Consider the following 113295-nt stretch of genomic DNA (forward strand, 5'->3'; position numbering starts at 1 on the left):
CAAACAACGTGGGAAATGTGTGATGCGAAGGTTGGTATTGGTTCTTTCGGTTTTCTTTGCCGTTCCGGCATTCGCGGCCGACAGGGCGGACCCGGCCTGCCACGCGGAGATCCCCTGCCCGTTGGGCGATCGCTCTTACCATGTCAGGGAACCGGACGGCTGGGATGGCACCTCGCCGCTGCCGGTGCTGCTGCATTTTCATGGCTGGATGCGCGAGGGGGCGCTGATCGTCAAACACCGGCGCATCTCGGGCGCGACGCGGCGGCGGGGGGTGCTTTTGCTGGCGCCAAACGGCCATCGCAAGACCTGGGATTTCTGGGACAGCGCCACCGATGACGTGGGTTTCGCCGAAGCGGTGATCGAGGATGCTGCCAGGCGCTATCCGATTGATCGCGCGCGCATCTATGTCTCGGGCTATTCCTTCGGTTCGGCCATGGCCTGGCGCTATGCCTGCGAAAACGGCAACGGGGTGGCGGCCCTGCTGGCAATATCGGGCACGCTGCGGCAGACCGAACCCTGCCCGCAGGCCCCGCAGGAGGTGCGCCATGTGCACGGCACCGCCGACACGGTGATGGATTTCCCCTTTGGCCCGGGCGGAGACGCAACATATCCCGTCACGCTCTGGCGTCAGAAATTCGGCTGCGACGCCGCGCGGGACGAAGGGCCGTGGCAGATCGTCGACTGGCTGACGCTTGACCGGACGATCTGGGACGACTGCCGGACCGGCAAGGTAACGCTTGATATCCACGATGGCGGCCATTTCATCCCCCATGGCTGGATCGGCTGGCAGCTGGACGAACTGCTGGGCCGCACCCCCGCCTATCCCTGATCACCGCTTTTTCGCGCCATCCTCCGCTGCGGGCTTCCCCCTTTTGCGCATATCCGCTAAAGCGCACGGGACATATGACTGACCCGCGGAAGACCGACCATGAAATTCACGCTGTCCTGGCTGCAAGACCATCTTGAAACCACCGCCTCGGTGGCCGAGATTTCCGACGCGCTGACCGATCTTGGGCTCGAGGTCGAAGGCATCGAGAACCCGGCCGAGCGGCTTGGCGATTTCACCCTGGGCAAGGTTCTCCATGCCGAACAGCATCCCGATGCCGACCGGCTGCGGATCTGCAAGGTGCTGACCGACGAGGGCGAGTTGCAGATCATCTGCGGCGCGCCCAACGCCCGCACCGGGATCACCGCCGTCATCGCCAAGCCCGGCACCTACGTGCCCGGCATCGACACCACCATCGGCGTCGGCAAGATCCGTGGCATCGAAAGCCACGGCATGATGTGTTCCGAACGCGAGATGGAGCTGAGCGACGAGCATGACGGCATCATCGAACTGCCCTCGGGCGAGGTGGGGGAACGGTTCGTCGATTGGCTGGCGCAAAACGACCCGTCCAAGATCGACCCGGTGATCGAAATCGCCATCACCCCCAACCGGCCCGATGCGCTTGGTGTGCGCGGGATCGCACGGGATCTGGCGGCGCGCGGCCTGGGAACGATGAAACCGGCCAAAACCGCTCATGTCGAGGGCCAGTTTGCCAGCCCGATCACGGTGACCATCGACGACGACACCCGGCAAAACGGCTGCGAGGTATTCGCCGGGCGGCTGATCCGCGGCGTAACCAACGGCCCCAGCCCCGACTGGCTGCAGAAACGCCTGCGCGCCATCGGTCTGCGGCCGATCTCGGCTCTGGTCGATATAACCAACTTCTTCACCTATGACCGCAACCGTCCGCTGCATGTTTTTGACGCCGGCAAGGTCAGGGGCAACCTGCGGGTTCACCGGGCGCAAGGCGGCGAAACGCTGATGGGGCTCGACGAGAAGGAATACAGCTTTGGCCCCGGTCAGGTGGTGATTTCCGATGACGAGGGGATCGAATCCATCGGCGGCATCATGGGTGGGCTGGCAACCGGCTGTACGTCCGAGACCACCGATGTCTTTCTCGAGGCCGCGGTCTGGGATCATATCCAGATCGCCAGCACGGGCCGCGCGCTCAAGATCAACTCGGACGCGCGCTATCGGAATGAACGCGGCATTGATCCGGCCTTCAACATGGAGGCCGTCGACCTGGCCACCCAGATGATCATCGAGCTGTGCGGCGGCGAGCCGTCGAATATCGTCGTCGCCGGAGAGGTGCCGGATGTCCGCCGCGCCTATACGCTCGACCCGGCGCGGGTAAGCTCGCTGGTGGGCATGGACATTCCCGAATCCGAACAGCGCCAGACGCTCACGGCTCTTGGCTTCAGGATGGAAGGCAACAGGGCCCAGGTGCCCAGCTGGCGCCCGGATGTGCGGGGCGAGGCCGACCTGGTGGAAGAGGTGGCGCGCGTGGCCTCGCTGACCAAGCTGGTGGGCAAGCCGCTGCCGCGCGCCCAGACCGGGGTGCCGAAACCGATCCTGTCGGGGGCTCAGCGGCGCGAACAGATCGCCCGGCGCACTACCGCCGCGCTTGGCTATAACGAATGCGTCACCTACAGCTTCATCGACCAGGCCAGCGCCGCGCTGTTCGGCGGCGGCGATGACGCCACCATGCTGGCCAACCCGATCAGCTCCGAGATGAGCCATATGCGCCCCGCGCTCCTGCCCGGCCTGCTGCAGGCCGCCGCGCGCAACCAGTCTCGCGGACAGATGAACCTGGCGCTGTTCGAGGTCGGCCAGGCCTTTCACGGCGGTGAGCCGGGCGACCAGCACCTGCAGGTTAGCGGGCTGCTGGTTGGCCAGACCGGACCCAAGGATGTGCATGGCGCGGCCCGTGCCGTGGATGTCTATGACGTCAAGGCCGATACCGAGGCGGTGCTGGCCGCGCTTGGCGCACCTGCCAAGGTACAGATCCTGCGCGGTGGCGATGGCTGGTGGCATCCGGGCCGGCATGGCCGTATCTGCCTTGGCCCCAAGAAGGTACTGGGCGTCTTTGGCGAAATTCACCCGCGCATCCTGCGCGCCCTGGATGTCAAGGGCCCGGCGATGGGCTTTACCATCTGGCCTGCCGAGATCCCGCAACCCCGCAACCAGAGCGCCAACCGCGGCGCACTGACCCTGCGTGACCTGCAGGCGGTCGAGCGTGACTTTGCCTTTGTCGTCGATGCGGATGTCGAGGCGCTGACCCTGGTCAATGCCGCCGCGGGCGCCGACAAGACCCTTATCGAGGATGTCCGCATCTTTGACGAATTCATCGGCGGCAGCGTGGGCGAGGGCAAGAAATCCCTGGCCATGACCGTGCGCCTGCAACCGACCGAGGCCACGTTGAAGGATGCCGAGATCGAGGCGGTTTCCGCCAAGATCGTCGAAAAGGTCACCAAGGCAACGGGCGGTACGCTCAGGGGGTGAGGGCGCCGTCTTATACCTTGCGCCGCGCCCTGCCCGCGGATGCCCCCGCGCTGACCGGTTGCATCACCGCGGCCTACGCCGAATACGCCGCGCAGGGCCTCGAACTGCCGCCGGTCGCCGAAGGCGTGTTGATGGACATTCGCGACAACGTCGTCTGGGTCGCGGCCGATGGCAGGAACATCCTGGGCGGCGTGATCCTGTCGGTCCGGGGCGACACCGCCGACCTGATGAACATCGCAGTGCATCCCGGCGCGGCGGGTCGGGGCGTGGGCCGCGCATTGATCGGGGCGGCGCTGGATACCGCCAGAGAGGCCGGGCATTCGGTGGTCGAGCTTGCCACCCATCGCGACCTGCCGCAGAACGTGGCGCTTTACGAGCATATGGGCTGGAAGGTCACCGGCCGAAGCGGCGTCAAGGTTCACATGGCGATCACGCTGGATTAGCCGCCGGCCAGTTCGATACCAGGATGCGACTCTCGGATCTCGTGCCAATGCCGCTCATAGGCATCGGACAATTGCCGCGCCTCCTCGGGTGACCAGAGGGTAAAGGCCGGATTCGCGTCCGAGATCGGATGCCGCCGCGCCGCCTGACGGACAATCCGGCGCGCGCGATCGCGCGAACTACCGTCGTGCAGCTGCGGCAGAATCTGCCGCATCGCTTCGCCGGATAATGTCCTGAATGCGTGCGCCTGCGGCGCTGGATCAAATCCATCAGCAATCGCCGAGAAAACCATTGGCCCGCAGTCCGCAAAATCTTCATAGCGCCAGATTTTGATCTCAGCGGCCGGAAAGGCCTCGCGCAGATCGGCCACCACATCCGCCCAGCTGCGCGCGAACGGAAGAAACCCGGCGCGCAACGCCTCGGGGTCAAAAACCTTGCCACGGCGTATCGCGGTGGTGACGCTTGATGACAGGTAGGGGCCGTAATCGCGCAGCGCGAAAAGAATGCGGTTATTGGGATGATCCAGCGGTGCCGGCAATCTTGAAAGTTTGCGTTTGAGGCCGGGATAGAGACTGTTTCGGCGCAAGTTGTTCCCGGTCGATCCAATCAGGTTCTCCTCGGACAGAACTATCTGGTTGATGGCCGGATCGGCGGCGAAGGCAGTCAATTGCCGGGTGGCATCCGAAATCTTGCCTTGCCGATCCTGCGGCGCGGTATCGCGCCGCAGATCACCGGGCAGGATCAGCCCAACCCCCTTCGCCCGCAATGCCGCCCGCTCGGCGGCCAGCACGGATTGGATATAGGTCGTGGCGGTCTTGTGCGCGCCCAGATGCAGCACCAGCCGGCGGGTTTCCAGAAATTCCTGCAACGCGTCGCTCATCGGTTGCGGGCTCCGGTCAGGATTTCGGCCAGCACGTCACAGACCAGCCGGATGCGGTACAAGCCCCTGCCCGCGCGCCGCCCGCCGGCCATGATCCCTGGCCAGGCGTCGTCTCAGGGCGCGGACATGGTTGCGGTCACGGTCATCGGGCAAAGCATTCATAGAAACACCTAAATCCATGCTGCGATTTGAGGCAATTCCTATTTGTTGGCTTGTGGACACCCCGCCGCGACCGGGCCGCTGGCCCGATATCCGGTAGCCTGCAGGAAATAGGGGTTTGCACCGGCCACGCGCGGCGCTAAGTCAGAGTCTGACCAAGCGAACCGGAGGCCTCGACATGACCCTGAACATCTATCTCTCGGGCGAGATTCACACGGACTGGCGTGACCAGATCATCGACGGCGCAATAGGTCTGGATGTACGTTTCTCCGGCCCGGTCACCGATCACGCCGCCTCGGATGATTGCGGCGTGGCCATCCTGGGCGACGAGCCGGACAAGTACTGGCACGACCATAAGGGTGCGATGATGAACGCCATCCGCACCCGAAGAGGGATCGAGGAGGCCGATATCGTCGTGGTCCGGTTCGGCGAGCAATACAAGCAGTGGAACGCCGCCTTTGACGCGGGCTTTGCCGCAGCACTTGGCAAATCGCTCATCATCCTGCAGCGCCCTGAGCATGACCATGCGCTCAAAGAGGTTGATGCCGCCGCCCTGGCCGTCGCCCGAGAGCCGTCGCAAGTGGTGGATATCCTGCGCTACGTGCTCGAAGGCACGCTGCCGGGTTAAGCCACCCCCGAAAACCACGCAATCATTCCCGGCGATTTCCCGCCCCGAGGGAAAATTGGCGGGTTTTTCCCACTATCGATGTCTGAACAAGTCTGACAATCCGTGCTATCACTGAAACGCGGACGCGAACAGGCCGCATAACCAAAGTGGTGAGGGACAAATGATTCAGGAATTCAAGGATTTCATTGCCAAGGGCAACGTCATGGACATGGCGGTAGGTATCATCATCGGCGCGGCGTTCACGGCGATCGTCACATCGATGGTGGATGATCTGATTACACCGATCATCAGCCTGTTTACCGGCGGGATAGATTTTTCAGGTTTGGGCATCCGGCTTTCGGAAGGTGAAGACGGCGCTGTGTTTGCCTATGGCAACTTCATCATGGCGCTGATCAATTTTCTCATCATCGCATGGGTCGTGTTCATGCTGGTCAAGATGGTGAACCGCGTCAAGGCGGCGGCCGAGAAGCCCGAGGAGGCAGCCCCCGAGGTCGAAACCGGCCCGAGCGAGCTGGACGTGCTGCTTGAGATCCGCGACTCTCTCGCGAAGAAGTAGCGACACCCGAAACAAATTCGCAACAGAAAGGGCCTGCCATCGCGCAGGCCCTTTGAATTTTGCCGGTGCACAACTAGCTGGCGTTCAGAAACGCCTTAACGAACGGGGGGAATGGGATGGAACAGATCATCGAAGAAGCTCTCAGCTACGGGCCGCTGATCATCAACGCGATCAAGGCGCTGGTGGTACTGATCGTCGGCTGGATCGTGGCCGGCATGGTGGCCCGGCTGGTCAGCCGAAAGGTCAATGCCAACGAACAGATCGACAACACGATCGGGAATTTCGCCGCCAACCTCGTGAAATGGGTGATCCGCCTGATGGTGGTGATGGCGGTTCTGGGTCTCTTCGGGATTGAGGCCACCAGCCTTGTCGCGGTCATGGGCGCGGCCACGCTGGCCATCGGCATGGCGTTGCAGGGCACGCTTTCCGATCTGGCCGCGGGGCTGATGCTGGTGATTTTCCGCCCGTACAGCCAGGGGCAGTATGTCGATATCGGCGGCACCTCGGGCACGGTCAAGGAAATCGCGCTGTTCTTCACCGAGCTGGTGACACCCGACAACGTTCAGGTGATCGTTCCCAATGGCAAAGCCTGGGGCGAGATCATCACCAATTATTCCCACCACGATTCCCGTCGCCTGGATCTGACCTTCGGCATTGATTACGGGGATGACGCCGACACCGCGAAAAAGCTGATCTCCGACATCGCCGCCGCAGAGCCGCGTATCCACGATGACCCCAAACCCTGGGTGCGGGTCACCAACCTGGGTGACAGCAGCGTGGACATCACCGCGCGGCTATGGTGCGACAATGCCGAATTCTGGGATCTGAAATTCACCCTGACACAACAGATCAAGGAAGCGTTGGACGACAAGGGCATCTCGATCCCCTATCCGCATCAGGTCAACGTGCAACGCTGAGCCACAGACCAACCGCAACCAGAGATGGCGGCAGGCCGGTGGACGCCGGGTTGGCCATCAGGCCGGATGTCAGCCGTGGACAAGCCAGCGCAACAGCATGGCTCTTGTCGCCGAATGACGCGCGGGCATGTCAAAAAGCTCGGTTTCGGTAGGGAAATCCGGTTTCTCGGGCGCTTCGTCAGGCAGCGGCTCGGGCTCGGACCCGGTGGAATTGGCCGTTCCGGAGGGCGGGAAATAGTCGATAAACAGGAACACGTCCTCGGTTTCGATGTTCGTGAACCCGCTATCCGCCGACATGCCGCCATCGCCGCCTGACGGGTTATCCGCCGCGGTGTCGGGCGTCACGTAAAGATCCGTCAGGTCAGCCGGTGGCATATCTTCCGCTATCGGCGTATCAAAGTATGAATCCAGAAATGGCATGGTCTTCTCCTTCGCTTGGTATGTTGCTGTTCCGGCGGCCATGACCACATGACCAGGCCGCGCTTGTCAGGTACCGGCGGACAGGCCGGCCGCGTAAAACGCCATTGGTGTTCGGTGGTGAAACGGGGCCGGTGTGCCCCCGGCAATCAGGGCTCAGCCAACAGGCCCCTCGTCAAGCAGGGTGCTGATTACGGTGTCATCGTGAAAGAAATCATCCTGCCAGGTTTCCTGCCCCGGCGTGAGCCTTGAGAACGGCTGCGTTCCATAGAAATACAGCGCCAGATCTTCGTCACTGTCCAGGGGTTCCGATGGATCCAGCAAACCGGTCGTGGTCTGGCCGGGATCACTGACCGGCCTGAGATAGTCAAGCGATGCGATACCCGTCAAATCAATTGGTGGCGTATCCTGATCCGCCGGCTGGTGAAATTGAATCTGGTCTGTAAAGAAAGCCATTTGATCCTCCCGTGGCTGAAATTCCGTCATGCCCACACTCACGGGTGGAATGCGGGTTTGGTTTCAGCAGGAGATGTCACAAGCACGTGAGCACGGGCTGGCGGGAGAGGTAGCGCCTCTTGCCGCGTCACCGGCAGTGTTTGGCGATTTCCCGGTCAAGCAGCCCGGTCTCGACCAGCAGGCAGCGGTTGCGCGCCTCGTAGTAATAGCCGCGCGCATACCACATGACCGCGCGGTCCATGTTCCCGTCCGAGACAAGCCAGGCGCCGCGCAGGTATTTCACCGCCCAGCGCAGGTTGGTTTCGGCATCCAGCAGGTCGCGCGGCTGGCCGCGGAAACCCATCACCCCGGCGGTTTCGGGCAGGATCTGCATCAGCCCGAAATAGGGGCCGTTGCGCGCCTTGGGACGATAGTCGCTTTCGCGCTGGATGACCTTGTGCACCAGCGGGCGCGGCACCTGGTAGACATCCGCGTACTGGTTGATCAAAAGGCGCAGCGCCGGGGTCTCGTTGGGGTAGAGCCCCGGTTCACGCGGGGTTTTCTTGTCCGGTGCGGCACAGGCTGCAAGCGACAGTGCAAGGATCAACAGTGAAACGCGAAACATGACAAACCTCCGAACCGGTACCGCCCGCGCGCAAAGAACCGCAGAACGGGCGGCTGTGCAAGGGTTCACATTAGACGGGCGTGTTTCCGCCCGTCACCGACGGGCCGCCGCTAGAACACCAGGCCGGGCAGCCAGGTGGCCAGTGCAGGCACAGCCCAGATCACCCCGATCCCCGCGATCTGCAACAGGATGAAGGGCGCCACACCGGCATAGATCTGTCCGGTGGTGATCTCAGGCGGCGCGGCCCCGCGCAGGTAGAACAGCGAGAACCCGAATGGCGGCGTCAGGAACGAGGTCTGCAGGTTGATGGCGATCAGGATCGCCAGCCAGACCGGATCATGCCCCATCAGGATCAGCACCGGTGCCACCAGCGGCAGGACGATCACGGTGATCTCGACGAAATCGAGGAAGAAGCCCAGCACGAAGATCAGCGCCATCGCGAAAATCAGCGCGCCGGTGGCGCCGCCGGGCATCGCCTCGAGGATGCCCTGCACGCGGGCGTCGCCGCCGAGACCCACGAAGACCAGCGAAAACACGCTCGCCATCAGGATCGTGGCAAAAATCATCGCCGTAACGGTCATCGTGGTCGTCACCGTCCCGGCCAGCATGTCGCGGGTGTGGAGCCGTCTGAGCGATGCCAGAACCGCCGCCATCCCCACCAGAACCAGCAGCGCGTAGATCGCCGCCATCACATAGCTGCCCAGCCCCGCATCGCTGCGCTGCAGCCGGACCGGGGCGACGCCCGCGGCGACTGCCAGCACCAACAGCGCGGCGACACCGATCAGGATCAGCCGCTTGCTGACCCCCTGCCGCGCCCCCGCCATGAGCACCGCGCCGATCGCGCCCACGGCGGCGGCCTCGGTCGGCGTGGCGATACCGCCCAGGATGGCGCCCAGCACGGCGATGATCAGCATCACCGGCGGCGCCACGGCGCCGGCGACCGTGGCCAGATCGGGGCGGCCTTCGGGGGTAGGTGCTGGCGGCATGTCGCCCGGGCGGATCATCCCGCGCGCAAGAACGTAAAGGATGTAGATCGCCACCAACGTCAGCCCCGGCACCAGCGCTCCGGCGAATATCTGGCCCACGGAAATGGTCTCGACCGTGAACTTGCCCTGCTCGTACTGCGCCTGCTGATAGGCCGAGGACATCACGTCGGAAAGGATGATAAGCAGCGTCGAGGGCGGGATGATCTGCCCCAATGTTCCCGCCGTACAGACCAGCCCCGAAGCCAGCCGCGGGTCATAGCCGGTGCGCAGCATCGTCGGCAGCGCGATCAATCCCATCGCAATCACCGTGGCCCCCACGATCCCCGTCGATGCCGCCAGCAACGCCCCCACCAGAATGACCGATATGCCAAGTCCGCCGCGCAGCTGGCCAAAAAGCCGGCCCATCGTCTCAAGCAGGTCTTCGGCGATTTTCGACCGTTCCAGCACCACGCCCATGATCACGAAAAGCGGGATCGCGATCAGAACGTCATTGGTGATGACGCCAAAGACCCGCTGACCAAGCGCCCCCAGCAGACCGATATTCATCACCCCGGTGGCCCAGCCCAGATAGGCGAATGCGATGGCGACACCGGAGATAGCGAATGACACCGGAAAGCCCAGCAAGATCGCCCCCATCAGCGCGGCAAACATGATGAGGTCGAGATATTCCAGGATCATGCGCGCGCCTTCCCGGCCAGTGCCGCCAACCTGGCAAGCAGGCAGGCAAGCGACTGGATGATCAGGAGAACACAGAAGACCGGGATCAGCGATTTCAGCAGGAACACCGCCGGGATGCCACCCACCGAGAGCGGCCCCTCGTAGATGGCCCAAGCGTTGCGCACGGAGGGCCATGACCAATAGAGCAGCGCCAGCATCGACGGGATCAGCAGAACCGCGTGACCGAAGGTATCAATCCACGCCTTGCCCCGATCCGAAGCCTTGGCCTGAAAGATATCCACCCGCACATGTTCATCGACCAGAAGCGTATAGCCCGCCCCCAGCATGAACAGGGTGGCATGCATGTAGAGCACGCTTTCATTGAGCGCGATCGAGCTGAAACCGTAGACGTAGCGCAGCACCACCACCAAGAACTGTAGCAGCACCATGAACAGCGCCAGCCAGCGGACGGAGCGGCCCACCGCGCGGTTGACGGTGTTCAAGCCATCAGCCAGTCGATCCATGCCCTGCCCCCTTGCAAGCCCCGCCCCGGCACGGAGGCCGGGCCGGGGTTTCTACTCGCTCAATAACCCAGCACCATCGCCCGGGCATTCATCTGGCCGTTATCCGCATGCACCATGTAGGCACCGATGGAATCGCGATAGGCGACAAAGCTCTCGGCGATCCGCCCGACCAGTTCATCCGCGTCCGACCGCAGCCCGTCAATCACGGTCTTGGCGGCGTCACCCATGGCCATCACCACATCGTCCGGCAGCTTTTTCGGCATCACGCCCTCATCCGCCACCAGCTTCTGCAGCGCCAGCGCGTGCTTGGTCTCGTATTCGGTCCAGACATCGTTATAGAGGCTGGAACACGCCGTGCTGACCACCAGTTTCAGATCATCCGGCAGTTCTTCGTAGGCTGCCAGATTGACCCCGCATTCCTCGGCCGAGCTCGGCTCGCCGATCCCCGGCCAGTAGTAGTTCTTGGCGATCTGGTGATAGCCAAGCGCGCTATCGGTCCACGGCCCGATGAATTCGCCTGCGTCAAGCGCACCGGATTGCAGCGCCTGGAACATCGCCGGGCCGGACATCGCCTGCACCGCCATGCCGATCTCGGCGCACATCTCCGAGGCCAGACCGGTGGTGCGGTATTTCACGCCCTTCAGATCATCGACCGAGTTGATTTCATCCCGGAACCAGCCGAACCATTGCGGCCCGGAATTGCCGCACAGGAAGGGCTTGATGCCAAAACGGCCATACATCTCGTCATAAAGCGCCTGACCGCCGCCATGCACCATCCAGCCGACCTGTTCGTCGGCCCGCAGGCCAAATGGTTGCGAACCAAAGAGAAGGATACCCTTGGATTTCGACCCCCAGTAGGCCGGCACCGCATGATAGAGATGCGCCGTACCTTCGGACACCGCATCGAACACCCCGCGGCCGGGAACGATCTCTCCGGCGGCGTGCAGCGTCACCTCGATCCGGCCGCCCGACAGCGTGGTGATCCGGTCCGCCAGTGTCTGTGCGGCCACCCCCGGCCCCGGCAGGTTTTTCGGCCATGCCGTCACCATCGACCATTGCCGCACATCCTGTGCGATCGCCGGGCTTGCCAGCCCCGCCGCCGCGGTACCGAATGCCCCGGCCCGGATAAATTCACGTCGTTTCATTGTCACTACCTCCTTGCTAATCCGTTCTGTAACCCGGTTGTCGGCTGGCCGCGTTCGCGCGGCTGTCCGGCAAGCCCTTATCGAATATCAGGCAACCATCGGCGGCGGCAACAGACTTGCCCGTTGCCAACATTCGCCCATGGACAGCATCGCCGTCCATCCCGGATTCGGTCACCGGTATTTGCGCTGGAACAAGTGGCCGACAGGCCGCAGAACCAGGGGCCAGAATGCTACTGGCAGAAGAACTGCCCGTTCTGACCCGTGTCGAGATCGACGATGGCCATGTTGTTTCCGACGTATCGCATCTCGATCCGCGATTCACGGTGGCGGGCACCACTGACCCAGGCCCCGCCAACCCCGCCATTCTGGTTCGAGATAACTTCGAAATCATACCGTGTCCCACTCGCGTCGAACAGCGTGCCGTAATATCCGTAGGTCTGCGAATAGGCGAGGTACTCGACCAGCAACTGGCCCTGAAGCGGCACGCCCGCAAACTGACCGTTGCACATATATCGGGCGCTGTTCTGTGCGCTCAGGGAACTTGCGGAAACCAACAGGAGTACAAAAAGAGCGAATCTCATTATTTCCTCCAAAAATAGAAGTGACGAAAAATCTGCTAATCAATGCGGCGCAGTTTACCATATTTTCGTCGCAACTTCTATTTTGGGTCTTTCTGCTCATTCCTTGCCATCCTCCAAAAGAGCCCGCGTCAGTTCGCATACTTTCCCCGTGTGAAATGCCCCCAGCACCTGGTTGAAGACGGCCTCGGGACCGGCGTGTTGGAACAGGGTCATGGACGAGCGCAGCTTCATCGCGTCCACCGGGCCAAGAATCGCCTCGATGGGATGCCCCGCATGTGGCAGGAGCGCAGCGCTGATTGTCACCAACCGTGCGCCCAGCACCGGATGCGCCAGGTATTCCCGCGCCTCGGTCAGGTCTTCGATGCCATATTTCTGCGCAGTGACCGAACGGCCCAGACCCCTGAGCTGCGGAAAGATGAACCACATCCAGTGGGTACGCTTGCGGCCAGCCCGGATTTCCTCCAGCGGGGCCGGCCAGATGCGTGCCTGCGCCTCTATGAACCGCTCTAGGCTCAACCCAGGATACCGGGCAGGTTCAGGCCGTTTTCCTTCGCGCAGTCGATGGCGATTTCGTAACCGGCATCGGCGTGGCGCATGACGCCCGTGGCCGGGTCGTTCCACAACACGTTTGCAATCCGCCGGTCTGCGTCCTCGGTCCCGTCGCAGCAGATCACCATGCCGGAATGCTGGCTGAACCCCATGCCGACCCCACCGCCATGATGCAGCGAAACCCACGTCGCCCCGCTGGCAGTATTCAACAGCGCATTCAGAAGCGGCCAGTCACTGACCGCGTCGCTGCCATCCTTCATCGCCTCGGTTTCCCGGTTTGGCGACGCGACAGACCCTGAATCCAGGTGATCGCGCCCGATCACCACCGGCGCCGACAATTCGCCATTGCGCACCATCTCGTTGAAGGCCAGCCCCAGCTTGTGGCGCACCCCCAGGCCGACCCAGCAGATCCGCGCGGGCAGGCCCTGAAAGCTGATCCGCTCCTTCGCCATGTCCAGCCAATTGTGCAGGTGCGGGTCATCCACCAGTTCCTTTACCTTGGCGTCGGTCTTGTAGATGTCCTCGGGGTCGCCGCTCAGCGCACACCAGCGGAACGGCCCGATCCCGCGGCAGAAGAGGGGGCGGATATAGGCCGGCACGAACCCGGGAAAGGCAAAGGCGTTTTCCAGACCCTCTTCCAGCGCAACTTGCCGGATGTTGTTGCCGTAATCCAGTGTAGGCACGCTGGCATTCCAGAAATCGACCATCGCCGCAACATGCAGTTTCATGCTGGCCCGCGCCGCCTTTTCGACGGCTTTCGGGTCGCTTTCCTGTTTCGCCCGCCACTCGGCCACGGTCCAGCCCTGCGGCAGGTAGCCATGCACCGGGTCATGGGCGCTGGTCTGGTCGGTCACGATATCGGGCTTCACCCCGCGCCGGACCAGTTCCGGGAACACGTCCGCCGCATTGCCGATCAACGCCACGGATTTCGCCTCGCCGGCCTTGGTCCAACGCTCGATCATCGCCAACGCGTCGTCCAGCGAATGGGTCTTTTCGTCCACGTAGCGCGTCCGCAGGCGGAAATCGGCGCGGGTTTCGTCACATTCCACTGCCAGACAGCAGGCGCCCGCCATCACCGCCGCCAAGGGTTGCGCGCCGCCCATGCCGCCCAGGCCCGCGGTCAGGATCCATTTGCCGGTCAGATCACCGCCGTAATGCTGCCGCCCGGCCTCGACAAAGGTCTCATACGTGCCCTGCACGATGCCCTGTGACCCGATATAGATCCATGATCCGGCGGTCATCTGGCCATACATCGCCAGCCCCTTCTTATCCAACTCGTTGAAATGATCCCAGGTGGCCCAATGCGGCACGAGGTTCGAATTGGCGATCAGCACCCGCGGCGCGTCCTTGTGGGTGCGGAACACACCGACCGGCTTGCCGGATTGTACCAGCAGGGTCTGGTCGTCTTCCAGTTCCTTGAGTTGTGCAACGATAGTGTCGAAATCCGCCCATGTCCGTGCTGCGCGGCCGATTCCGCCATAGACCACCAGCTCATGCGGGTTTTCGGCGACATCCGGGTGCAGGTTGTTCATCAGCATCCGCATCGGCGCCTCGGTCAGCCAGCTTTTTGCACTGATTTCGGGGCCGGTATCGGGATAGACGTCGCGGGTGTTGTGGCGCGGATTGGTCATCTCAGATGTCTCCCATATCAAGGGTCATGGTCAGGCCGGCAGCCTCGGCCAGCGCGCCCGAGCCGATCAGCCTGACACCGGATTGCAGGTCGGGCGCCAGATAGCGGTCGGCCTCGATCGCCGGAATGTCGTTGCGCAACCGCGCCACTGCCGCCTGCAATGGCGCGCTGGTTTTCAGCGGCGCGCGGAATTCTATCCCCTGTGCGGCACAGATCGCTTCGACCCCCAGGATCGTGTTCAGGTTCGCGTTCATCCGCGCCAGCCGTCGCGCCGCATGCGCCGCCATCGAAACATGGTCTTCCTGATTGGCCGATGTGGGCGTGCTGTCGGTGGTGCAGGGATTGGCCATATGCTTGTTCTCGCTCATCAGCGCGGCCGTCGTCACCTCGGCAATCATCAGGCCCGAATTCAGCCCCGGCTCGGGCGTCAGGAAAGGTGGCAGATCGAAGCTCAGCGTCGGGTCCACCATCAATGCCACGCGCCGTTGAGCAATTGCACCAATCTCGGCAATGGCCAAGGCAATCTGATCTGCGGCAAACCCGACCGGTTCCGCGTGGAAGTTCCCACCGCTGACGATGCGACCCTCTTTCACCAGAACCAGCGGGTTATCGGTCACCGCGTTGGCTTCGACCTCCAGCACTTCGCCGGCCCGGCGCAGAAGGTCGATCGCGGCGCCGCTGACCTGCGCCTGACAGCGGATGCAGTAGGGATCCTGCACGCGCGTGTCGCCCTCACGATGGCTTTCGCGGATCTCGCTGCCGGTCATCAGCGCACTTTGCATGCGCGCCACCGCGATCTGTCCGCGATGCCCGCGCAAGGTATGGATTTCGTCCACCAGCGGCGCGGTCGAGCCCATGATCGCGTCCGTGGACATCGCCGCGGTCACGATACAGGCCTGGGCGTTGCGCCAGGCGCCCCACAGCCCGACCAGCGCGCAAGCGGTGGAAAACTGGGTGCCATTGATCAGTGCCAACCCTTCTTTCGGTCCCAGCACAATAGGCTCTAACCCGGCGCGGCGCAGCGCCTCTTGGCCCGGCAGACGCTCTCCGTCGTGCCAGGCCTCACCCTCGCCGATCATTGCCGCGGCCATATGCGCCAGCGGTGCCAGATCGCCCGACGCCCCGACCGAGCCCTGATCGGGCACAACCGGCGTCACGCCCTTGTCCAGCATTCCTTCGATCAGCGCCACGGTCGGCCAGACAACACCCGACGCCCCCCTGCCCAGCGACAGCAGCTTCAACACCATCATCAACCGCGTCGTCGGTATATCCAGTGGCTCACCCACGCCGCAACAATGGCTCAGGATCAGGTTCCGCTGCAGCGCCGCGACATCTCTTGCCGGGATCTTGACGCTGGCCAGCTTGCCGAATCCGGTGTTGACGCCATAGACGGCTTCATCCCCCGCGGCGGCCTTGGCGACCAGCGCCGCCGCGGCCTCGATCGCCGGTTTGACGGCCCCGTCCAGCGTCGCCGGCAAGCCGTGGCGCCAGATCGTTTCCAGCTGCGTCAGGCCCGTCGCCCCGGGTGTCAGAACCTCGCTCATCCCGCCCCTCCAAAGATTCTCCGTTCCAGCGGGTTAAACCCGATACGATAGGCAAGTTCGGCTGGTTCAGAGACGTTCCAGATGGCCAGATCGGCGCGTTTGCCGGGCGCGATCACACCGCAATCCTCCAGGCCCAGGGCAAGGGCCGCGTTCCGGGTCACGCCCGCCAACGCCTCTTCCGGCGTCATTCGAAACAGGGTGCAGCCCATGTTCATCGTCAACAACAACGAGGTCAGCGGCGATGACCCCGGATTGCAGTCAGTCGCCAGCGCCATCGGAACGCCATGGTCCCGAAAGGCCGCAACGGGCGGCATCTGCGTCTCGTGCAGCGTGTAGAATGCGCCGGGCAACAGAACCGCCGCGCTGCCCGCGCCAGCCAGCGCCGCGGCGTCTTCCTCGGTGGCATATTCCACGTGATCGGCCGACAGCGCACCATAGGCGGCGGCCAGCCGCGTGCCGCCGATATTGCTCAGCTGTTCGGCATGAAGCTTGACCGGCAAGCCCAATTCGCGCGCGCGGTCGAACACGCGGCCCATCTGCGCAGTGTCAAAGGCGATCCCTTCACAGAAACCGTCCACCGCGTCCACCACGCCTTCGGCATGGGCGGCGTCGAGTGAGGGGATGCAGATTTCGTCGATATAGGCGTCCGCGCGACCCGTGTACTCCGGCGGCACCGCATGGGCGCCTAGGAACGAGGTTCTGATCCTGACGGGACGTGCATCTTCGATCCGGCGGGCAACCCGCAGCATCTTCAGCTCGGTATCCCGATCCAGCCCATAGCCGGATTTCACCTCGATCACGCTGACCCCTTCGGCCAGCATGGCATCCACCCGCCGCAGCGCATCGGCCAACAGGTCATCCTCGGGCGTTTCCCGGGTCGCCGTGACCGTCGAGACGATCCCGCCCCCGGCACGCGCCACCTCTTCGTAGCTGGCCCCGTTCAGGCGCATCTCGAATTCAGTCGCGCGATTTCCGCCAAAGACGATATGCGTGTGGCAGTCAATCAACGCAGGTGTCACCAGCCGGCCCGCCAGGTCTTCACCGGGGACCTCCAGGTCCGGCGGCAGATCAGCCTCGGGCCCAACCCATGAGATTAGTCCCTGTTCCACCTTAATTGCAGCTTTTTCGATCAACCCGTAGGGCTGAACCCCGGCCATCGTGGCCACCGCTGCATTTCGCAAGAGCATGAAAACAACTTTCTTGATCGGGTGAGTCGTATTTGATATTATGTCTAGACATAAAAACCTGTCAAGCGGGGACATGTCATGAAAACGATCTGGGCGGCACAGGCCCTTTTGCCCACCGGTTGGGCCAGCGATGTCGCGGTAACGGTGGACGAGACCGGGCAGATCACGGATATCGCCGATGGCCAACCCGCCCGAGGGCATCGTGCTGGCATCCTGCTACCGGCGCCGGCCAATGCCCACTCACACGCTTTTCAGCGCGCGATGGCAGGCCTGACCGAAACCCGCGGCCCCGACCCGCGCGACAGCTTCTGGACCTGGCGGCGGCTGATGTATCGCTTTCTCGACCTGCTCACCCCCGAACAGGTGCAGGCCATCACCGCGCTGGTTCAGATGGAAATGCTGGAAGCGGGTTATGCCACGAACGTGGAATTCCATTACCTGCACCACCAGCCCGGCGGCGTGCCCTATTATGACCTTTCGGAAATGTCCCAACGGATCACCGCCGCCGCGCTGCAGACCGGCATCGGGCTGACCCTGCTGCCGGTGCAGTATCAATTTGGCGGATGCGACCGCCGCGAACTGACCGCGGGCCAGATCCGGTTCGGCAACGATCCCGCGCGCTTTGCCCGGTTGATGGAGGAAGCCAGCCGCGCCCTGACCGCCCTGCCTGCCGATACGCGCCTTGGCGTGGCGCCGCACAGCCTGCGCGCCGTTGCCCCGGAATCAGTCACTGAAGCGCCGGAACTTGCCGCCGGCGGGCCCATCCACATGCATTTGGCCGAACAGCTGGCCGAGGTCGAGGAAGTGCAATCGGCCTACGGACAGCGCCCTGTGGAATGGCTGCTGGACAACGCCCATGTCACCGATCAGTGGTGCCTGATTCACTGCACCCAGATGGAGGTACATGAAACCACCGCCCTGGCGCTGACCGGTGCGGTCGCAGGCCTCTGCCCGATCACCGAATCGAGCCTTGGGGACGGGATATTCGATGGTGTTCGCTGGCTGGACACCCAAGGCAAGATCGCCATCGGTTCCGATTCCAACATCCGCATCTCTCTCAGCGAAGAACTCCGCACGCTCGACTATTCACAACGCCTGCGCGACGGATCCCGCGCGGCGCTGGCCACCCCGGAACATTCGACCGGGCGGCGCCTGTTCAACGCCGTCTGCACCGGGGGCGCCAGGGCGGCGGGGCGAAATGCCGGCCATATCGCAAAGGGCTACCTGGCCGATCTTCTGGCGCTGGATGACGGTCATATCGACCTGGCCGGGCAATCGGGCGACAAACTGCTTGATTGCTGGATTTTCGCGGGGGATGACCGGATGGTCACCGATGTCTGGTCCGCCGGACGCCATCTTGTGAAAGAGGGCCGGCATATCGCCCGCGACCAGATCACCGCGGCTTATGGCGAGGCGATCAAACCGCTCCGGGATGCCTTGTGAGCGGCGCGGGCATCCGCAGCTGGCAGGCCATTCAGACAGAGGTCATGCGCCGCATCCATGCCCGTGAATGGCCGCCCGGCCACACCATCCCGAACGAGGTCGATCTGGCGCGGGAGTTCGGCTGTGCCCGCGCCACCGTAAACCGGGCGCTGCAATCGCTGGCCGATGCGGGCCTGTTGGAGCGCCGCCGCAAGGCGGGCACCCGCGTGGCGCTGCACCCGGTCGGCAAGGCCACCGTCGACATCCCCGTGATCCGGCAGGAGATCGAGGAACGCGGGCTGCGCTATGGCTATCAGCTGATCGCGCGAAACATCGACATCCCGCCGCCGCGCCTTGGCGGCAAGAACGCGGCGCTTCACGTCACCGCGCTCCACACTGCCGATGGCGCGCCTTACGTGTTCGAGGACCGGTGGATCAACACTGACACCGTGCCTGGCGCGCTGGACCAGCCTTTTGACCGGATTAGCGCCAATGAATGGCTGGTCACGACCGCACCTTATACCCACGGCGATATCGGGTTCAGCGCACAACCCGCCAACGCGACGCAATCGGCCCTGCTGGACGCGCGGGCAAACGCGCCCGTCTTCGTGATTGACCGGACCACCTGGGACGGAGAGGATACCGTTACCACCGTGACACTGACCTATGCGCCGGGTTACCGGATCCACACGATCATCGGCACCGGGCCGGTGGCGTTCTGACGCGGGTCAGAAACAGGCCGTTCGGTCAGGCAGGCGGCTCACCCGCCTTCGGCCAACAGGGTCGCCAGGCCCTCGCGATAGTTGGGATGGCGCAGGGTGACGCCAAGTTCGTGCTTGATGCGGCGATTCGAGATGCGCTTGGATTCGGAATAGAAACTGCGCGCCATCGGGCTCATATCAGCCTCTTCAATGGGGATCTCCGGCGGCATCGGCGCGCCCAGCAATTCGGCCGCATAGCCGATCACATCCTGCGGCGGGGCCGGTTCGTCATCGCAGACGTTATAGGCACGGCCGGGATTGGGCCGGGCGATCGACGCCGCCAGAACCTGGGCGATATCCTCGACATGCACGCGGCTGAAAATCTGGTTCTCCTTGATGATGCGCCGTGCCGTACCCTGCCTGATCTTCTGGAACGGTCCGCGGCCGGGGCCGTAGATTCCCGCCAGGCGAAAGATGTGCACCGGCAGCTGCGGCACCGCCAGCCAGCGCTCTTCGGCCGCCTTGCGCCATCTTCCGCGCTGGGTCGTCGGGCGCAGCTCGGCATCTTCATCGGTCCACTCACCATCATGATTGCCGTAGACGCCGGTGGTGGACATATACCCGAACCAGTCGAGTTGCCCGGCAATCTGGCTGATCCTGTCGCCATATTCGTTATAGACCGGATCACCGGCCTCTCTCGGGCCAGCCGAAACCAGGACATGGGTGGCCGCGGCAAAGGCCTCGTCCAGCGACGTGTCAGACCAGAGGACGGGGTTGATGCCCGTTTCTGCAAGGGCCGCGAATTTCTCCCGGCTCCGCGTGGTGCCGTAGATCGTCCAGCCCTGCGGCAGCAGCAGCCGCGCCAGCGCCTGCGCGGAATAGCCATGGCCAAAGGAGATCAGGGTCTTGCTCATGCGCCCTTAATGCGCAGCACCGTCGCCGGTGACAAGGGTCCAGCGGCAATTCAACCCCGGCCTGCCCGGAAATCAGGCATGCATCTTCTTCTTGCGGGCGCGGGTGGCGGTTGTTGCGTCCTCGCTGCCATCGTGGAAGGTGCCGAACCAGCGGTCCCAGGGCATCTCTTGATTGCCATAGTTGCATTCGTAATAGCGGTGGTGAAGCTGGTGATAGAACGTGCCCAGCGCAAGCCGCCGCTTGTCCCTGATAAGCAGGTCCTCGTAGCCGGTATGGGTCATCGCCGCCCCCGGCCCCTGGTAGATCACGTGAAAGATCAGGTGGATCGGATGGCTGGCCACGATCCAGTGAATGCACAGCGAGGTCAGGTAGATGAAATGCTCGACCGGGTGCATCGACAGGCCGGACCACGGCCCGATATTGACGTTGCGGTGATGCAGCGAGTGGACCCGCTTGTAGAGCAGCGGCACATGCAGCAACCGGTGCGCCCAGTAGAAATGAAATGCGCTCCAGACCGGCAGCAGGATCAGCGCCAGGATGAACCAGACCGGGTTCGATGCGAGTGTGATCGTCGGCGCATAGCCATTTGCCATCAGCCACATCGTCACCACCTGGAACGCGGTCAGTTGCGCCACACCCGACCCCAGCGACCAGAACATGTTGTCATGCACCTGGTTCGAGAAATTCCACAGCCGGTTGCCCTTGGCCTGCGGGCGCTTGTCGAATTTCAGCGTCTGTCCCTGCCCCTTGTGGATGTAGAAATACCAGTGCAGGCCGCCCGCGATGGCAATCATCAGTCCCATGTTCACCGCCCAGGTCTGGACGATCCAGCCGACGGCAAATGTCTTTGCGGTCTCCAGCGAGGGATAGAGCAGGTAGTAGGCGGCAACCGCGACGATCACCATTATCACCCGCTCGCTGAGCGTCAGCCAGTTGCGCGCGAGCCAGCGGGCCAGGAACCCGGGGCTGGGCGGCCATTTGAAGAGCGACGAATCCTGCAGCGGCAGGTCGGGGTGGTAATTCCATTCGCGCGATTGTTTGCCTGTGGTGTCAGACATTGCTTCTCTCCGAAATCAGAACGTTGACGCCCGCTACGACGCGTAGGTCGATCCTTCGTCATCAAGGATCGCCTTCAGCTCTGCCAGATGCCGTTCGGCCTGGCCGGGATAGTCGTTGATCTCCTGCGCGGTCTTTTCAGCGATCTCGTCCGGGATCAGGCGCAGCGGCTGCCCGGTCCAGAGCGCCTTGATATAAGTCTCGCAGGCGCGTTCGAAATAATACATCCGGTTGAAGGTCTCGGCCACGGTACGGCCGATCACCATGATGCCGTGATTGCCCATCACCAGCACGGTTTTCGACGGGTCGCTGAGGTTGGAACAGCAGCGCTCGGCCTCTTCCTCGAAGGCCAGACCGCCGAATTGATCATCCACCGCCACACGGTTGTAGAAAGTGGCGGTGTTCTGATCGATCGGCGGCAGCGTGCTGTCGGCCAGCGACGCCAGCACCGTGGCATGGATCGAATGCACATGCATCGCACAGCGGGCGTGCGGGCACATCCGGTGCAGCGCACCGTGCAGGCCCCAGGCGGTCGGGTCGGGCGCGTCGGGTTTGTCCAGCGTTTCGGGATCGTTTGCGTCCAGCAACAGCAGGTCGGACGCCTTGATCCGGCTGAAATGCACCTGGTTGGGATTCATCAGAAACTGCGTGCCATCCTCGTTCACCGCCAGCGAGAAATGGTTGGCCACGGCCTCGTGCAGGTTCAGCCTCTCGGTCCAGCGAAATGCGGCGGCCAGGTCAACACGTTCCTGCCAATGGTCGATATTGGGACGAAGTTCGGTGACGGACATCTGCGGACCCTCTTGTTTGCCTGCACAGAATGCTGCCTTGCCCGCGCGCACTTTACCAACGAAAAATCCGATGCCATGCTATAAGTAATGCTAATGGGCAAGTTATGACGAATCGAAAATCACTCCCCCCGCTGAACTGGTTGCGTGCGTTCGAGGCCGCGGCGCGGCACCTGTCCTTCACCGCCGCGGCGTCCGAGCTGAACATGACCCAAAGTGCGGTCAGCCAGCAGATCAAGGCGTTGGAGGGTCACATGGGCAGGGCACTTTTCCAACGTCACCCGCGCGCGCTGGAACTGACGGTCACCGGGGTCAGCTATCTGCCGATCGTGCGCGATGCGTTCCGCACCCTGTCGCGCGGCACACTGGCGGTGACGGGAGGAATCGAGAACGTGGTGCAGGTCCATGCCAACATGAGCTTCGGCACGTTCTGGCTGGCGCCGCGACTGGGGCGGTTTTACGCCCGCCACCCCGACGTGCGGCTCAACATCACCGCCGAATTGTGGGAGCAGACCACCGGCATCGCCCCCGGCGCCGATGTCGAGATACGCTATACCGTCCGCCCGTCCGAGGGGGTGGTCGCCCGGAAACTGGTGCAGGATTATGCCTATCCCGTTGCTGCGCCCGGCTGGACGGGCACGCTGGACGACATTCCGAATGAAACGCTTTTCGATTGCGCCAACCTGATGGCGACATGGGCGGCCTGGGGCGAGGACCTGGGCCTTGACTGGTCGGACCTCAAAGTCACCTATGCCACGACCTATGCGGTGGCGCTGTCGGCGGCGGTGGCCGGATCGGGCCTGTGCATGGCCCATGACACGATTGCCCGGCGCCTGATCGACAACGGGCAATTGCAGCGCTTGTTCGATCACCGCGCCGAGATGCAGGAAGCCTATTACATGGTCACCGCTCCGCACATCGCCGAGGTACCCGGCGCGCAGGCCTTCGCCGATTGGCTGCTTGAGGAAATGGCCGCGGATCAGCGCGGCCGGGACGCCACCCAGGCATAGCCGTTGGCGCACAGGATATAGACCTCGCGCAGGCCGTGCGGCTTGTCTGTCGGCGGCTGCAATATATGCGCGCCGAGCGCCGAGGCCTTCGCGGCGGCCTCATCCGGATCGCTATGATAGAGCCTGATTTCCGCCCCCGCGCCGCGTGCGCCTGCTTCGGGAAGGAGCCCCAGCAAAGGGTTGGCATGATAGGTGCCGTCCGCATGCAGCTGCATCACCTGTCCGCGGTAGCGCAGGATCGCGAAATCCCTGGTCGGCTGATGCGCCGACATGCCGAACACCTCGGTCAGGAACGCCACCTGCGCGGGCACGTCGCGCACCAGCAGATTCAGGCCGATCCCCGTCAGTGACGCCCCGAATGCCTCGGCGCTGATCGTGTCGTAATCCATCGCCGCCCCCCGACTGGCCGCAGCTTGATCCCGCCCGGCAGCCGTGTCAACGTGCGGGTGCTGCGGGCCGGAACGCCGCCCGCTGAATTCGGGACGCCACCATGAACATCCACGGCCAGCAAGAAAACCTGTTGACGCCCGCCCAGCCGGACTCGCAGGAATTTTTCGACGCCACCGCGGCAGTGAACCGGCTGGTCGAACTTTATGAAACCGCGTCCGGGTTCCTGTGCACCGCATTCAACAAGGCGATGCGCGGCGAGGTGCCAGCGCAGCGGGTCCGCGCCTATTACCCCGAGATCAGGATCACCACGACGACCTTCAGCCAGGTCGACAGCCGGCTGAGTTTCGGCCACGTATCGGCACCGGGAACCTATGCGGCAACCATCACCCGGCCGGTTCTGTTCCGCAATTACCTGGAACAGCAGATCGGCCTTCTGCTGAAGAACCACGATGTGCCGGTGCGCATCGCTGTCTCGTCCACGCCGATCCCGGTGCATTTTGCCGTCGCCACCGACCCAAGCATGACAGTGCCGCAAGAAGGCGCCGCCGATTTCACCCTGCGCGACAAGTTCGACGTGCCGGATCTGGGCACGACCAATGATGACATCGTCAACGGCACGTTCACGCCCGGTCCCGACGGGGTGGGACCACTTGCGCCGTTTTCGGCCCAACGGGTGGATTACTCGCTGGCGCGGCTGGCCCATTATACCGCGACCGATCCGGCGCATTTCCAGAACCACGTGCTTTTCACCAACTACCAGTTCTATGTCTCCGAGTTCGAGACCTACGCGCGCAACGCATTGGCGGACCCCGACAGTGGCTACACCGCCTTTGTCAGCACCGGCAATGTCCAGATCACCGCGCCCGACGGGATGATCGAAACCCCCGCGACCATGCCGCAGATGCCGTCCTATCACCTCAAGCGCGCGGATGGGAAAGGCATCACCCTGGTCAATATCGGTGTCGGCCCGTCCAACGCAAAAACCGCAACCGATCATATTGCCGTGCTGCGCCCCCATGCCTGGCTGATGGTGGGCCATTGCGCCGGGCTGCGCAATTCGCAAAGCCTGGGCGATTTCGTCCTGGCCCATGCCTATCTGCGCGAGGATGGCGTTCTGGATGCCGACATCCCCGCCTGGGTGCCGATCCCGGCCCTGGCGGAAATCCAGATTGCGCTGGAACAGGCGGTCGCCACTGAAACCCAGCTGGAAGGGTACGACCTAAAGCGGATCATGCGCACCGGGACCGTGGCCAGCCTGGACAACCGCAACTGGGAACTGCGCGACCAGACCGGCCCGGTGCAGCGGCTCAGCCAGTCGCGCGCCATCGCGCTGGACATGGAAAGCGCCACCATTGCCGCCAACGGTTTCCGCTTCCGCGTTCCCTACGGCACCCTGCTCTGCGTCAGCGACAAGCCGCTGCACGGCGAATTGAAACTGCCCGGCATGGCCAGCGATTTCTATAAAACGCAGGTTTCCCGCCACCTGATGATAGGGATTCGCGCCATGGAAACCCTGGCCGAAATGCCCTTGGAACGGCTCCACAGCCGCAAATTACGCTCTTTTGAAGAGACCGCCTTCCTCTGACCAGAGGAAAATCAGCACAAAATGGGTAGTGTCTCACTCTGAAATCGCTGATTTCTGGATTTTTCACCCACTCGATCCCATGTTATGCTTAGCGATAAGCAAAATTGAGGAAGGTCGAGAGAATCAATGCCCAAAGGACCGAAAGGTGAAAAACGCCCCGCAGACGTTATAGGCAATGCCGTGAAGATTGCCCAGATCGCCACGGGTGAAATTGAAGATGACGTTGAGGACGACGGGAAGGATCCGGCGGCCAAGGCGCTCGGGGCAAAGGGTGGTAAAGCCCGCGCGGCCAAACTGTCGCCGGATCGACGAAGTGAGATTGCGAAGAAGGCGGCGGCGAAACGTTGGGGCAAATAACTCACCACTCAACTCTTGTTATGAATGGTGAGGGGTGTTACTAAGGGTTGTAATCTGGAGATTCATTATGACCCGCAATCTGAGCATCACCGCAGATCAAATCGCCCGCTGGAAGGGCGAAGCTGCTGTTATTAAAGAAAAGATTAGCTCACTGCGGGATGAAGAGCGGCGGTTGGATGAGTTGATTCATGCCGCGAATCTGCTGGCTGAGTATGGTGATTCTCAAACGACCACTTCTCCAGAAACAAAACCTGAACAACCGCGCCGGTATGTATTTCAGCGTGATGATGACACGCCCAAACCGACACCTCCGTCGATTCCTGACGAAGGTCCGACGCTGGTGGACGCGATCCTTATGGCCCTCAGGGCCGCAGGGAAACCACAGTCGAACAAAGAGATTAAGGCGAAACTTGGCGGCACGGGATTTAACGTATCGCGCCTGAAATCGTCCCCTAACTACTTCTATACAGCAACAAAACGATTGGTGGATCGAGGGCTCATCGAAAAGATGGGCGACGGTCGATACTCTCTCGTGAAAGAATCCGCCCCAGATGAAGAAAGCTTGTTCGGCTCATCACCTGGGGCGTCTAACCATACCGGATCTAACCAGTCCGGTGAACCCCATGCGCAAGGGCGTGAAGCCGTTCCGGGGGGTGGTCCATGAGAATATAATCCCATGTAAGTCTTTGAGGTCGCTTGGATAGTTGGTCGCTGTCTAGGCGGCCTCAAGCATTTTTACCACTAGAATCAAGGATATGCAAGTTTTGAATATTGATTCAAAGCAATTCTCCTAGTGTGTCTGAGAGAATTCTATCCACTCATCCTTGACGGTAAGCAAAAAAGTTCACATATAAGAGGCATGAGACAATTGCCCACAGAAAAACGCGTTATGATCCTGAATATGATGGTGGAGGGTATGTCCATGCGCGCCATCAGCCGCACGGTGGGATGCTCAATTAACACCGTAACGAAACTGCTGGTGGATGCGGGCAACGCTTGTGCGGCCTATCATGATGAGCATGTGCGCAACGTGAAGGTATCGCGCGTTGAGTGCGATGAAATCTGGTCCTTCTGGTATGCCAAGGAAAAGAACGTCGCCGACGCCAAGGCCGCCCCTCGGGGCGCTGGCGACGTGTGGACGTGGACCGGGATTGATGCGGACAGCAAGATGATCCTAGCCTATGAAATTGGCGACCGTTCAGCAGAAACCGCCTATGACTTTATGCTCAACCTGCGGCGCCGGATCGACGGTCGTATCCAACTGACCACGGACGGGCACCGCGCCTATCTGGAGGCCGTAGGCAAAGTGTTCGGCGATGAAATCGACTATGCCCAACTGATCAAACAGTACGGCGAGCCGCGCGGCACCGCTAAGCATGAACGCAAGTATTCCCCGGCAGAGTGTACCGGCACCAAGAAACATATCGTCTCTGGCGATCCGGTAGAGGATCTTGTCAGCACGTCTTACGTTGAGCGTCAGAACCTTTCCATGCGGATGGGGATGCGCCGGTTTACTCGCCTGACAAACGCATTCAGCAAGAAACTGCAAAATCACCTGCACATGCTGAGCCTGTATTTCCTGCATTACAACTTCGTCCGCATCCATAAAACGCTGAAAGTTACACCCGCAATGGCGGCTGGCGTTACTGATTCTCTGCATGATATGGAGTGGATTATTGCCCTGATTGACGCCCGCGCGCCCAAACCAAAGAAGCGTGGCCCCTACAAGAAAAAGGCCCTATAAACGACTGACCCCCGGAGCATGCAGAGCAGAGGCCGACCGGGGGTGTACGTTGTGAACATACCTATTAATGGGTTTAAGACAAGTAAACAAAATGCGAACACCCGAAATAAATACGGCCCTAGAAAATAGTATTTCAACTGAAAGACTCGAAAAGTATCTTCTCGAAACAGGTGGAGATTTAGATTTAAGCATTGAATTGTATGAAGAAAACATGCTTCTGTCTGAATCTTTTTATGTTCCGCTCCAGTGCCTGGAAGTGTGTCTTAGAAACAAGATTCACGCACAAATGTCTAAAGTCTATGGAACTTCTTGGCTGTTAGATCACACGGTCGCACCGCTGACTGATCACAGCCGTTCGATGATAAATGATGCCTTAGAAGAAATAGAACCGGAGGACGTTACATCTGGGAAAATTGTTGCTGAATTGAAGTTCGCCTTCTGGGTAGGATTGATGTCACGAACGTATGACAGTTCAATTTGGCGCGCCGCTCTTTACAAAGCTTTTGCAGCGACCACGGGCCAAAAAAGATCCGTGGTCCACGGAAGGTTGAATATGTTGCGAAGGTTCCGTAATCGAGTCGCGCACCATGAGCCGATTTTTCATAAAGACTTGGAAAAAACGCATAATGAGATAATCGAGACCATTATTTGGATGTGCCCCAAAACAGCAAAATGGGCCGAACACCACAGCAGAACATTGGAAATTCTGAAGAAATCCTGATTTCAAAGTGAGACACTACCACAAAATGCACTAAAAACGCTTGCTTTGCGCCACTATTCGTTGTGTTTGAACACAAGATAGCGTTAGATTACGCCAATGAGGCCCAATAGCCGGGCAGATGAAGGAGACCATAAAATGGCAAAACCAATGACCAAAACCCAGCTTGTTTCTGCACTGGCCGATGAAATGGGCAGCGACAAGAAAACCGCAAGTGGCGCGCTGGACGCCGTGATCTCGATCATCACGCGCGAAGTGTCAAGCGGCGGTGCGGTAACCCTGCCCGGCGTCGGCAAGATCTACTGCCGCGAACGCCCCGAGCGCATGGTGCGCAATCCCGCCACCGGCGAGCAGATCCACAAGGATGCCGACAAGGTGGTGAAAATGACCATCGCCAAGGCACTGAAGGACAGCGTCAACGGCTGATCTTGTAATCATCCCCAGTTTCGGAAAGGGTCGCCACCGGGGCGGCCCTTTTCAGTTTCGGAGCAGGCAGTATGGACATTCGGGCAATCGCGGCAGGGTTGGCCTTTGCCTTCATGTGGTCCAGTGCCTTTACCTCGGCACGGATCATCGTGGCCGCGGCGCCACCTCTGACAGCGCTGTCGCTGCGGTTCCTGATCTCGGGCCTGCTGGGCGTGCTGATCGCGCGGATGCTGGGGCAGAGCTGGCGGCTGAGCCGCGGGCAATGGCGCGCCACCATCATCTTCGGCATCTGCCAGAACGCGCTGTACCTCGGGCTGAATTTCGTGGCCATGCAGACGATCGAGGCATCCCTGGCCGCCATCATCGCCTCGACCATGCCGTTGCTTGTGGCCTTGGCGGGCTGGGCGCTTTTTGGCGAAAGGGTGGGGTTTCTGGGCATGATCGGCCTGCTGGCCGGGTTGATCGGCGTGGTCATCATCATGGGCGCGCGTCTGCAGGGCGGCATCGACATGACGGGGCTTGCCCTTTGCGTCATGGGCGTCATCGCCCTGACCTTTGCCACCCTGATGGTCAGGGGCGCGACATCGGGCGGCAATTTCCTGATGATCGTCGGACTTCAGATGCTGGTCGGCAGCGCGGTTCTCGGCATCGCTGCAGCGGCGACGGAAAGCGTCGAAGTCGCCTGGAGCTGGCAGCTGGTTGCTGCCTTTGTCTATACCACCCTGATCCCCGGGCTTGCCGCAACCCTGGTCTGGTTTCGGCTGGTCAACCGCATCGGTGCGGTCAAGGCGGCGACGTTCCACTTTCTCAACCCGTTCCTGGGGGTGGCCATCGCTGCGGCCATCCTGGGTGAGTCACTTGGCCTGCGGGAAATTGCCGGGGTCGCGGTGATCGCGGGCGGAATCCTGGCGGTGCAACTTTCCAAGCAGAAACCATCCCCCCGCCGATAACTTGACCGCAAGTTCAGTCCGCGTGTTAAGTTGGCATCAAACACCAGCGCACCAATAGCTGGAGGGGGGACAGATGCTGAAGTTCGATGCCGAGACGACGCGGCTGCTGGAAATTGCCTATCAGGGTGGGGACATCACGCGCAGGCGCCGGCTGTCATTTGACACGGTAGACCCGATGCCCGGGGAAACGATCCTGGATATCGGCAGTGGCAACGGGATGTTGACCGCCGAATTGGCGCGGGCGGTCGGACCCACTGGCCGGGTGATTGGCGTCGATCCCAGCGAAGACATGCGCAAGCCGGCGATCGAGCGGTGTGGCTCTTTCGCCTGGGTCGAATTCAAGGACGGGCTGGCCGATGCGCTGCCGCTTGGCGATGAATCCGTCGACAAGGCAGTCTCGGTACAGGTGTTCGAATATCTCGACAACATTCCAGCAGCGGTTCAGGATGCCTGCCGGGTGCTGAAACGTGGCGGTCGGCTGGTGGTCAGCGACATCCATTTCGACAGCCTCGTGTGGTTCACCGAAGATCAGGCGCGAATGGATCGAATGGTCGCCGCCTGGGACGATCATTTTACCGAACGGCGCGTTCCGGCGATCCTGCCACCCCTCATGCGCAAGACCGGGTTGGTGGTCGAGTCGGTGAACTCGGTCACCATCAGCGATCACGTCCTCAAACCGGACGGGTTGGCGATCATGATGATCCGGCTGATGGAAAACTATGCGATTCAGACCGGGCTTGTGTCAGAAGACGAGGCGACGGCGTGGCGTGCAGAGCAGGAACAGTTGGCTGCCGACGGGCGGTTCTTCTTCTCGATCACGCAGTTTGCGGTCAGCGCGCGCAAACCCTGACCAGTGCCTGCTCAGCCGATCGTGCCACGCGGCCCGTCCCCCACCTGCCCGCGATGCAGCAGCAGGTGGTCAAGCAGCACGCAGGCCATCATCGCCTCGCCCACCGGCACGGCGCGGATGCCGACGCAAGGGTCATGGCGGCCCTTGGTGATGACCTCGGTCGGGGTGCCGTCCATGCGGATGGATCTGCGCGGGCTGAGGATCGACGAGGTGGGTTTGACCGCAAAGCGCACGACAATATCCTGCCCGGTCGAGATACCGCCCAGGATGCCGCCGGCATGGTTCGACGAATAGACCGGCTGCCCGTCATTGCCCATGAAGATCTCGTCGGCATTCTCGGTGCCTTTCAGCATCGCCGCCGACATGCCTTCGCCGATCTCGACGCCCTTGACCGCGTTGATCGACATCATCGCCGCCGCCAGATCGGTATCGAGCTTGCCATAGACCGGCGCGCCCAGACCGGCGGGGGCTCCCTGCGCCACGACCTCGATCACCGCACCGACCGAGTTATGGTCCTTGCGCAGCTTTTGCAGATAGGCCTCCCACTCGGGCGCGGCTTGGACATCGGGGATCCAGAAATCGTTACCGTCGATCGCCGCCCAGTCGAACCGGTCGCGGTCGATCTCCAACTCGCCCATCCGGGTCATGTAACCCTTGATGCGGATGCCCGGCACCAGCGAGTCGAGCGCCGCGCGGGCAATACCGCCCGCCGCCACGCGTGCCGCCGTTTCGCGGGCCGAACTGCGCCCGCCGCCACGGTAATCGCGGATACCATATTTCTGGTGGTAGGTGATATCGGCGTGGCCCGGCCGAAAGGTCTGGGCGATGTCACCATAATCCTTTGATCTTTGATCGGTGTTTTCGATCATCAACTGGATCGGCGTGCCGGTGGTCTGACCCTCGAACACGCCCGACAGGATTTGAACTGCATCGGGTTCGTTCCGCTGCGTCATGTTCTTGTTCTGACCGGGGCGCCGCTTGTCCAGCCAATGCTGCAGCATCGTCTCGTCCACGGCGATACCCGGCGGGCAGCCATCAACCGTCGCCCCCAGTGCGGGACCGTGGCTTTCGCCCCAGGTGGTGACGCGAAACAGATGTCCGAATGAATTGAGGCTCATCGCAAGGCTCCTTCCGCGCTGGTCTAGCCGCGCAGCGCCCATGGCTCAAGCCAAAAGGCTGCCCGGAGGAGCAGGCCCGGTCCGAGTGTGCTGTCTCAGCTTGGGAATTCGATCACCTTGGCGAAGCAATCAATCATATCCAGCGCCTTCACGAAGCTGTTGCCCAGATTGTCCTTGACGATGTAACCGGCGATATTGTTGTCATAGGCCATCGCCACGTCCGTAGGCGCATCAGATGTCGACAGGACAAAGATGACAAGCCGGTGCAGCGCGGGATCATTGCGTACCTCTTCCAGAAACTCGAACCCGTTCATCCGCGGCATGTTCAGATCCAGAGTCACCAGGCAAGGCGGCAGAACGCTGGATTCACCCAGTTCGGCTCGGAGCATCTCCAACGCTTCGCGCCCGTCCCGTGCCACCTGCACCGGATTGACGATCTTCAGCTTTTTCAGAGCGCGCTTGATCGCCAGAATGCTTACCTGATCATCATCTATGATCAGAAACCTGACCGGCTGCGTTGGTACCTTGATTACCGGGTTCGGCTGAACTTGTGTCATGGTCTTTCCCCTCCAAGCGGCAACGGGCCGCCAAAATTCCGCTTTGTCTGTTTCAGGTGGACGAGCCCGAAGGCGTCACATCGGCCCCGGCCACAAGACGAAATATCCCCAACAGCGAAACCGGCGGAGCGACGCCCCTGCGCCGGCAAACTGCGCCCGGTATCAAATGAAAGTCGGTCGACGAAAATTGGCTGTACCTCGCGCCGGGCTGCTGCAAAGAATCTCAGGGTAGAAACAACCGATTAATCCGGCGTTAACAAAGTTGAACGCGCGGTGGCCAATTCGTTCACATCCTGTCCCAGGATACCAAGATCAGCGGCGAACGCCGCAGGGTGCCGGCTGGTGCGATGGCCTGAGTCAGGCGTTAGTGCCTTCTTTTTGTTGCGCTAAATTGTCCGGCCCTCACTCGAATCCGGTCAAGCGGCTTGCACTCGCGAAAAGCTGCAAACCTGCGCGCTGCGTTTCGATGGTTAACCAACAATTATCACTTCTCGCCTATCCCGAATGCTCAATCAGAAATTGAGGTTTCCATGGGTATTCGTCCGTTTGACACGCCGTCCTCGGATGGCGAAGGCGCGACATCCACGCAGTTGAGCGCCAGTGAGTTCGAAGATTTCATTTATCTGCTCAGCCACGACATCCGCAATTCTGTGCGCGCCCTTCTGGAGGTGCCGCAATGGATCCAGGATGACCTGGAGGAGGCCGGGTACATCATCAACGAACCGCTTCAGGAAAATCTTGCCCTGATGAACATCCATACCCGCCGCCTTGACAGGATGCTGATCGATTTGCTGGTCTATTCCCGCGCGGGACGCATGCAGGTTGTCAAATCTGTTGATCTGGCCGAAGCGATTGCGGTTGTTCTGGAACAGTTGACCATCCCCCCCGGATTCGAAATCGACCTGGATCTCAAATGTGCCGAAATTCGCATGGGAGACCGGGATATTCTGACGCTGTTTTCCGCGCTGATTTCGAACTCGGTCAAACATCACGATATGAATGAAGGAAAGGTAACGATCACCTCGGTGCAGAAAGCGGGCGACTGCATCATAACCGTTACTGACGACGGGCCGGGAATCCCGGAGAAGTACCGCGAACGGGTTTTTGAAATCATGACCACCCTCAAGCCCAGAGATGAGATCGAGGGCAGCGGTATGGGCCTGGCCCTTGTCCGCAAGATTGTCGATATCTACGGCGGCCAGATTTCCTGGCTGTCCGGCCCGGCAGAGCGCGGCACATCCATCCAGCTGACTTTCCCGATCTGAATTTCTCCTGACCGAACGCCGGGGGAATTCCAGGCTACCGACACCTGCTTGGCACAAGGATTCAACCTGGTTGCAGACCGTCAACCGTCACGGACTTCTTCCAGGCGGCGGTTGCGGTTTTCCACGTCCGCTATTCGATTTGTGGCTTCTGGCCCCATCCGGCCCGCCAGCATCCCGATCATCGTCTCTGCCAGAAAAACCGTGGCGACATAGGAGGAATAGAAATGCGGGCTTTCGGATTTAACCAGAAACCCCGTATCGGCGAAGCGCAGCGCGGGGCAGGCATGGCTATCGGTGATGACGATCACGAAGGCGCCGCTCTTCTTGGCGATCTCGGCCGCCAGCAAGGCTTTGCGGGCGAAGGGTGGTTTGGTGAGGATGACAATCGCATCCCCTTTCTGCATCCCGGCCAGTCCACTGCCCAAGGACCCTCCCGCGCGGTCCGCCATATGCCATTTGTCGCTTATGAAGCTTGCCATGTAGTGCATGTATTCCGCGATCCCTGCTGATCCCAGCGCCCCCAAAACCAGCACCTTCCGGGCGTCATGCAACCGTTCCACGGTCGTCTTTAGCTGTTCGCGATCAATCGTCTCCTCAAGCGTCGCGAGATTGCCAAGACAGGCCTGCCGGTGTTCCTGAAAAAGATCCAGCGTGCCTGCTTCGTGATCGTGCCACAGGCGATCCGCCCGGTCGGCAAAACTGTTCACCCGGCGGTCGATCTTTCCGCGCATGATTTCGCGGATCTCCTCGAAACCGTCATAGCCCAAAACCCGCGCAAGCCGCGAAAATGTCGCCGGTGCCAGACCTGCTTCACCGGCCACGGATCGCAGGCTGCGCGTGGCGACCGGCACCGGGTTCGCGGCGATGAAATCCCCGGCTTCGCGCAACCGCGCGCTCAACTCTTCATAATTCCGGGCCAGTCTCTGTTCAAACGATGGATCCAACGCGATGCCTGCCTCTTTTCGTAACACTTTGTGAATGTTTCAGATGTTTCACATATTGTCAAATCTTGATCCATATGTTTCAAATAATGCGATCAGGAGATTGCCATGAACCACGTATTTCCAAGACATACGAAATCCCTTCCTCCAATTGCCGTGCGCGGAGAAGGTGCCTATCTGTTCGACGCCTCGGGCAAACAGTATCTTGACGGCTCCGGCGGGGCTGCGGTGTCATGCCTTGGGCATTCTGACCCAGACGTTATCGCCGCGATCAAGGCACAGATCGACAACATGGCCTTTGCCCATACCGGGTTTTTCACCTCGGACGCCGCCGAATCCCTTGCCGACCGGCTGATTGCCCATGCGCCCGGTGATCTGGACCGGGTCTATTTCGTCTCGGGCGGGTCCGAGGCAGTCGAGGCAGCGCTGAAACTGGCGCGGCAATATTTCCTGGAAATCGGACAGCCCGAGAGGTCGCGTTTCATTGCCCGGCGTCAGAGCTACCACGGCAATACCCTGGCCGCGCTGGCAACGGGCGGGAACGCCTGGCGCAAGGAACCCTTTGCCCCGCTTATGATCGATACCTCGCATATCGCGCCCTGCTACGAATATCGCGACCGTGCCGAGGGCGAAACGCCCGAAGCCTACGGTCAGCGCGCCGCCAACGAACTGGAACGGGAACTGCAGCGGGTCGGGCCCGAGAACGTCATCGCCTTCATCGCCGAACCCGTCGTCGGCGCGACGGCGGGCGCGGTCCCGCCCGCACCTGGATATTTCAAGCGCATCCGCGAGATCTGCGATCAGCACGGCATCCTGTTGATCCTGGACGAAGTGATGTGCGGTATGGGACGCACCGGCAGTTTCTTTGCCTGCGAACAGGACGGCATCAGCCCCGATATCGTGACCATCGCCAAGGGCCTTGGCGCCGGCTATCAGCCGATCGGCGCGACGCTGTGCACGCGCAAGATTTATCAGGCGATCGAAGACGGTTCGGGCTTTTTCCAGCACGGCCACACCTATGTGGGCCACCCGACCGCCTGCGCCGCTGCCGATGTCGTCGTGTCCAAGCTGACCGACGGCGGCATGACCGGGCGCGCGAAGATCATGGGGGCAAAGCTGGACGAGGCGCTGAAGACCGCCTTTGGTCAGCACCCGCATATCGGTGACATCCGCGGGCGCGGCATGTTCCGCGGCATCGAAATCGTCGAAGATCGCGACAGCAAGAAACCCTTCGATTCCTCGCTGGCCATGCACAAGAAGCTCAAGAAAGCCTGTTTCGAAGCCGGGCTGGTCTGTTATCCGATGGGGGGCACGATAGACGGCAAACAAGGGGATCACATCCTGCTGGCCCCGCCCTTCATAGTGACCGATGCGCAGATTGACGAACTGGTTTCAAAACTCGACATCGCCTTCCAGAACGTATTGACATGAACCCGCTGCCCCGGCTGATGGTCGCGCCCAACGGGGCACGGCTTGGAAAATCAGACCACCCCGCCATCCCGCTGACACTGGATGAGATCGTCAAGACCGCGCGCGCCTGCCATCTGGCGGGTGCGGATGGGCTGCACCTGCATCTGCGCGATACCCGGGGCGCACATGTTCTGGATAGCGGCATGTATCGGGAGGCCCTGGCGGAACTGGGTCGCGCAACACCCGAGATGGCCGTTCAGATCACCACCGAGGCGGTTGGTATCTACGGGCCCGATCATCAGCGTGACGTTGCGCTGAACGCTGGCGCGTCGCTTGTCTCTGCCTCGATCCGGGAAATCATGACCGATACCGATCGCCGCACCATCCATCGGTTCTTCGAAGATGCCCGGGCGGCAGAGATTGCCCTTCAGCTCATCCTCTATGACCTGGCGGATGTCAAGCTGCTGAAATCCGTCATGCCGCCCGGAATGTTCAATGCGGCAGACCTGCAGGTCCTTTTTGTGCTGGGGCGGTACACTACCGACCGTGACAGCCGCCCGACCGATCTGCAGCCGTTTTTGGCATGGAAGGACACCGAAGGCTGGCACCCCGACTGGGCGGTCTGCGCATTCGGGCGCGGTGAAACCGCTTGTCTGAAATACGCCGATGCCAAGGGCGGGAAACTGCGGGTCGGCTTCGAAAACTCGATCTGGTCGCAGGATGGCACGATTGCGCAGGACAACGCGCAACGGGTGCGCGAAATCGCCGACGCAAAGGCAAACAGGGATGCGGCCTGACGGTTGCGCCGGCTAAAAATCTTCCGAAACCCTTGCCAAGCACGGTCCAGGCTTTACAGGGTAGGGCGCAGTATCCCTGCCCGGTGACGAAAGGATCGAGAATGGCAAACCACCTCTACAAGAACGATCTTCCCGACGGGCTGGACCTGGGGCCGGTGGTCGCCATTGATTGCGAGACCATGGGGCTGAACCCGCACCGCGACCGCCTGTGCGTGGTGCAGATGTCAGGCGGTGACGGCGATGCGCATCTTGTGCAGATCGCGCAGGGACAATCTGCGGCACCGAACCTGGCCGCGATGCTGGAAAACCCCGATGTGCTGAAACTCTTTCATTTCGGCCGGTTCGACATCGCCGCCATGTACAATGCCTTCGGCGCGCTGGCCGCGCCCGTCTACTGCACGAAGATCGCCAGCAAACTGATCCGCACCTACACCGACCGCCACGGGCTGAAGAACCTGTTGCAGGAGTTGCTGAACGTCGATGTTTCCAAGCAACAGCAATCGTCGGATTGGGGCGCGGACAAACTGACCGAGGCACAGCTGGATTATGCCGCGTCGGATGTCCTGTATCTGCACCAGCTGCGCGACGCGCTTGATGAACGGCTGGAACGCGAAGGCCGGGCAGAGCTGGCCCGGTCCTGTTTCGATTTCCTGCCAGCCCGCGCGAAGCTGGACCTTGCAGGCTGGCCCGAGATCGACATCTTTGCGCACTGATGGCCCTGTCGGACAATCTCTACTCGCGCGTCGTCGCATGGATGAAGATCATCCTGCCCCTAGCCGCGCTTGGCATATTGTCCACGCTCTTTCTGATCTCGCGCACGATTGATCCGACCGAGTCGATACCCATCGCGCAGATCGACCTGGAACAGCGCGCGCAGGAACTGGGGGCGACGAACCCGTCCTTTGCCGGCGTCACCGACAGCGGCGATCAGGTGACATTCCGGTCGGTACGCGCCCGGCCCGACCCCGAGGACCCCGAGCACCTGTTGGCGACGGATGTGACCGCCCGGCTGAACCTTACGTCCGGCACCATCGTTGACATCCGGTCGGACAATGCCGACATGCATCAAAGCAAGATGACCGCAACGCTGGATGGCAATGTGCACATAAACACCACGACCGGTTACGTGATGACAACGGATACCCTGTGGACGCGGATGGATGAGCTTTATGCCGAAACGCCGGGCCAGGTGGAGGGCACCGGCCCGCCAGGTGACCTGACTGCGGGCAAAATGCTACTGACGACGAATCCCGAAACCGGCCAGGCAGAATTGCTTTTTACAGGGGGTGTCAAACTGATATACACTCCGCAGGAACCCAAGGATTAATTCCCGTGCACCTTTTCAGAAACCTGGCATTGGCATTCTGCATCTCTGCCGCGCCGGCAAGTTTGCTGGCACAGGGCGCCCAGATAGCGTTTGGCAATGCGCCGCAGGACAGCAACCTGCCGGTCGAAGTGACCTCGGACAATCTGAATGTGAATCAGAATGACGGCACGGCGATCTTCACCGGCAATGTCCTGATCGGCCAGGGCGAAATGCGCCTGTCGGCCCCCCGGGTGCTGGTCGTCTACCTTGAGGATGAGAGCGGCATCGAAAGCCTCAACGCAACCGGAGGCGTAACGCTTGTCAGTGGCGAAGACGCCGCCGAGGCCCGTCAGGCAGACTATAACGTTCAGACCGGCCTGATCGAAATGTATGGCGACGTGCTGCTGATACAGGGGCGGAACGCCCTGACCGGCGACAAGATGTTCATCGACACCAAGGCCGGCACCGCCCGCGTCACAGGGCGAGTCAAAACCGTTCTGAACCCCGAATCCGAGACCGAGTAATGGTACAGCCCGAATTGACGATTGCGCACCAGAACAGCGGGCTGCAGATCGAAAACCTCAGAAAAAGCTACGCCAAGCGGGTCGTGATCCGCGATGTATCCCTCAACCTGAACCAGGGTGAGGTGGTGGCCCTGCTGGGCCCGAACGGATCTGGCAAGACCACGACGTTCTACGCCGTTGCCGGGCTGGTCTATCCCGAGGGCGGTCATGTCACGATTGACGGGCGCGAGGTGACCAACCTGCCGATGTATCGCCGGGCCAAGCTGGGCATCGGCTACCTGCCACAGGAGATGTCGATTTTCCGCGGCATGTCGGTCGAAGACAACATCATGGCTATTCTCGATATATCGGTGTCGCAACGGCACAAGCGCCGCGAACGGCTCGAAGAACTGCTTTCGGAGTTTTCGATCGAGCATTTGCGCCGCGCACCCGCGCTTGCCCTGTCCGGCGGTGAACGCCGCCGGGTCGAGATTGCCCGCTGCCTGGCAGCGTATCCGAAATATCTTCTGCTGGATGAACCCTTTGCCGGGGTCGACCCGATCTCGGTCGGCGACATACGGCACCTGGTCGCCGATCTGAAGAAACGCGGTATCGGCGTCCTGATCACGGATCACAATGTTCGCGAAACGCTGGAAATCGTTGATCGCGCGTATATTTTGCACGATGGAAAGGTGCTGATGTCGGGCAATCCCGACGAGGTGGTCGAGAATGAAAACGTGCGCCGCGTCTATCTGGGCGACAATTTCCGCATTTCCTGATTGCCGGATATTCCGCCGATTTAGCCCTCGGGATTAACCTGTCCTGCATTGACATCCAGTGCAAAACGGGCGTCAATTGGTACATGGCATTTGTGTATCGCGAATTGTCCCCCCGATTCTCCCCGCTTTACGGGCCGGGTTACGGACAAGCATATCGAATGCCCTTTTACCGCATTCGGAGCTGAACTCAGGCCAAGGTGCCCGGCACCCGGCCCGCTGCCGAACTGTCATATGAAGGAGACAAGATGCGCTATCAAATCAGTGGGAAACAGATCGATATCGGCGAGGCGCTGCAAACCCATGTAAAGGAGGAGCTGGGCGCCGCGGTAGCCAAATATGCGCAACGGCCGACCGATGCACATGTCACCTTTTCGAAAAGCGCCAACGAATTTGTCTGCGAATCCGTTGTTCATCTGTCCACCGGCCTGACAGCGCAAGCCAAGGCCCATGCGCATGAAATCTACGCGGCTTTCGATTCCTGCTGCGACAAGATGGAGAAACAACTGCGCCGATACAAGCGCAGGTTGAAAGATCACCATAACAATCGGTCAGAACCGGTTGAAATCTCCGGGGCGTCCTCTTATATCCTCGCCTCGGAAGGCGAAGAAGCAGAATCAGAACCCGATAGCCTGCAACCGATCATCGTCGCAGAGATGGAGATGAACATCCCCTCTCTGTCAGTGGGTGAGGCCGTGATGCAGATGGAGCTTGCCGGGGCCCCTGTTCTGGTTTTTCGAAAAGAGGGCAAGGATGGGTTGAATGTGGTCTACCGCCGCGACGACGGCAACATAGGCTGGATTGATCCGTAAGTCAGGGATTTGGGCACAGCTCTGATCCTGTCGGAGCGACAAGAAAATATGACCATGTCAGTTATCCTCAAACCTGAGGCCGTACGCGTTCTTTCATCTGCCAGCAGCAAGAAGCGGCTGCTTCATGAGATCGGCGGCATCGCCGAGCAGGCATATGGTATCGACCAGTCCGCGGTGATCGAAGCGCTGCACGAGCGCGAGAGTCTTGGGCCAACCGGCGTAGGCAAGGGCGTTGCCCTGCCCCATGCCCGCGTCGACGGCCTGGACCAAGTCGTCGGAGCACTGGTTCTGCTGGACACGCCGATTGATTTCGATGCGGTCGACCGGCAACCTGTCGATCTGGCCTTTGCCCTGTTCGCACCGCGCGAAGCGGGCGTTGAGCACCTCAAGGCGCTTGCATTGGTATCGCGTACCCTGCGCGACGCGTCGATCTGCGCGAAGCTGCGGGCCAACCATGACCCGGCGACGCTCTACACGATCGTCACCGAAGCTCAGGCGGTTCAAGCCGCCTGAAACGCCGCTAACCCCAGGCCTCGAACCCGAACATCATGTAGTCGCGCTGATAGGCGGCTTTGGTCAGGCTCTCGATTTCCGCATCATAAATCTCCGAAAGCGGTATCGGCCCGTCTGGTGCCGCCGTCCGCGGCGCCGGTGGCTCGGGGTAACCGACCTGCCGGGCAAGGGCGCCAAGATCATCCTGCATCTCCTCCTCGCGGATCAGCATGTCCGGCACCGAAAACCGTGCCATGCCCTGGATGACCGAGCTTTGCGTGGCCCAGTGCGCATCGACCCGCAGCCCCGTCTGGCCTGACAGGTTGGCACGCAGAAACTCCAGAAAGGCAGCGAAGGCCTGACGGTGCGCACGCCTGTCATAGGCCGCGTCCGGCCCGCCACCGGGAATCGGCAGCTTGTGAAAGTTCCGCAATGTCCTGCGGATGTCGGCAAAGGCCTCATCGTCCGGTGTCAGGATCTTGCGGCAAAACGCCGAATGGGCCCGGGCCACCGGATGGCGGATTACGGTGAAACTGCGATGCCGGCCTGATTTTCGTTTCCACTGGCGCAGCAGCTTCTGGTTCCAGTGTCGCGGCAGCTCTTCAGCCGCGCCCCCGTCAAGCGCCGCAAGCCAGTCACAGACCTCATCCTCGGGGCCCGAGCGGATTGGCATATAAAGCAGGGGTGCCTTGGCCCCGGTCACATAGCCGGGCACCGCAGCGCCACGATCGGGTTCGAAATTGGGCGTCCGCGACAAGTTGAAGAAATCGGTCCGGGCCAACGCCTCTTCCATTTCTTGGTAATTCGACACCTTGCTCTGCAGGGGTTTCGGATTCTGTTTCTTGAGCGACGCATCGAGCCGCTCCAGCTGCACCCCGGAGCCCAGAAACCGGGCGAGGCCATTGATGACATCGACATCCTTCAGGCTTTCGTAGGACAGGTAATATGCCGTCTGCCCGGTGATCTGCAGACAGTTCATCAGATGCACCTGAAATTCCTGCAGCTCCCCCAGGTGCTGTTCGAACTCGGCCACGTCGAAATGGATTCTGCTGTCGCGATGGCGCTTGACGTTGGTCAATTTCCACTGACCGGTCGCCTGGGCGATCTTCCACGAAACGTAGCTTTCCAGCGGGTTCCGGGTCAGCACCACCTTGGCGCAGCGTGGATCGTCGAGGCAAAGCTCCAGCGCCCGCGCATCATGGTCGTGAAAGAACCGAAATCCGCCAAGCCCGCCAGAGCCGGACTTGACCGTGTCGATCAGGCGCTGCGGATCGGCGTCGCGCATCGCCTGCGTAACGCCCAGGATTTCGGTCTGGTTGGGATAGCCGATGAAATGCGGATTGAACGCCTCGCCATGGCATTCGATATCCGCGAACCGGTTCAGGTTCGCCTCAAGGAAATTCGACCCGGTGCGCATCTCGGCAAAAATGACGAAGTAATCGAATTTGCCGCTCATCCTGCTTTATCGCACCAGATAGGGTTTGCGCTTGCTTTGCGCTGGTTCGTTGTGGTCCTGGGTCACCGGGAAATCGCCCATCAGATAGGGGTGCATCCCCTGGTTCTTGAGGTTCTGCAGGAACTGTCCGAAACCCTTCAGATCGGCCATTTTCGGGACTTCAGCCAAACCGCGTACCTGGTTCTGGCCGATTTCGTCGACGATGGTTTGCAGCGGCTCCATCGGGGCCTCGATGAATTCGGCCATGGTCCAAATCCGCACCCGCGCCTTGGTCCAGTTGGACCGCAGAGTATTGAGATGCGTGCTTTCGATCTGCTGCAACAATGCCGCCTCACGCCGGAGATCCGAGAAATTGCGGTTCGACTGAAACAGTGGCACAGCCCAGGCCCCGGTGATGACGGACACCTGCGCGTTCGGATCCTTGGCGATATCCCATTCGATGGCCTGATTGTCACGCGGCCCGAACTGGAAACATTGCCGTTCCCCGCGTGTATTCCAGATCAGATTCGCCAGGAAGGCGCGGGGATTATAGTCCCGCAGCGTGGCACTGTCGCTGAGCGCGCCATTGATCACCGACTGACCATCCGCGAACTCTGCACGGTCCGGGGCAAAGAGATGGCCGTGCACGCGCATGCCCGTTGCCCTGGCAAGCCAGGTCTCAAAGTTTTCGAACAGGTCGCTGAATCCCTCGAACACAGAATACTGACCGCAGGTGAGGCCATTTTCCCTGGTTTCGACCGGAAAGCGGCTCTGCATGTAAAGGCCGGCGCGCCCGCGGGTGCGCCGTTCGACCGCTTTGGAAAAGATGCGGTCGATCTTGCCCGGGTTGGGCTCGGTCCGTTTCATGCTGCCCGACTGATCCGTCAGGAAAGCGGTATATAGCCGGTCCGCGAAGGGCCAAATTTTCCGCGCCACGAAACAATCCGACCGGCGCAGCAATTGCAGGTGATCGTCATAGAAGATATGCGGTTTTCCCTGATAGTCGAACTTCGACAAGGTCAGCGACCGGCTTTCTATCTGGCGTGAATAGAGCCGCGCCAATGTCTGAAAATAACTCTCATCGGGGATCCAGACCTTGCTGAAATAGCGATCATAAGTCTCCCGTTCGGGATCCTGCAGGATGGCCGACAGGGTCTGGCGCGTCAGGCACCACCACTGGCTGCCCATATGCGGAACGATCCCGTTCGGGATCTTGCGCTTGAAACCGATGAAACGCTGCAACGCGACGTAGCGGTCGAACAGAACCTTGTTCTTGCGCCATGAAAACGGGAACCGCATCGTGAACCGTTCCTGATCCAGTCCACCAATCGTCCAGGGCACATCCGCCGTGGTCGCGGATTCGATGAAATCCGTGTGCGGGCGCTCGTCCAGGTAATCCAACAGCTCCTGCACCGGGCGCAGCGGCACGCATGACCCCGACGCCAGGTAGACATGCCTGACATCGGGAAACGCCTCCAGCATCATCTCGGACGCAGCTTGCGTGGCCGCGACCAGCCCCCAGGTGCCCCATTCGCAGCGGTGCCGTTTGCTGAACCGGACATCCGGTACATCGGAAAGCGCCTGGACGAAGTCGTTATATTCCTTGCGCGGCACGCATTTGTCAGCGTGTATCACCAGCGGACAACCGGCGGCCGACCAGTGCCGAACCAGCTGCTCGGCACGATCGAAGGCCGTATGGACCAGCATGACGATCCCGACACTCACGCGCGCTGCCCTTTCCTCATGCCCAGTTCCCCTTGGACATCAGTCCGAGGATTTCCAATTGGCGCCAGTTTATATATTTTTCCGACCATTTGCACCAAAGCTCTGGATTTTCACACAAACGCTCGGCATAGGCCCGGTATTCAACGCCCGATGAATAGTGCTGCCTGCGCTCCAGCTCTTCTTTCGCCTTTTCGGTAAACGTATCGATGAACTTGGCATGAAGGAGTACGCCGCTGGCCTGCTCGCCGCCCCATTCATCGTAAACCAGGTTCAGCCCCCGCGGCAGCAGCATGTGGGTCGAGCTGACATAGGCATAGCGCCGGTTCCACTTGACCAGTGGAATCTTGTTCAGCGCCGGCGCCTTTTTCGGCGCATCGGGAAAGAAAACGCGCGCGCGGGGTCCGCCCTGAATCCAAAGGTTGCCATAAAACGGGTTCTTTTCGATCGTGTAATTTCCCGGATCGAACCAACTGGCGATTTCGATCGGGTTCTGACCCTGCTTGTAAGGCACCGCGTCGATCCGGCCCTTGGGATACATGTCCAGCAGCATCGCCCCGAATGACCGTACCTGGCTTACATCCAGCCAGTCGGTCAGCGCGCGGATCGGACGCGTATCGCAGAAGGGATAGACAAACAGCTCGTCAGGGTCGACCACCAGCGTCCAGTGACCATGCGCGTACTTGTGCTGCAGCCAGTTGAGCCAATCGACGCCGAAACGGGCCCCCTTGTAGCTGGCCCGCGTCGTCCACAGGGACACGTCGCCCTGACTGGCCAGGTATTCGCGCCCGCCATCGCTGCTGTAATTGTCAACGATCAGGAAATGCGACACTCCCAGATCGCGGTAATACTGCAAGAAATACGGCAGGCGGATCATCTCGTCACGCAGGGTGCAGAACAGCAGGATGTCGCCGGGCCGTATCGCATCGGTCCTGTTGGCAATGGGCCGCAGCGAAAAATGCTTGCGAAAGGCGCGGATCTTGATCCTTTTTCGGCGCAATCGCATACGGTATGATTGCAAAAGGCTCACGCGTTATCTCTCCGGTCCATAGGCGGCATTCGCATCAGTATTTAACCAAGCACGATTAACCAAACCTTGTGCCGGAACGGATTCCACGGAGCGGTTGCCTTGCAACGGGCTGCGAACGAGATAGCGATCACCCAAGCCGACCACCCTGAACCTGTTTTGCATACAGTTCATAGCCAGTTTCCCTTGGACATCAATCCCATCGCCTCCAACTGGCTCCACGAGATAAGTTTGGTGGAGCTTTCGCACCACAGGTCGGGATCGGCGGAAAGGCTGTCGTAATAGCTGTCATAGAGCCTGCTATTGGCAAAATGCTCGCGCCGGTGCTTTTCTTCGACCGAACGCTCAAGCACGACAGGCAAGAATTTCGAATGCAGCAGGATGCCGGATGCAACCTCGCCACCCAGCGTGTCAAAGACATGGTTCAGGCGTCGCGGCAGCAGGGAGTGGGTTGAACTGACATAGGCGTAGCGCCGGTTCCACTTTACCAAGGGTGCCTTGCTCATCGTCGGCGCACGGCGCGGTCGATCCGCGAAGAAAGCGCGCGCGCGGACGCCGCCCTGTATCCAGAGGTTTTGCAGATCCGGCTTGCGCGTGGCCCAGTAATTATCACCGTCAAACCAACAAAGCGCTTCAAACGGGTCATCGCCGGGTGCATAGCTATGCTCGCTCAACCGGCCCTTGGGATACATGTCCAGCATTAGCGCGCCAAACGATTGGCGGCCGCTCTGCTCCAGCCATTCTGTCAACGCGGACAGCGGGCGCGTATCGTGATGCGGGTAGATAAATATCTCGTCCGCATCCAGGGTCAGGCACCAATGACCATGACCGTAGCGCATCAAAAGCCAGGTCAGCCAATCCATCCCGAAACGCGACAGCCGGTAGCTGTCTTGCGTGAACCAGAGTGAAACGTCTGGTTGCTCTTTGAGGAAGTCCCCGGTGCCATCGGTGCTGTCATTATCGACAAACAGAAAATGCCCGGCGCCAAGCCGCCTGTGATGTTCCAGAAAATAAGGCAGGCGCACGATCTCGTTGCGCACGGTCGAGGCTACAAGAATTTGCTGCGGACGTATCTGCGCGCTTCGGTCGATCACCGATCTTAGCTGTCGCCGTTTGCGGAGCGCACGGAACAACAGGCGCCGACGCTTCCATCGCAGCCGGTATGCGCGTGCAAGCTCCCTCATATCCATCTGGTCAAACGCCTGTAATCCGCCGCCTCACCGACAGAATCGGCGTTATTTGCCGTAATGTCCAGATTGGTGCCAGCGCCAGGCATCTGCGATCATCTGCTTCATCGTCGACCGCCGCGGTTGCCAGCCCAGTTCCGCCTCGGCCCGGGACGAGCCCGAGACAAGCTTGGTGCTGTCACCGGGGCGGCGTGGCCCTTCGACAACCGGCACGTCGCGATTGGTGACGGCGGCAGACTGGTCAATGACCTCGCGCACCGAGAAACCGGTGCCGGTGCCCAGGTTGAAGACGCGGCTGGCCTTGCCCTCCTCCAGCCATTTCACGCCCAGCACATGGGCATCAACCAGATCCATCACATGGACGTAATCCCGGATGCAGGTGCCATCGGGCGTGTCGTAATCGGTCCCGAATATCGTCAGCGCATCGCGCCTGCCGTCCACCACGTCCAGTAGCAGCGGCACCAGATGAGTCTCGGGCTGGTGAAACTCGCCCACTTCCGCCTCGGGGTCGGCCCCGGCCACATTGAAATAGCGGAAGATCACATGACGCATTCCATGGGCGGTCTCGAAATCGCGCAGGATATCCTCGATCGCGCGCTTGCTGGCGCCATAGGCATTGATCGGGTTCTGGGCACAATCTTCGTCCAATACCACGTTGTCCTGGTCGCCATAGGTCGCACAGGTCGACGAGAAGACCACGTTCAGGCATCCCGCCTGCACTGCGGCCTGAAACAGGGTCAGGGAGCCCGAGACGTTGTTGTGCCAATAGAGCCCGGGTTCGCGAATGCTTTCGCCGACCTGGCTGAGCGCGGCAAAATGCACGATGGCTTCGGGTTGGTAGGCAGCAAAAATCTGGTCCAGACGCGCCCGGTCATTCAGGTCGCCTTTCTCGAAGGGGCCGAATTTCACGGCCTCTTCCCAACCGGTGCTGAGATTGTCGTAGGTGACGGGCGTGTAACCGGCGGCCTTCAGAACCTTGCAGGCATGTGACCCGATATATCCGGCACCGCCGGTGACAAGGATATTGCTCAACGCCGGCCCCCGGAACTTTACTGCGCGGCCTTTTCCGAATGGACGATGTCATTCAGATAGCCCCAGAGGTCATCGCGCAGCTCGTCGCGCGCCAGAGCAAAGGCAACTGTCGCCTGCAGGAATCCGGCCTTGGATCCGCAATCGAACCGCTGGCCCTTGAAGCGATAGCCAAACACTTCCTCACCATCTTCGCGGGCATCGGCAATCGCGTCGGTCAACTGAATCTCGCCACCGGCACCGGTGCGCTTCTTGTTCAGCTTCTGCAGGACCGTGGGCGTCAGGATATAGCGGCCGATCACCGCCAGGTTCGACGGCGCCGTTCCCATCGGCGGCTTTTCGACCATGCCCTTGGTCGACACGATCGACCCCATGTCTTCCTTGATGTCCAGAACACCGTAGGACGACGCCTGATCCTCGGGCACTTCCATCGCGGCGACGATATTGCCCTGGGTTTCCTCGAAAGCTTCGACCATCTGCGCCAGGCAGGGCTTGTCGGCGGCAATCACGTCATCGGGCAGGATCACGGCGAAAGGTTCATTGGCAATCAGACGACGCGCGCACCAGACCGCATGGCCCAGGCCAAGCGGCTTGTGCTGACGCATATAGGCGATCTCACCGCTGTCCATGTTGGTATTCTTGAGAATCTCCAGCAGTTCGTCCTTGCCCTTGCGGCGCAATTCCTGCTCCAGCTGAGGGGCGGTGTCAAAATAATCCTCCAGCGCGCCCTTGCCGCGCGAGGTGACAAAGATGAATTCCTTGATGCCTGCGGCGCGCGCTTCGTCGATGGCGTATTGCACCAGCGGGCGGTCGACCAGCGTCATGATTTCCTTCGGCACGGATTTCGTGGCCGGAAGGAATCGCGTCCCCAGCCCCGCCACCGGAAAAATCGCCTTGGTCACCTTTTTCCGCATTGCCTGCTCCTCAATGCTTAAGTGTTTCATCAGCCTATACTACAAACCCAATATTTGTGTGAAGATTAGGGGGAAAATTAGGCATTTTTGATTCTACGGCCCCGTGGCCCGGTTGAAAAGCAGCTTTCCGCCGCCCATCGCCGGGGAATCGCGGGAATTTCGCCCATTGTTCAAAAACTTCTTTACTACGCCATTGCCATTTCTTTCATCATCGCCTCGATCCGCGGCACGTCTTCGGGGTTGTTCAACTCCCAGAACTGACGTCCGCGCGCATCCACCTCGACGCACAAGATCGCCCGCCGGTTTTCCAGAAACCGCAACTGTTCCAGCCCTTCAAGCGTCTCGACCGGACCGGCGGGCCAGCGGCGGTAATCCGACAATGCCTGCGGCCGGTAGGCATAGACACCGACATGGTGAAACACTGGTGTTTCATCCTCATCGGCGTAGTTCCTGCCTGTATAAGGCACAACTTCCTTCGAGAAATAAAGCGCGTGGCGCTCGTGGCCGAACACCGCCGTGGTGCCGCCGACCCGGCCCTGCGCGCGGTCTTGCAGAAACCCGTTCAGCGCACGTCCGTCGCAACGCAGTACCGGCGTTGCGACAACGGCATCGGGGTCATTCTTCAGCCCCGCCACCAGATCTTCGACAAACCAATGCGGGGTCAGGGGCGCGTCGCCCTGCAGATTGACGACGATATCATAGCCGCCGCCCAGATTTTCCAACGCCTCGGCGCAGCGCTCGGTGCCGTTGCCACAGCTTTCCGAGGTCATCACGACCTCGGCGCCGAACGCCTGCGCCGCCGCACGTATGCGATCATCATCCGTGGCCACGACAACCCGGTCCACGCCCTTGACCTGTGTCGCCGCCTCCCAGGATCGCTGGATCAGGGATTTGCTTTCACCCGTGGCACCGGTCAGCGCAACCAGCGGCTTGCCCGGATAACGGGTCGAGGCGTAGCGCGCCGGGATGGCAACCAGAACGCTCATCACGCCTCCTTGAGGTCGACCTGGGGCGAATAGGCGATGAAGAACGGGTTGGCATACCCGTCCTTGCCATAGGTCAGCGGCTGATGATTGTCGAACCGCACGACCTTGCCACCCGCGCCGTGCAGCACCGCGTGGCCTGCGGCCGTATCCCATTCCATTGTCCGCCCCACGCGGGGATAGATATCGGCCTCGCCGGTGGCGATCAGGCAGAATTTCAGCGACGAGCCCGCGCTTTTCATGTCCTTGACCGCATATTTGCCGATGTAATCGTCGGTTGCCTGATCGCGGTGGGATTTGCTGGCCACGACCATCAGCGCGCTGTTATCGGGGTCGGACACGGCGATCGGCGAAAGCGCACCAATGGTCCCGCGCTCGAACGGGCCGGCCTCTTCGACCGCGCTGCCGTCGGCGCGGGTGAAGAACATCCGCTCCTTGGCGGGCGCATAGACAACGCCGCGCGTCGGCACGCCGTTATCGACATAGGCGATATTGACGGTGAAATCGCCGCGCCGGTGGATGAATTCCTTGGTACCGTCCAGCGGATCGACGATCAGGAAGGTATCGGCGTTCTGCCCATGCGAGGCGGCCTGCTCTTCGGTCACCAGCAACACATCCGGGAAGGCGGCGCGCAGCCCGGCCGAGATCAGCGCATCCGCCGCCTCGTCCGCTTCGGTTACCGGGCTGTCATCCGATTTCACCTTCACGTCGAAATCGTCGGCATTGTAGATCTCCATGATCTTGTCGCCGGCTTCCAGCGCCAGATCCCGCATCACAGTGACAAGCTTTTCGTAATCCAAATCGCAACTCCAGATATCGCGGTCATTCCCGCGTGTTGATAGTTTGTTCGGGGCCCCTTATGGTACGCCGCTAACGGGACAGCAAGAAATCCGTGCAAGAAATCGACATGAAGCCACGGGCAAGAGGCCATGTTCCAGCACGTAAGACCACGATCGAAACTGCATTCGGCAATCATGATCGTCGAGTTGATCTTTCATGCCGCCGTCCGCGATGTGCGCAAAGGTCACGGGAACGCGTTCTGGGCGTTGGCCAGCAGTATCCTGACCACCGTCATCTTTGTCCTGGCTTTCTATCTGATGTTCACCATCCTGGGCCTGAAGGGCGCAAAACTGCGCGGTGATTTCCTGCTCTACATGCTGTCGGGTGTTTTCCTGTACCTTACTCACATCAAGGCACTTGGCGCCGTTCTGGGCGCCGACGGCCCGTCATCCCCAATGATGCAGCACGCGCCGATGAATACGGTCGTGTCGATTTCGGGGGCTGCGCTCAGCGCGCTTTACATCCAGGTTCTGGCCGTGCTGGTGATCCTCTTCGTTTATCATGTCGGCGTGACCCCGTTCGAGATCTACAATCCGATTGCGGCTTTCGGGATGATCCTGATGGCGTGGTTTACCGGCGTTGCGGTGGGGCTGGTCCTCTTGGCGATAAGGCCCTGGTTTCCAGGCTTTGTCGCCATCTTCAAGACCGTCTATCAACGGGTCAACATGATTGCGTCGGGCAAGTTCTTCGTCGTCAACACGCTGCCCACCTTCATGCACAATTTCTTTGACTGGAATCCGCTTTTCCACATCATCGACCAGTGTCGCGGTTTTGTCTTCGTCAACTATTCGCCGCGATTTACCAGTGTCGAATACGCGCTGATCATCGGTGTTGTGCTGATTGTCCTCGGGCTGATGGGCGAATTCTACACCCGGCAATATGCCTCGCGCAGTTGGGAAGCGCGCCGGTAATCGCCGCTATTCCACCACCCGGCAGGTCAGGTTGATGCGCCCGCCCTTGGGCAATAGCGATGACGAGCCGAACTTGATCCGATCAACCCCGTGATAGGTCAATCGCGCTTCGCCGCCCATCACCACCACATCGCCGGATTGCAGCCAGATCGACTCGGTCTTGCCGCCGCGGGCCTGGTTGCCGATCCGAAACAGCCCCTCATCCCCCAGCGATACCGACAGGACCGGCCAGGTGAAATCGGCCTCGTCCCTGTCCTGATGCATCCCCATCCGTGCGCCCTCGCCATAGAAATTGATCAGGCAGCAATCGGGATCACGTGCATCACTGACCAATTCTCGCCAGATCGCCAGCACCGGAGCGGGGATCGCCGGCCATGCGCCGCCGCCCGGATGCCGATCCGCATAGCGATAGCCCGAGCGGTCCGATGTCCAGCCATATTTCCCGGCAGAGGTCATCCGCACCGACATGGGTTTGCCATAGGGGGTATCGGGCGAGAAGAGCGGCGCGGCAGCCACGATTTCCCGCAATTCGGCCAGCATCGCCCGCTGTCCGGCCGAATCCATCAACCCCTTGAAAACCCGGAATCCCCGGATGGTTATGGTCGGTGCGCGCATTTCACCTCCTCGGCAGCCTGATTTAGACGCATATTTAGCGCAAAATTGCAGAATCCGCCCCTTTGGAGCGGTTGCAGGGCGACTTTTGCCTGCCTATATACGCCCAGAAGCGCGGCAACCGAAAACCGGCGCCGCCAACGCATCGGAATCTGATGCCGAAAACGGGTCAGGTTCTGGAACATCGCCTAAGTCAGAAGGGATCAAAGAATATGGCCAAAGTCATCGGTATTGACCTCGGAACCACCAACTCCTGCGTTGCCATCATGGACGGTAGCCAGGCCCGCGTGATCGAAAACTCGGAAGGTGCCCGCACCACGCCCTCGATCGTCGCTTTCACGGATAACGAACGCCTTGTCGGCCAGCCCGCCAAGCGCCAGGCCGTCACCAACCCGGAAAACACCATCTTTGGCGTCAAGCGCCTGATCGGCCGCCGGGAGGATGACGCGGATCTGGCCAAGGACAAGAAGAACATGCCATTCAACGTCATCGACGGCGGCAATGGCGACGCCTGGGTCGAAGCCAAGGGCGAGAAATACAGCCCGGCGCAGATCTCGGCCGTGATCCTCGGCAAGATGAAAGAGACGGCCGAATCCTATCTGGGCGAGGAAGTCAGCCAGGCGGTCATCACCGTGCCTGCCTATTTCAACGACGCCCAGCGTCAGGCCACCAAGGACGCCGGCAAGATCGCGGGCCTCGAGGTGCTGCGCATCATCAACGAACCCACCGCTGCCGCGCTGGCCTATGGCCTGGACAAGGAAAACACCCATACCATCGCGGTCTACGACCTTGGCGGCGGTACCTTTGACGTCACCATCCTGGAAATCGACGATGGCCTCTTCGAGGTGAAGTCGACCAATGGTGACACCTTCCTGGGTGGTGAAGACTTTGACATGCGCATCGTCAACTACCTGGCGGATGAGTTCAAAAAGGAACACAGCGTCGACCTGACCAAGGACAAGATGGCGCTGCAGCGACTGAAAGAGGCCGCCGAGAAAGCCAAGATCGAGCTTTCCAGCAGCTCGCAGACCGAGATCAACCAGCCCTTCATCTCGATGGGTTCGGACGGTGCGCCGCTGCACATGGTCATGAAACTGACCCGTGCCAAGCTGGAATCGCTGGTTGGCGACCTGATCAAAGCGTCGATCAAACCGTGCCAGGCCGCGCTGAAAGATGCCGGCATGTCAGCCAACGAGGTGGATGAGATCGTCCTGGTTGGCGGTATGACCCGGATGCCCAAGGTGATCGAAGAGGTCACCAAGTTCTTCGGGAAAGAGCCGCACAAGGGTGTGAACCCCGATGAGGTTGTCGCCATGGGCGCGGCCATCCAGGCCGGTGTTCTGCAAGGTGACGTCAAGGACGTTGTGCTGCTTGACGTGACGCCGCTCAGCCTGGGCATCGAGACCCTGGGTGGTGTCTTCACGCGCCTCATCGACCGCAACACCACGATCCCGACCAACAAGAGCCAGATCTTCTCGACCGCGGAGGATAACCAGAACGCCGTGACGATCCGGGTTTTCCAGGGCGAGCGCGAAATGGCCGCGGACAACAAGATGCTGGGTCAGTTCAACCTCGAAGACATCCCGCCCGCGCCGCGCGGCATGCCGCAGATCGAGGTCGCGTTTGACATCGACGCCAACGGCATCGTCTCGGTTCATGCCAAGGACAAGGGCACCGGCAAGGAACAGAAGATCACGATCCAGGCCTCGGGTGGCCTCAGCGACGAGGACATCGAAAAGATGGTCAAGGACGCCGAGGAGAACGCCGAAGCCGACCGCGAACGCCGCGAACTGGTCGAAGCCAAGAACCAGGCGGAAAGCCTGATCAACTCGACCGAGAAATCGATGGAGGAACATTCCGACAAGGTCGATCCGACCACCATCGAGGCGATCGAGCTGGCCATCGCCGCGCTCAAGGACGAACTGGAAACCGACAATGCCGACAAGATCAAGTCGGGTATCCAGAACGTCACCGAAGCCGCGATGAAACTGGGCGAAGCCATCTACAAGGCCTCCCAGGAAGAAAGCGAAGACGAGCCGATGGCGGCGGATGAGGCCGGGGCCGGCGAAGACGATATCGTCGATGCCGACTTTGAGGATCTCGACGACGACAAGCGCGCCTGAGCAGCGCCTGACGGAACAATCGGGGCCGGGCCAGCAGCGACCGGCCCGGTCCCGAGCATTCCGGCATAAGGAGATCTCGTATGGCCAAACGTGACTATTACGAAGTGCTTGGATTATCCAAAGGCGCGTCGGCCGAGGACATCAAGAAAGCCTATCGCAAGAAGGCCAAAGAGCTTCACCCCGACCGTAACAAGGACAACCCGGATTCCGAGCGCCAGTTCAAGGAAGCGGGCGAGGCCTATGACGTTCTGAAAGACGCCGACAAGAAGGCGGCCTACGACCGGTTCGGCCATGCCGCGTTCGAAGGCGGCATGGGCGGTGGCGGCGGTCGTCCCGGCGGTGCCGGCCAGGGTGATTTCGCCAGCGCCTTTTCCGACGTGTTCGACGATCTGTTCGGCGATTTCATGGGCGGGCGCGGCGGTGCGGGCGGTGGCCGGCAACGGGCCGCGCGCGGTTCGGACCTGCGCTATAACCTGCGCGTCACGCTGGAAGAAGCCTTTACCGGCCTGCAGAAGACCATCAATGTACCCACCGCCGTGCAATGCGACGCCTGTGATGGCTCCGGCGCCGAAGGCGGGGCCGAGCCCTCGACCTGCCCGACCTGTTCGGGCATGGGCAAAGTGCGGGCGCAGCAGGGCTTCTTCACGGTCGAGCGTACCTGCCCCACCTGCTCGGGACTGGGCCAGATCATCAACAATCCGTGCAAATCCTGTCATGGCCAGGGCCGGGTGGAAAAAGACCGGGCGCTGTCCGTCAATATCCCGGCCGGGGTCGAAACCGGCACCCGCATCCGCCTTGCTGGCAATGGCGAGGCCGGGATGCGCGGCGGCCCGCCGGGGGATCTTTATATCTTCATCGACGTGGCACGGCATGACCTTTTCGAGCGGCAGGAAAACAACCTGTTCTGCCGCGTGCCGGTCTCGATGTCCGCCGCTGCCCTTGGCGGCGATATCGAGGTACCCACGATCGACGGCGGACGCAGCCGGGTCAAGATCCCCGCCGGCAGCCAATCCGGGCGGCAGATGCGCCTGCGCGGCAAGGGAATGCCGGCGCTGCGTGGCGGTGCCAGCGGTGACATGATGATCGAACTGGCGGTGGAAACTCCGGTCAACCTGACCTCCAAGCAAAAGGAATTGCTGCGCGAGTTCGAGGCCCTCAGCGAAGATAACAACCCCGAAAGCAAGAGCTTCTTTTCCTCGGTCAAATCCTTCTGGGACGCAATGAAAAGCTGAGCCTGCGACAGGCCGGTCAAACAGAGGGGGGCGCCGATCGGGCGCCCCCCTTTTTGTTGCAGGGCTGTTCGGGGTAACCTGTCGGAATTAACCTTTCGCTAACCCTGATGCGGCAGGTTTCCGACATGTCGCGCGATCCCGCCTTTTCGGAAAAACCCATGCCTCTGTTCGCAGGGGACGAGGCCATTGCGACCGAGGCGCTGGCGCCCGGCAGGCAGCCCTCCTACATCCGCGATCACCGCAAGCGGCTGCGCGACCGGTTCCTGTCTGGCGGGGCACAGGCGCTGCCGGATTACGAATTGCTGGAACTGGTGCTGTTCCGGGCCATCCCCCGGCGCGACGTGAAGCCACTGGCGCGGGCGCTGCTGGACCGGTTCGGGGATTTCAACGCCGTCCTGTCGGCCCCGTCGGATCAGCTGCGGGAGATCTCCGGCGTCGGCGATGCCGTGATCTGCGAATTGAAGATCATCGAGGCGGCGGCGCATCGTCTGTCGCGGGCACGGGTGATGCAGCGGCATGTGATCTCATCCTGGGATGCGCTGCTGGATTATTGCCACACCACGATGGCCCATCGCGAAACCGAACAGTTCCGGGTGTTCTACCTGGACCGCAAGAACGTGCTGATCGCGGATGAGGAACAGGCCAGCGGCACCGTGTATCATGTCCCTGTCTATCCTCGCGAGGTGGTCAAGCGCGCCCTGCACCACAATGCCAGCGCCCTGATCCTGGTACATAATCATCCCTCGGGCGATCCCACCCCGTCCGAGGCCGACATTTCCATGACGCGACAGGTGCAAAACGCGGCGGATGCCCTGGGCATCACCCTGCATGATCACATCATCGTCGGGAAATCCTGCGAACTCAGCTTTCGCTCACAGGGGTATCTCTAGGCCGGGTTTGCGCGTGATCTCAGGCGGCGCGTCCCGTCGGCGTATCAACGCACCCAGACCTCGACCCGGCGATTGACCTGACGGCCCCATGCGCTGTCGTCGCAGGCCATTGGCATCGCCTCCCCGAAGGCTTCGACACCCAGGTCGATCCGGTCCAGATTGGCGGTTTCGGCCGCCCGGGTGACAGCGGACTGGACCGCGGTGGCCCGGCGCATGGCGATGTTGCGGTTCGACGAGGCCGGACCTTCGCCATCGCTGAACCCCACGAATACCAGACGCCGCGCGTCATACAGCCCGATCTCCAGCGCGCGCGCCAGCTGCTGCACATTCGATCGTGATTGCGCATCCAACCGGGCGGAACCGGCCTCGAACCGGAAGGTGGTCGACAGGCGTTTCAGCGGCGCCAGCGTTTGCACCATCCGCTGAAGCTCGTCCAGCGGCACCTCGTCGCCCGCCCGCAGGATGGCATTGGCAAACCGGTCGCCCTGTTCGTCGATCCTGATCTCCTCGGGGGCCTGATCGACGAATCCGGCACGGCGGATGACCAACTGGGCGGAAGGATCGCGCATATAGGCAAGAAATTCCCGGATCAGTTTGGGAAACCGTCGCGCGGGAAGGTACAGGAACATCGGCGCGGTCAGCGGGTAATCCTCGGTCTTGACCGCGCGCCGCGTGGCGTTCAGGGCAAAACCGCAAGCGCCCTTCAGGGCCAGCTCCCACGTGTTCCCGATCTCGGACCGGCTGGTCACGCCCAGGGCAAAGGGATCATTGGCCACGGCATCGGCAAGGCTCTGGCTGTCCGCGTGGCGTATCGCACCCGGGGCCAGTTCCAGGCGTTGCGGCGCCAGCAGGCGGTCGACAGTCGCCTGGCCCAGACCGGAACGCGCGTCGTGCAGATGCACGCTGATCGGCGCGTTCGGGCCATCCAGAACGGTCCAGTTGTCGATTTCGCCCGACAGCACCTGGGCAAGCTGCGGCGTTGTGATCCCCTGGATCGGGTTGCTGGGCGCAACCACGGGAACCAGCGCATCCAGCGCCAGCACCCGGCTGCGCCCCGTCGCGGTCAGATTGCCCAGCCCCGCATCCAGCGCGCGCTTGACCTCGGTCGCGCGCGCCTCACGCAGCGTCATGGCGATATCGGCCTCATTGGCCAGAAGATCGGCGAACCCTTCATCGGTATTGGTCAGCTTGAAGGTGAATTCCCCCAGCAGCGAACCATCGACCTTGCTGGCAAGCGAAATCATGAAATGCCCGTCTGACAGCGTTTCGCGCCGCATCTCGTAATCGCCGCGAATGGCAAACGCTTCGATCAACGCTGGCATCAGCACGCGCCCCACGGTCGGCGCACCCGAAAACGTCACCCGCGCGATATAGTCTTCAAGGTTGGGACAACCGGGGCCCTCGCACAGCACGCCCGAACCGTCCACGGTCAACTCTCCGTAGATCGTTTCGACCCGGTAGAATTCGCCGTCGAACCCCAGCAGGTTTCCCGAAATTTCGACATCGCCGTCATGCGATTTCAGGGTCACATCCTGGGCCAGCGCCGTGCGTCCACCGATGGCGGCGAAAAGTGCGACGAATGCCGCCGCACACAGCATCTTCATATGATGACCCCCGAACGTCGCTGACTAGTTGCGTGCGATCTTCAGGTCATTCAACAGGTTTTTCAACACCAGATAGTCACCAACCGCGCTGCAATCGGGCATGGCAAGCACGACATCCTGCACTTTCAACGCACCACTGCCGCGCCGCTGGATAGTTTGTGCTTCGATGTCGCGATCACAATTTGCGCGGGTGACTTCCGCCTCGAGGCTCAGTTGGACCTCACCCGCGCGCGAGGTCATCCCCGAGGGAAAGCTGTAGACCTCGGCCATATGCGCATCCTGAAGGTCGCCGGCACCGTAACGCGCCAGGAACCCGCCCTCGCCGCGGGCCGCATCCGTCATGTCGCGGGCATCCCCGGCCCAGACATGGCCGGTGTCGTTGTATTCGGCACCGTATTCCAGCGCATGAATCTGGAACCCGCTATCGCCGGTCCACTGCACAACCACGCGGTCGTAATATTCAAGCGACGTGACCGTGGCCCTGGCCACGGCGCCGTCACCATTGGAAAAGGACACGACAAAGACCGCGTCGCTGGCAAGCGCGGGGACACTTAGAACACGCTTGCCAGCGTCACTGGTCACATCGGTGAACATCATGCCGTTGTGGTGTACCGTGAAACGGTCCCTGACCATGCAGGGCGCATCGATCTCAAGCGTCACCATCGCCGCGGCTGTCGGCGTTGCGGTTACCGAGTGGGTGCACGAAAACGTGGGTGCGGTTTCCTCGGCGGGCAGGTCTGCAATGGGGGCATCGGTTGACAATGCTGCCAGAACAACCGGTGTGTCAGGCAGGAAAACCGGCTCAGACGAAGGTGCGACCGGCAACGCCGATGTCAGCCGGATATCTGAGAGCTGCAATGGCACCGATCCGGCCTTGGACAAGGGCAGCATCACCACTTCGGGCGCCTCAAGATCATGTTGCTCGGCCGGCGTTTCCTGCGCATTGCTCTGCATCAGATACCCGATCCCCCAGGCACAGAACAGCGTTCCGCCTACGGTGATCACACGTCTGGGACTGATCTTGGTCTTGAACATGGCGCTTTCCCACACCTTAGCAAGGTCGGGTTAAGCATTAGTGATGGAACATGGCCGCCTTGTGGCAGGGTTGGGGTGTGAATCGGGCGGCCATGTGGCAGCGCGCCCGTCAGACCAGCCGGCCGTGGCAATGTTTGAACTTCTTGCCGGACCCGCAGGGACAGGCTTCGTTGCGACCGGGATTGCCCCAGGTCGACGGGTCGTCCTCGACAAACCCTTCGGCCGCGTTTGGCAGGGCGTTGCCCTCGGTCGCATCGGCAACGGCCTGCTCCATCGCCGCGCGCTGCTCGGCGACCTGGGCCATCATATCGCGTTGTTCTTCCTCGGTCATCGGCCGGATCTGCCCCAGTTTCTGGGTCACGTCCTGCCGCAGGCTGTCGAGCATCGATTCAAACAGCTGAAACGCCTCGTTCTTGTATTCGTTCAGCGGATCACGCTGCGCGTAGCCCCGGAATCCGACGACGCTGCGCAGATGTTCCAACGTCAGAAGATGCTCGCGCCACTTGCCGTCGATCGTCTGCAACAGCAGCTGCTTTTCGATCATCCGCATGTTTTCCGATCCGAATTGCACGGCCTTTTGTGCCATCATCTCGTCGGCGGCCTTCTCAAGGCGCTCTACGATATCCTCGTCGTCCACACCCTCTTCGGCGGCCCATTCCGTCACCGGCAGGTCCATGTTCAGGTTTTCGATCACCGCCGCCTTCAGCCCGTCGGTATCCCATTGATCGGCGTAGGTCTTGGGCGGCATGTAGGTATCCACAAGGTCGTCGATGACCTCATTGCGCATGTCCTTGACGATCCCCGACAGGTCACTGGCCCGCATGATGTCAAGACGCTGCTTGAAGATCACCTTGCGCTGTTCGTTCATCACGTCGTCGAATTTCAGCAGTTGCTTGCGGATGTCGAAGTTGCGCCCCTCAACCTTGGCCTGCGCCCGTTCGAGCGATTTGTTGACCCAGGGGTGGATGATCGCCTCACCTTCCTTCATGCCCAGACCGGACAGCACCTTTTCCAGCCGCTCCGAGCCGAAGATCCGCATCAGGTCGTCATCGAGGCTGAGGAAAAACGCCGACGTGCCCGGATCGCCCTGACGTCCCGACCGGCCGCGCAGCTGGTTGTCGATGCGGCGGCTTTCATGGCGCTCCGTGGCCAGCACGAACAGGCCACCGGCCTCAAGCACCTTCTGCTTTTCGTCGGCATGATCTGCCTCGATCTTGGCACGCAGGCCCTCGGGGTCGGTTTCCGGGTCGGCGGTCATCGCCTCCAGCACCTTCATCTCGACATTGCCGCCCAGCTGAATGTCGGTCCCGCGGCCGGCCATGTTGGTGGCGATGGTCACCGCGTTCAGCTTGCCCGCATCCGCCACGATCTGCGCCTCTTTCTCGTGCTGGCGCGCATTCAGGACGTTATGCTTGATCTTGGCCGAGGTCAGCAGCTGGCTGAGCATTTCGGATTTCTCGATCGAAGTCGTGCCGACCAGGATGGGTTGTCCCTTGGCATGGGCCTCCTGGATGGTTTCGAGGATCGCCTTGAACTTGTCCTCGGCGTTCCGGTAGACCTCGTCGTCGCGGTCCTCGCGGGCGATCGGCTTGTTGGTCGGCACCTCGACCACGCCCAGCCCGTAGATCTCTGCAAATTCCTCGGCCTCGGTCGCCGCCGTGCCGGTCATGCCGGCCAGGCGGTCATAGAGCCGGAAATAGTTCTGGAACGTGACCTGCGCCATGGTGACGTTTTCGGGTTGGATCTCGCAGCCTTCCTTGGCCTCGATCGCCTGGTGCAGCCCCTCGGACATGCGCCGTCCCGCCATCATCCGGCCGGTGAATTCGTCGATCAGCACGACCTCGCCGTCGCGCACGATATAATCCTTGTCCTTCGAGAAGATCTTGTGCGCCCGCAGGGCCTGGTTGACATGGTGCACGATCGTGGTGCTTTCGGGATCATAGAGCGATTGATCCTCGGGCAGCAGTTCATGCCTGCGCAAGACCTCTTCGAGGAACTCGTTGCCCTCATCGGTAAAGGTCGCGCTGCGGTTCTTTTCCTCGATCTTGTAATGTTCTTCGCCAAGCTCGGGGATCACCTTGTCGATCGCCACGTAAAGATCGCTGCGGTCCTGCGCCGGGCCCGAGATGATCAGCGGTGTCCGCGCCTCGTCGATCAGGATCGAGTCAACCTCGTCCACCACGGCAAAGTTATGGCCGCGCTGACTCATGTCCTCGAGGTTGGATTTCATGTTGTCGCGCAGATAGTCGAACCCAAGTTCGTTATTGGTGGCGTAGGTCACGTCGGCGGCATAGGCGGCCTTCTTTTCACCATCGGGTTGCTGCGGATAGACGACGCCCGTGGTCATGCCGAGCGCGGCATAGACCTTGCCCATCCATTCGCTGTCGCGGCGGGCCAGGTAATCGTTCACCGTCACGATATGCACGCCCTTGCCGGTCAGGGCGTTCAGATAGGCCGGGAAGGTCGCCACCAGCGTCTTGCCCTCGCCGGTCTTCATCTCGGAGATATTGCCCTGATGCAGAAAGATGCCACCCATCAGCTGGACATCGAACGCCCGCAGGCCAAGCGCCCGGCGCGCAGCTTCGCGGCAATTGGCAAAGGCCTCGGGCAACAGGTCATCCAGGCTCTCGCCATCCGCCGCGCGCTTCTGGAATTCCCGCGTCTTCTCGATCAGATCTTCGTCGCCAAGCGTCTCGAATTCGGGCTCAAGCGCGTTGATCTTTTCGACCAAGGGCCGCGTCGCCTTGATCTTGCGGTCATTCGGGGTGCCAAAAATCTTTCTGGCAACAGTTCCGATACCCAGCATGTGTTATCCGTTCCGGTCTTTTGACAATACGTGAATGGCAATGGCTTGCCCCGCAATCCGCGCCACCTTACAAGATGGGTAAGACGGCGGGAGTGCCTTTGTCCTAAGGCGATGTAAGGGCCTGCTGAATAAGTGTCAACGTCGCGCATCTACGCGACCTCCATCGCAGTATCCGCAAAGGAAGAATTCCATGTTCACCTATCCCAGGTTTTTGCCTGCCGCAGTCCTTGCGGCGTCGATTGCAGCCGGTTTTCCGGCCATCGCGCAAGACGAACCGACCGCGTCCACCGTCGTTGCCACAGTTGGCAAGACCGAGATCACGCTGGGTCACATGTTAGCGCTCAAGAGCGGCCTGCCGCCAAATTACGACCAATTGCCGGATGAGGTGCTGTTCAAAGGTATTCTGGATCAGCTGGTTCAACAGACCCTGCTGATGCAGATCGTAGAGGACGATCCCAGCACCCTGACCCGGCTGATGATCGAGAACGAGCGCCGCGCGCTGTTGGCGTCCGAGGCGATCCGGGGCGTCATGGACCTGCCGATCAACGAAGAAGACCTGCAGGCGCTTTACGCGGAAAAATATGCCAATCAGGATCCCGAGACGGAATATCACGCGGCACATATCCTGGTGAAGACCGAGGACGAGGCCAAGGACATCATCACCCAGCTGGGCGACGGGGCAGAATTCGGCGAACTGGCCAAGACGCTGTCGACCGGCCCGTCGGGCCCAAGTGGCGGCGATCTGGGCTGGTTTGGCCCCGGCGTCATGGTCGAGAGTTTCTTTGACGCCGCCGCCGCGCTGGAACCCGGTCAGGTCTCGGAACCCGTCGAAACCCAGTTCGGATGGCATGTGATCAAGATGATCGAAACCCGCGCGCGTGACATCCCCACCGTTGACGACGTCCGCCAGGAACTGGAAGAAGCACTGCGCCAGGAGTTGTTTGACGAATTGCTGGCACAGCGCGAGTCCGAAACCACGATTGACCGGTCGGGCGCAGATGGTATCAATCGGGCCATTATCAAGGGTACGGATATTCTGGAGAACTAATTATGGGTGCGACGCCCCCTCTGTCACCTCTGGCCCCCGCAGCCTTTCCGGAACTGCCGGTCATCAACGGCGTCCGTTTCGCCACGGCCGAGGCCGGCGTACGCTATAGCGGGCGCACGGATGTGATGCTGGCCACCCTGGCAGAGGGGACCACCATCGCCGGTACCTTCACCCGATCGACGACGCGATCGGCCGCGGTGCTGGATTGCCAGGAAAAGATTGGCGGGTCATCCGGCGAAGGTGCCGCCATCCTGGTAAATTCCGGCAATGCCAACGCCTTTACCGGCCGGAACGGGTTGGATGCCGTCAAGGCACTCACCCGGGCGACCGCCGCCGCGGCCGGTGTCCCCGAGGCTCGGGTCTTCACCTCGTCTACCGGGGTGATCGGCGAACCGCTGGCGCATGACCGCATCACGGTGAAACTGGATGAACTGGTCGGGAACCAGTCGGCCGATGGCATCGATGCCGCCGCCCGCGCGATCATGACGACCGACACTTTTCCCAAGGGCTCGGCCACCAGCGTCACGGTCGACGGGCAAAAGGTGCGGATCGCCGGCATCGCCAAGGGATCGGGCATGATCGCCCCGGACATGGCGACGATGCTGGTCTACATCTTTACCGATGCGATGGTGGATCAGCCGGTGCTGCAATCCATGGTCAGCGCGCTCAACCGCAAGACCTTCAACTGCATCACCGTCGACAGTGACACCTCCACCTCGGACACGCTTCTGGTCGCGGCCACCGGTGCCTCGGGCATCCGCATGACCGAGGCCAGCGTCGGCTTCATGGAAGGGCTGCGCAAGGTGATGCTGGATCTCGCGCATCAGGTCGTGCGCGACGGGGAGGGCGCCACGAAATTCGTCGAAGTGTCAGTGGCCGGCGCGGCCAGCGATGACGAGGCGCGGACCCATGCGATGGCCATTGCCAACTCACCCCTGGTCAAGACCGCCATCGCGGGCGAAGATGCAAATTGGGGCCGGGTCGTCATGGCGATCGGCAAATCCGGCGCGCGGGCGGATCGTGACCAGCTGGCGATCCGGTTTGGCGATATTCTGGTGGCCAGCGACGGCTGGGTGAACCCCGATTACAACGAAGCAGAAGCCGCCGCCTATATGAAGAACCAGGAACTTGAGATTCACGTCGATCTGGGCCTCGGCGGCGGCACCGCAGTTGTCTGGACCTGCGATCTTACCCACGGATATATCGACATCAACGCCGATTACCGTTCATGATCTGCCGGCAATCAACCAAGACGCGGAACCCGGTTTTCCGTTCGGGGCGGGACACGTGAAAACAGTGCTCGTTTCCGCCGTCGCATTGATCGACGTGGACGGGCGCGTTCTTCTGGCGCAGCGGCCCGAGGGCAAGTCGATGGCCGGGCTGTGGGAATTCCCCGGCGGCAAGGTCGAACCCGGTGAAACCCCCGAAGCGGCCCTGATCCGCGAGCTGCACGAGGAACTGGGCATCGACACATGGGCCAGTTGCCTGGCGCCGCTCACCTTCGCCAGCCACAGCTACGAGAACTTCCACCTGCTGATGCCGCTTTTCGCCTGCCGCAAATGGGAAGGTCAGCCGCGCGGCAAGGAGGGCCAGGCGCTCAAATGGGTGCGCGTATCGCAATTGCGCGACCACCCCATGCCCCCCGCCGATCTGCCCCTGATCCCGATTTTGCGGGACTGGCTCTAGCCGACCACTCTGGTAATTCGCGTGCCGGGCGGATTATCCTATCGCAACAGCAATTCGGAGACGCGTCCATGAAAACCGCCATCGTCACCGGCGCCGCAAGGGGTATCGGGCTGGCCACGACCCGTCAGTTCCTGGATCAGGGCTGGCAGGTGGTGATGATCGACCGGGACGAGCCCGCCTTGAATGACGCAGCACTTGGCCTGATGAATGTCGATCCGATAACCTGCGATGTCTCGCAACCGGATCAGGTGGCGAATATGGCGGCCACCCTGCGGTCCGGCGGAACAAGCATTGATGCGCTGGTCAATAACGCGGGCGTGGCCGAATTCGGCCCGATCGCCGAGACGGATTTCGAAACCTGGCGAAAGGTGATGGAGACCAATCTGGATGGCATCTTTCTCATGTCGCAGGCATTACGAGAAAGCCTGTGCGCAGCGCAGGGCGCCATCGTCAACATTGCCTCGATCTCGGGGTTGCGTGCCAGTACGCTCAGGGTCGCCTATGGCACCTCGAAGGCGGCGGTGATTCAACTGACCCGGCAGCAGGCGGTAGAACTGGGCGAATTCGGCGTTCGCGCCAACTGTGTCTGTCCCGGCCCGGTCGATACCAAACTTGCGCTGGCGGTACACACGCCCGAGATCCGCGCGGCTTACCACGATGCCATCCCGCTCAACCGCTACGGCACCGAAGACGAAATCGCCGCGATGATCACCTTTCTCTGTTCACCGTCCGCCAGCTACGTGACAGGCCAGGTAATCGCCGTTGATGGCGGTTTCGAGGCCACCGGCGTCGGGCTGCCCGCACTGAGGTAACGTCAGAACTCGGCCTGTTTGCCTTCCAGAACTTCGAAATGCTCCAGGCTGTCCTTGTTGACCCAGGCATAACCGTTGTTGGTCATCACCACCGTGTAAGGTGTCCAGCCGGTATTTTCCCACCAGCTGTCATACTGGTCCGTGTCTTCCTTGACCCGCCACTTGCCACGGCTGGGCGGGCCGCCATCGGGGATGTAAACCGTGAAACCGCCCTCGCCGTAATATTGGGTATAACCCGTGCCACCCCAGGTGCCCCTGATCGTGTTGCCGGACAGCAACTGCTCGATTTGCGCGGCGGTGACCTGTACGGTGCCGGCGGCGTGATTGCCAGATTCACCCGCCAATACGGGTGCGCCCAGCATCATCAACGCGGAAAATGCGATGAGATCCCTGCGGAACATGGTGGCCTCCTGTCGTCCAGAGATTCTCAGTCTGTCACCCGGTCCTCAGGTTTGCCAATCACGATTTCGCGGGTGAAATCAGGATGGCCCTGAAATCGTTTACATTGGTCAGCGTCGGGCCGGTCACGACCTGATCGCCGATCCGTTCGAAAAACCCGTGCGCATCGTTATTGGCCAGCGCCGCTGCCGCATCGCTCCCCTTGCCAAGCGTGCCGGGGCCGATTACCGCACCGGCCACTTCCGCCGCCCCGTCCACCCCATCGGTATCGCAGGCAATGGCATGGATACCCTCGGCGCCGTCCAGGGCGATCGCCAGGGCCAGGGCAAACTCTGCGTTCGGTCCGCCGACACCGTCACCGGTCCGGGTCACTGTCAGCTCGCCACCCGACAAGAGCAACACGGGGCGCGCGCCCTGTCGCAGGTCAGCGCGGATTGCCAGGGCCTCGCGGGCCTGCATCCGTGCCACATCGCGCGCCTCGCCTTCCAGCGCATCGCCAAGGATGCGCACATCCAGGTCTTTGGCGCGGGCCAGTTCCGCCGCAGCCTCAAGCGATTGTGCCGGCGCGGCATAGATCACGTTTTCGACCTTGCTCAGGCGGGAATCATCCGGCGGCAGAGGCATCCCGCCACCCTCAAGGTAGGACAGGACAGAGGCGGGCGGGGTGACGTTCCAGCGCCGCAGCGCATCAAGTGCGCGGGCGGCATCACCGGTATCCCCAACGGTCGGGCCGCTGGCGATATCACCGGGATTGTCACCGGGGACGTCCGAAATCATCAGCGCCAGCATCCTGGAGGGATGGGCCGCGGCTGCAAGCTTGCCCCCCTTCACTGCGGAAATCTGCTTGCGGATGCCGTTGATCTCGCCGATCGGCGCGCCGCTGGCCAGAAGCGCATTGGTCAGCGCCTGCTTTTCGGCCAGTGTGATGTCGCCCGCCGGGGCGGTCAGAAGGGCCGACCCACCGCCCGAGATCAGCGCCAGTACGAAATCGTCCGGACCGGTCCCCGCCAGCAGGTCCAGCATACGGCGGGTGGCCTGCATCCCGGCCTCATCCGGAACGGGATGGGCCGCCTCGACAATCTCGATTCCCTTGCAGGGGCGGGCATAGCCGTAGCGCGTGATAACCAGCCCTTCGCAAGGTCCGTATTCAGCCTCCACGGCCTCGGCCATGCGCGCGCTTGCCTTCCCGGCACCGATGACCAAGAGCCGTCCCTCGGGCCTGGGCGGCAGCGCGTCGGCCAGTGTTCGCATCGGGTCGGCCACCTCGACCGCGCGATGGAACAGCTGGCGCAGAAAGGCAGTAGAGTCTTGCATCGGCGTCAAGTCCATAGGTCACTTTGGTCGGGACGTTAGCGGCAAACTGATTGCGGTAACAGTTCAATACCGCCAATTTTCCCCTCACTTGCGAAACCGGCACCAGACCCGTAGACGATCCGCATGCCGGTCCGGATTCTGCGCCCCGGTCGGGGCCGCGGCCCGAGGAGGCGCCCGGAGGGCAACGACGAGAGAACCTCTTGTGCGCGCCAGCGCACGCAATCAGGTAACAGGCCGCCAGCTTGACAAACGCCAAGCGGCGCGCGACAGACGCGGCCATGTTGATGTCTTTTCTTTCCGTGGCCCTGGGGGGTGCGATCGGCGCCAGCCTGCGCTTCGGCACGGGCGTCGTCATGGTGCGGCTGGTGGGATCGGGTTTTCCCTTGGCGATTCTGACGGTCAATGTTGTCGGGTCGTTTCTGATGGGTCTTTTCGTGGTGTATTCCTTTCAGCGTGGCGCGGAACATCTGAACCTTTTCGTCATGTCCGGAATCCTCGGGGGCTTCACGACGTTTTCGGCGTTTTCGCTCGAGGCATTCACCCTGTTCGAGCGCGGTCAGCTCGTCGCGGCCGGGCTCTATATCCTGCTCTCGGTCTGCGTTTCCATCGCGGCGCTGGTTCTGGGTGTCTGCATGGCGCGGGTTCTGTGGGCATGAGCCGCGTTCAGACACTCACGATTGCCCCGGATGACGCGGATCAGCGGCTGGACCGGTGGCTGCGGCGGCAATTCCCCCATCTGGGGCAAGGCCGGATCGAAAAGATGTGCCGCAAGGGCGAGTTGCGCGTCGATGGCGGGCGGGTAAAACCGGCGACGCGCCTGCATGCCGGCCAGCAGGTGCGTATCCCGCCCCTGCCGGACCCCGGGTCACCTGCCCCCGCCCAATCGCACCGCATATCCGACACCGACGCCAGGATGATCCAGTCCTGCGTGATCTATCGCGACGACGACGTGATCGTGCTCAACAAGCCGCCGGGCCTGCCGGTTCAGGGCGGCAGCAGACAGGCCCGCCACGTCGATGGCCTGTCCGACGCGTTGCGTTTCGGCACCGAGGAGAAGCCCCGCCTCGTGCACCGGCTCGACAAGGACACATCGGGCGTGCTGGTGCTGGCCCGCAACCGGACTGCCGCCAAGGGTCTGACCGCCGCCTTCCGCCACCGCGCCACGCGCAAGATCTACTGGGCCGTGGTTGCCGGTGTCCCGCTGCCCCGCAGGGGCACGATCCGCTACGGGCTGGTCAAGGCGCCCGGGCACGGCGCCAGGGGCGAGGGCGAGAAGATGCTGTGCCTGCACCCGCGCGATGTAGACGCGACCCCCGGCGCGAAACATGCCACGACCGACTATGCCGTGCTGGAACCCGCCGGCAGCCGAACCGCCTGGATGGCACTGACGCCGATCACCGGGCGCACCCATCAGCTGCGCGCCCACATGGCCGAAATCGGCCATCCGATTATTGGCGACGGTAAATACGGTGGCTCTGGCCAGGAAAACCTGGGCGATGGCTGGGGCGCGCAACTGGGCGGTGATATCAGCCGCAAGCTGCACCTCCATGCACGGTCACTGCAGATCGAGCACCCTGTGACGCGCGCCATTCTGAACCTGACCGCGCCCTTGCCGAAACACATGGTTCATACCTGGGAGACGTTCCAGTGGAGCCCGTCAGAGGCGCCGGATGATCCGTTCGAGGATTTTGAATGAAGATGCAGCGGCTGGCCGTGTTCGATATCGACGGCACCTTGATGGACAGTCAGGATTTCATCGTGCGTGCGATGGAAGGCGCGTTCGCGGAACATGGCCTGTCGGCGCCTCCGCGTGCAAGCATACTGTCGATCGTCGGCCTGTCGCTCTACGAGGCGGTGGCACGGCTGATTCCGGACCAGCCCGAGAAACGGATCGCGCGGGTGGCAGACGCCTACAAGGCGTGTTTCATCGCGCAGCGCGCCGAAAGCGGCGGTGAAGCCAGCGCACCGCTATATCCCGGTGCGCACAGCGTTCTTGAACAGCTGGCGTCACGGCCGGACGTGAGGCTGGGCGTGGCGACGGGCAAGGCACGCCGCGGGCTGGATCACGCCTTTGCCGCGCATGATCTGGACCGGTTTTTCGACACCCGGCAAACCGCCGATCTGCACCCGTCCAAGCCGCACCCGTCCATGGTGTTGCGCTGCCTCGAGGAAACCGGTGCCGCGCCCGGCCACGCGGTGATGATCGGCGATACCACCTTTGACATCGAAATGGGCCGGGCGGCCGGCGTGCGCACCCTGGGTGTCACGTGGGGATATCACCCGGCGGCCGATCTCAGGGCCGCTGGTGCGGATCTGCTGGTTGACCGGTTTGCGGCGGTGCCGGCCGCCCTTGACGAACTATGGGAGAACGCCGAATGAGCGATTGGAAACTCAAACGGTTCTGGGACAACGCACATGTCACCCCGACCGCAGAGGGATTTGCCATTGAGCTGGATGGCCGCGGCGTGAAAACCCCTGCCAAGGCGCCGCTGATCGTGCCCACACAGGCGTTGGCCGACCGGATCGCAAGAGAATGGAACGCTGTCGAGGAGATGATCGATCCCGGCACCATGCCGTTTACCCGATCCTCCAATGCGGCGATCGACAAGGTCACTTTGCAACATGCCGAGATAGCCGACATGCTTGCCGCCTACGGCGATGCCGACCTGACCTGTTACCGCGCGGCGGCCCCGCAACCGCTGACCGAGCTTCAGGCGCGGGAATGGGATCCGCTTCTGGCATGGGCCGAGAAGACATTGAGCGCGCGCCTGATTCCCGTTCAGGGCGTCATGCACGCGCCGCAAAACCCGCAGGCGCTGCGTGTGTTGTCGGATCAGGTCCACGCTCTGGATGTGTTTGCGTTAACAGCCTTTCATGATCTCGTCAGCCTTTCGGGCTCGTTGGTCATCGGCTTTGCGGCGATGCACGGGCTGCATGATCCGCAAACCCTGTGGCGGCTGTCACGGATCGACGAGCAGTGGCAGGAAGATCAATGGGGCAAAGACGACGAGGCGATGGCGATGGCAGCCAGGAAAGAATCGGACTTTTTGCACGCCCACGCCTTCTACAATCTTTCGCGCCCACGCGGATGATCTCTCCCGAACCGGCCTCTGACGGGGAAACTATACTGAATCGCCACTGTTTTTCGTGTTCTTGGTCTTGACGTTTCGCGATGAATCCACACAAACTCGCGGGCACTGAGGGGTGAATGCCCCTGTTTCAGTATCGCCCCGGCCCGTCTGTGGCCGTATGAACCGCCTTAAAGGCGGACAATCAGGAAGAGGTAAAAATGAAAAAATCCGTATTTTTTGGCGCGTTGACCGTTGCCGGGCTTGGCGCCGGCGTTGCGGCTGCCGGTACGCTTGACGACGTCAAGGCGCGTGGCAAGCTGAACTGCGGCGTGACAACCGGCCTGGTCGGTTTTGCGGCGCCCGACGCGAATGGCGTCTGGGAAGGCTTTGACGTTGGCGTATGCCGCGCTGTCGCCGCCGCCGTTCTGGGTGACGCAAGCGCCGTCGAATTCGTGCCGACCACCGGCAAGACGCGCTTTACCGCACTGGCGTCGGGTGAGATCGACATGCTGGCACGCAACACCACCTGGACCTTCTCGCGCGATGTGGACCTCAAGTTCACCTTCGTCGGCGTGAACTATTACGATGGTCAGGGCTTCATGGTTCCCAAGGAACTGGGCGTGAGCTCGGCCAAGGAACTGGACGGTGCCACCGTCTGCATCCAGACCGGTACGACAACCGAGCTGAACCTCGCGGACTTCTTCCGCGCCAACAACATCAGCTACGAGCCGGTACCGATCGAAACCAACGCCGAAGCTCAGCAGCAATACCTTGCCGGTGCATGCGACGTTTACACCACGGACGCATCGGGCCTGGCCGCGACACGTGCCACCTTTGAAGATCCGTCGGCGCATGTCCTGCTGCCCGAGATCATCTCGAAAGAGCCCCTGGGCCCGCTCGTCCGCCACGGCGACGACGAATGGGGTGACGTTGTGCGCTGGACGCTGAACGCGCTGATCACCGCCGAAGAACTGGGCGTGACATCGACCAATATCGGTGACATGGCGTCCGCGGCGGGTGGCAACCCCGAAGTCAACCGCCTGCTTGGCACCGAAGGCAACCTGGGCGAAATGCTGGGTCTGCCGGCGGACTGGGCGGTAAAGGCCATCTCGGCCGGCGGCAACTATGGTGAGCTGTTCGAAGGCAATATCGGCGAAAGCACCCCGATCGGCCTGGCCCGCGGCCTGAACGCTCAGTGGACCAATGGCGGCCTGATCTACTCGCCGCCCTTCCGCTAAACACGAAACGGTCAGGGGCGCGGTATGAACCGCGCCCTTTTCCTATCCAAAAGCAATAACACCTGAGTTGGCGACGAGCGGGGCATACCCCGCCGGGATAATCGCTCAGGGGCAATCAGGGATACGTCTTTATGACAACCATTACCGACCCTCCGAAGGAGTCGTTTCGGTTATCGCAACTGATCTACGATACCCGCTACCGCTCGTTGACATTTCAGGCCATCGCCGCGCTTCTGCTGGCCTTGTCCATCTGGTATCTGGGCAACAACCTGATCCAGAACCTGCGCGCCGCCGGCCTCAATATCTCGTATGACTTTCTCGGCGATCCGTCGGGCTATGACATCAACCAGAGCCTGATCGACTACAACAGCCAGTCCTCCCATGCCCGGGCGGCCGTCGTTGGCGTTCTGAACACGCTGCTGGTGGCCGTTCTCGCCTGTATCACCGCCACGATCTTCGGGGTGCTCGCGGGCGTTCTGCGGTTGTCGAACAACTGGCTGGTGCGCAAGCTGATGGCGGTCTATGTCGAGATCTTCCGCAATATTCCGGTCCTGATCTGGATCATCATCATTTTCACGATCATGACAGCCGTGCTGCCCGGATCGCGAGCCTTTCTGGGGGAAGAACCGGAAAAGGATCTGTTGCTGGGCTACTTCGCGTTTACCAACCGCGGCATCTATTCGCCGGCTCCGATATGGAACCCGGGATCGTCGGTCGTGGTCGCCGTCTTTCTGGCCTCCATCGTCGCGGTCTTCGCCTATCGTCGCTATGCGACCAAGCTGCTTTATGCGACCGGCAAGCTGCTGCCGACCGGATGGCCGTCGCTGTTGATCCTTTTCGCGCCCACATTGCTGGTGTTCTTTGCCATGGGTCAGCCGATCGGTCTTGATGTGCCGGATCCGCTGGCCAACCGGTTCAACCTGCGTGGCGGCATCCAGATCGGGGCACCCCTGATCGCCCTCTGGTTCGCCCTGTCGATCTATACCGGCGCTTTCATCGCCGAGAACGTGCGGGCGGGTATTCAGGCGGTTTCCAAGGGCCAGACCGAGGCCGCCGCAGCCCTGGGCCTGCGTCCGGGCCGGGTAATGAACCTTGTGGTTCTGCCACAGGCGCTGCGGGTCATCATCCCGCCGCTCATCTCGCAATATCTCAACATCACCAAGAACTCGTCTCTGGCGATCGCCGTCGGATATGCGGACATCACCGCGACGCTGGGCGGCATTACCCTGAACCAGACCGGACGCGCGATCGAATGCGTTCTTCTGCTGATGCTGTTCTACCTCACGATCTCGCTGCTGATCTCGGCGTTCATGAACGTGTACAATTCGTCGATCAAGCTGAAGGAGCGCTGAGCCATGTCCGAAACACATGCCCATTCCGTCGCTTTCGTTCGCGAGACCACGATCCCCGAATCGCCGCCGCCCGCGGCGCAGACAGGGATTGTAAAATGGCTGCGCGAGAACCTGTTCGCGACACCCGCGAACGGTCTGCTGACCATCGCGGCGCTCTACGTGATCTACATAATCCTGAGCAACACGCTGCCCTGGATATTCGGCGGGATCTGGACCACCACCAGCCTTGCCGAATGCCGGGAAATCCTGCAGGGCGAGACCGGCGCTTGTTTCTCGGTCTTGTCGGAACGCTGGAACCAACTGCTTTACGGGTTCAAATACCCGCCGGACCAATACTGGCGCCCGAACCTGGCCTTCGTGCTGCTGTTCATTGCAGCGGCACCAGTCCTGTTTTTCGACCTGCCGCGCAAGCTACTGTTCTTTACCGCGCTCTACCCCTTTCTTGCCTACTGGCTGATCTGGGGCGGCAGCATCCTGGTGCCGATCGTCGCGCTTGCCGGTATTGTGGGCGGTGCGCTGGTCTATCAGCGTTTCGTCAAGAAAAGTTTCGCGACAGGCTTCTTCGGTGCGATTGTCGCGGCTTTCGTGATCTGGATCGTCGGCGGCTTGCTCATACCTGACAATGCTTCAGACACCGCCATGCTGGCGGCGGTTCCCAGCCGGGATCTTGGCGGTTTCATGCTGAACATGATGCTGGGTGTCACCTGCGTTTCGCTGTCACTGCCCATTGGCATCGCCCTGGCCCTGGGGCGTCAGTCGGACATGCCGCTGATCAAGTGGATATGCGTGGTCTTCATCGAGTTCATTCGCGGTGTACCGTTGATTACGCTACTGTTCGTGGCCTCGGTCATGCTGGCCTATTTCTTTCCACCTGAAAGCACGGTCGATCTGTTCCTGCGCGTGGTGATCATGATCACCATGTTCTCATCCGCCTATATTGCCGAAGTGATCCGGGGTGGCCTTGCCGCCCTGCCCAAGGGGCAATATGAGGGCGCGGATTCGCTGGGGCTGGATTATCCGCAGGCGATGCAGCTGATCATTCTGCCGCAGGCGCTCAAGATCTCGATCCCCGGCATCGTGAACGTGGCCGTCGGCCTGTTCAAGGATACCACACTGGTCTCGGTCATCTCGATGTTCGATCTGGTGGGTATGATCCGCGGTCCTATCCTGGCCTCGACAGAATGGAACGGCGTCTATTGGGAGCTTCTGGGCTTCGCCGCGCTACTGTTCTTCATCGTCTGCTACGGCATTTCACAATACTCGCAATGGCTGGAACGCCGTCTTGCGACCGATCATCGATAAGGAGGCCTGGAAATGGCTGAAACCGCACAAATGAAAGTGTCCGACGAGGTCGCGATCACGATCCAGAACATGAACAAGTGGTACGGGGCGTTCCATGTGCTGCGTGACATCAACCTGACGGTCTACCGGGGCGAGCGGATCGTGATCTGCGGGCCGTCGGGATCGGGTAAATCCACCTTGATCCGCTGCATCAACGCGCTGGAGGAACACCAGCAGGGCAAGATCGAGGTGGATGGCACAGTGTTGTCAAACGATCTCAAGAACATCGACAAGATCCGGTCCGAGGTCGGCATGTGCTTCCAGCATTTCAACCTGTTCCCGCATCTGTCGATTCTGGAAAACTGCACGCTGGCGCCGATCTGGGTGCGCAAGATTCCCAAGAAGGAAGCCGAGGAAACGGCGATGCATTTCCTGGAAAAGGTGAAGATTCCCGATCAGGCCAGCAAATATCCCGGCCAGTTGTCGGGCGGTCAGCAGCAGCGCGTGGCGATTGCCCGCTCGCTCTGCATGAAGCCGCGGATCATGCTCTTTGACGAACCAACCTCGGCGCTTGACCCGGAGATGATCAAGGAGGTGCTCGACACCATGATCGAACTGGCCGAGGAAGGCATGACCATGCTCTGCGTCACGCACGAGATGGGCTTTGCCCGCCAGGTTGCGAACCGGGTGATCTTCATGGACCAGGGCCAGATCGTCGAACAGAACGAACCCGAGGAGTTCTTCAGCAATCCGAAAAGCGACCGGACCAAACTGTTCCTCAGCCAGATCCTCGGTCACTGATTGCGCCGCATCGTTGAACGGCTTCGCCGATATTCCGGCGGAGCCGTTTCTTTTTGGCGGTTCCTACACGGCTCCCCTGCCGTCAGCCCCAGCGGATCAGCCCGATGATGGCCGATGTCGCATAGAACACCTGGAGCAGCAGGAACGTCCAGCGCCGGTCAATCACGGCCCAGCCGGCGAACAGGCCCGACGATAACAGCAGCAGCGAGAAACCGATCAGTTCTGCCCCGGTATTTGACGCGATCAGAAGCGCGTAGACCATTGCCAGCACGGACCCCGTGATCTCGAACAGCGAGGAGAGGTTCCGCCTGCCGCGTACCTTGACATGGGCTTGTGAATTATCTGTCATTTTTCAACCTCTCCGCTGCAAGTGTCTCGCCGGCGTGAATAGCATCGAGGAGTAAGTGACACAAATGAATGATTGTCATCATTCTAGTCTAGAATGTCATGCAGCGATTAATTTCCAGGCCCGCGCTGACAACAGGGCAGGTCATTGAATAAACGCAAAAAGGGCGGGGAAACCCCGCCCTTTTGCATGCACAATTCAGCAGCGATCAGTCGAGCGAGCGCTCCACCTCTTCGCGTTCGAAGATTTCAATCACGTCATCGGCGCGGATATCGTCGTAATTCTCGAACGCCATGCCGCATTCCTGGCCGGACTGGACCTCGGGCACTTCGTCCTTGAACCGCTTCAGCGTCTTCAGCGTACCTTCGTGGATCACCACGTCATCGCGCAGCAGCCGCACTCCGGCCGACCGGCGGGCAACACCCTCGGTCACCAGGCAACCGGCAACCTTGCCGACGCCAGTAACCTTGAACACTTCCTTGATCGTCGCGTAACCGATGAAATTCTCGCGGATCTCGGCACCCAGGAGGCCCGAAGCCGCCGCTTTCACATCGTCCACCAGGTCGTAGATCACCGAATAGTAGCGGATTTCCACGCCCTTCTGGTTCGCAGAGTTCCGCGCAGGCGCGTTGGCCCGTACGTTGAAACCGAAGACGGGCGCGCCCGAAGCTTCGGCCAGACCGATATCGGATTCGGTGATCGCACCCACGCCCGAATGCAGCACCCGCACGCGGACTTCTTCGTTGCCGATCTTCTCCATCGCCTGAACGATAGCCTCGGCCGAACCCTGCACATCGGCTTTCACCACGATGGGCATCTCGGCAAGGTTCTCGTTCTCCTTGGCTTGTGCCATCAGCTGTTCCAGCGAAGTCGCGGCACCGGCGGCGGCACGTTTCTCCTTGGCGGCCTTCTCGCGGTACTCGGCGATCTCGCGGGCCTGCGAATCCGTCGACACGACGTTCAGCACATCACCCGCTTCGGGCGTACCATTGAGGCCCAGAACCTCGACCGGTACCGAGGGCCCGGCCTCGTCCACGCGATCGCCACGGTCGTTGATCAGCGCGCGGACCTTACCGTATTGCTCGCCCACGACAAAGATATCGCCCTGGCGCAACGTGCCGTTCTGAACCAGAACGGTGGCAACAGGGCCGCGGCCCACATCCAGTTGCGCTTCGATCACCGCGCCTTCGGCTGCGCGATTCGGGTTGGCCTTGAGTTCCAGGATCTCGGCCTGAAGCGCAATCGCCTCCAGCAGATCGTCCAGCCCCTGACCGGTGGCGGCGGACACTTCGACATCCTGCACATCACCCGACATCGCCTCGACGATCACCTCATGCCGCAGCAGGTCCGAACGCACCTTGTCCGGATCGGCGGCAGGCAGGTCGATCTTGTTGATCGCCACGATCATCGGCACCTCGGCGGCCTTGGCGTGGTTGATCGCCTCGATGGTCTGCGGCATCACCGCGTCATCCGCAGCCACCACCAGAACCACGATATCCGTCACCTGCGCCCCACGCGCCCGCATGCTGGTAAAGGCAGCGTGGCCGGGCGTATCGAGGAAACTCAGCACCGTGCCGCCATCGGTCGTGACCTGATAGGCACCGATATGCTGGGTAATGCCACCGGCCTCGCCGGCGACGACCTTGGCATCGCGGATCGCGTCCAGCAGCGAGGTCTTGCCGTGGTCGACATGGCCCATGATGGTAATGACCGGCGGGCGCGGTTCCAGATCTTCGGGCTTGTCCTCGACCTGATCGATCACGTCTTCGACGTCGGCGTCCGAAACACGGACGACCTTGTGGCCGAACTCCTCGATGATCAGTTCCGCGGTATCGGCATCGATCGACTGGTTCTGCGTGACCATCATGCCGTTGGTCATCAACGACTTCACGACATCGGCGACGCGTTCCGCCATGCGGTTGGCCAGTTCGGACACAACGATCGTTTCCGGCAACTGAACATCGCGGACAATCTTTTCACGCTCGACATTGCCGCCCATGGCTTTCTGACGGGCGCGCTCCTGCTTCCGCTTCATCGCCGCCAGCGATTTCTGGCGGCCGCCCTCGCCCCCCGAAAGGGCCTGGTTCAGCGTCAGCTTGCCCGAGCGGCGGCCATCATCGCCACGGCCTTTGCCGCGTCGCTGCTGCTGTTCACGATCCTTGTCCTGCTTGCGCGGCGCCGGGGCGGATTTCGCAGCCCCGCTACCGCGTTCCTGCGGCTGTGCCGGCGCGGGTTGTGCCGCCGCCGCGGCGGCCTGCTGGGCCGCAGCCTCGGCTTCGGCCTTGGCGCGTTCGTCCGCCTCGGCCTTGGCCTTGGCGCGTTCGGCGCGCTCCTGTTCTTCGCGTTCCTTCGCCTCGGCCTCTTCGCGGCGACGCTTGCGATCCGCTTCGCGTTCCTGCTCCTCGGCCTCGCGTTTCGCCGCCTCTTCGGATTCGCGTTCCTTGGCGGCCTGCAACGCCTTCATCCGGCGTTCCATCTCCGCATCGGAAATGCCCGCCGGACGCTTGGCCGACTTGCCGGGTGCCGTGGGTTTCGCGGGCGCAGCAGAACTGGCTGCACCGGGCGCTGTAGGCTTAACGATGCGCTTCCGCTTGGTTTCCACCACGACGTTCTTGGTCCGGCCGTGGCTGAAGCTCTGCTTCACGTTCCCCGAACGGGGACCGCCACGAACGCCCAGTGTTTTCTTTCCGTCGTTGTCGCTCATCTGCTTCTACTTTCCTTCCCGGTGGTCCTTACCACCGTCCGAGACGCGCAGGCCTTTCAGCCTTGCCGCCTCCTCTACAACACGTTTGGACAAACCACCAGCACCCAGTGCCGCATGTACTGCCGATTGTCGCCCAAAAGCATGGCCCAGCTCTGCCGCCGTCAGCCAGCCGATGAAACTGCCGCCATAGGGCGTGCTTAGCTTTGATTTTCCCCGTTCCGAGCCGTCGCTGGCCTGGATCAGTATCTCTGCCTGGTCCTTGGCCAGCCAATCCTTGACGCGTTCATACCCGGTGGTCGCGCCCCCACCCTTGCGTGCCAGGCTGATGAGTTCGATCACGCGCCGCGCCAGCATTGCCTCCAGCAGGTCAGCCAGGGCATCCGGCACCGTCACGGCCCGCTTGGCAGCTCGGGCAAACAGACCCTTTTTCACGGCCTTTTCCACCGCCGCCCGGTCCGCAGACACCCAGATACCTCGTCCCGGCAGTTTTTCGGCCAGGTCCGGAGCAATCTGACCGTCCGGCCCGACCGCAAAGCGGATAAGGCCATATTTAGGCCGTACCTCGCCCGTGGCAATGCACTTGCGTTCAGGACCGTCGGTTCGGTCTTTGGGTTGCCCAGCGCGACCCATCAGGTGCCTCCGAGGCCTGATAAATCAGGCCTCAGCCTCCTGCTCTTCGCCGTCCAGCTCTTCTTCGGCCTCTTCGGCTTCAAGGTCCGCCGGATCGACCCAGCCCAGCATGATGCGGGCCGTCATGACCATGTTCTGCGCTTCCTCAAGCGAAACGTCGAAAGGTTCCAGAATACCGTCATCCTTGACGCGCTCGCCATCGTTGGTGGTCCAGCCGCCGGCCAGTTCCCAATCGGCGCAGGTGGCGAAATCTTCCAGCGATTTCACGCCATCCTCGGCCAATGCCTGAATCATCTGGGGTGTCAGGCCTTCGAATTCAACCAGGCTGTCCTCGACACCCAGCTCGCGTGCCTTGTCCAATGCCTCCTTGGCCTGGGAATCCAGCACGTCGCGGGCCCGTGCCTGCAGCTCGTTCGCGGTATCCTCGTCGACCCCGTCGATAACCAGAAGCTCGTCCAGCTCGACATAGGCCACCTCTTCGAGGTTGGTGAACCCCTCGGACACCAGAAGCTGGGCAAAGAATTCGTCCAGATCCAGCGTTTCCATGAACAGCTTGGTGCGGACCTCGAATTCGCGCTGGCGGCGTTCCGAATCCTCGGCCTCGGTCATGATGTCGATATCCAGCCCGGTCAGCTGGCTGGCCAGACGCACGTTCTGGCCGCGCCGCCCGATGGCCAGCGAAAGCTGCTCCTCGGGCACGACAACCTCGATCCGTTCGGCCTCTTCATCCAGCACCACCTTGGAAACTTCGGCCGGCTGCAGCGCGTTGACCAGGAAGGTCGGCTGATCCTCGTTCCACGGGATGATGTCGATCTTTTCGCCCTGAAGCTCGTTCACCACGGCCTGCACCCGGCTGCCGCGCATGCCCACACAGGCACCCACGGGGTCGATCGAGCCATCATAGGAGATCACCGCGATCTTCGCACGGCTGCCCGGATCGCGGGCTACGGCCTTGATCTCGATGATGCCGTCATAGATCTCGGGCACTTCCATCTTGAACAGCTCCGCCATGAATTCCGGCGCCGTACGGCTGAGGAAGATCTGCGGCCCGCGGGCCTCGCGGCGCACGTCCTTGATGTAACAGCGGATGCGGTCATTCGGCCGATAGGATTCGCGGCCGATCTTCTCGTTCCGGCGCAGGATCGCCTCGCCCCGTCCCACATCGACGATGACGTTGCCATATTCCTCGCGCTTGACCTGACCGTTGATGATCGTGCCGGCGCGGTCCTTGAATTCCTCGTACTGGCGGTCGCGCTCGGCTTCGCGCACCTTCTGCAGGATCACCTGCTTGGCCGATTGCGCGGCAATCCGGCCCATGTCCACCGGCGGCACTTCCTCGATGAACTGGTCGCCCACCTTGGGGTCTTCCAGAAATTGTTTCGCCTGCTCGACGGTGAATTCCGCCTGGTAATTCTCAAGCTCTTCCTCTTCGACGACCGTGCGCACGCGGGTAAAGGTCGCCCGGCCGGTTTTCCGGTCGATGCTGACACGAATGTCCATCTCGGCGCCGTAGCGGCTCTTGGCGGCCCGGGCGAGGCTTTCCTCCATCGCCTCGATCACCAGCGACGGGTCAATCATCTTCTCCCGGGCCACGGCCTCGGCAGTTTGCAGCAGTTCCAGCTGGTTGGCAGATGTGATTGCCATTCTCTCAGTCCTCCTCAGAACCGGTTTCAGTCTCTATTTCGTCGAAATCTTGTTCGTTTATCACGCCCGCCGCCTTGCGCTGGCGCAGCATTTCCTTGATCAGGTCGTCGGTCAGCACCAGCTTGGCATCGGCCAGCCAGTCGAACTCCAGGCCGATGGTGCCTTCCTCGACGTTGATCAGCACCTCGCTGCCCTCGACACCGGCCAGCACGCCCTTGAAGCGTTTGCGGCCGTCGATCAGCTCGGATGTCTCCAGCTTGGCCTCATAGCCTTCGAACGCCTCGAAATCCTTGAGCCGGGTCAGTGGCCGGTCAATGCCGGGGCTGGAAACTTCGAGCGTATACGCGTCGGTGATCGGATCCTCGACATCAAGCGTTGCGCTGATCGCAGTGGAAATCTGCGCGCAATCATCCACCTCGATCCCGCCCTCTGGTTTCTCGGCCATGATCTGCAGCGTATGGGTCTTGCCGCCCATCAGCCGCACGCGCACCAGTTCAAACCCCATATCCTCGATGACGGGGGTGATGATCTCGGCCATGCGGCGGTCAATCGCCGCCTTTGCAATCAGGTCGTTGGTCATAGGTTCCAAACACAAAAAAACGGGCGCGCGGCCCGTGCATCTTTCCCGGTGGAGCTTTCGGTGTGGACCCGCAAGCGCCGCTGTTGAAGGGCATATACGCCTGATGGGCTGAGTCTGCAAGGGCTCATGTTGGCACACACCTGAATACAGGGTCATGACCGCCAAACTCTATGACGCCACCCCCGGGCGTTGCCCCGGCGCAGCGCATCCCGCAACCGCTCTGCGCTTCTGAAAACACCGACATCGGCAGCATCTCAGGCTTGCTCAATTTCCAGGCAATATGCTCATGTTATGGGCGATTCACGTCAGCACCGGGCGGCCGTCACGCCAATTTCTTTACAACGCGGCACCTGTCCGCCGTAGGTCAGGTCATGCAGGACAAGCTGTCAATCATCGTCGTCGAAGCCGATCGCGACCGGGCAATCCTGATCGTGGACAGCCTGCGCGAAGCCGGCGATTTCGAGATCCGCGTCATCTCGGATCCGGCCGGGCTTGCGCGGCGGATCAAGGCGCATGAACCGGACATCGTTCTCATAGATGTAGCAGACCCATCCCGCGATATGCTTGAAGAGCTTGCGCTGGCCTCGCAGCCGCGGGACCGGGCCGTGGCGATGTTCGTGGACCGTTCGGAGGAAGGGCTTTCGACCGCCGCGGTCGAGGCAGGCTTGTCCGCCTATGTGGTGGACGGGCTACAGCCGCAGCGGATCAAACCGGTGCTGGAGGCTGCGATCGCCCGGTTCCGCGTGTTCCAGCGGATGCGCGCCGAACTGGCGGAAACCAAACGCGCGCTGGAAGAACGCAAGGTGATTGACCGCGCCAAAGGCATGATCATGAAGGCCCGCGGCATCACCGAGGACGAGGCCTACGCGCTGCTGCGCCGGGCCGCGATGGATCAGAACAAGCGGATCGCAGACGTTGCACAGGCGCTGGTCACCGCAACGGGGCTCTTGGGATGAAGCAAACCGTAATCCCTGTCGGGTATATGCCACTGGTGGATGCCGCGCCGCTGATCGTTGCGCATGAGATGGGCTTTGCCGCCGAAGAGGGGCTGGCGCTTGACCTGCAACCTGCGCCGTCCTGGTCGTCGCTGCGCGACATGCTCGCATTTGGTCGGGTCGAGGCTGCCCATATGCTTGCACCGGTTCCGGTCGCCGCCGCGTTGGGCCTGGGGGGTGCGGGCGCTGAATTCTCGGTCCTGTCCGTTCTGTCGGTCAACGGCAACGTGATCGGGGTCAGCCGCGAACTTGCCGACCGGCTGGAGGCCCAGGGGCACAGCTTTGCCTTCGACGATGCCGAAACGGCGGGTCGGGCTCTCATCGGCGCCGCCTCCGATCGGCTGCGCATCGGCATCCCGTTCCCGTTTTCGATGCATATGGAACTGCTCAGTTACTGGATCGACGCGCTGGAACCGGCCGCGCGTCATGCGATCGAGATCCGCACCGTGCCGCCACCGCTGATGGCCGACGCCATCCGCGCCGGAGAAATCGACGCATTCTGCGTCGGCGAGCCCTGGGGGTCGATCACCGTCGAACATGCCATGGGATCGCTGCTGCTGCCCGGCCGTGCGATCTGGAGCTTTGCACCGGAAAAAGTGCTGGCGGTGCGCAAAGGATGGGCCGACGTCAACCGACCGTTGGCCGAAGGGCTGATCCGGGCACTCTGGCGCGCCGGCTGCTGGCTGTCCGGTCCGCAGTCGCATGTGCTGGCCGCCGAATTGCTGTCACGATCTGCCTGGCTTGACCTTCCCGCCGAGATCATCGACCGCGCGTTGTCGGGCAGGCTGACGATCACGCCCCAGGGCCTACAGCGCCACGTGCCCGGCTTCCTCGAGTTTCACAATGGCGTCGCCGGATTTCCCTGGCGCAGTCAGTCACAATGGATCGCGCGCCAATTGGCGGCACGCACACAGCTTGATCCGGCCGACGCATCTGCCAGGGCCGCACAGGTCTTTCGCAGCGATTTCTACCGGTCCGCCTTGCGGAAAACCGGCGCCGACCTGCCCGGCGCATCGTCCAAGATCGAAGGGGCCGCTTCCGTCGAAACCGCCGTTGCCTCTGAAAGAGGGACGCTGATTCTGCCCCCGAACGAGTTTTTCAATCGCCGCTTTTTTGATCCCGATCGGTCTGAGTGATGAAAATCTATGCATTTTACCCGAGGTTGTGCCGCGACGCAGCATGAATTGCCGCAATTGCAAAAAAATCCTTGCCACCGACGCCACGACGCGCATTCTTGATAGATAGATCGGCAATGGCGCCGACCTGACTGAATTTCCCGAAGACCGGGTTTTTTGAGCAAAGCCGCTCGACCCTCCGCCGTTTTCCGGCGGGGCGCGTCAGCGGCTTTTTTCCGTTTGGCCCGTGGTGCCGAACGCTACCTGCAAAAGGAACGACCCAGATGAAGAAACTCCTCCTTGCCGTCTCGGCCTCCACCTTCCTGACCGGCCCTGCACTGGCTGAAATACTCGATCTCGAAAAAGACGTGCTGACATTCGGCTTTATCAAGCTCACCGACATGGCGCCGCTGGCCGTTGCCTATGAACAAGGGTTTTTCGAAGACGAGGGGCTGTTTGTCTCGCTCGAGGCCCAGGCCAACTGGAAAGTGCTGCTGGACGGCGTGATCGACGGCACGCTGGACGGCGCGCATATGCTGGCCGGTCAGCCGCTGGCCGCGACCATCGGTTACGGCACCGAAGCGCATATCATCACCCCCTTTTCGATGGATCTCAACGGCAACGGCATCACCGTTTCAAACGAGGTCTGGGATCTGATGAAACCGGAATTGCCGGTCGGTGACGATGGCCGCATCGCGCATCCCATTTCTGCCGAACACCTCAAGCCGGTGATCGAAAGCTATCGGGCGGAGGGCAAGCCCTTCAACATGGGTATGGTCTTTCCCGTCTCGACCCATAATTACGAACTGCGCTATTGGCTGGCGGCCGGTGGAATCAACCCCGGCTATTACAGCCCCGACAACGTGACCGGCCAGATCGCGGCGGATGTGTTCCTGTCAGTCACCCCGCCGCCGCAGATGCCGGCAACGCTCGAGGCCGGCACGATTTCGGGTTATTGCGTGGGCGAGCCGTGGAACCAGCAAGCGGTGTTCAAGGGCATCGGCGTGCCGGTGATCACCGATTACGAGCTGTGGAAGAACAACCCGGAAAAGGTCTTCGGCATCACCGCCGAATTTGCCGAGGAAAATCCCAACACCACGCTTGCCGTCGTCAAGGCGCTGATCCGCGCGGCGATGTGGCTGGATGAAAACGACAATGCCAATCGCCCGGAGGCCGTCGAGATCCTCAGCCGTCCCGATTATGTGGGTGCCGATTACGAGGTGATCGCCAGCTCGATGACCGGCACGTTTGAATACGAAAAGGGCGACAAGCGCGAGGTGCCCGATTTCAACGTATTCTTCCGCTACAACGCCACGTATCCCTTCTATTCCGATGCGGTCTGGTACCTGACCCAGATGCGCCGCTGGGGCCAGATTGCCGAGGCAAAGCCGGACAGCTGGTACGACGAGGTGGCCAAGTCGGTCTACAAGCCCGAAATCTACCTCGAAGCCGCCCGTCTGCTGGTCGATGAGGGGCTGGCCGACGAGGCCGATTTTCCCTGGGACAGCGACGGGTACAAGGCGCCGACACCGCCCGAGGACATCATCGATGGCATTGCCTATGACGGCCGCACGCCCAACGCCTATCTCGACAGCCTGCCCATCGGCCTGAAGGCCCAGCAACAGGTCATCGGCAACGATATCCAGGGCTGATCCAAGACGCCGGGCGCGCGGCAAAACCCGCCCCCGGCCACGGAAAACCCCCGGTCACAGAAAACCAAGGAGCTTCGACATGACAACCGCCGACCCCGATTTCGCCCGGAGCGAAGCCAGGCAGGCCCGTCTTTTCGCCCGGATCAGCAAGGCCGACGCATGGTTCAAGGTGCTTGGCCTGGCCTGGATCACGCCCGTCCTGCGTATCGTCGCGGGCGATAATCCCCGCGCCCAGGTGAGAGAGATCTGGCGCCTGCTGGCGGTGCCGCTCATCGCGATCATGACCTTTCTGCTTCTGTGGGGCACGATGGCTCCCAAAATTCAGACCTCGCTGGGCGCGATCCCCGGCCCGGCACAGGTCTGGGAAGAGGCGCTTAACCTGCACGACGACGCGCGCGCCAAGGCGGCCAAGGAAACCGCCCATTATGAACGTGTCGAAAAGCGCAACCAGCGCATGATTGACCAGGGCAAGGCGGATCAGGTGAGGGACATCCCCTTTACCGGCGCGCCCAGCTATTACGATCAGATCTGGACCTCGATCCAGACCGTGTTCTTCGGCTTCCTGCTGGCCTCGCTTGTCGCCATCCCTCTGGGTATCGTCGCGGGCCTGTCGCCCACGGCAAATGCGGCCATCAACCCGCTGGTGCAGATATTCAAGCCCGTCTCGCCGCTCGCCTGGCTGCCGATCGTCACCATGGTGGTCTCGGCGCTTTACGTGACCAACGACGGACTTTTTGCCAAATCCTTCCTGGTTTCCGCAATTACCGTGACGCTTTGTTCGCTCTGGCCCACGCTGATCAATACCGCGCTTGGCGTCAGCTCCATCGACAAGGATCTCGTCAGCGTGTCGAAAGTGCTGAAGATGAGCACCTACGCCAAAATCACCAAACTGGTGCTGCCTTCCGCGCTTCCGCTTATCTTCACCGGCCTGCGCCTGTCACTGGGCGTCGGCTGGATGGTCCTGATCGCGGCCGAAATGCTGGCGCAGAACCCGGGGCTGGGCAAATTCGTCTGGGACGAGTTCCAGAACGGCTCCAGCCAGTCGCTGGCCAAGATCATCGTGGCGGTGCTGACCATTGGCATCATCGGTTTCCTGCTGGACCGGGTGATGTATGCGCTGCAGTCGCTGTTTACCTTCTCGAACAACCGGTGATCGGCATGAGCATCCTGACATTCGACAATGTGACAAAGGGTTTCGGCGAAGGGCCGGCACGCGAGGAAGTGCTGAGAGGCATCGACCTTGAGGTACAGGAAGGAGAGTTCCTGGCGATCCTCGGGTTTTCCGGCACCGGCAAGTCGACCCTGATGAACCTGATTGCCGGGCTTGAAAACCCGGACAGCGGTGCCGTGACCTTTCGCGGCGCGGCGATCAACGGGCCGGGCCCCGAACGCGCGCTGGTATTCCAGAGCTACTCGCTGATGCCGTGGCTGACGGTGAAGGGCAACATCATGCTTGCCGTCGACGCGGTCTTCCCAAAGCTCTCGCGTGCCGAAAAGGACGCGAAAGCCGATCACTATATCCAGATGGTGGGCCTTGACCATGCCGCAAACCGCCGCCCGGCAGAACTGTCCGGTGGAATGCGGCAACGGGTGTCGGTAGCGCGCGCCCTGGCGATGGACCCCGAGATGCTGTTGCTGGACGAGCCGCTCTCTGCCCTGGATGCGCTGACCCGCGCCAACCTTGCCGACGAGATCCTCGAGATCTGGGAGCGTGACCGCAAGACCTGTATCCTGATTACCAACGACGTGGACGAGGCGATCCTGATGGCCGACAGGATCGTGCCGCTGAACCCCGATGGCACCTTGGCCACACCGTTCAGCGTGAACATTCCGCGCCCGCGTGACCGGGGCGAAATGAACCATCACGAGGGCTTCAAGACGCTGCGGGCCGAGGTCACGAAACACCTGATGGATGTCGGTATCGAAGCCAAGGTCGAAGGCACCCGCCAGCTACCGGAGGTCACGCCGATCCACGGCCTGCCAACCGCCGTCCAACAGGCCCGGCAAGGTCTGATCGACGACCGTTTCCTGGACTTCTCGCAGCTTCACAAGATCTATCCGACCCCCAAGGGACCGCTGACGGTGGTCGAGGATTTCAATCTCAAGATCGACCGCGGCGAATTCATCTCGCTGATCGGGCATTCCGGCTGCGGTAAATCCACGGTGCTGACAATGGCGGCGGGACTGAACGAGATTTCCAAAGGCGCCATCAAGCTGGACGGGAGCCATGTGGAAGGGGCCGACCCGGAACGCGCCGTGGTCTTCCAGTCGCCCAACCTGTTTCCGTGGCTGACCGCGCGCGAGAACGTGGCGGTCGGCGTTGACAAGGTCTATCCGCGCGCCAGCCAGGCCGAACGGCAGGATGTCGTCGAATATTACCTGGAACGCGTGGGGCTGGCCGGGGCCATGGACCGCCCGGCACATGCCATGTCCAACGGCATGAAGCAGCGTGTCGGCATCGCCCGCGCCTTTGCGCTCAGCCCCAAGCTGCTGTTGCTCGATGAGCCCTTCGGCATGCTCGACAGCCTGACAAGATGGGAGCTGCAGGAGGTTCTGATGGAGGTCTGGAGCCGCACCAAAGTCACGGCGATCTGCGTCACCCATGACGTTGACGAGGCGCTTCTGCTGGCTGACCGCGTGGTGATGATGACCAACGGGCCGCAGGCCACGATCGGCAAGATCACCAAGGTCGACCTGCCCCGGCCCCGGACCCGCAAGGCGTTGCTGGCGCATCCCGAATACTACGCCTACCGGCAGGAAGTGCTCGATTTCCTGGAGGAATACGAACACGGCGCCAAACCGAAATCGCAACCGTCATCCAAAGCCATAGCAGCGGAGTGAACTGATGACACAGAAACTGGTAATCATTGGCGCAGGCATGGCATCCGGCCGGGTCATCGAACATCTGCTCGAGGCCGACCCGGACGCCTATCACATCACGCTTTTCAACGCAGAGACGCGCGGCAACTACAACCGCATCATGCTCAGCCCCGTCCTGTCGGGCGAAAAGAGCTATGATGACATCGTGACCCACAGCGATGACTGGTATGCCGAAAACGGCGTGACCTGCCGTTTTGGCGAACATGTCGTGTCCATCGACCGCGAGTCGAAGACCGTTACCGGCGAGAACGGCGATGTTCCCTACGACAAGTTAATCATCGCAACCGGATCGGCGCCCTTTGTCATTCCCGTCCCGGGCAAAGACCTGCCCAACGTCATCAGCTATCGCGATCTCGATGACACCAACGCGATGATCGACGCCGCCGCGCAGGGTGGCAGCGCGGTTGTGATCGGCGGCGGCCTTCTGGGCCTGGAAGCCGCGGCAGGTCTGAGCGAGCGCGGCATGACCGTCACCGTGCTGCACCTGATGGGCCACCTGATGGAACGCCAGCTGGACGAGGCGGCAGGCTATCTGCTGCGCAAGGATCTCGAAGAACGCGGGATCACCATCAAGACCCAGGCATCGACCAAAGCCATACTGGGCGAGGATAGAGCCGAGGCGGTATTGCTGGAAACGGGCGATGTCCTGCCCGCCGACCTGGTGGTCATGGCCGTGGGCATCCGCCCCGAAACGCGGCTTGCCAATGACGCCGGGCTTGACGTGGCCCGCGGCATCGAAGTGAACGCGCAGATGCAGAGCTCGGACCCGGACATTTACGCCGTGGGCGAATGCGTCGAGTTTGACGGGCACCTCTTCGGCCTTGTCGCGCCGCTCTACGAACAGGCCGGCGTCGTTGCCAGAAGCCTGCTGGGCGAGGCGGATGCCTTTGTGGTTCGGGAGCTGGCGACCAAGCTCAAGGTCACCGGCTGCGATCTGTTCAGCGCCGGTGATTTCGCCGAGGCCGACGGGCGGGAGGACATCGTGTTCCGGGATCCGTCGCGCGGCATCTACAAACGGCTGGTGATCGAACAGGACCGGCTGGTGGGCGCGGTCATGTATGGCGACACCACCGACGGCAACTGGTTCTTCGGGCTGATCAAGGATGGGACCGAGATCGACGAAATGCGCGACACGCTGATTTTCGGCCCCGCGTATCAGGGGGGTGCCTCAGCGGACCCTCTGTCAGCCGTTGCAGCATTACCGCCTGAGGCGGAAATCTGCGGCTGCAACGGCGTCTGCAAATCCAGTATCGTCGACGCCATCACCGGCGGCGCCACCGACCTCGGCGCGATCCGGGCCACGACCAAGGCCAGCGCCTCCTGCGGGACATGTACCGGGCTGGTCGAGCAATTGCTCGAAGTCACGCTGGGCGAGGACTACGCCGCGCCTGAATCGCAGCCGGTCTGCGGCTGCACGGATCTGGACCACGAAGACCTGCGCCGGTTGATCAAGTCGCAGGAGTTGAAAAGCCAGGCCGCGGTCTGGCAGGAACTGGGCTGGAAAACGCCCAATGGCTGTCATGTCTGCCGCCCGGCGGTGAATTTCTACCTGCTGGCGGACTGGCCGCTGGAATACCGCGACGACCCGCAGAGCCGTTTCGTCAATGAACGCAAGCACGCCAATATCCAGAAGGACGGCACCTTCAGCGTGGTACCCCGCATGTGGGGGGGGATCACCACCCCGGATGAGCTGCGTGCGATTGCCGATGCCGCCGACAAATACGACGTGCCCACGGTCAAGGTCACAGGCGGCCAGAGGATCGACCTGCTGGGCGTCAGGGGTGAAAACCTGCCGGCGATCTGGGCCGACCTGAACAAGGCCGGGCTGGTTTCCGGCCACGCCTATTCCAAGGGTCTCAGAACGGTGAAGACCTGCGTCGGCACCGATCATTGCCGGTTCGGCACACAGGACAGTACCGGCCTTGGCATCAAGCTTGAGAAAATCCTCTGGGGCAGCTGGACCCCGCACAAGGTCAAGCTTGGGGTATCGGGTTGTCCGCGAAACTGCGCCGAGGCGACCTGCAAGGATGTCGGCATCATCTGTGTCGACAGCGGCTACCAGGTCAGCGTCGCCGGGGCGGCGGGCATGGAGGTCAAGGAAACCGAACGCCTGGCCGATGCGGAAACCGAGCAGGAGGCCATCGACCTTACCATCGCTTTCATCCAACTCTATCGCGAGAACGCAAAATACCTGGATCGGCCGTACAAGTGGGTCGCCAAGGTCGGGCTCGACTGGGTCAAGTCGCGCGTGGTGGATGACCTGAACGAACGCCAGCGCCTGATCGACGCGTTCGAGCTGTCGCAGACAATCTACCGCAAGGATCCCTGGGCCGAGCACGCGACCGACCGGGAAACACGTGCGAATTACGCGCCTCTTGCCAATCTCGTGCTGGAGGCCGCGGAATGAGCTGGATCGACATCGGACATATCGACGACATTCCCCTGCGCGGTGCCCGGGTTGTGAAAACCCCGTCCGGCTGCGTCGGTCTTTTCCGCACCGATGAGGCCGAGGTCTTTGCCGCGTCGAACGCCTGCCCGCACAAGGGCGGCCCGCTATCGGAAGGCATCGTGCATGGCCAGAAAGTGACCTGTCCGCTGCACAACTGGGTGTTCGACCTGAATACCGGCAAGGCGCAGGGCAGCGACGACGGCCGCGTCGACACCTACCCGGTACGCCTTGAAAACGGCCGCATCCTGATCGACGGCCTGGCCATCGGCAAACGGTCGGCTGCGTGATGGACGGCGGCGGATTTCCCGAAACCCGCTCGACCTGCCCCTATTGCGGCGTGGGCTGCGGCGTGTTGCTGCGATCCGACGGCCAGGGCGGGCTGTCCGTGCGCGGCGATCCGGATCACCCGGCGAATTTCGGGCGCCTGTGCTCGAAAGGATCGGCGCTGGCCGAAACGGTCGGGGGGGATGGCCGCCTGCTGATGCCGCGCGTGCAGGGGAAGGATTGCAGCTGGGACCGCGCGCTTGACCTGGTCGCCGGCAGATTTCGCCAGACCGTGGCCGATCACGGCCCCGACAGCGTCGCCTTCTACGTGTCGGGCCAGCTGCTGACCGAGGATTACTACGTGGCCAACAAACTGATGAAAGGGTTCATCGGCTCGGCCAATATCGACACCAATTCGCGGCTCTGCATGGCCTCCACCGTGGCCGGTCACAAACGGGCATTCGGCACCGACACCGTGCCCGGCACCTACGAGGATCTGGAGCTTGCGGATCTGGTCGTGCTGGTCGGTTCGAACCTGGCCTGGTGCCATCCGGTTCTGTATCAGCGCCTGCTGGCGGCGCGCGAAACGCGCGGCACGAAAATCGTGGTCATCGACCCGCGCCGCACCGCAAGCTGCGACTGCGCTGACATGCACCTGGCACTGCGCCCCGGCAGTGATGTGGCGTTGTTCAACCGCCTGCTGGTATCGCTCTACGAAGGTGGCGCGCTTGACGCCAGTTACCTGACCCATGTCGAGGGGTTCAACGCGGCACTGGAGGCCGCCTTCGTGAGTGACGATTCCGTCACCGGCCTTTCCCAGGAAGAGATCGACGCTTTCTGCAAGCTCTGGATGCGCACAGAGAACGTCGTGACCGTGTTCAGCCAGGGGGTGAACCAGTCGACATCCGGTTCCGACAAGGTCAACGCCATCCTCAATTGCCACATCGCCTCCGGCCGTATCGGGCGCCCGGGCTGCGGTCCCTTCAGCGTCACCGGCCAGCCCAACGCGATGGGCGGGCGCGAGGTGGGCGGCCTGGCCAACTTGCTGGCCTGCCATCTCGACATCGAAAATGCCGACCACCGTGCGGCGGTGCGGGATTTCTGGGCCGCGCCCGCCATGCCGACCAGACCCGGGCTCAAGGCCGTGGACCTGTTCCGCGCTGTGGGTGATGGGCGGATCAAGGCGCTGTGGGTCATTCATACCAATCCGGCGGTGTCGATGCCCGAGGCCGACGCGGTACGCGACGCAATCCGGAATTGCCCCTTCACCGTGGTCAGCGACATCACCGCCGCCACCGATACGGCGCAGCTGGCAGACGTGTTGCTGCCCGCCGCCGCCTGGGCCGAGAAGGACGGCACAGTCACCAATTCCGACCGCACGATCAGCCGCCAACGCGCGGTGCTCCCTGCGCCCGGGCAGGCGCGGCCCGATTGGGCCATTCTGGCGGAAACCGGACGACGAATGGGATGGCAGACCGCCTTCGATTACCAGAACCCTGCCGAGATTTTCCGGGAATACGCGGCACTGTCGGGTCTTGCCGGGGGATTCGGGCGCGATTTCGACATCTCGGGCCTCTCGGACCTGAGCGATCACGCCTATTCGATCCTTGCGCCAACGCGCTGGCCGGTCAGCGCGGCACGCACTGGCGGACGATTCTTTGCCGATGGCAGGTTCTATCACGAAAATGGCAAGGCCAGGATGCTGCCCGTCGTCCACCGCCCGCCCGCAGCACCGATCTCGCCGCGCTATCCGTTCCGTCTGAATACCGGGCGCATTCGCGACCAGTGGCACACGATGACCCGGACCGCGCGGTCGCCGCGCCTGTCGGCGCACATGGCCGAGCCCTTTCTGGACATCCACCCGCAGGACGCTGACCGGCTGGGCGTTCACCCGGCGCATCTGCTGCGCGTGCAGAGCCCGACCGGACAGGCGATCCTGCGCGCGCGCATCACCACGGATGTGCATCCCGGCGAGGTCTTTGCGCCGATGCACTGGACCGCCCAGACCGCGCCCACCGCCCGGATCGACACGCTGGTTGCTGCGGCAACCGACCCGGTATCGGGGCAGCCCGAAAGCAAGGCCAGCGTGGTCGCCGTAGAACCGGTTCACGCGGCCTGGTACGGCTTTGCGGTGTCCGACGGCCCGTTGTCGCCCGAGGCCGATTACTGGGCGGTCGCCCGCACTGGAACCGGCTATCGCGCCGAGCTCGCCGGCCTGTCCGCGGTCACGGACTGGGCAGCGGCGGCACGCAGGATGTTCAGGCTACCGGAGGCAAACATGCAGATGTTTAGCGATTCGGCCCGCGGCCTCACCCGTCTGGCCCTGCAAGAAAACGGCAAGTTGCGCGCCGCGCTTTTCATCGCCCCCGAACCCGTCGCCGTGATGCGTGACCACCTGACCACACTGCCCGGCACCGCGAACGAAGAGGCCCTGACCGGCCTTGCCCCGGCGGATCGGCCTGATCCCGGGCCCGTCCTGTGCGCCTGTTTCAATGTCGGGGTGAAGACCATCCTGCAGGCCATCGAATCCGACCGTCTGACAAGCGTCGATCAGATCGGCGAGGCGTTGGAGGCAGGCACGAATTGCGGTTCCTGCCGGCCGGAGATCGCAGCGCTGATCGCGCGCGCCTGTCCCCGCGAAGCCGCCCAGTGACCCCAGGGGCGCAGCGCCCCGGTGACGACTATCCGATGTCCTGCAAGGGACCGTATGCGCCCCCACCGCGGCTTGGCGCGGCATCCTCTGGACAGGCGCCAAGAAGCCGGCCGCTCAGTCGTCCTGCCATCCCGCGTCCCGATGTGTCCCATCGCAATAGGGTTTGTTGCCTGACAGCCCGCAGCGGCAGAGCACGTATTTCTTCGAGGACATCCCCTCGCCCTGCAGGCCAACCGGCGGTTTGACATTCTGCACCCAGTAGGGACCGTTCTTCTCGACGGTGATGTCGCAGCGTTCAGACAGGCGGTGTTCGCGCGCGCCGTCATTGCGTTTCAGCGCCAGCGCGCCGGACGGGCAGGCGGCGATCACCGCTTCGACCTCGGCCACGGTTCCCCTGTCGGGCTGCACCCAGGGCTTTTGCTCGGGGTTGAAGATATGGCCTGCAAGGCGGCCGCATTCGGCGGCATGGGAACAGATCATCGGGTTATAGGTCACCGTCACCTCGGCGCCCTCATAGCTCAGCAATTTGTCTGGGCCTGCGGGTGTCCCACCCCGGCTTTCAAACCCCGCCTCCTTGTGGCTGCCATCGCAAAACGGCTTGTTCCGGGAATGGCCGCAACGGCAGAGCGCCATCACCTGCTTGATCTCGATCTCCGCACCGTCGGCGCCCACCATCCGGCGGATACCCCGGGCCATCAGCGGGCCATTTTCACGCTCTTCGATTCTCGGTTCGTCGCTCATCTCTCGCCTCCCTGATTCTGTTGCGAAGTGTAGCTTGAACCCCCAAGCGCGCCAAAAACTGCATGAGAGTCTCACACCCCGGCGAAAGCTGCCGATCCGACCGCGGGGTCAGCGCGCCCGAGCCAGCCGGTCCATCACCCCCACAAGCTCGGCGCTGATTCCGGGCTCGGACAGCGCGTGACCGGCCACCGGGATCATCCGCAGATCGGCGTTCGGGCCCCATGCCTTCGCCAAGCGGTAGGCTGTGTGCGGCGGGCAGATCATGTCGAATCGGCCCTGCACGATCGTGGCCGGAATATGTGCGATCCGGTCAATCTGATCCAGGATCTGCCCGTCATAGTCCAGAAAACCCGCATGGGTGAAATAGTGATTCTCCAGCCGCGCAAAGGCGCGTGCGTAATCCGCCGGGCTGTCGCCGCCCGCGCCGCTGGAATGCACGGTCGCCACCGCGTTCTCCCACGCTGACCAGGCCTTGGCATAGGTCGTCTCAACCGCCCGATCACCGGAAAACAGCCGTTTGTGATACGCGGCAATCATATCGCCGCGCTCCTGCTCGGGAATGGGTTCCTGGAACCTGTCCCACGTCTCCGGCCAGAACTTGCCCGCCGCCCCGCCATAGAACCAGTCGAGCTCGGACCGAGTCATCATGAAAACACCGCGCAGGACAAGCTGGCTGACCCGGTCGGGATGCGCCTGCGCATAAATCAGCGCCAGCGTCGCCCCCCAGCTGCCGCCAAAGACGATCCAGCTGTCGATGCCAAAGCTTTCCCGGATCCGTTCGATATCGGCGACCAAGTGCCAGGTTGTGTTCGCCTCGACGCTGGCATGGGGTTTGGACCGGCCGCAACCGCGCTGATCGAACAGCACGATGCGAAAAACCTTGGGGTCGAAATAGCGCCGCATCGCCGGGCTGCACCCGCCACCGGGGCCGCCATGCAGCACGACGACGGGCTTGCCGCGGGGATTGCCCGATTGTTCGACGTATATCTTGTGCCCGTCGCCCACATCCATCATTTGCCGGTCAAATGGCTCGACCGGCGGGTAGAGATACTGGACTGCGCTCTTTTGGCCTGAGAATTTGTCCATGATCGTCCTATATACTGGGCAACACCATCAAGAGCATATGGAGAGCAGAATGCAAGCCGCTCAGACAACGATTGATCCCGCCGAGGTCGCCAAATTCGAGGCGATGGCCGCAGAATGGTGGGATCCGAACGGCAAATTCAAGCCGCTGCACATGCTCAACCCGTGCCGGCTGGACTATATCACCAGCCAGATCGCGGCAGAGTTTGACCGCGATCTGGCCGCGCCCAGCCCCTTTCAGGGCTTGCGTATCCTGGACATCGGCTGCGGCGGCGGATTGCTGAGCGAACCGATGGCGCGGCTGGGCGCAGAGGTTGTCGGCGCCGATGCGGCCGAAGGGAACCTGCCCGTGGCCCGGATCCATGCGGAACAATCCGGCCTGACGATTGATTATCGTCACACCACCGCCGAGGCGATGGCCGAAGCAGGAGAGCAGTTCGATGCGGTGCTGAACATGGAAGTGGTCGAACATGTGGCCGATCCGCAGGCCTATCTGCTGGCCTGCCGGCAATTGCTGCGTCCGGGCGGGCTGCACCTGTGTTCGACCATCAACCGCAATGCAAAAAGCTTTGCGATGGCCATCGTGGGCGCGGAATACGTGATGCGCTGGCTGCCCAAAGGCACCCATGACTGGCACAAGTTCATCACCCCGGATGAACTCTATGAGCTGCTCAGTAATGCCGGGCTGGAGCCGGTGGACCGCAAGGGTTTCGTTTTCAACCCGGTCCTGTGGTCCTGGTCCCTGTCGCCGCGCGATCTGAGCGTCAATTACGTGACCGCCAGCCTCAGACCCGAAACCGCCTAATCCTTGGCTTCCAGCCGACCGCGCAATTCACGCATCACCGGCAGCGTGGCACGCACCTTGTCCTCGCCCAACTCGGCCACCACGTCGGAAATCATCGGCGTGATCGCGTTGATCGCGGCTTCGCGCGCCTTGCGGCCCGCGGGGCTGATCGCGACCATCTTGCGCCGGGCGTCATCCCAATCGGGGCGGATATGCACATAACCGGCCAGTTCCAGCTTGTGCAGCGTATTGGTCATCGCGCCGCGGGTGACGTGAAAGCTCTTGGCAAGCTGCGCCGGGCTGCGCTCGGCATTGAGCCGCGCCAGGTGGTTCAGAACCGAAAAATGCGACACTTCCATGCCCTTTGGCAGCACGCGGCTCAGTTGGCTGCGGATCAGTTGATCGTTGGTCAGGATTTCACTGAACAACGTCACCGCCAGAGAGTTCTTGTTATCGCCAGTCATTCAGGGGCCACCAAATTCGGTTCCATGCGTCAGGGAGGGGATGCGCTGACGTGCTTTTGCCACCTGAGCCGGGTCAAGATCAACGGTTTTGACGCCCGGCGGCCCACCTGCGTCTGTCAGGACCGTCCCCCACGGGTCGACGGCAAGGGAGTGCCCAAAAGTTGTGCGCGGCTTGCCAGTCTGCGATGAATGCGTGCCGGTCTGCGCAGGGGCAAGGATGTAGCAGCCGTTTTCGATCGCGCGGGCGCGCAACAGCGCCTCCCAATGGGCCGCGCCGGTGACGGGAGAAAAGGCGGATGGCACCGAGATCACATCCGCGCCGGCCCCGGCCAATTGCCGGTAGAGATGCGGAAACCGGATGTCATAGCAGATTGTCATCCCCAGGCTCAGGCGGTCAAGCCCTGTCAGAACCGCCCGTGTACCCGGCCTGTAGCCCGCCGATTCGCGATAGGTCTCGGTCTCCGAGACCTGAACATCGAACATATGTATCTTGTCATAGCGCGCCTTGACGCGACCCTCGGGCGTTATCAGAAACGACCGGTTCACAAACCTGCCGTCGGGATCGCCGGATTTCAGCGCCAGCGATCCGATCAGCAGCCAGATGCCCAACTGCGCGGCCTGTTCGCGCAACGCGGCAAGGGTGATGTCCTGATCCTCGGGCTGCAGCACCTCGGATTGATGTGACCGGCTGGTCGAGATGCAGTTCGTCACCTCGGGCGTCAGTACGAATCGGGCACCCTGCCCGGCGGCCTCGCCAATGAGGGCCTGCGTGACCGGCAGGTTATCCGCCGGGCTGTCGCTGCTGTTGAGCTGAACAAGTGCCGCCTTGATCCCGGTCATGCGGCCAATAGCGCATCCAGCTTGCCGGCCCGCTCCAGCGCATAAAGATCGTCGCAGCCACCGACATGCACGCCGTCGACGAAAATCTGCGGCACGGTGCGGCTGCCGTTGGCGCGCTGGATCATCTCGGGTTTGCGCGATGGATCGGACCAGACGTTTATCTCGGAAAAATTGACGCCCTTGTCCTTCAACAGACGTTTCGCGGCGTGGCAAAATCCGCACATGGGCGAGGTATAGATTTCAACTGGTTTCATCGCGTGTCATTTCCTGTAGGCGTTGCTGCTGCGGAATTTAGGTGTCCTTGGCCGCGCGCGCTAGGGTCAGAATTGACACATCTTTGGCACCGGATGCTAGACAGGCCTGCGTGGCCGCCGCCAGGGTGGCGCCCGAAGTCATCACGTCATCCACCAGCAACACGGATCTGCCGGCCAATCTGTGCTTGCGCCTGGGATGTACCTTGATCGCCTCCGACAGCATGGCAAACCTCTCCTCCCGCCCCAATCCCTCAAGCGAACGGGTCCGGCCTGGACGGATCAGCAGATCGGGGCAATGGGACAGGCCGGTTTCGGCAGCAACGCCCCTGGCCAGCAAAGCCGACTGATTGAACCGCCGTTTCAGCAGCCGTGTCCAGTGCAGCGGGACAGGGGCAATCAGCATCCCGGGGGTCAGCAGCGGTTTCGCCGCCCGCGCCATCCAGGCCGCCGCCGGGCGCACGACGTCCTGGCGATCGCCGTGTTTCAACGCCAGCACCAGCTTGCGCCCGTTGTCCTTGTAGAGCAGGGCCGAACGGCCCCTTTGCCACGGTCGCGCGATTTTCAGGCAATCGTCGCAGATTTCGGATGTGCCGGTATCCTCACCGGGCAGCGGCACGCCACACAGATCGCAACACAGGCCCGAAATGAACGGCGTATCCCGCCAGCACGGTCCGCACAGTCCGAAATCGCTGTCGACAGTGCCGCTGCAGATTGTGCAGCGCGGCGGATAGATCAGGTGTAAGGCCGTTTGAAACCGCGCTGCCATCGCCCTATTGTCCCCGCCATGAATATGCTGACCGACCGCACGGCCCTGACCCGCAACCGCCACCGCGCGCTCCGAACCGGGAATCCGGCCCTGTTCCTGCACGAAGCGGCCCGTGATGAGATCAAGGATCGCCTGCTACTGGTTAACAAAACCTTTAGCGATACCGCCGTGGTCAGCGGGTTCCCGGCGTTCTGGAAGGCTGCCTTTCCGCAGGCCCGGTGCGTACCCGATGACGAGACCCTGGCGCTGGAGCCGCAATCCCATGACCTTGCCCTTCACGCGCTGTGCCTGCATTGGGCCAATGACCCGGTGGGACAGATGATCCAGATCCGCCGGGCGCTTAGGCCGGACGGCCTGTTCCTGGGCGTACTCTTTGGCGGTGAAACCCTGCATGAATTGCGCGCTTCGCTGGCGCAGGCGGAATCGGACCTGTTTGGCGGCCTGTCCCCCCGCGTGGCGCCGATGGCCGAGATTCGCGACCTGGGTGCGCTGCTGCAACGCGCCGGTTTTGCCTTGCCGGTGGCTGACAGCCTGCCGATGACCGTCACCTATGCCTCGCCCCGACACCTGATGCGTGACCTGCGCGCCATGGGCGAAGGCAACGCATTGGCAGGCCGGCAAAAACGCGGTGCCCGGCGGCAGCTGATCGACCGCGCCGAAGACATCTACCGCAACAGGTTCGGAACTGCCGACGGGCGGATCACGGCCACATTCGAGCTGATCTTCCTGACCGGCTGGGCGCCGGATGCCAGCCAGCCGCAACCGCTGCGCCCGGGCTCGGCCTCGGCAAGGCTGGCCGATGCCCTCGGGGCCACGGAAACGCCGCTAAAAGATTGACCTTGTCGCGTTGGCAGCTATGTCGGTGTCCAAATCCGCGAGAAAGAGGGACTGATCATAATGTCTGACGCACGTCGCCCGGAAAACGCCCCCGGCGATCACCCCAATGTCAGCCCCGCCAAGACTGGCATCCTGCTGGCCAATCTGGGTACGCCGGATAACACCGACTACTGGTCGATGCGGCGCTATCTGAACGAATTCCTGTCGGACCGGCGGGTGATCGACTATCCGCGATGGAAATGGCAACCGCTATTGCAGCTGATCATCCTCACGAAACGCCCCTTCAGCAGCGGGGCCGCGTATAAATCCATCTGGAACGAGGAAAAAGGCGAAAGCCCGTTGATGACGATCACCCGCGATCAGACCGAAAAGCTGGCCGATGTGATGCGAGACCGCCATGGCGATCAGGTGATGGTCGATTTCTGTATGCGTTACGGCAACCCGTCAACCAGGTCCAAGGTACGCCGGATGGTTGATGCGGGCTGCACCCGCATTCTGTTCTTTCCGCTCTACCCGCATTACGCCGGTGCGACATCGGCCACCGCGAACGACCAGTTCTTTCGCGCGTTGATGGAAGAAACCTGGCAGCCGACGGCCCGCGTGGTGGAGCCCTATTTCGAGAATCCGCTTTTTATCGACGCGCTGACAGACTCCGTCGAACAGGCCTATGCCAATATCGCCGCGCGGCCTGACATGCTGGTGGTGTCCTATCACGGGATGCCGATACGCTACCTGCGGCAGGGCGATCCGTATCATTGCCAGTGCCAGAAAACGACCCGGCTGCTCAGGGAAAGGCTGGGATGGGACAGCACGCAGATCACCACGACTTTCCAATCGGTTTTCGGCCCCGAAGAGTGGCTGAAGCCCTATACCGTGGATGAGGTTGCACGACTGGCCCGCGATGAAGGAAAAAAGAAGATCGCCGTCATAGCGCCGGCGTTTTCAGCGGATTGCATCGAGACGCTGGAAGAGATCAACGAAGAGATCCGCGAAAGCTTTGAACAGGCCGGCGGTGAGGAATTTACCTATATTCCCTGCCTCAATGATGGCGACGCGCATATTCAGGCGCTGGCAGCCATAATCGATGACAATCTGAAAGGTTGGATCGGCTGACGCGATTCTGCCGCCCGGAACAAGAAAGCAGCGGCGAACCGCTGCTTTGCCAGGATTTCAATGTGCTCGACGATTAGTCGTGCGCAACAACTGCAGCCACGATGGCAATCAGAAGCAGCGGAACCCAGATGCCGACGGCCGAGGAGCTGGCGGCTGTTTCTTCAACAACAACAGGGGCTTCCATGACGGGTTCTTCCATCGAACCGGCAAATGCGGTCGATGCGGCGGCGGCAAATGCTGCTGCAAGTGCGAGTTTCTTCATAATATCCTCCAGATATCCGTCCGACATCACGAAATTGCGAAGTCGGTAACAGGAAAGTTACCTCGTGACGGCCTCTAAACAGCAGAATCAGCTGCTTGCAAAGCAATCTCGCGCACAATCTGGCAGATATGCTTCAATTTTCGTCAAATTAGCAACACTTGGGTGCCCACTTTCGATTTGGCGAAGAGCTGGGCAATATGTTCATTGTAGAGCCCGATACACCCGTTCGAGGACCGGCGACCGATCTTGCGGGTATCGTGTGTGCCGTGGATCCGGTAGTAGGTCCAGCTGAGGTAAAGAGCGTGCGTTCCCAGCGGGTTGTCGGGGCCAGGGCCGACAAATGCCGGCCAGTCCGGGTTCCGCTTCAACATCGACGGTGTCGGGCGCCAGCTTGGGCCTTCGACCTTGCGCACAACTTTCGTGCGGCCGCGCCGGGTCAGTTCTTCGGACAACGGAACGCTGGACGGGTAGAGTGCATACTGCCCGTTCTCCTCCCAGAAATGTAAGGCGCGTGAGGAAATATCGACAAGGATCGCCCCGCTTCTCAGGTTCGAGAAATAAGGCTGCCAATCCAACGCCCGGAAGCTTGAAATATTGCGGCGCACGGTTTCGGTGATGTCCTTTTCCATCTCGACGGTACCAACCCCGTCGACGGTCTGGGCAAGCACCGGTGCCCCGAGGACCGAAGCCGTACCGGCGATGAATGCGCGTCTGTTCAGGTCTTTTCTGGATTTGGTGGACATGTCAGAACTCCTGATAATTGCATCCACACTCTAGCCGCGGACGATATGATGTGAAAGCCTCAGTCACAAACCAAACATTCGCAAACAGGCAAACTTACGCGAACTGGGTTTGAATCACGGCGCGGCTCGGGATATGGCTGTCCAACGAAATCAATCTGGTGGCTTTGGAATCATGTCGCGAATACTTGTTTTGCTGTTGTCCTCACTGGTACTTCTAGCGGCCTGTGCCACGCCACCGCAGACCGGGTCAGACGGCAAGCCGCTGCCGCGTGTCTACAAAATCCGTGCGGGCGATACCGCCAAGATCCAGTTTCGCATGCTCGATTCCGTCAACTCCCTGCGGCAGGCTGCCGGGGCTTCCCCGGTACAGCTGAACGCAAAGCTGAACGCCGCCGCCGCCACCCATTCCCGCGATATGTCGGTCCAGAACCGGCCCTGGCATTTTGGATCGGACGGATCGTCGCCGATCGACCGCGTCGCCCGTGTCGGCTATCCGGGGCAGCTTGTTGGCGAAAACATTTCCGAGACGTTCGAGACTGAGCTTGAAACGCTTTCTGCCTGGATGGACAAGCCCAACACCCGTCAGGTCATTCTAGCCCCCGATGCCAGAGACATGGGATTCTCTTGGCTTCAGGAAAATAACGGCAAGATCTGGTGGACGCTGGTGATGGGAAAATAGCCCGTCACGGCCGAAGCGTGATCAATGTCCCGTCTTTGACCATTGCATAGATCTCTTCCATCTCCTTGTTGGTGACGGAGATGCAGCCGGCGGTCCAGTCAGGCCCGTTGCCTGATTTCTTGTTCGGCCGGCCGTGGATGAAAATATCGCCACCCGGACTCTTGCCTGCCGCCCTGGCCAGCGCAAAATCACGCGCATTCGGATAGGAGATACCGATCGACAGGTGGAAATCGCTGTTGGGGTTGCGGCGGTCGATCCGATAGGTGCCCTCGGGTGTCCTGCCATCGCCTTCGAACTGTTTGTGCCCCTCCGGCGCGAACCCCAGCTCGATGTCGTAGGATTCAAGCACCTTGTCGTGGTGTAACAGGTACATCCTGCGATCTGCCTTCTGGACGATGATCTGCGTCACCTCGGGGCCGTTATACGTCCTGAATTTCGAGCTGCTGCACGCCGATAGGCCCGCAACAAGCACGACAAGTGCCAGATATCTCACGATCCGCATTCTTACACCTGTTATTTTATTACTGCTCAAACCCTTTCTAAGCGGGAAACCCCTCCGGCGGATAGACCTAATGCGACGATCACTCGGTTTTGATCGTGAATTCTGCGACAAGTTCGACATGCGTGGACCACCGGAACTGGTCCACCACGCGCACCGGGCCCAGCGTGTACCCGCCGGCAACCAGCGCGGCCGCGTCGCGCGCGAAACTTGCCGGATTGCAGGACACATAGGCGATCCGGGGGATGCCAGACCGGCACAGCTCGGCCACCTGAGCCTGCGCCCCGGCGCGCGGCGGATCGATCACCGCGGCATCGAAAGGCGCCAGTTCATCTTGCATCAGCGGACGCCGAAACAGGTCACGCACCTCGTGGGTGACGGCCTTCAGCCCCTGCGTCTTGCGCCACCCGTCGTCCAGCGCGCCAATCATTGCCGCGTCTCCCTCTACCGCGTGGATTTCGGCGCGCGCGGCCAGCGGCAGGGCAAAGGTGCCGCACCCGGCGAACAGGTCAACGATCCGCTTTGCGCCCTCGGTAATGCCGGCGACCTCGGACAGCAATGCCGCCTGACCTTCGGACGTGGCCTGCAGGAAAGACCCCGGCGGGGGCACCCCACGGGCCGGGCCGAACTGCTGTTCCGGTGCCCGGCGGGTCACGATCACCTCATCGTCCCAGGCCAGCCGCGCCAGATCGTGACGCTCGGCGAGGTGGGCCAGCGCAATCCGCAGCGTTCCGTCCAGCGGCTTGCCGTCGCTGACCGCCAGGTCTAACCCGCCAAGACTGAGCGTTGCCGCCACCGATATGCCGTTCTTGCGGCTGGCCCCGGCAACCGCAAGCGCCTGCGCCACCGGCAGCGCCGCCATCAGATCCGGGTGCAGCAGCTGACAGCCGGGAATTTCCACCACCACGTCCGAGGCTTTGGCATGAAATCCAGCCAAGGCGCCCTTTTTCGTGCGTCGTGCGGCAAAGGTCGCACGGCGACGGCTGCAGGGCGGCGAGGTGCTGACCGGCAGAAACTGCGCCTCAAGCCCATGCGCCGCCAGCGCCGTTGCCACGACTTCGGTTTTCCACCCGGCGACAAAGCCGTCAGATGCGTGCTGCAGCTGACACCCCCCGCATGACCGGAAATGCCGACACGGGGCGGCGACGCGATCAGGTGACGGGGTCTCGATCTTCACATTGTTCAGTCGATTGCCATCCAGATCACCTTTCACGACTTCGCCGGGCAGGGTCATCGGTACAAAGATCGGCCCATCGGCGATCCCGTCGCCCTGGTGACCCAGCCGGTTGATCGTATAGCGCGTCATCGGTTCAGCAATGCGTCTCTTGTCAGCACAAAACCCGAATCGATCCACCGCTGCTCGAGCAATCTCAGACGCGCGCCCAGCGCCGGACCGGAATATTCCTGCATCAGATCGCTGGCCGCGATCGGAAAGGTGACCCCGGCGCCCTGATCAATGTCCTTCAGGTGCCGTTCCGAAATGGGCTGCCCGGACATCGCCGCGCGCAGCAAGACAATGTCTCGTGCCGCATCGGCGCCAAAACGATACCCCAGCTCTGCCGGCGTTCGGGCCAAGGCGATTTCGGACCGCAGCAAGTCAAGCTGGCGGGCCTGTGCCTTGCTCAAACGCAGCAGCTCCTTCGGGTCTCCACCGCCAAGGCAGGCCAGACGCCGCAGCGGATCAGGCCCGGTATCGGTGTGCGATTCCAGGTAGACAAGCGGCGCCAGCAGCCGATCATCGGCGCCCGGCAAGACCACCGTCATCACGCCGGCCGCGCGCATTGCGGCCACGGACGGGGCCGGGTCAGGCGCTGCCAGCAGCTTGATGATCTCGGCGCCGACGCGTTCGCGCGACAACCCCTTCAGCCCGTCCAGATGGGCGGCCACGGCGGCCAGGCCGTCAGAATCAAGACCCCCCGCCGGATCGCCATACCAGGCATGGAACCGGAAGAATCGCAGGATGCGCAGGTAATCCTCGCGGATGCGCTGCCCGGCATCGTCGATGAACCGCACGCGCCGGGCCTTCAGATCCCCAAGACCATCCAGCGGGTCAAGCACCGCGCCATCGGCCGTGGCGTAAAGCGCATTCATGGTGAAATCACGGCGGCGCGCGTCTTCGGCCACTTCTGTCGAAAAGGCGACCGTGGCATGGCGGCCATGGGTTTCGACATCCTTGCGGAAGGTTGTGATCTCGTGCGGAAGACCATGCGCCACCACGGTGATCGTGCCATGCTCCACCCCCGTCGGCACCGGTTTGAACCCCGCCTTTCCGGCCAGCTCAATCACGGTTTCGGGCCGGGCGTCGGTCGCGATGTCGATATCGCCCACGGGTTCGTGCAACAGGTCATTGCGTACGCAACCGCCGACGAACAATGCCTGATGCCCGGCCTCCGTCAGCATCGCGCAGACAGCTTGCGAGGCGGGCCTGTTGATCCAGCTGCCCGAGATTTTCATGCCGGTTCCGCCGCATCGGCCATCGACCGAAGAATACGCGCCGTCGCGCCCCAGATGTAATAGGGACCGAAAGGTACGGTGAAATAATGACGCCGCGACCCCCGCCAGCGACGCGACTGGATCAGATAGTTTGCCGGCGTCATCACGTGATCCAGCGGCACCGAAAAAACCTCCTCGACCTCGCCCGCCTCGGCACGTGGCGTAAAGGGCGCAAGCACCCGTGCCACCACCGGCGTCACGGTAAAGCCGGTCACGGTTTCATGCGGCGGCATCTGGCCCAGCACCTCCACATTCGCCGGGTCCAGCCCGATCTCTTCGGATGCCTCGCGCAGGGCGGCGGCGATAATGTCCGCGTCGCCCTCATCCTGCTTGCCGCCCGGAAAGGCGATCTGTCCGGGATGGTGCTTCAGCGCCGATGACCGTTTCGTCAGATAAAGCCGCGCCTGCGAACCCCGGCAGAGGATCGGCACCAGAACACCTGCCGGGCGCAGCTTGCGCCCCGGCGGCAGGACAACATCCGGGTTCAGGTCAAAATCGGACGATGCGGCCCTGGGATTCGACAGCGCCGCCATCACCGGCAGCAGGGGATCAGGCGCTGTCACCGGGGTCGCTTTCGGCCTCGAATCCCAAGGTCTTGGGATCCAGCGTGTAATGCGCGCCGCAGAACTGGCAATCGGCGGTCACCGTGCCCTCGGGCGTCGTCATCTTCTCGATGTCGCGCGCCGAGTAGATCGACAGGCTGCTGCGCACCCGCTCTTCGGTGCAGGTACAGCCGAACCGCACCGGCTGGGTATCGAACACCCGCGGCGTTTCCTCGTGAAACAGGCGCACCAGCAGATCCGTGGGCGCCACCGACGGGCCGATCAGTTCAAGATCATCGACCGTGTCCAATAGCGTGTTGACCCGGTTCCAGTTTTCCAGGTCGTCGCCATCCACGATGTCGCGGGCCTCCAGCAGGCCACCCTCGCCGGACCCGCCGCCCTGCGCGTGGGGGGATGCCTTGGGCATATGTTGCAGCATCACGCCACCGGCGCGCCAATGCTCTTCGCCGCCGGCCTCGGTCGATTTGCCGAAGCTCAGCGAAAACCGGGTGGGCAACTGCTCGGACTGGGCGAAATAGGCCTCGGCACAATCCTTGAGCCCGCTGCCCGCAATCGGCGTGATCCCCTGATAGGGTTCGGTATCCTTGCCCTGGTCGATCAGCACGGCGAAATAGCCCTCGCCCACCTGGTCAAAGGGCGCGCCTTCCGTCAGGCGATCCCGGTCAAAGCTGGCATAGGCCCGGATGCGGGCGCTGCCGCCCGGCTTGTCGGGGCCGTAGTAATCCGTGGCGATCATCCGCACGGGTCCCTTCGACTGAACCTGCAACGAAAGTTTCCAGCGCAGCTTGATCGTCTGACCGATCAGCGCGGTCAGCAGGGCCATCTCGGCTACCAGCGCCTCGACCACGGGCGGGTAGTCATGCTGCTTGAGGATGCCGTCCAACACGCCGTCCAGCCGCGCCACGCGTCCGCGAATATCCGATTGGTCCAGCTGGAACGGCAGGATCGTATCGTCCCAGGCGATTTTCTGTCCAAGTGTCATGGGGGTTTCCTTGTGCGCCGGTTATTGGCATATCGCGTCTATATAGGCAGGGCAAGACGGGGTCCAAGAGGCAAAAAATGCGACGTTTCGGTGAGATCCCCATTCTGACGCGGCGCTACACGATGCGTCCCGGCGTCTACGCCATTCTCGAACGCAACAACGCGCTGCTATTGACCCACCAGGCCGAGCCCGAGCCGGAAGTGCAGCTGCCCGGCGGGGGTGTGGACCCTGGCGAGCATCCGATACGGGCGCTCCATCGCGAGGTGATGGAAGAGACCGGCTGGGCCATTGCCAACCCGCGGCGGCTTGGCGCCTATCGCCGGTTCACCTACATGCCGGAATATGATCTCTGGGCGGAAAAGATCTGCACGATCTACCTTGCCCGGCCGGCGCGCCGGCTTGGTCCACCGACCGAGGACGGGCATACGACCCTCTGGGCCGATCCCGGGGTTGCGGCGGATGCGCTGGTAAATGCCGGCGATCGGCATTTCGTCAAAGCGTTGTGGCGGCTTGCCTGAATTCCAGCAGAACGGCCGAGACATCATCGGTGAAATCCTGATCCCCGGCAAAGTTCGACAATTTCCAGATGATCGATTCCAGGCAGGCGGTTCCGCGGGTCTGGCGCAGCTCGGCCAGCATGGCGGCGAAGCCATCATCGCCCAGCAGGTTGCCGGCGTCATCGGCGCATTCGACCACCCCGTCCGAGCAGATCATCAGCCTGTCACCCGGGCCCATCGACACATCGAACTGGTCATATTCCGCGCCGTCAATCAGGCCCACCGGCAGACCGCCCCGGCCCAGAACCTCGACCGCGCCACTGGCCCGCTGCACCACCGGGTGCGGGTGCCCGGCCTGTGCCATGCTCACCCGTCCGGTTTCCAGGTCGACATCGGCTAGAACCATGGTGAAGTAGAGTTCAGTCTCTATTTCGCTGAGAAACAGCTGGTTGAGGATCTTGATCGTCTCGGCGGGAGGGCGCGGAACGAAGTCCCCCGACGCGTTTCTTTCCAGCGCCACGTTCTGTTCCGGCGACGCGGACGAGAGATATCCCGCCAGCCGCGCGGTCATGAGCGCCGAGCTGATACCGTGGCCCGATACGTCAATGCCGTAAATTCCGATGCGCGTGGGATTGACGACGAACATCCCCACCAGATCACCGCCGACATGGCCGCAGGATTGCAGCAGCATCGACACTTCGGCCGGCCCGAAATCGCGATACCGGTCACTGACCAGCGATTGCTGAAGCTTCTTGGCTTCGATCAGGTCATTCTCGAGCGAATCATAGACCGCCTGCAATTCGTCCAGCGTGGAGGTGATCAGCCGGTTCTTTTCCGTCAGCTCCCGCTCCATCCTGAGAATGCGCTCCCCGGCGGAAATCCGCGCCCGCAGCTCTGCCGCATTGACGGGCTTTGTCAGGAAATCATCCGCGCCCGCATCCAGCCCGTGGGCAATCGCGTCTTTCTCGCTCTTCGAGGTCAGCAGGATGAAATACCCGTAGGTATCGCGCGCCATCTGTCTGAATTCACGGCAGAATTCCGGGCCCGTCATGCCGGGCATCATCCAGTCGCTCATCACCAGATCGGGCGGCGCCTCGCGGCAGATTTCCAGCGCTTCGGCTGCGGATTCGGCCTCGCGCACATCAAAGCCCCAGCGTTTCAGCGACGCCGAGAGGATGCGCCTTTGCAGGCGGCTGTCATCCACGACCAGCACCTGCCGGATCGCATTTGCTGCCTCTGCCGCATGATCAGTTGATGTCGCCGTTAAAGTCACCTGCACCGTCCTAGCCTGAACACGCGCAATCTGGCGCCTGCCGCTTAATAGCGAATGAATGCTAAAATTGGCCCGAGTTTCTGCGCCTGACAGCGTAGTTTGTTAACGTTTTCACGTCAGGCTCGCCGCGCGTTTAACGGGGAAACCAGATATGATCGACTGGGACAGAGTGAACGAACTGCGCGACGAAATCGGTGCCGATGACTTCGCCGAAGTGGTCGAGATCTTCCTGGAAGAGGTCGAGGAAGAGATGGCCAAGCTGGGGGTAGATGCCGATCAGCAGAGCCTGGAATCGACCCTGCATTTCCTCAAAGGCAGCGCGCTGAACCTGGGTTTCACGCATTTTTCCGAGCTGTGCCAGGCCAGTGAATTGGCCGCACGGGCGAATACTCCGGTGGACACCGATGCCCTGAAGGCCGCCTATGCGGCGTCCAAAGCCGAATTTCTCGCATCCCTTGATAAACCGGACGCGGCCTAGATCAGGAACTGTGCCAGCACATCGTCATTGGTGATGTCACGATACGTAAACCCCGCAGCGACAAGCTTGCGTTCCAGCACCAGAAAATTGTCGGCCCTGTTGGTTTCGATCCCGATCAGGACCGAGCCGAAGTTTCGTGCCGATTTCTTGAGGTATTCGAACCGCGCGATGTCATCCTCGGGCCCGAGCATCGTCAGGAATTCCTTCAGCGCACCGGGCCGCTGCGGCAGCCGCAGAATAAAGTACTTCTTGACGCCGATATACCGTTGCGCCCGTTCCTTGACCTCTGGCAGCCTCTCGAAATCGAAATTGCCACCCGAGGTGACACAGACCACCGTCTTGCCCGCGATCTCCTCCGCCACATCGCTGAGCGCGTCGACTGCCAGCGCGCCTGCGGGCTCCAGCACCACGCCTTCGACATTGAGCATCTCCAGCATGGTGGTGCACAGCCGGTCCTCGGGCACGGTGACCGCATCGCTTGGATCAAGATCGGCGAGCCGCGCAAAAGTCCTTTCGCCGATCCGCGCCACCGCGGCGCCATCGGCGAAATTGTCGATCTGGCCCAGGGTCACGGGCGCGCCCGCCGCCAGCGCCGCGTTCAGACAGGCACCGCCCGCCGGTTCAACCAGTGTATAGCCCATCTTGGCGCCGAAGAAGCTGCGGATCCCGGCGGACAGCCCGCCACCGCCCACCGGCATGATGATCCGGTCGGGCAGCCCTTCCATCTGCTGCATGATTTCGACCGCGACCGAGGCCTGACCTTCGATCACGTCCTCATCGTCGAACGGCGACAGGAAATGACCCCCGGTTTGGTCACAATAGGATTGTGCTGCGGCCAGCGTGTCATCGAAATAATCCCCGGTCAGCCTGACCTCGATCGACGAGCCGCCAAATTTCTCGGTCTGTCCGATTTTCTGCTGAGGTGTCGTGACCGGCATGAAGATCGTGCCCTGAACGCCGAAATGCCGGCACATGAAGGCAACGCCCTGCGCGTGATTGCCCGCACTGGCACACACGAACCGGCTGGTGTCCGGGGCCGCCGCCAGAACCTTGCGCATGGCATTGAACGCCCCGCGCAGCTTGTATGACCGCACGGGCGTCAGGTCTTCGCGCTTGAGCAGAATGTCCGCGCCGAACCTGTCAGACAGATGATCGTTCCGCTGCAACGGCGTCTCCGCGAATACTTCGCGCATCGCCGCCTCGGCCTCGCGGGCCCGGTCCTGAAAACTCTTCATCCGCTGATCTGTGACGCAGCCGGGGCAGTCATGCAAGCCCCGACCTTGCCCCGCGCCGCAAAACCCGATAAGCGCCGGGCAAATCTGACATGAGGGAAACGAGATGTCCGCGCCCAAGAAAGTTGTGCTGGCCTATTCCGGCGGCCTTGATACGTCGATCATTCTGAAATGGCTGCAGTCCGAATATGGCTGCGAGGTGGTGACCTTTACCGCCGACCTGGGCCAGGGCGAAGAGCTGGAACCCGCGCGCAAGAAGGCCGAGTTGCTGGGCATCGCGCCTGAGAACATCTTTATCGAAGATGTCCGCGAAGAATTCGTGCGCGATTTCGTCTTTCCGATGTTCCGCGCCAATGCGGTTTACGAAGGTCTCTACCTGCTGGGTACCTCGATCGCCCGGCCGCTTATTTCCAAGCGCCTGGTCGAAATCGCGGCCGAGACCGGCGCCGATGCGGTAGCCCACGGTGCCACCGGCAAGGGCAATGACCAGGTGCGGTTCGAGCTGGCGGCCTATGCCCTGAACCCCGAGATCAAGGTGATCGCGCCCTGGCGCGAGTGGGATCTGACCAGCCGCACCAAGCTGATCGACTTTGCCGAGAAGAACCAGATTCCGATCGCCAAGGACAAGCGCGGCGAGGCACCGTTCTCGGTCGATGCCAACCTGCTGCACACTTCCTCAGAGGGCAAGGTTCTGGAAGATCCGGCCGAGGCCGCGCCGGACTATGTCTATCAGCGCACCGTACACCCCGAGGATGCCCCGAACGACGCCGAATTCATCGAGATCGGCTTTGAAAAAGGCGACGCGGTCAGCATCAATGGCGAGGCGATGAGCCCCGCGACCCTCCTGACCAGGCTGAACGAATATGGCGGCAGGCACGGGATCGGGCGGCTGGATCTGGTCGAGGGGCGGTTCGTGGGCATGAAATCCCGCGGTATCTACGAAACCCCGGGCGGTACCATCCTGCTGGAGGCCCATCGCGGCATCGAATCGATCACCATGGATCGCGGCGCGATGCACCTGAAGGATCAGCTGATGCCGCAATATGCCGAGCTGATCTATAACGGGTTCTGGTACAGCCCCGAACGCCGGATGCTGCAGGCCGCGATCGACGCCTCGCAGGATCACGTCACCGGGACCGTGCGGGTGAAGCTTTACAAGGGATCGGTTCGCACGGTTGGCCGCTGGTCCGATCACTCGCTCTATTCCGAGGCGCATGTGACCTTCGAGGAGGATGCCGGCGCCTACGATCAGAAGGACGCGGCCGGTTTCATCCAGCTCAACGCGCTCAGGCTGAAGCTTCTTGCCGCGCGGGACAGGCGGCTGAAAGGCTAACGGCCCCAGCCCTGTGTGGATTGAACCCGAACTCCGGTCTTGGCGCAGGCGCCGGGTGAATTTCGGTATCCGACGTGCGGGCGTATCAAAGCCGGTGCCGCTTCAGCTTTTCGTAATAGGGCATTGCCGCATCGCTCAGGGCACGTTGCGCAGCGGTAAGCTGGGGCAGCTCCCCCTCGGCCGGGGCAAATCCGGTGGACCGATGCACCGCCCCGTACCAATGCGCCGCCCAGACGCCATCATCCGGATGACCGCCCACAGGCCAGTGCAGCATCGCCGGATCCCAGGGCAGGTCGATTGCGGCGCATAACCGTTTCAGCATGGCTTGGGGATCGCGCCGGATATCGGCCGAGTCGATCACCAGCGGCGTCACCCCTTGCGCTGTCAGTTGATCGAACAGTTCTGCCTGCTGGACAAAACCGATATCCTCGAGCCCGGGATCGTCATACTTGGCCGAGAAGCTGGCCGCGACGCGCGCCGGGTGCCGGATCAGAAAGACATTGGTAACCTGCGCCAGCCAGTCCCGCGGAATGCCGGCGATCATGTGCTGTGTCATGTGTTTCTGGTAGAAATGTGGCTTTTCGGCGGGAATAGTGCCTAGCAGATTGGCGACAACGCGATTCGGATCCGTGGGCTGCGCTGCAAGGATTTGATCCCGCATGGGATGGCGCAGCCCCGTCCTGGCCAGATAGGCGGCATAGAACGGCTCGTCGATAACGGCAAAATCCCTGCGCGCGCCAAAGGCATACATCATCGCCGTGCTCAGATTTCGCGGCCCGGACCACATGGCAACGCGCATGTCGGGTCTCTCCCTGCATGTGATGGCTGGGTTCAGCCGTGAAAATGTTACAGGCCACGCTAATTCGGCCCCGTTCTCCCGCCAAGGAGTAAATTGGTGTCACCAGCCTGTGAGATTTGGTTTCAGCCGCTTGGCGGTCGATCGCGGATGGGCCAAGCTGCGAAAAACGGAGGGCCCGACATGGTGGCGATCGAATTCAGGCATTTCAAAACCGGGTTGCTGGCGGCGCTGATCGCTGTCGGCATTGGTATCCAGTGTCACAAGGCCTATGCAGCCGAAAGCGAGACGCTGATCGTGGCGGGTGGCTGCTTCTGGTGCGTCGAATCCGATTTCGAATCGGTCCCGGGCGTGACCGGCGCGGTATCAGGCTATACCGGCGGCGACATCAAGAACCCGACCTACAAACAGGTGGGCAAGGGCGGTACGGGGCATTACGAGGCGGTCAGGATCAGCTTTGATCCGGCGCGCGTCAGCCGCGAGACGCTGCTGAACATGTTCTTCCGTTCGATCGACCCGACGGATGCGGGCGGGCAATTCTGCGACCGCGGCGAAACCTATCGCACAGCTATTTTCGTGTCGAATAACGCCGAGAAATCGCTGGCCAATGCCGTGAAGGCGAAAGCAGAGCAGGAATTGGGCCGCAAGATCGTCACCCCGGTTCTGTCCGCCAAGACCTTCTACGAGGCAGAGGATTATCACCAGGATTACTACAAGGGTCGAAAACTGGTGGTGACGCGGTTTGGCCCCAAACGTCAGGCCGAGGCCTACAAGCGGTATCGCAAGGCCTGCGGGCGTGATGCGCGCGTTCGGCAGCTCTGGGGTTCTGCCGCGCCTTTCGCGTCCGGCCACTGAGCCGCAGTTGTCGCGGGCGCTCCGCGTCAGGCTCTGATTCGGCTTGATCTGGCCTCAGCCAACCTTGCAGGCGGCCAGGACGGCCATGTTCAGAATGTCATTGGCGGTGAAATTCGTCGAACAGATCTGGATGGACTGATCAACACCAGACAGGATTGGCCCCACCACGGTGGCGCCGCCCATTTCCTGCATCAGTTTGACCGAGATCGAGGCGGAATGGCGGGCGGGAACAACCAGCACGTTGGCCGGACCGGTCAGGCGCTGGAACGGATACGCCTCCTGCGCGACAGTGTTCAACGCCACATCCACGGTCATTTCGCCTTCGAATTCGAAATTGACGCCACGCGCCTCCAGAACCTTGGGCGCCTGGTGCATCTTTTCCGCGCGCTCGGACCGGGGATAGCCGAAGGTCGAGAAACTGACAAAGGCCACCCGCGGCTCGACCCCCAGATGGCGGGCGACGCCGGCGGCACGTTCAGCAATGTTGGCAAGGTCTTCCTGATCCGGCCATTCATGTACCAGCGTATCGGCGATAAACACGATCCGGCCCTTGTGCATGATCGCGGTGACGCCCACCGCGCCATGTTCCGCATCGGCGTCAAAAACGTGATTGATCAACTCAAGCACATGCGCCGATTTTCGCGTGGCCCCGGTGACCAAACCGTCACCATGCCCATGCGCCAGCATCAGCGCCGAAAACACGTGCCGGTCTCGCGCGGCCAGCCGATGAACATCTTGATGATCAACGCCTTTGCGCTGCAGACGGGAATAGAGAAAATCCTTGTACTGATCCAGGTGATCGGTATTGGCGGCGTTCACGATCTCCAACTCGGCCACGGCGTCGCCCAATCCGGCGGCCTCCAGCTTGGCCTTCACATCGGGTTCCCGCCCCACGACCAGCGCATGACCGTAACCTGACCGCTGGTATTGCACCGCGGCGCGCAGCACCCGCGGATCGTCCCCCTCGGCAAAGATCATTCGGGCCTGGGCGGCGCGGGCACGGGCATTGATCGACCGCATGATGCTGGCGGTCGGATCCATCCGAGTCTTCAGCGTGACCTCATAGGCATCCATGTCCACGATCGGCCGGCGCGCGGCGCCGGTATCCATGCAGGCCTTCGCCACCGCCGGCGGGATCTTGTGAATCAGGCGCGGATCGAAAGGTGCGGGGATGATATAGTCACGCCCGAAGGTCAGCTTGCGCCCATAGGCCATGTCGACCTCGTCCGGCACATCCTCGCGCGCCAGCCGGGCCAGCGCTTCGGCACAGGCAATTTTCATCTCGTCGTTGATCGCACGGGCGTGCACGTCCAACGCGCCGCGAAACAGATAGGGGAAACCCAGCACGTTATTGACCTGGTTGGGATAATCGCTGCGCCCGGTGGCAACGATCGCATCTGCCCGCACGGCATGGGCCTCTTCCGGCGTAATCTCGGGGTCGGGGTTTGCCATCGCGAAGATCACCGGATCCGGCGCCATCGACGCCACCATGTCCTCGGTCACGGCGCCCTTGACGCTGACCCCCAGGAATACATCCGCGCCCTTCATCGCCTCTTCGAGCGTGCGCAGATCGGTGTCGACCGCATGGGCGGATTTCCACTGGTTCATGCCCTCGGTCCGGCCCTGGAAGATCACGCCCTTGGTATCGCAAACCACACAGTTTTCGTGCCGGGCGCCCATTGCCTTGAGCAATTCGATACAGGCGATGCCCGCGGCCCCGGCACCGTTCAGCACGATCCGCACATCCGCGATCTTCTTGCCGCTCAGGTGCAGGGCATTGATCAGCCCCGCCGCGCAGATCACCGCCGTTCCGTGCTGATCATCGTGAAAGACGGGAATATCCATCACCTCTTTCAGGCGCTGTTCGATGATGAAACATTCCGGCGCCTTGATATCTTCGAGGTTGATGCCGCCAAAGGTCGGCCCCATCAGCTTGACCGCGTTGATGAACGCCTCGGGGTCTTCGGTATCCAACTCGATATCGATCGAGTTCACATCGGCGAAGCGCTTGAAAAGAACGGCCTTTCCTTCCATCACCGGTTTGCTGCCCAGCGCCCCCAGATTGCCAAGGCCCAGCACCGCGGTCCCGTTCGAAATCACCGCCACGAGGTTGCCCTTGTTGGTGTAGTCATAGGCGGTTTCGGGATTTTCCTCGATCGCCAGGCATGGCACGGCGACGCCCGGCGAATAGGCAAGGCTCAGATCGCGCTGCGTGGTCATCGGCACGGTGGCCTGAATCTCGAACTTGCCGGGGGTGGGTTCCAGGTGAAAGGCCAGCGCCTCTTCCGGGGTGAATTTGGATTTCGCCATGACAGGGCCTGTAAAACGGGTGTGTTATGTCACTGCATAGCCGGGCTTTCGAGAAGCCTCAACCGGAAGGCGGATT

113 protein-coding genes are annotated in these 113295 nt (G+C 61.8%); 58 read left to right on the forward strand and 55 right to left on the reverse strand.

The genetic code is table 11. The features are described 5' to 3' along the window. Positions 1–22: 22 nt before the first annotated feature. The 3 genes from AAFO92_RS07950 to AAFO92_RS07960 all read left to right on the forward strand — a co-directional run bounded on the left by AAFO92_RS07950 (position 23) and on the right by AAFO92_RS07960 (position 3771). The gene (locus tag AAFO92_RS07950) at positions 23–829 is read left to right on the forward strand and encodes a polyhydroxybutyrate depolymerase (RefSeq protein WP_347534180.1); all 807 of its coding nucleotides are present in this window, start codon (positions 23–25) and stop codon (positions 827–829) included. A 99-nt stretch (positions 830–928) separates the two neighbouring features. Continuing rightward, a complete protein-coding gene (gene pheT / locus AAFO92_RS07955; protein ID WP_347534181.1) occupies positions 929–3328 on the forward strand; it encodes a phenylalanine--tRNA ligase subunit beta in 2400 nt (799 codons plus the stop codon). Beyond that, the gene (locus AAFO92_RS07960) at positions 3325–3771 is read left to right on the forward strand and encodes a GNAT family N-acetyltransferase (RefSeq protein ID WP_347534182.1); all 447 of its coding nucleotides are present in this window, start codon (positions 3325–3327) and stop codon (positions 3769–3771) included. Before pheT ends, AAFO92_RS07960 begins: the two co-directional genes overlap by 4 nt. Here the strand turns inward: AAFO92_RS07960 and AAFO92_RS07965 are convergent. Continuing rightward, entirely contained in the window at positions 3768–4649 is an 882-nt protein-coding gene (locus AAFO92_RS07965) for a hypothetical protein (RefSeq protein WP_347534183.1), read from the reverse strand. The genes AAFO92_RS07960 and AAFO92_RS07965 overlap by 4 nt on opposite strands. 337 nt (positions 4650–4986) lie before the next feature. Between AAFO92_RS07965 and AAFO92_RS07970 the strand changes: the two genes are divergently transcribed. The 3 genes from AAFO92_RS07970 to AAFO92_RS07980 all read left to right on the forward strand — a co-directional run bounded on the left by AAFO92_RS07970 (position 4987) and on the right by AAFO92_RS07980 (position 6909). Further along, entirely contained in the window at positions 4987–5436 is a 450-nt protein-coding gene (locus AAFO92_RS07970) for a YtoQ family protein (RefSeq protein WP_347534184.1), read from the forward strand. Positions 5437–5596: 160 nt separating this feature from the next. Next, positions 5597–5992 carry a large-conductance mechanosensitive channel protein MscL gene (gene mscL, locus AAFO92_RS07975; protein WP_347534185.1) on the forward strand — a complete coding sequence of 132 codons (396 nt, stop codon included), beginning with the start codon at positions 5597–5599 and terminating at the stop codon, positions 5990–5992. A 116-nt stretch (positions 5993–6108) separates the two neighbouring features. Further along, positions 6109–6909 carry a mechanosensitive ion channel domain-containing protein gene (locus tag AAFO92_RS07980; protein WP_347534186.1) on the forward strand — a complete coding sequence of 267 codons (801 nt, stop codon included), beginning with the start codon at positions 6109–6111 and terminating at the stop codon, positions 6907–6909. Between the two features lie 69 nt (positions 6910–6978). Here AAFO92_RS07980 and AAFO92_RS07985 read toward each other — a convergent pair whose 3' ends face one another. From AAFO92_RS07985 to hutI, 11 genes are all read right to left on the reverse strand, one after another. Beyond that, a complete protein-coding gene (locus AAFO92_RS07985) occupies positions 6979–7329 on the reverse strand; it encodes a hypothetical protein (protein WP_347534187.1) in 351 nt (116 codons plus the stop codon). A gap of 153 nt (positions 7330–7482) precedes the next feature. Continuing rightward, entirely contained in the window at positions 7483–7782 is a 300-nt protein-coding gene (locus tag AAFO92_RS07990; RefSeq protein WP_347534188.1) for a hypothetical protein, read from the reverse strand. Positions 7783–7909: 127 nt separating this feature from the next. Next, the gene (locus tag AAFO92_RS07995) at positions 7910–8386 is read right to left on the reverse strand and encodes a lytic transglycosylase domain-containing protein (RefSeq protein WP_347534189.1); all 477 of its coding nucleotides are present in this window, start codon (positions 8384–8386) and stop codon (positions 7910–7912) included. A 110-nt stretch (positions 8387–8496) separates the two neighbouring features. Further along, positions 8497–10047: a TRAP transporter large permease subunit gene (locus AAFO92_RS08000; protein WP_347534334.1), complete on the reverse strand. Its 1551-nt coding sequence runs from the start codon at positions 10045–10047 to the stop codon at positions 8497–8499. Beyond that, on the reverse strand, positions 10047–10553 hold the full coding sequence (locus tag AAFO92_RS08005; RefSeq protein ID WP_347534190.1) for a TRAP transporter small permease subunit: 507 nt from the start codon (positions 10551–10553) through the stop codon (positions 10047–10049). The genes AAFO92_RS08000 and AAFO92_RS08005 overlap by 1 nt, the downstream gene beginning before the upstream one ends. 59 nt (positions 10554–10612) lie before the next feature. Continuing rightward, positions 10613–11698 carry a TRAP transporter substrate-binding protein gene (locus AAFO92_RS08010; RefSeq protein WP_347534191.1) on the reverse strand — a complete coding sequence of 362 codons (1086 nt, stop codon included), beginning with the start codon at positions 11696–11698 and terminating at the stop codon, positions 10613–10615. Positions 11699–11928: 230 nt separating this feature from the next. Next, positions 11929–12279: a hypothetical protein gene (locus tag AAFO92_RS08015; RefSeq protein ID WP_347534192.1), complete on the reverse strand. Its 351-nt coding sequence runs from the start codon at positions 12277–12279 to the stop codon at positions 11929–11931. 96 nt (positions 12280–12375) lie between these two features. After that, complete coding sequence (locus tag AAFO92_RS08020; protein ID WP_347534193.1) at positions 12376–12795, reverse strand: DUF1810 domain-containing protein; 420 nt, start codon at positions 12793–12795, stop codon at positions 12376–12378. Next, complete coding sequence (hutU, locus tag AAFO92_RS08025; protein WP_347534194.1) at positions 12792–14459, reverse strand: urocanate hydratase; 1668 nt, start codon at positions 14457–14459, stop codon at positions 12792–12794. Before hutU ends, AAFO92_RS08020 begins: the two co-directional genes overlap by 4 nt. A 1-nt stretch (position 14460) precedes the next feature. Continuing rightward, positions 14461–16002, reverse strand: a complete 1542-nt coding sequence (gene hutH / locus AAFO92_RS08030) for a histidine ammonia-lyase (RefSeq protein ID WP_347534195.1) — start codon at positions 16000–16002, stop codon at positions 14461–14463. Further along, on the reverse strand, positions 15999–17189 hold the full coding sequence (gene hutI, locus AAFO92_RS08035; protein ID WP_347534196.1) for an imidazolonepropionase: 1191 nt from the start codon (positions 17187–17189) through the stop codon (positions 15999–16001). The genes hutH and hutI overlap by 4 nt, the downstream gene beginning before the upstream one ends. 78 nt (positions 17190–17267) lie before the next feature. Here hutI and AAFO92_RS08040 point away from each other — a divergent pair, with 78 nt between their 5' ends. Together AAFO92_RS08040 and AAFO92_RS08045 are read left to right on the forward strand one after the other, a co-directional pair. After that, the gene (locus AAFO92_RS08040) at positions 17268–18632 is read left to right on the forward strand and encodes a formimidoylglutamate deiminase (protein WP_347534197.1); all 1365 of its coding nucleotides are present in this window, start codon (positions 17268–17270) and stop codon (positions 18630–18632) included. Beyond that, positions 18629–19333: a UTRA domain-containing protein gene (locus tag AAFO92_RS08045; protein WP_347534198.1), complete on the forward strand. Its 705-nt coding sequence runs from the start codon at positions 18629–18631 to the stop codon at positions 19331–19333. Before AAFO92_RS08040 ends, AAFO92_RS08045 begins: the two co-directional genes overlap by 4 nt. Before the next feature lie 38 nt (positions 19334–19371). Here the strand turns inward: AAFO92_RS08045 and AAFO92_RS08050 are convergent, their stop codons facing one another. The 3 genes from AAFO92_RS08050 to AAFO92_RS08060 form a co-directional block, all read right to left on the reverse strand. Further along, positions 19372–20226, reverse strand: coding sequence for an SDR family oxidoreductase (locus AAFO92_RS08050; protein ID WP_347534199.1), 855 nt, complete (start codon positions 20224–20226; stop codon positions 19372–19374). A gap of 72 nt (positions 20227–20298) precedes the next feature. Continuing rightward, on the reverse strand, positions 20299–21285 hold the full coding sequence (locus AAFO92_RS08055) for a sterol desaturase family protein (RefSeq protein ID WP_347534200.1): 987 nt from the start codon (positions 21283–21285) through the stop codon (positions 20299–20301). Positions 21286–21318: 33 nt separating this feature from the next. Then, on the reverse strand, positions 21319–22074 hold the full coding sequence (locus AAFO92_RS08060) for a class II aldolase and adducin N-terminal domain-containing protein (protein ID WP_347534201.1): 756 nt from the start codon (positions 22072–22074) through the stop codon (positions 21319–21321). Positions 22075–22178: 104 nt separating this feature from the next. On the opposite strand from AAFO92_RS08060, the gene AAFO92_RS08065 reads away from it, so the two are divergent. After that, on the forward strand, positions 22179–23081 hold the full coding sequence (locus tag AAFO92_RS08065) for a LysR substrate-binding domain-containing protein (RefSeq protein ID WP_347534202.1): 903 nt from the start codon (positions 22179–22181) through the stop codon (positions 23079–23081). Here AAFO92_RS08065 and AAFO92_RS08070 read toward each other — a convergent pair. Next, complete coding sequence (locus tag AAFO92_RS08070; protein ID WP_347534203.1) at positions 23051–23470, reverse strand: VOC family protein; 420 nt, start codon at positions 23468–23470, stop codon at positions 23051–23053. The two genes, AAFO92_RS08065 and AAFO92_RS08070, sit on opposite strands and share 31 nt — an antisense overlap. A 101-nt stretch (positions 23471–23571) precedes the next feature. On the opposite strand from AAFO92_RS08070, the gene AAFO92_RS08075 reads away from it, so the two are divergent. The 8 genes from AAFO92_RS08075 to AAFO92_RS08110 all read left to right on the forward strand — a co-directional run bounded on the left by AAFO92_RS08075 (position 23572) and on the right by AAFO92_RS08110 (position 30101). Continuing rightward, a complete protein-coding gene (locus AAFO92_RS08075; protein ID WP_347534204.1) occupies positions 23572–25056 on the forward strand; it encodes an AMP nucleosidase in 1485 nt (494 codons plus the stop codon). 126 nt (positions 25057–25182) lie between these two features. After that, positions 25183–25413: a histone H1 gene (locus AAFO92_RS08080; RefSeq protein WP_347534205.1), complete on the forward strand. Its 231-nt coding sequence runs from the start codon at positions 25183–25185 to the stop codon at positions 25411–25413. A 67-nt stretch (positions 25414–25480) separates the two neighbouring features. Continuing rightward, on the forward strand, positions 25481–26077 hold the full coding sequence (locus tag AAFO92_RS08085; RefSeq protein WP_347534206.1) for a hypothetical protein: 597 nt from the start codon (positions 25481–25483) through the stop codon (positions 26075–26077). Between the two features lie 195 nt (positions 26078–26272). Beyond that, positions 26273–27157 (forward strand): IS1 family transposase, encoded by an 885-nt coding sequence (locus AAFO92_RS08090; RefSeq protein ID WP_347534207.1) that lies wholly within the window; start codon positions 26273–26275, stop codon positions 27155–27157. A 91-nt stretch (positions 27158–27248) separates the two neighbouring features. Beyond that, complete coding sequence (locus tag AAFO92_RS08095; RefSeq protein ID WP_347534208.1) at positions 27249–27878, forward strand: Abi family protein; 630 nt, start codon at positions 27249–27251, stop codon at positions 27876–27878. 135 nt (positions 27879–28013) lie between these two features. After that, the gene (locus AAFO92_RS08100) at positions 28014–28301 is read left to right on the forward strand and encodes an HU family DNA-binding protein (RefSeq protein ID WP_347534209.1); all 288 of its coding nucleotides are present in this window, start codon (positions 28014–28016) and stop codon (positions 28299–28301) included. 71 nt (positions 28302–28372) lie between these two features. Beyond that, entirely contained in the window at positions 28373–29251 is an 879-nt protein-coding gene (locus AAFO92_RS08105; RefSeq protein WP_347534210.1) for a DMT family transporter, read from the forward strand. A gap of 73 nt (positions 29252–29324) precedes the next feature. After that, on the forward strand, positions 29325–30101 hold the full coding sequence (locus AAFO92_RS08110) for a methyltransferase domain-containing protein (protein ID WP_347534211.1): 777 nt from the start codon (positions 29325–29327) through the stop codon (positions 30099–30101). 11 nt (positions 30102–30112) lie between these two features. Here the strand turns inward: AAFO92_RS08110 and aroC are convergent, their stop codons facing one another. After that, on the reverse strand, positions 30113–31219 hold the full coding sequence (gene aroC, locus AAFO92_RS08115; protein WP_347534212.1) for a chorismate synthase: 1107 nt from the start codon (positions 31217–31219) through the stop codon (positions 30113–30115). Between the two features lie 95 nt (positions 31220–31314). Beyond that, the gene (locus AAFO92_RS08120) at positions 31315–31776 is read right to left on the reverse strand and encodes a response regulator (protein WP_347534213.1); all 462 of its coding nucleotides are present in this window, start codon (positions 31774–31776) and stop codon (positions 31315–31317) included. A gap of 530 nt (positions 31777–32306) precedes the next feature. On the opposite strand from AAFO92_RS08120, the gene AAFO92_RS08125 reads away from it, so the two are divergent. Next, positions 32307–33041: a HAMP domain-containing sensor histidine kinase gene (locus AAFO92_RS08125; RefSeq protein ID WP_347534214.1), complete on the forward strand. Its 735-nt coding sequence runs from the start codon at positions 32307–32309 to the stop codon at positions 33039–33041. A gap of 80 nt (positions 33042–33121) precedes the next feature. On the opposite strand, the gene AAFO92_RS08130 is transcribed toward AAFO92_RS08125, so the two are convergent. Further along, positions 33122–33940, reverse strand: a complete 819-nt coding sequence (locus tag AAFO92_RS08130; RefSeq protein WP_347534215.1) for a MurR/RpiR family transcriptional regulator — start codon at positions 33938–33940, stop codon at positions 33122–33124. Positions 33941–34090: 150 nt separating this feature from the next. On the opposite strand from AAFO92_RS08130, the gene AAFO92_RS08135 reads away from it, so the two are divergent. The 8 genes from AAFO92_RS08135 (at position 34091) to AAFO92_RS08170 (ending at position 40099) form a co-directional block, all read left to right on the forward strand. Further along, complete coding sequence (locus AAFO92_RS08135; RefSeq protein ID WP_347534216.1) at positions 34091–35413, forward strand: aspartate aminotransferase family protein; 1323 nt, start codon at positions 34091–34093, stop codon at positions 35411–35413. After that, on the forward strand, positions 35410–36189 hold the full coding sequence (locus AAFO92_RS08140) for a 3-keto-5-aminohexanoate cleavage protein (protein ID WP_347534217.1): 780 nt from the start codon (positions 35410–35412) through the stop codon (positions 36187–36189). The genes AAFO92_RS08135 and AAFO92_RS08140 overlap by 4 nt, the downstream gene beginning before the upstream one ends. Positions 36190–36290: 101 nt before the next feature. After that, entirely contained in the window at positions 36291–36902 is a 612-nt protein-coding gene (locus AAFO92_RS08145) for a ribonuclease D (protein WP_347534218.1), read from the forward strand. Next, on the forward strand, positions 36902–37516 hold the full coding sequence (gene lptC / locus AAFO92_RS08150; RefSeq protein ID WP_347534219.1) for an LPS export ABC transporter periplasmic protein LptC: 615 nt from the start codon (positions 36902–36904) through the stop codon (positions 37514–37516). Before AAFO92_RS08145 ends, lptC begins: the two co-directional genes overlap by 1 nt. 5 nt (positions 37517–37521) lie before the next feature. After that, entirely contained in the window at positions 37522–38019 is a 498-nt protein-coding gene (gene lptA, locus AAFO92_RS08155) for a lipopolysaccharide transport periplasmic protein LptA (RefSeq protein WP_347534220.1), read from the forward strand. After that, on the forward strand, positions 38019–38777 hold the full coding sequence (lptB, locus tag AAFO92_RS08160; RefSeq protein ID WP_347534221.1) for an LPS export ABC transporter ATP-binding protein: 759 nt from the start codon (positions 38019–38021) through the stop codon (positions 38775–38777). Before lptA ends, lptB begins: the two co-directional genes overlap by 1 nt. 245 nt (positions 38778–39022) lie before the next feature. Continuing rightward, a complete protein-coding gene (gene raiA / locus AAFO92_RS08165) occupies positions 39023–39586 on the forward strand; it encodes a ribosome-associated translation inhibitor RaiA (RefSeq protein ID WP_347534222.1) in 564 nt (187 codons plus the stop codon). 48 nt (positions 39587–39634) lie between these two features. Beyond that, complete coding sequence (locus tag AAFO92_RS08170; RefSeq protein ID WP_347534223.1) at positions 39635–40099, forward strand: PTS sugar transporter subunit IIA; 465 nt, start codon at positions 39635–39637, stop codon at positions 40097–40099. Between the two features lie 7 nt (positions 40100–40106). Here the strand turns inward: AAFO92_RS08170 and AAFO92_RS08175 are convergent, their stop codons facing one another. From AAFO92_RS08175 to cysQ, 8 genes are all read right to left on the reverse strand, one after another. Beyond that, entirely contained in the window at positions 40107–41534 is a 1428-nt protein-coding gene (locus AAFO92_RS08175) for a sulfotransferase family 2 domain-containing protein (RefSeq protein ID WP_347534224.1), read from the reverse strand. Between the two features lie 6 nt (positions 41535–41540). Next, positions 41541–43238, reverse strand: coding sequence for a beta-1,6-N-acetylglucosaminyltransferase (locus AAFO92_RS08180; RefSeq protein ID WP_347534225.1), 1698 nt, complete (start codon positions 43236–43238; stop codon positions 41541–41543). Positions 43239–43254: 16 nt separating this feature from the next. After that, the gene (locus AAFO92_RS08185; protein WP_347534335.1) at positions 43255–44241 is read right to left on the reverse strand and encodes a glycosyltransferase family 2 protein; all 987 of its coding nucleotides are present in this window, start codon (positions 44239–44241) and stop codon (positions 43255–43257) included. Positions 44242–44432: 191 nt separating this feature from the next. Further along, positions 44433–45452 (reverse strand): glycosyltransferase family 2 protein, encoded by a 1020-nt coding sequence (locus tag AAFO92_RS08190; RefSeq protein ID WP_347534226.1) that lies wholly within the window; start codon positions 45450–45452, stop codon positions 44433–44435. 45 nt (positions 45453–45497) lie between these two features. After that, positions 45498–46481, reverse strand: coding sequence for a UDP-glucose 4-epimerase GalE (gene galE / locus AAFO92_RS08195; protein WP_347534227.1), 984 nt, complete (start codon positions 46479–46481; stop codon positions 45498–45500). A 17-nt stretch (positions 46482–46498) separates the two neighbouring features. After that, positions 46499–47392, reverse strand: a complete 894-nt coding sequence (galU, locus tag AAFO92_RS08200; RefSeq protein ID WP_347534228.1) for a UTP--glucose-1-phosphate uridylyltransferase GalU — start codon at positions 47390–47392, stop codon at positions 46499–46501. Positions 47393–47577: 185 nt separating this feature from the next. Beyond that, complete coding sequence (locus tag AAFO92_RS08205; RefSeq protein ID WP_347534229.1) at positions 47578–48378, reverse strand: manno-octulosonate cytidylyltransferase; 801 nt, start codon at positions 48376–48378, stop codon at positions 47578–47580. Beyond that, a complete protein-coding gene (gene cysQ / locus AAFO92_RS08210) occupies positions 48378–49175 on the reverse strand; it encodes a 3'(2'),5'-bisphosphate nucleotidase CysQ (protein WP_347534230.1) in 798 nt (265 codons plus the stop codon). Before cysQ ends, AAFO92_RS08205 begins: the two co-directional genes overlap by 1 nt. Before the next feature lie 129 nt (positions 49176–49304). Between cysQ and AAFO92_RS08215 the strand changes: the two genes are divergently transcribed. Further along, positions 49305–50126, forward strand: a complete 822-nt coding sequence (locus AAFO92_RS08215; RefSeq protein ID WP_347534231.1) for an ABC transporter permease — start codon at positions 49305–49307, stop codon at positions 50124–50126. A 6-nt stretch (positions 50127–50132) separates the two neighbouring features. On the opposite strand, the gene AAFO92_RS08220 is transcribed toward AAFO92_RS08215, so the two are convergent. Then, the gene (locus tag AAFO92_RS08220; protein ID WP_347534232.1) at positions 50133–50741 is read right to left on the reverse strand and encodes an alpha-ketoglutarate-dependent dioxygenase AlkB; all 609 of its coding nucleotides are present in this window, start codon (positions 50739–50741) and stop codon (positions 50133–50135) included. 209 nt (positions 50742–50950) lie between these two features. On the opposite strand from AAFO92_RS08220, the gene dnaK reads away from it, so the two are divergent. The 3 genes from dnaK to radC all read left to right on the forward strand — a co-directional run bounded on the left by dnaK (position 50951) and on the right by radC (position 54983). Further along, positions 50951–52861 (forward strand): molecular chaperone DnaK, encoded by a 1911-nt coding sequence (gene dnaK / locus AAFO92_RS08225; RefSeq protein ID WP_347534233.1) that lies wholly within the window; start codon positions 50951–50953, stop codon positions 52859–52861. 80 nt (positions 52862–52941) lie between these two features. After that, a complete protein-coding gene (dnaJ, locus tag AAFO92_RS08230) occupies positions 52942–54093 on the forward strand; it encodes a molecular chaperone DnaJ (RefSeq protein WP_347534234.1) in 1152 nt (383 codons plus the stop codon). 125 nt (positions 54094–54218) lie between these two features. Further along, positions 54219–54983, forward strand: a complete 765-nt coding sequence (gene radC / locus AAFO92_RS08235) for a DNA repair protein RadC (RefSeq protein ID WP_347534235.1) — start codon at positions 54219–54221, stop codon at positions 54981–54983. Between the two features lie 44 nt (positions 54984–55027). Here radC and AAFO92_RS08240 read toward each other — a convergent pair whose 3' ends face one another. The 3 genes from AAFO92_RS08240 to secA all read right to left on the reverse strand — a co-directional run bounded on the left by AAFO92_RS08240 (position 55028) and on the right by secA (position 60428). Beyond that, a complete protein-coding gene (locus AAFO92_RS08240) occupies positions 55028–56581 on the reverse strand; it encodes a phosphate ABC transporter substrate-binding/OmpA family protein (RefSeq protein WP_347534336.1) in 1554 nt (517 codons plus the stop codon). A 30-nt stretch (positions 56582–56611) separates the two neighbouring features. After that, the gene (locus AAFO92_RS08245) at positions 56612–57622 is read right to left on the reverse strand and encodes a hypothetical protein (RefSeq protein ID WP_347534236.1); all 1011 of its coding nucleotides are present in this window, start codon (positions 57620–57622) and stop codon (positions 56612–56614) included. Between the two features lie 109 nt (positions 57623–57731). Then, complete coding sequence (gene secA / locus AAFO92_RS08250; protein WP_347534237.1) at positions 57732–60428, reverse strand: preprotein translocase subunit SecA; 2697 nt, start codon at positions 60426–60428, stop codon at positions 57732–57734. Positions 60429–60618: 190 nt separating this feature from the next. On the opposite strand from secA, the gene AAFO92_RS08255 reads away from it, so the two are divergent. The 4 genes from AAFO92_RS08255 (at position 60619) to AAFO92_RS08270 (ending at position 63974) form a co-directional block, all read left to right on the forward strand. Further along, a complete protein-coding gene (locus AAFO92_RS08255) occupies positions 60619–61476 on the forward strand; it encodes a peptidylprolyl isomerase (protein WP_347534238.1) in 858 nt (285 codons plus the stop codon). 2 nt (positions 61477–61478) lie between these two features. Then, positions 61479–62708, forward strand: a complete 1230-nt coding sequence (gene argJ / locus AAFO92_RS08260) for a bifunctional glutamate N-acetyltransferase/amino-acid acetyltransferase ArgJ (protein ID WP_347534239.1) — start codon at positions 61479–61481, stop codon at positions 62706–62708. A 55-nt stretch (positions 62709–62763) separates the two neighbouring features. Further along, positions 62764–63162 carry an 8-oxo-dGTP diphosphatase MutT gene (gene mutT / locus AAFO92_RS08265; protein ID WP_347534240.1) on the forward strand — a complete coding sequence of 133 codons (399 nt, stop codon included), beginning with the start codon at positions 62764–62766 and terminating at the stop codon, positions 63160–63162. 68 nt (positions 63163–63230) lie between these two features. After that, on the forward strand, positions 63231–63974 hold the full coding sequence (locus tag AAFO92_RS08270) for an SDR family oxidoreductase (protein ID WP_347534241.1): 744 nt from the start codon (positions 63231–63233) through the stop codon (positions 63972–63974). A 2-nt stretch (positions 63975–63976) separates the two neighbouring features. Here AAFO92_RS08270 and AAFO92_RS08275 read toward each other — a convergent pair whose 3' ends face one another. Then, the gene (locus tag AAFO92_RS08275; RefSeq protein ID WP_347534242.1) at positions 63977–64375 is read right to left on the reverse strand and encodes a hypothetical protein; all 399 of its coding nucleotides are present in this window, start codon (positions 64373–64375) and stop codon (positions 63977–63979) included. 58 nt (positions 64376–64433) lie between these two features. After that, the gene (locus AAFO92_RS08280) at positions 64434–65687 is read right to left on the reverse strand and encodes a glycerate kinase (protein ID WP_347534243.1); all 1254 of its coding nucleotides are present in this window, start codon (positions 65685–65687) and stop codon (positions 64434–64436) included. 278 nt (positions 65688–65965) lie between these two features. Between AAFO92_RS08280 and crcB the strand changes: the two genes are divergently transcribed. The 8 genes from crcB to AAFO92_RS08320 all read left to right on the forward strand — a co-directional run bounded on the left by crcB (position 65966) and on the right by AAFO92_RS08320 (position 73430). Further along, positions 65966–66343, forward strand: a complete 378-nt coding sequence (gene crcB, locus AAFO92_RS08285) for a fluoride efflux transporter CrcB (protein ID WP_347534244.1) — start codon at positions 65966–65968, stop codon at positions 66341–66343. Then, a complete protein-coding gene (locus tag AAFO92_RS08290; RefSeq protein WP_347534245.1) occupies positions 66340–67383 on the forward strand; it encodes an RluA family pseudouridine synthase in 1044 nt (347 codons plus the stop codon). Before crcB ends, AAFO92_RS08290 begins: the two co-directional genes overlap by 4 nt. Further along, the gene (locus AAFO92_RS08295; RefSeq protein WP_347534246.1) at positions 67380–68066 is read left to right on the forward strand and encodes an HAD-IA family hydrolase; all 687 of its coding nucleotides are present in this window, start codon (positions 67380–67382) and stop codon (positions 68064–68066) included. Before AAFO92_RS08290 ends, AAFO92_RS08295 begins: the two co-directional genes overlap by 4 nt. Continuing rightward, positions 68063–68779, forward strand: coding sequence for an ATP12 family protein (locus AAFO92_RS08300; protein WP_347534247.1), 717 nt, complete (start codon positions 68063–68065; stop codon positions 68777–68779). The genes AAFO92_RS08295 and AAFO92_RS08300 overlap by 4 nt, the downstream gene beginning before the upstream one ends. Before the next feature lie 197 nt (positions 68780–68976). After that, positions 68977–69996, forward strand: coding sequence for an amino acid ABC transporter substrate-binding protein (locus AAFO92_RS08305; RefSeq protein WP_347534248.1), 1020 nt, complete (start codon positions 68977–68979; stop codon positions 69994–69996). Between the two features lie 131 nt (positions 69997–70127). After that, a complete protein-coding gene (locus AAFO92_RS08310; protein ID WP_347534249.1) occupies positions 70128–71348 on the forward strand; it encodes an ABC transporter permease subunit in 1221 nt (406 codons plus the stop codon). Positions 71349–71351: 3 nt separating this feature from the next. Continuing rightward, entirely contained in the window at positions 71352–72650 is a 1299-nt protein-coding gene (locus AAFO92_RS08315; RefSeq protein WP_347534250.1) for an amino acid ABC transporter permease, read from the forward strand. A gap of 12 nt (positions 72651–72662) precedes the next feature. Beyond that, positions 72663–73430, forward strand: coding sequence for an amino acid ABC transporter ATP-binding protein (locus AAFO92_RS08320; protein WP_347534251.1), 768 nt, complete (start codon positions 72663–72665; stop codon positions 73428–73430). An 82-nt stretch (positions 73431–73512) separates the two neighbouring features. Here AAFO92_RS08320 and AAFO92_RS08325 read toward each other — a convergent pair whose 3' ends face one another. The 5 genes from AAFO92_RS08325 to rimP all read right to left on the reverse strand — a co-directional run bounded on the left by AAFO92_RS08325 (position 73513) and on the right by rimP (position 79334). Then, the gene (locus AAFO92_RS08325) at positions 73513–73779 is read right to left on the reverse strand and encodes a hypothetical protein (RefSeq protein WP_347534252.1); all 267 of its coding nucleotides are present in this window, start codon (positions 73777–73779) and stop codon (positions 73513–73515) included. 205 nt (positions 73780–73984) lie between these two features. Next, entirely contained in the window at positions 73985–76480 is a 2496-nt protein-coding gene (infB, locus tag AAFO92_RS08330; protein WP_347534253.1) for a translation initiation factor IF-2, read from the reverse strand. Positions 76481–76486: 6 nt separating this feature from the next. Further along, entirely contained in the window at positions 76487–77110 is a 624-nt protein-coding gene (locus AAFO92_RS08335) for an RNA-binding protein (RefSeq protein WP_347534254.1), read from the reverse strand. Positions 77111–77134: 24 nt separating this feature from the next. Continuing rightward, entirely contained in the window at positions 77135–78754 is a 1620-nt protein-coding gene (gene nusA / locus AAFO92_RS08340) for a transcription termination factor NusA (protein WP_347534255.1), read from the reverse strand. A gap of 4 nt (positions 78755–78758) precedes the next feature. Further along, positions 78759–79334, reverse strand: coding sequence for a ribosome maturation factor RimP (gene rimP, locus AAFO92_RS08345; RefSeq protein ID WP_347534256.1), 576 nt, complete (start codon positions 79332–79334; stop codon positions 78759–78761). A gap of 371 nt (positions 79335–79705) precedes the next feature. Here rimP and AAFO92_RS08350 point away from each other — a divergent pair, with 371 nt between their 5' ends. The 8 genes from AAFO92_RS08350 (at position 79706) to AAFO92_RS08385 (ending at position 91342) form a co-directional block, all read left to right on the forward strand. Then, positions 79706–80290: an ANTAR domain-containing protein gene (locus tag AAFO92_RS08350; protein ID WP_347534257.1), complete on the forward strand. Its 585-nt coding sequence runs from the start codon at positions 79706–79708 to the stop codon at positions 80288–80290. Further along, on the forward strand, positions 80287–81465 hold the full coding sequence (locus AAFO92_RS08355; RefSeq protein WP_347534258.1) for an ABC transporter substrate-binding protein: 1179 nt from the start codon (positions 80287–80289) through the stop codon (positions 81463–81465). The genes AAFO92_RS08350 and AAFO92_RS08355 overlap by 4 nt, the downstream gene beginning before the upstream one ends. A gap of 263 nt (positions 81466–81728) precedes the next feature. Next, on the forward strand, positions 81729–83096 hold the full coding sequence (locus tag AAFO92_RS08360) for a CmpA/NrtA family ABC transporter substrate-binding protein (RefSeq protein WP_347534259.1): 1368 nt from the start codon (positions 81729–81731) through the stop codon (positions 83094–83096). A gap of 79 nt (positions 83097–83175) precedes the next feature. Beyond that, positions 83176–84249: an ABC transporter permease gene (locus AAFO92_RS08365; protein WP_347534260.1), complete on the forward strand. Its 1074-nt coding sequence runs from the start codon at positions 83176–83178 to the stop codon at positions 84247–84249. A 5-nt stretch (positions 84250–84254) separates the two neighbouring features. Further along, positions 84255–85937 (forward strand): nitrate ABC transporter ATP-binding protein, encoded by a 1683-nt coding sequence (locus AAFO92_RS08370; RefSeq protein WP_347534261.1) that lies wholly within the window; start codon positions 84255–84257, stop codon positions 85935–85937. A 4-nt stretch (positions 85938–85941) separates the two neighbouring features. Further along, the gene (gene nirB, locus AAFO92_RS08375) at positions 85942–88383 is read left to right on the forward strand and encodes a nitrite reductase large subunit NirB (protein ID WP_347534262.1); all 2442 of its coding nucleotides are present in this window, start codon (positions 85942–85944) and stop codon (positions 88381–88383) included. Further along, a complete protein-coding gene (gene nirD, locus AAFO92_RS08380) occupies positions 88380–88712 on the forward strand; it encodes a nitrite reductase small subunit NirD (RefSeq protein WP_347534263.1) in 333 nt (110 codons plus the stop codon). The genes nirB and nirD overlap by 4 nt, the downstream gene beginning before the upstream one ends. Then, on the forward strand, positions 88712–91342 hold the full coding sequence (locus AAFO92_RS08385) for a molybdopterin-dependent oxidoreductase (protein ID WP_347534264.1): 2631 nt from the start codon (positions 88712–88714) through the stop codon (positions 91340–91342). The genes nirD and AAFO92_RS08385 overlap by 1 nt, the downstream gene beginning before the upstream one ends. Positions 91343–91456: 114 nt before the next feature. Here AAFO92_RS08385 and AAFO92_RS08390 read toward each other — a convergent pair whose 3' ends face one another. Further along, entirely contained in the window at positions 91457–92083 is a 627-nt protein-coding gene (locus AAFO92_RS08390; protein ID WP_347534265.1) for a CDGSH iron-sulfur domain-containing protein, read from the reverse strand. Between the two features lie 108 nt (positions 92084–92191). Beyond that, on the reverse strand, positions 92192–93169 hold the full coding sequence (gene pip, locus AAFO92_RS08395; RefSeq protein WP_347534266.1) for a prolyl aminopeptidase: 978 nt from the start codon (positions 93167–93169) through the stop codon (positions 92192–92194). 49 nt (positions 93170–93218) lie between these two features. Between pip and ubiG the strand changes: the two genes are divergently transcribed. Continuing rightward, positions 93219–93971, forward strand: a complete 753-nt coding sequence (gene ubiG, locus AAFO92_RS08400) for a bifunctional 2-polyprenyl-6-hydroxyphenol methylase/3-demethylubiquinol 3-O-methyltransferase UbiG (RefSeq protein WP_347534267.1) — start codon at positions 93219–93221, stop codon at positions 93969–93971. On the opposite strand, the gene AAFO92_RS08405 is transcribed toward ubiG, so the two are convergent. Genes AAFO92_RS08405 through AAFO92_RS08420 form a run of 4 tightly spaced genes read right to left on the reverse strand, consistent with a single transcriptional unit; the run spans position 93968 to position 96274 of the window. Next, positions 93968–94414: a MarR family transcriptional regulator gene (locus AAFO92_RS08405; RefSeq protein WP_347534268.1), complete on the reverse strand. Its 447-nt coding sequence runs from the start codon at positions 94412–94414 to the stop codon at positions 93968–93970. The genes ubiG and AAFO92_RS08405 overlap by 4 nt on opposite strands. Beyond that, positions 94415–95254 carry a carbon-nitrogen hydrolase family protein gene (locus AAFO92_RS08410; protein WP_347534269.1) on the reverse strand — a complete coding sequence of 280 codons (840 nt, stop codon included), beginning with the start codon at positions 95252–95254 and terminating at the stop codon, positions 94415–94417. Continuing rightward, entirely contained in the window at positions 95251–95508 is a 258-nt protein-coding gene (gene grxC / locus AAFO92_RS08415) for a glutaredoxin 3 (RefSeq protein WP_347534270.1), read from the reverse strand. Before grxC ends, AAFO92_RS08410 begins: the two co-directional genes overlap by 4 nt. A gap of 37 nt (positions 95509–95545) precedes the next feature. Beyond that, the gene (locus AAFO92_RS08420) at positions 95546–96274 is read right to left on the reverse strand and encodes a ComF family protein (protein ID WP_347534271.1); all 729 of its coding nucleotides are present in this window, start codon (positions 96272–96274) and stop codon (positions 95546–95548) included. A gap of 18 nt (positions 96275–96292) precedes the next feature. Between AAFO92_RS08420 and AAFO92_RS08425 the strand changes: the two genes are divergently transcribed. Continuing rightward, a complete protein-coding gene (locus AAFO92_RS08425) occupies positions 96293–97111 on the forward strand; it encodes a methyltransferase domain-containing protein (RefSeq protein WP_347534272.1) in 819 nt (272 codons plus the stop codon). 60 nt (positions 97112–97171) lie between these two features. Then, positions 97172–98224: a ferrochelatase gene (gene hemH / locus AAFO92_RS08430; RefSeq protein WP_347534273.1), complete on the forward strand. Its 1053-nt coding sequence runs from the start codon at positions 97172–97174 to the stop codon at positions 98222–98224. Between the two features lie 73 nt (positions 98225–98297). Here hemH and AAFO92_RS08435 read toward each other — a convergent pair whose 3' ends face one another. Both AAFO92_RS08435 and AAFO92_RS08440 read right to left on the reverse strand, forming a co-directional pair. Next, positions 98298–98486, reverse strand: coding sequence for a hypothetical protein (locus tag AAFO92_RS08435; RefSeq protein ID WP_347534274.1), 189 nt, complete (start codon positions 98484–98486; stop codon positions 98298–98300). A gap of 143 nt (positions 98487–98629) precedes the next feature. Then, the gene (locus AAFO92_RS08440) at positions 98630–99229 is read right to left on the reverse strand and encodes a L,D-transpeptidase (protein ID WP_347534275.1); all 600 of its coding nucleotides are present in this window, start codon (positions 99227–99229) and stop codon (positions 98630–98632) included. Positions 99230–99401: 172 nt separating this feature from the next. Between AAFO92_RS08440 and AAFO92_RS08445 the strand changes: the two genes are divergently transcribed. Beyond that, positions 99402–99908, forward strand: coding sequence for a CAP domain-containing protein (locus tag AAFO92_RS08445; RefSeq protein WP_347534276.1), 507 nt, complete (start codon positions 99402–99404; stop codon positions 99906–99908). A gap of 4 nt (positions 99909–99912) precedes the next feature. Here the strand turns inward: AAFO92_RS08445 and AAFO92_RS08450 are convergent, their stop codons facing one another. The 5 genes from AAFO92_RS08450 to AAFO92_RS08470 all read right to left on the reverse strand — a co-directional run bounded on the left by AAFO92_RS08450 (position 99913) and on the right by AAFO92_RS08470 (position 104445). Beyond that, a complete protein-coding gene (locus tag AAFO92_RS08450) occupies positions 99913–100410 on the reverse strand; it encodes a L,D-transpeptidase family protein (protein ID WP_347534277.1) in 498 nt (165 codons plus the stop codon). Between the two features lie 79 nt (positions 100411–100489). Beyond that, complete coding sequence (locus tag AAFO92_RS08455; RefSeq protein ID WP_347534278.1) at positions 100490–101713, reverse strand: class I SAM-dependent RNA methyltransferase; 1224 nt, start codon at positions 101711–101713, stop codon at positions 100490–100492. Next, positions 101710–102861 (reverse strand): CCA tRNA nucleotidyltransferase, encoded by a 1152-nt coding sequence (locus AAFO92_RS08460; protein ID WP_347534279.1) that lies wholly within the window; start codon positions 102859–102861, stop codon positions 101710–101712. The genes AAFO92_RS08455 and AAFO92_RS08460 overlap by 4 nt, the downstream gene beginning before the upstream one ends. Further along, complete coding sequence (locus tag AAFO92_RS08465; RefSeq protein WP_347534337.1) at positions 102858–103433, reverse strand: CoA pyrophosphatase; 576 nt, start codon at positions 103431–103433, stop codon at positions 102858–102860. Before AAFO92_RS08465 ends, AAFO92_RS08460 begins: the two co-directional genes overlap by 4 nt. A 16-nt stretch (positions 103434–103449) precedes the next feature. Continuing rightward, complete coding sequence (locus AAFO92_RS08470; protein WP_347534280.1) at positions 103450–104445, reverse strand: Hsp33 family molecular chaperone HslO; 996 nt, start codon at positions 104443–104445, stop codon at positions 103450–103452. A 77-nt stretch (positions 104446–104522) separates the two neighbouring features. Here AAFO92_RS08470 and AAFO92_RS08475 point away from each other — a divergent pair, with 77 nt between their 5' ends. Next, the gene (locus AAFO92_RS08475) at positions 104523–104963 is read left to right on the forward strand and encodes an NUDIX hydrolase (RefSeq protein WP_347534281.1); all 441 of its coding nucleotides are present in this window, start codon (positions 104523–104525) and stop codon (positions 104961–104963) included. On the opposite strand, the gene AAFO92_RS08480 is transcribed toward AAFO92_RS08475, so the two are convergent. Beyond that, on the reverse strand, positions 104938–106215 hold the full coding sequence (locus AAFO92_RS08480) for a fused response regulator/phosphatase (RefSeq protein ID WP_347534282.1): 1278 nt from the start codon (positions 106213–106215) through the stop codon (positions 104938–104940). The two genes, AAFO92_RS08475 and AAFO92_RS08480, sit on opposite strands and share 26 nt — an antisense overlap. 151 nt (positions 106216–106366) lie before the next feature. Between AAFO92_RS08480 and AAFO92_RS08485 the strand changes: the two genes are divergently transcribed. Beyond that, entirely contained in the window at positions 106367–106693 is a 327-nt protein-coding gene (locus AAFO92_RS08485; protein ID WP_347534283.1) for an Hpt domain-containing protein, read from the forward strand. Here the strand turns inward: AAFO92_RS08485 and ilvA are convergent. After that, positions 106690–107928, reverse strand: coding sequence for a threonine ammonia-lyase IlvA (ilvA, locus tag AAFO92_RS08490; RefSeq protein ID WP_347534284.1), 1239 nt, complete (start codon positions 107926–107928; stop codon positions 106690–106692). The genes AAFO92_RS08485 and ilvA overlap by 4 nt on opposite strands. A gap of 103 nt (positions 107929–108031) precedes the next feature. Here ilvA and AAFO92_RS08495 point away from each other — a divergent pair, with 103 nt between their 5' ends. After that, a complete protein-coding gene (locus tag AAFO92_RS08495; RefSeq protein WP_347534285.1) occupies positions 108032–109258 on the forward strand; it encodes an argininosuccinate synthase in 1227 nt (408 codons plus the stop codon). Between the two features lie 85 nt (positions 109259–109343). Here the strand turns inward: AAFO92_RS08495 and AAFO92_RS08500 are convergent, their stop codons facing one another. After that, positions 109344–110057, reverse strand: coding sequence for an HAD family hydrolase (locus AAFO92_RS08500; protein ID WP_347534286.1), 714 nt, complete (start codon positions 110055–110057; stop codon positions 109344–109346). 180 nt (positions 110058–110237) lie between these two features. Here AAFO92_RS08500 and msrA point away from each other — a divergent pair, with 180 nt between their 5' ends. Continuing rightward, a complete protein-coding gene (gene msrA / locus AAFO92_RS08505) occupies positions 110238–110909 on the forward strand; it encodes a peptide-methionine (S)-S-oxide reductase MsrA (RefSeq protein ID WP_347534287.1) in 672 nt (223 codons plus the stop codon). A 54-nt stretch (positions 110910–110963) separates the two neighbouring features. On the opposite strand, the gene AAFO92_RS08510 is transcribed toward msrA, so the two are convergent. Beyond that, a complete protein-coding gene (locus tag AAFO92_RS08510; protein WP_347534288.1) occupies positions 110964–113219 on the reverse strand; it encodes an NADP-dependent malic enzyme in 2256 nt (751 codons plus the stop codon). Positions 113220–113295: the final 76 nt, after the last annotated feature.

Source organism: Roseovarius sp. CAU 1744, assembly GCF_039839345.1.
In the GTDB taxonomy this organism is placed as follows: domain Bacteria; phylum Pseudomonadota; class Alphaproteobacteria; order Rhodobacterales; family Rhodobacteraceae; genus Roseovarius.

Bases quoted from the DNA above. Each gene is read 5' to 3' on its own strand.
- AAFO92_RS08295 (WP_347534246.1), top strand. From the start codon at position 67,380: ATGAAGATGCAGCGGCTGGCCGTGTTCGATATCGACGGCACCTTGATG.
- AAFO92_RS08365 (WP_347534260.1), top strand. From the start codon at position 83,176: ATGACAACCGCCGACCCCGATTTCGCCCGGAGCGAAGCCAGGCAGGCC.
- AAFO92_RS08145 (WP_347534218.1), top strand. From the start codon at position 36,291: ATGGCAAACCACCTCTACAAGAACGATCTTCCCGACGGGCTGGACCTG.
- AAFO92_RS08405 (WP_347534268.1), bottom strand. From the start codon at position 94,414: ATGACTGGCGATAACAAGAACTCTCTGGCGGTGACGTTGTTCAGTGAA.
- AAFO92_RS08440 (WP_347534275.1), bottom strand. From the start codon at position 99,229: ATGTCCACCAAATCCAGAAAAGACCTGAACAGACGCGCATTCATCGCC.
- AAFO92_RS08140 (WP_347534217.1), top strand. From the start codon at position 35,410: ATGAACCCGCTGCCCCGGCTGATGGTCGCGCCCAACGGGGCACGGCTT.
- nirD (WP_347534263.1), top strand. From the start codon at position 88,380: ATGAGCTGGATCGACATCGGACATATCGACGACATTCCCCTGCGCGGT.
- AAFO92_RS08320 (WP_347534251.1), top strand. From the start codon at position 72,663: ATGGCTGAAACCGCACAAATGAAAGTGTCCGACGAGGTCGCGATCACG.
- ubiG (WP_347534267.1), top strand. From the start codon at position 93,219: ATGCAAGCCGCTCAGACAACGATTGATCCCGCCGAGGTCGCCAAATTC.
- AAFO92_RS08015 (WP_347534192.1), bottom strand. From the start codon at position 12,279: ATGAGATTCGCTCTTTTTGTACTCCTGTTGGTTTCCGCAAGTTCCCTG.
- AAFO92_RS08220 (WP_347534232.1), bottom strand. From the start codon at position 50,741: ATGCGCGCACCGACCATAACCATCCGGGGATTCCGGGTTTTCAAGGGG.
- hemH (WP_347534273.1), top strand. From the start codon at position 97,172: ATGTCTGACGCACGTCGCCCGGAAAACGCCCCCGGCGATCACCCCAAT.
- AAFO92_RS08050 (WP_347534199.1), bottom strand. From the start codon at position 20,226: ATGAGCAAGACCCTGATCTCCTTTGGCCATGGCTATTCCGCGCAGGCG.
- AAFO92_RS08460 (WP_347534279.1), bottom strand. From the start codon at position 102,861: ATGAAAATCTCGGGCAGCTGGATCAACAGGCCCGCCTCGCAAGCTGTC.
- nirB (WP_347534262.1), top strand. From the start codon at position 85,942: ATGACACAGAAACTGGTAATCATTGGCGCAGGCATGGCATCCGGCCGG.
- secA (WP_347534237.1), bottom strand. From the start codon at position 60,428: ATGCTGGGTATCGGAACTGTTGCCAGAAAGATTTTTGGCACCCCGAAT.
- AAFO92_RS07995 (WP_347534189.1), bottom strand. From the start codon at position 8,386: ATGTTTCGCGTTTCACTGTTGATCCTTGCACTGTCGCTTGCAGCCTGT.
- AAFO92_RS08420 (WP_347534271.1), bottom strand. From the start codon at position 96,274: ATGGCAGCGCGGTTTCAAACGGCCTTACACCTGATCTATCCGCCGCGC.
- AAFO92_RS08055 (WP_347534200.1), bottom strand. From the start codon at position 21,285: ATGTCTGACACCACAGGCAAACAATCGCGCGAATGGAATTACCACCCC.
- AAFO92_RS08315 (WP_347534250.1), top strand. From the start codon at position 71,352: ATGTCCGAAACACATGCCCATTCCGTCGCTTTCGTTCGCGAGACCACG.
- AAFO92_RS08275 (WP_347534242.1), bottom strand. From the start codon at position 64,375: ATGTTCCGCAGGGATCTCATCGCATTTTCCGCGTTGATGATGCTGGGC.
- AAFO92_RS08185 (WP_347534335.1), bottom strand. From the start codon at position 44,241: ATGCGATTGCGCCGAAAAAGGATCAAGATCCGCGCCTTTCGCAAGCAT.
- AAFO92_RS07980 (WP_347534186.1), top strand. From the start codon at position 6,109: ATGGAACAGATCATCGAAGAAGCTCTCAGCTACGGGCCGCTGATCATC.
- AAFO92_RS08255 (WP_347534238.1), top strand. From the start codon at position 60,619: ATGTTCACCTATCCCAGGTTTTTGCCTGCCGCAGTCCTTGCGGCGTCG.
- AAFO92_RS08435 (WP_347534274.1), bottom strand. From the start codon at position 98,486: ATGAAGAAACTCGCACTTGCAGCAGCATTTGCCGCCGCCGCATCGACC.
- AAFO92_RS08065 (WP_347534202.1), top strand. From the start codon at position 22,179: ATGACGAATCGAAAATCACTCCCCCCGCTGAACTGGTTGCGTGCGTTC.
- AAFO92_RS08090 (WP_347534207.1), top strand. From the start codon at position 26,273: ATGAGACAATTGCCCACAGAAAAACGCGTTATGATCCTGAATATGATG.
- msrA (WP_347534287.1), top strand. From the start codon at position 110,238: ATGGTGGCGATCGAATTCAGGCATTTCAAAACCGGGTTGCTGGCGGCG.
- AAFO92_RS08300 (WP_347534247.1), top strand. From the start codon at position 68,063: ATGAGCGATTGGAAACTCAAACGGTTCTGGGACAACGCACATGTCACC.
- AAFO92_RS08475 (WP_347534281.1), top strand. From the start codon at position 104,523: ATGCGACGTTTCGGTGAGATCCCCATTCTGACGCGGCGCTACACGATG.
- AAFO92_RS08205 (WP_347534229.1), bottom strand. From the start codon at position 48,378: ATGAGCGTTCTGGTTGCCATCCCGGCGCGCTACGCCTCGACCCGTTAT.
- AAFO92_RS08385 (WP_347534264.1), top strand. From the start codon at position 88,712: ATGGACGGCGGCGGATTTCCCGAAACCCGCTCGACCTGCCCCTATTGC.
- AAFO92_RS08290 (WP_347534245.1), top strand. From the start codon at position 66,340: ATGAGCCGCGTTCAGACACTCACGATTGCCCCGGATGACGCGGATCAG.
- nusA (WP_347534255.1), bottom strand. From the start codon at position 78,754: ATGGCAATCACATCTGCCAACCAGCTGGAACTGCTGCAAACTGCCGAG.
- AAFO92_RS08070 (WP_347534203.1), bottom strand. From the start codon at position 23,470: ATGGATTACGACACGATCAGCGCCGAGGCATTCGGGGCGTCACTGACG.
- AAFO92_RS08095 (WP_347534208.1), top strand. From the start codon at position 27,249: ATGCGAACACCCGAAATAAATACGGCCCTAGAAAATAGTATTTCAACT.
- radC (WP_347534235.1), top strand. From the start codon at position 54,219: ATGTCGCGCGATCCCGCCTTTTCGGAAAAACCCATGCCTCTGTTCGCA.
- AAFO92_RS08310 (WP_347534249.1), top strand. From the start codon at position 70,128: ATGACAACCATTACCGACCCTCCGAAGGAGTCGTTTCGGTTATCGCAA.
- AAFO92_RS08500 (WP_347534286.1), bottom strand. From the start codon at position 110,057: ATGCGCGTTGCCATGTGGTCCGGGCCGCGAAATCTGAGCACGGCGATG.
- AAFO92_RS08410 (WP_347534269.1), bottom strand. From the start codon at position 95,254: ATGACCGGGATCAAGGCGGCACTTGTTCAGCTCAACAGCAGCGACAGC.
- AAFO92_RS08280 (WP_347534243.1), bottom strand. From the start codon at position 65,687: ATGCAAGACTCTACTGCCTTTCTGCGCCAGCTGTTCCATCGCGCGGTC.
- AAFO92_RS08245 (WP_347534236.1), bottom strand. From the start codon at position 57,622: ATGTTCAAGACCAAGATCAGTCCCAGACGTGTGATCACCGTAGGCGGA.
- AAFO92_RS07970 (WP_347534184.1), top strand. From the start codon at position 4,987: ATGACCCTGAACATCTATCTCTCGGGCGAGATTCACACGGACTGGCGT.
- crcB (WP_347534244.1), top strand. From the start codon at position 65,966: ATGTTGATGTCTTTTCTTTCCGTGGCCCTGGGGGGTGCGATCGGCGCC.
- AAFO92_RS08360 (WP_347534259.1), top strand. From the start codon at position 81,729: ATGAAGAAACTCCTCCTTGCCGTCTCGGCCTCCACCTTCCTGACCGGC.
- galU (WP_347534228.1), bottom strand. From the start codon at position 47,392: ATGCGGAAAAAGGTGACCAAGGCGATTTTTCCGGTGGCGGGGCTGGGG.
- AAFO92_RS08080 (WP_347534205.1), top strand. From the start codon at position 25,183: ATGCCCAAAGGACCGAAAGGTGAAAAACGCCCCGCAGACGTTATAGGC.
- AAFO92_RS08040 (WP_347534197.1), top strand. From the start codon at position 17,268: ATGAAAACGATCTGGGCGGCACAGGCCCTTTTGCCCACCGGTTGGGCC.
- lptC (WP_347534219.1), top strand. From the start codon at position 36,902: ATGGCCCTGTCGGACAATCTCTACTCGCGCGTCGTCGCATGGATGAAG.
- AAFO92_RS08425 (WP_347534272.1), top strand. From the start codon at position 96,293: ATGAATATGCTGACCGACCGCACGGCCCTGACCCGCAACCGCCACCGC.
- dnaK (WP_347534233.1), top strand. From the start codon at position 50,951: ATGGCCAAAGTCATCGGTATTGACCTCGGAACCACCAACTCCTGCGTT.
- AAFO92_RS08175 (WP_347534224.1), bottom strand. From the start codon at position 41,534: ATGAGCGGCAAATTCGATTACTTCGTCATTTTTGCCGAGATGCGCACC.
- grxC (WP_347534270.1), bottom strand. From the start codon at position 95,508: ATGAAACCAGTTGAAATCTATACCTCGCCCATGTGCGGATTTTGCCAC.
- pip (WP_347534266.1), bottom strand. From the start codon at position 93,169: ATGGACAAATTCTCAGGCCAAAAGAGCGCAGTCCAGTATCTCTACCCG.
- AAFO92_RS08135 (WP_347534216.1), top strand. From the start codon at position 34,091: ATGAACCACGTATTTCCAAGACATACGAAATCCCTTCCTCCAATTGCC.
- AAFO92_RS08110 (WP_347534211.1), top strand. From the start codon at position 29,325: ATGCTGAAGTTCGATGCCGAGACGACGCGGCTGCTGGAAATTGCCTAT.
- AAFO92_RS08100 (WP_347534209.1), top strand. From the start codon at position 28,014: ATGGCAAAACCAATGACCAAAACCCAGCTTGTTTCTGCACTGGCCGAT.
- AAFO92_RS08350 (WP_347534257.1), top strand. From the start codon at position 79,706: ATGCAGGACAAGCTGTCAATCATCGTCGTCGAAGCCGATCGCGACCGG.
- AAFO92_RS08120 (WP_347534213.1), bottom strand. From the start codon at position 31,776: ATGACACAAGTTCAGCCGAACCCGGTAATCAAGGTACCAACGCAGCCG.
- AAFO92_RS08325 (WP_347534252.1), bottom strand. From the start codon at position 73,779: ATGACAGATAATTCACAAGCCCATGTCAAGGTACGCGGCAGGCGGAAC.
- AAFO92_RS07985 (WP_347534187.1), bottom strand. From the start codon at position 7,329: ATGCCATTTCTGGATTCATACTTTGATACGCCGATAGCGGAAGATATG.
- AAFO92_RS08450 (WP_347534277.1), bottom strand. From the start codon at position 100,410: ATGCGGATCGTGAGATATCTGGCACTTGTCGTGCTTGTTGCGGGCCTA.
- AAFO92_RS08510 (WP_347534288.1), bottom strand. From the start codon at position 113,219: ATGGCGAAATCCAAATTCACCCCGGAAGAGGCGCTGGCCTTTCACCTG.
- AAFO92_RS08390 (WP_347534265.1), bottom strand. From the start codon at position 92,083: ATGAGCGACGAACCGAGAATCGAAGAGCGTGAAAATGGCCCGCTGATG.
- AAFO92_RS08495 (WP_347534285.1), top strand. From the start codon at position 108,032: ATGTCCGCGCCCAAGAAAGTTGTGCTGGCCTATTCCGGCGGCCTTGAT.
- AAFO92_RS08305 (WP_347534248.1), top strand. From the start codon at position 68,977: ATGAAAAAATCCGTATTTTTTGGCGCGTTGACCGTTGCCGGGCTTGGC.
- mscL (WP_347534185.1), top strand. From the start codon at position 5,597: ATGATTCAGGAATTCAAGGATTTCATTGCCAAGGGCAACGTCATGGAC.
- AAFO92_RS07950 (WP_347534180.1), top strand. From the start codon at position 23: ATGCGAAGGTTGGTATTGGTTCTTTCGGTTTTCTTTGCCGTTCCGGCA.
- AAFO92_RS08005 (WP_347534190.1), bottom strand. From the start codon at position 10,553: ATGGATCGACTGGCTGATGGCTTGAACACCGTCAACCGCGCGGTGGGC.
- AAFO92_RS08370 (WP_347534261.1), top strand. From the start codon at position 84,255: ATGAGCATCCTGACATTCGACAATGTGACAAAGGGTTTCGGCGAAGGG.
- argJ (WP_347534239.1), top strand. From the start codon at position 61,479: ATGGGTGCGACGCCCCCTCTGTCACCTCTGGCCCCCGCAGCCTTTCCG.
- AAFO92_RS08215 (WP_347534231.1), top strand. From the start codon at position 49,305: ATGTTCCAGCACGTAAGACCACGATCGAAACTGCATTCGGCAATCATG.
- hutI (WP_347534196.1), bottom strand. From the start codon at position 17,189: ATGCTCTTGCGAAATGCAGCGGTGGCCACGATGGCCGGGGTTCAGCCC.
- AAFO92_RS08085 (WP_347534206.1), top strand. From the start codon at position 25,481: ATGACCCGCAATCTGAGCATCACCGCAGATCAAATCGCCCGCTGGAAG.
- AAFO92_RS08335 (WP_347534254.1), bottom strand. From the start codon at position 77,110: ATGGGTCGCGCTGGGCAACCCAAAGACCGAACCGACGGTCCTGAACGC.
- AAFO92_RS07990 (WP_347534188.1), bottom strand. From the start codon at position 7,782: ATGGCTTTCTTTACAGACCAGATTCAATTTCACCAGCCGGCGGATCAG.
- AAFO92_RS08190 (WP_347534226.1), bottom strand. From the start codon at position 45,452: ATGGATATGAGGGAGCTTGCACGCGCATACCGGCTGCGATGGAAGCGT.
- AAFO92_RS08455 (WP_347534278.1), bottom strand. From the start codon at position 101,713: ATGACGCGCTATACGATCAACCGGCTGGGTCACCAGGGCGACGGGATC.
- rimP (WP_347534256.1), bottom strand. From the start codon at position 79,334: ATGACCAACGACCTGATTGCAAAGGCGGCGATTGACCGCCGCATGGCC.
- AAFO92_RS08465 (WP_347534337.1), bottom strand. From the start codon at position 103,433: ATGGCGGCGCTGTCGAATCCCAGGGCCGCATCGTCCGATTTTGACCTG.
- AAFO92_RS08010 (WP_347534191.1), bottom strand. From the start codon at position 11,698: ATGAAACGACGTGAATTTATCCGGGCCGGGGCATTCGGTACCGCGGCG.
- ilvA (WP_347534284.1), bottom strand. From the start codon at position 107,928: ATGAAGAGTTTTCAGGACCGGGCCCGCGAGGCCGAGGCGGCGATGCGC.
- hutU (WP_347534194.1), bottom strand. From the start codon at position 14,459: ATGACCAATCCGCGCCACAACACCCGCGACGTCTATCCCGATACCGGC.
- pheT (WP_347534181.1), top strand. From the start codon at position 929: ATGAAATTCACGCTGTCCTGGCTGCAAGACCATCTTGAAACCACCGCC.
- AAFO92_RS08470 (WP_347534280.1), bottom strand. From the start codon at position 104,445: ATGACACTTGGACAGAAAATCGCCTGGGACGATACGATCCTGCCGTTC.
- AAFO92_RS08355 (WP_347534258.1), top strand. From the start codon at position 80,287: ATGAAGCAAACCGTAATCCCTGTCGGGTATATGCCACTGGTGGATGCC.
- lptB (WP_347534221.1), top strand. From the start codon at position 38,019: ATGGTACAGCCCGAATTGACGATTGCGCACCAGAACAGCGGGCTGCAG.
- AAFO92_RS07965 (WP_347534183.1), bottom strand. From the start codon at position 4,649: ATGAGCGACGCGTTGCAGGAATTTCTGGAAACCCGCCGGCTGGTGCTG.
- AAFO92_RS08125 (WP_347534214.1), top strand. From the start codon at position 32,307: ATGGGTATTCGTCCGTTTGACACGCCGTCCTCGGATGGCGAAGGCGCG.
- aroC (WP_347534212.1), bottom strand. From the start codon at position 31,219: ATGAGCCTCAATTCATTCGGACATCTGTTTCGCGTCACCACCTGGGGC.
- dnaJ (WP_347534234.1), top strand. From the start codon at position 52,942: ATGGCCAAACGTGACTATTACGAAGTGCTTGGATTATCCAAAGGCGCG.
- AAFO92_RS08485 (WP_347534283.1), top strand. From the start codon at position 106,367: ATGATCGACTGGGACAGAGTGAACGAACTGCGCGACGAAATCGGTGCC.
- AAFO92_RS08240 (WP_347534336.1), bottom strand. From the start codon at position 56,581: ATGCTGTGTGCGGCGGCATTCGTCGCACTTTTCGCCGCCATCGGTGGA.
- AAFO92_RS08270 (WP_347534241.1), top strand. From the start codon at position 63,231: ATGAAAACCGCCATCGTCACCGGCGCCGCAAGGGGTATCGGGCTGGCC.
- AAFO92_RS08170 (WP_347534223.1), top strand. From the start codon at position 39,635: ATGACCATGTCAGTTATCCTCAAACCTGAGGCCGTACGCGTTCTTTCA.
- AAFO92_RS08060 (WP_347534201.1), bottom strand. From the start codon at position 22,074: ATGTCCGTCACCGAACTTCGTCCCAATATCGACCATTGGCAGGAACGT.
- hutH (WP_347534195.1), bottom strand. From the start codon at position 16,002: ATGAGCGAGGTTCTGACACCCGGGGCGACGGGCCTGACGCAGCTGGAA.
- AAFO92_RS08445 (WP_347534276.1), top strand. From the start codon at position 99,402: ATGTCGCGAATACTTGTTTTGCTGTTGTCCTCACTGGTACTTCTAGCG.
- raiA (WP_347534222.1), top strand. From the start codon at position 39,023: ATGCGCTATCAAATCAGTGGGAAACAGATCGATATCGGCGAGGCGCTG.
- AAFO92_RS08075 (WP_347534204.1), top strand. From the start codon at position 23,572: ATGAACATCCACGGCCAGCAAGAAAACCTGTTGACGCCCGCCCAGCCG.
- infB (WP_347534253.1), bottom strand. From the start codon at position 76,480: ATGAGCGACAACGACGGAAAGAAAACACTGGGCGTTCGTGGCGGTCCC.
- AAFO92_RS08105 (WP_347534210.1), top strand. From the start codon at position 28,373: ATGGACATTCGGGCAATCGCGGCAGGGTTGGCCTTTGCCTTCATGTGG.